This is a genomic window from Mycobacterium sp. SMC-15 (assembly GCF_045310925.1).
GTDB lineage: Bacteria > Actinomycetota > Actinomycetes > Mycobacteriales > Mycobacteriaceae > Mycobacterium.
In genome coordinates this window covers 282,909-398,251 of record NZ_JBJIAJ010000001.1, presented here as the reverse complement: position 1 = coordinate 398,251, position 115,343 = coordinate 282,909, and the positions used below count along the sequence as shown (strand labels likewise).

The following is a 115,343-nucleotide window of genomic DNA, read 5'->3' as shown; positions in this document are numbered from 1 at the left end:
TTTTCCTTAGAGGTATGATGTGGTGTAGACCACGTTGGAAACCTTGATGTGATGCACACCACAGGAGATGGGGCAATGACCACTTTTCTGAGCGGCTTGGCTGCCACCGCTGCCACCGCGACCGTCGGCGCCGGCATGATGGGTCATGCCACCCTGGCGTTGTGCGTCGGTCTGGTGTCGGCCGCCTTCTTCGCCGGCCAAATCTGCTGATTCCACCGCGGCGGTCGGTCAGCTGCAAGATCTAACCGGCTGATATCCCCGGCGCTATCCGATTCGAACTCATGTCATACCGCCAGTCGCGGTACGCCTGTGGCGGGTGGGGACCATCTCACCGCCTGCACACGCGACAACTATCGTCGAGCGATGACACCCGAGGAGCGGCTCACCGCGCTCGAACAGATCGAGGCGATCAAAGCCCTCAAGCACCGCTACTTCCGGGCGTGTGACGCCAAGGACCCCGAAACCTTCCGGGCCTGCTTCATCAATCGCGGGGCCGACATTCATTACGGACCCCTGGGCGGGTTCGACGACGCCGATCAGATCGCCGCGGTATTCACCAAGATCGCGCTGCACAAGGTGGACGGCAAACCGGTGATCCTGGACATGCACCACGGCATGCATCCCGATATCACCATCACCGGCCCCGGCACCGCCACCGGGCGGTGGACGCTGAAGTTCCGGCAGCTCAACATGATTGAGCGCACCGAACGCCTGCTCACCGGCGAGTACGACGACGACTACGTGATCGAGGACGGCGCCTGGAAAATGGCCCGCAGTCACTTCCGCCAACTCTGGGTGATCACCCGGCCCCTCGGCGACGACGCCATCGTGGAGGCCTAGAGATGAGCACCCGAATCGCCTTGGTCACCGGCGCCAGCCGCAGCGTCGGCAAGGGAGTTGCGCTGGCGCTCGGCTCGCACGGCTGGACCGTCTACGTCACCGCCCGCGGCGAAGTCGGGGCCGACGGGCCACTGGATCAGACCGCGCGGGAAGTCACCGAGTGCGGCGGGCGCGGCATCGGTGTCCAGTGCGACCACCGCGACGACGAGCAGATCGCGAAGCTGTTCGCCCGCATCGGCGACGAGCAGGACGGCCGGCTGGATCTGCTGGTCAACAACGTGTGGGCGGCGCCCAAGGGATTCGCCGGGTTCACCGAGAAGTTCTGGCAGCGCCCACTGTCGGACTGGGACACCCTGATCGGGGTGGGCCTGCGCGCCCACTACGTCGCCTCGGTGCATGCCGCGCAGCTGATGGTCCCGCGCGGCGCCGGCCTGATCGCCAACATCTCCTCGTTCGGGGCCCGCGGGCACCTGCACTCGGTGCTCTACGGCGTGTCCAAGGCCGGGCTGGACAAGATGGCCGCCGACATGGCCGTCGAGCTGACCGGAACAGGGGTGAGCGCGGTATCGCTCTGGCCCGGATTGGTGAAGAACGAAGTCATGCAGGGCTTCATGGCCCGTGGCTTGGACAACTTCCAGGGCTTCCCGCTGGCCAACGCCGAAACCCCGGAGTTCATCGGCCGCGTCGTCGCCGCCCTGGCGAATGACCCGGACCTCGCTGCCCGCAGCGGGCACACCCTGATCACCGCCGAGGCCGCGCTGGATTACGGCGTCACCGACATCGAGGGAAACCAGCCGGACTCGCACCGCGAACTGTTCGGCGGCGGGCCGCTGTACTGACGGCGCCTACCAGTTGCTCGGCGCGTAATCCTTGAGGAAGCACCCGTACAGATCTTCGCCGGCTTCCCCACGCACGATCGGGTCGTAGACCCGCGCGGCGCCGTCGACCAGATCCAACGGGGCGTGAAATCCCTCCTCGGCCAGTCGCAGCTTGGTGGGATGCGGGCGCTCATCGGTGATCCAGCCGGTGTCCACCGCGGTCATCAGGATGCGGTCGTTCTCCAGCATCTCGCCGGCACTGGTGCGGGTCAGCATGTTCAGCGCGGCCTTGGCCATGTTGGTGTGCGGGTGGCCCGGACCCTTGTAGCGACGGCTGAACTGCCCCTCCATCGCCGACACATTCACCACGTACTTACGGCGCGCGGTAGCCGCCGCCATGGCCGGGCGAAGCCGGCTCACCAGGATGAACGGCGCGGTCTGGTTGCACAGCTGCACCTCGAGCAACTCCAGTGGGTCGATCTCGTGCACGTGCTGGGTCCAGCTGTTGACGGCGGCGGTGTCGGGCAGCAGCCCGCCCGCGTCGATGGCGACGCCTGCGGCGATCCGCTCGGGGGACGCGCTGCGGGCGGTCAGGGCCAGTTCGGTCAGTGCGTGTGGCTGCTGGTGCTCGGCGAGGCTGCCGGCCAGGGCCGCCGGGTGTGCGTCGCTGACATGGTCGAAGGTGATCACGTCGACCAGCTCGCCTGCGGGGGTGCGCTCGGCCTCGACGAGGGCGGCATAGGAGCCGGGCGCGCGCCGCACCGTCTGCGCGGCGTTGTTGATCAGGATGTCCAACGGGCCCTGGGCAGCGACCGTGTCGGCCAGCGCGACGACCTGGGCCGGGTCGCGCAGGTCGATACCCACCACCTGCAGCCGGTCCAGCCAGTCGGCGCTGTCGGGCATCGCGGCGAAGCGCCGCACGGCATCGTTGGGGAATCGGGTGGTGATGGTGGTGTGCGCACCGTCGCGCAGCAGCCGCAGCGCGATGTACATGCCGATCTTGGCGCGCCCGCCGGTGAGCAGGGCCCGTCGTCCGGTGAGGTCGGTACGCGCATCGCGTTTGGCCCGGCTCATCGCGGCGCAGCCCGGACAGAGTTGGTGATAGAACGCGTCCACCTGCGTGTAGTGGGTCTTGCAGATGTAGCAGGCCCGCGAGCGCAGCAGCGTGCCCGCCGACGCCCCGACCGCGGCAGACACCAGCGGAATGCCCTGCGTCTCGTCGTCGATGCGGCCCGGCGCCCCGGTGGCGGTGGCGGCGATGACGGCCTGGTCGGCGGCGGCCACCGCGTCGCGGCGGGCGGTCCGGCGGGCCTTCTTGACCGCCTTGAACATGCGCGCGGTGGCCCGGCGCACGGCCACGGCGTCCGGGTGCTCCGGTGGCAGCGAGTCGATCTCGGCGAGCACCTGTAGGCAGGTGGCGAGCCTTTCCGGGTCGATGACGGTCACGCCTGGTAAGGGTACGGCCCCGTAACGACCGGCAAAAACACGACAGACCCGCGATCGGGATCAAGGCAGTTCCACGCGGTCAGATCATCAGGTAATCTAAGCAACGCTCTACGCGCGGAACTCGGGTTCCGTATCGGTTGGCAGCATGGTTTCTTCGCCTGAATTGGGCGGCGCGCGAGCCGGGTTGCCCCCGTCTGGATCTGATCGACCCGAACGACCGAGAGGCATGCACCCGGTGTTCCGACTGATGAAGCGGTTCTGGATTCCGCTCTTGCTGGTGGTTGTCGTGGCACTGGGCGGCTATGCCATTTCCCGGATTCGCGAATCTCTGGGACACCAAGGCCCGAACCTGGCGGAAGGGTCCGCAATCACCGAGAACTTCAATCCGAAGCACATCACCTACGAGATCACCGGGACCGGTGGGACCGCAAACCTCAACTACCTCGACGAGAATGGGCAACCGAATCTCGTCGAGAACGCGTCGTTGCCTTGGTCGTTCACGATCGTGACGACGCTGCCGTCGATGTCGGCCAACATCATGGCCCAGGGCGATCGCAACACCCGCGACCTTCGATGCCGGGTGACCGTCGACGACGAAGTGCGCGATGAGCGGGCCAGCGACGACACCATCAAACCGTTCATCTACTGCTTGGTGAAATCCGTATGAGCGAGCCGCAGACCCACCGCCCCTTCTTAGGCCGGATGGTCCGGGTGTTCTCGGTGCCGATCATCTTGTTCTGGGTGCTCCTCGTGATCGTCCTGGGGGCGGTGATCCCGTCACTGGGCGAGGTCGCGGCCACCCGGTCGGTCCCGATCAGCCCTACCGGTGCGCCGTCGTACGCGGCGATGCTCAATATCGGCAAGGTATTTCAGCAGTACGATTCGGACTCCACGGCGATGGTCGTGCTCGAGAGCGATGAGCCGGTCGGGGAGGCCGCGCACAAGTTCTACGACGAGATCGTCGCCAAACTCGAGGCCGATCACGAGCACGTGCAGAACATCCAGGACTTCTGGAGTGATCCGCTGACCGCGGCGGGTTCGCAGAGTGTGGACGGCAAGTCCGCCTATGTGCAGATCTTCCTCAATGGCTCGCAGGGCACCACCGAAAGCCATGAGTCGGTGGCGGCGGTGCGCGACATCGTTGCGTCGGTGACCCCGCCGCCGGGTATCAAGGCCCATGTCGCGGGCAACACGGTCCTGAATGCCGACACCAGTGTGGCCGGCCACCAAAGCATGCATCGGCTGGAGTTTGTGTCGGTCGCCATCATCATCGTGATGCTGCTCGCCATCTATCGCTCGGTGGTGACGATGCTGATCTCGATGGTCGCCATCGGCCTGGGACTGTTTGCCGCAATGAGCGTTACGGCCGCGGCCGGCAACATGAACATCATCGGCCTGACCCCGTATGCGGTGAGCATGGTGACGATGTTGTCCATCGCCGCGATCACGGATTACCTGATCTTTCTCCTCGGCCGATATCACGAAGAAAGAGCTAACGGCCTCGATCCCGAAGAGGCGTTCTATGTTTCCTACAGTGGCGTCTCGCACGTCATCCTGGGTTCGGGGCTGACCATTGTCGGCGCCTTGATGTGCCTGAGCATGACCACGCTGCCCTACTTTCAGACCATGGGGCCGCCCTGCGCGATCGCGATTCTGGTCGTCATCGCCGCCTCACTGACACTGGCCCCGGCGATACTCACCGTGGCATCGAAGTTTGGGCTGCTCGACCCCAAACAGAAACTCTCGACGCGGAACTGGCGCAAGGTCGGAACCATCACGGTCCGCTGGCCCGTCCCGGTCATCTTGATGAGCAGCGCGCTTGCCGTCGTGGGCTTCATCAGCTTGCTGACGTATGTACCGCAGTACAACGACCAGAAGTTCACTCCCGCCGACATGCCGGCCAACCTGGCCATGGCCGTCGCGGACCGCCATTTCTCCCAGGCCCGGATGAACCCCGAACTGTTGATGCTCGAAACCGATCATGACCTGCGCACCCCCGCAGACATGCTGGTGATCGAGAAGGTCGCCAAGAGCGTCTTTCGCATGCGGGGCATCGATCGGGTGCAGACCATCACCCGCCCACTGGGCGCACCGATCGAGCACAGCTCGATCCCATTCCTGCTCGGTGCGCAGAACGCCGGCACCCTGCAGGCCGCGAAGTTCAACAACGACAACTCGGCTCAGATGCTCGAACAGGCCGACGAGATGAGCAAGACCGTCGCCAACATGGAGCGCATGTACGCCATCACCAAGGAGATGACGGAAGTCACCCACAGCATGGTCGCCAGGACCCACGACATGGCGGACACGACTGATCAATTGCGTGACCATATCGCCGATTTCGATGATTTCTTCCGGGTGTTCCGCAACTACTTCTATTGGGAACCGCACTGCTTCGACATCCCGATCTGCAACTCACTGCGATCGATCTTCGACACCATGGACGGCATCGACGAACTCGACGAACAGATACAGAATCTCACCGTCGATATGGACCGTCTGGACAAGTTGCTGCCGCAGATGCTGCCGGTTCTGCAGAACACCATCGACTCGATGACGACGATGCGCGACTTCATGCTCGCGACCCACAGCACCATGGCCGGAACCCAGGCCCAGCAACAGGAATTGGCCAAGGGCGAGACGGAGATTGGCCTGTACTTCGATCAGGCCAAGAACGACGATTTCTTCTACATGCCGCCGGATGTGTTCGACAATCCTGACTTCAAGCGTGGCATCAAGATGTTCATGTCGCCCGATCACCAGTCGGTCCGGATGATCATCACCCACCAGGGCGACCCGGCCTCGGTGCAGGGCATCGCACATGTCCGGGACCTCAAAGACGTTGTCGCCGATGCCCTCAAGGGCACCCCGCTGGCCAGCGCGAAGGTCTCGCTGGCCGGTACCGCATCGCTGTACGCCGACATGCAGGACGGCGTCGTCATCGACCTGATGATTGTGCTGATCGCGTCGCTGATCCTGATCTTCGCGATCATGCTGATCATCACCCGCAGCGTGGTGGCCGCCCTGGTGATCGTCGGGACCGTGGCCGCATCCTTGGGTATCGCGTGCGGATTGTCGGTCCTGCTCTGGCAGGACATTCTGGGCCTGGGCGTGCAGTGGATCGTGATCCCGTTGTCGATGGTGATCCTGCTGGCAGTGGGTTCGGACTACAACCTCCTGGTGGTCTCGCGCCTGCGGGAGGAGATAAACGCCGGGCTCAACACCGGCATCATCCGGGGTGTGGGGGCTACCGGGCGTGTCGTCACCGCGGCGGGCCTGGTGTTCGCCTTCACCATGATGGCGATGATCGTCAGTGACCTGCGCGTGGTTGGCCAGCTCGGTACGACTATCGGTATCGGCCTGATCATCGACACGTTGATTGTCCGGGCGTTCATGACACCGTCGATCGCTGCGGCGCTGGGTCGCTGGTTCTGGTGGCCGCTCAACACTTTTGAGATCACCCGGCGGGGCCGCAGCGGACCCGGACCGCAGCCGGCCGAAGACAACACCGCGCCCATTCCGCAACCCACATCGTAGGTGTCTGGCGATGGCAGACACCGATTCGAAATTGCGCAGGCGCACCGATGGGCGACTCGATCGGTCGCGTGATCCCGCGATCCTCGATGCCGCGTTGGCCGCGTTGGCCGAGAACGGCTACGACGACACCAACATGAACGACATCGCCGCGCGCGCCGGTGTCGGCAAGGCCGCCATCTATCGCCGCTGGTCGTCGAAGGCTGCGCTGATCGCCGATGCGCTGGTGTACTGGCGGCCCGACCTGATGGATGACGACGTCGCCGACACCGGCAGCCTGGTCGGCGATTTCGACGCGTTGGTGGGACGGATGGCGCGCACCGACGACGCGCTGATCCCCAACGACGTGGTGTTGCGGGTCGCGGTCGAGGCCGCCCATGATCCACACCTGGCCTCGGCGCTCGATGACATGCTTCTGCTCAAGGGCCGGCGGGTGGTGACCACCATCCTGCAGCGGGCCGCCGACCGTGGCGAGGTGGCGTCCGGGCGCGACTGGTCGCTGGTCGCCGATGTGCTGGCCGGGGTAGGTCTGATCCGGGTGATGAGCGGTCAGAGCTTCGACGCAAAGTTCGCCCGGCAGGTCATCGACACGCTGGTCCTTCCCGCTGTTCTCGCGGCGAACGCGCAGACCGATCGCCACGCGGCCGACGCCGGGACCGATTATTGATTTGTTCCAGATCGCCCATACACTTGCTGACGCAATGACCGACAACGCCCTGGATTCGCCGACGGTCGCCGCAGCGCCGCCAACCGGCCGGATCTCCTCCGAAGCAGCCCGGCGCCGCACCTTCGCCGTGATCAGCCATCCCGACGCCGGCAAATCCACCTTGACCGAGGCCCTGGTGCTGCATGCCAAGGCCATCACCGAGGCCGGTGCGGTGCACGGCAAGTCTGGTCGTCGTGCCACGGTTTCGGACTGGATGGAGATGGAGAAAGCCCGAGGCATCTCCATCACGTCGACGGCCCTGCAGTTCCCGTACCGCACCCCCAAGGGGCAGGACTGCGTCATCAACCTGCTCGACACTCCCGGCCACGCCGACTTCTCCGAAGACACCTACCGGGTGCTGACCGCCGTCGACTCCGCGGTGATGCTCATCGACGCCGCAAAAGGCCTCGAGCCGCAGACCCTCAAGCTGTTCCAGGTGTGCCGTCATCGTCGGATCCCGATCATCACCGTGATCAACAAATGGGACCGTCCCGGCCGGCATGCCCTGGAATTGATGGACGAGATCCACACCCGCATCGGGTTACGGCCCACCCCGCTGACCTGGCCGGTCGGCATCGCCGGAGAATTCGACGGGGTGCTCGATCGCCGGTCTGGAAACTTCATCCGGTTCACCCGTACCGCCGGCGGCGCCACCGCGGCACCCGAGGAGCACATCGCCGCGGCCGATGCGCAGGCCGCGGCCGGGGATGACTGGGATACCGCGGTCGAAGAGTGCGAGCTGCTGTCCGCCGACGGATCCGACTTCGACCGCGAGGCGTTCCTGGACTGCACGGCGACACCGGTGCTGTTCACCTCGGCGGCGTTGAACTTCGGGGTGAATCAGCTTCTCGACGTGCTTACCGAGTTAGCGCCGGCTCCCGGCGGGGCGCTCGACGTCGACGGCGGCCGGCGCGCCACCGACGCACCGTTCAGCGCCTTCGTGTTCAAGGTGCAGGCCGGCATGGACTCGGCCCACCGCGATCGCATCGCTTTCGCGCGGGTGTATTCGGGAACCTTCGAACGTGGCGATGTCCTCACCCACGCCGCGAGCGGCAAGCCGTTTGTCACCAAGTACGCCCAGTCGGTGTTCGGCCAGCAGCGTTCCACCTTGGACACCGCCTGGCCCGGTGATGTGATCGGGTTGGCCAACGCTGCCGCCCTGCGTCCGGGCGACACGTTGTATTGCGAAGTGCCCGTGCAGTACCCGCCGATCCCGAGCTTCTCGCCCGAGCATTTCTCGGTGGCACGCAACGTCGATCCCAGCAAGCACAAGCAGTTCCGTCGTGGCATCGAGCAGTTGGACCAAGAGGGTGTCGTGCAGGTGCTGGTCTCCGATCGCCGGGGAGAGCAGGCGCCGGTGCTCGCCGCGGTCGGACCGATGCAGTTCGAGGTGGCCGCACACCGCATGGCCAGCGAAATGGGCGCGCCGATCACGCTGGAACCGCTGCCGTATCAGGTCGCGCGGATCGTGGACGCCGGCGACGTCGACTTCGTCAACAAACAGTCGTTGGCGGAAGTCTTGATCCGCACCGACGGCGTGCACCTGGTGTTGTTCTCCAACGCGTGGCGGCTGCAGGGTTTCCAGCGCGACAACCCCGACGTACAGCTGCGGTCCCTGGTGGCCGCCGAGGGGTAACCGAACCGCCGCCGTCAGCGGTCAATCACACAGCGCGGCAAGCAATTCGGGAAGTGGCACGGTGGCGATGCCGATGGCGGCGTCGCCGATACCGTAGGGAAGTACCAGGGTGTCGGCATGTACCAGAGCGCCGCAGGAGTAGATCACATTGGGCACATAGCCGTTCTGCTCGTCGGTGGCGGGGCTCATCAGCGGTTGGCGTAGCCGACCGACAATCCGGGTCGGATCGTCGAGATCGAGCAGGATCGCTCCGATGCGGTAGGTACGCATCGGGCCCACGCCGTGAGTGAGCACCAGCCAGCCCGCCTCGGTCTCGATGGGCGGACCGCAGTTCCCGAGTTGCACCGCCTCCCATGCCTGCGCCGGTCGCTGGACGGGAACCGCGCTCGGCCACACCGATAAATGGTCGGAGTAGGCGATCGCATTCGACTCGCGGTCTGCCCTCGACAGCGCCGCGAATCGCCCGTGGATCCGGCGCGGAAACAACGCCAGGCCCTTGTTGGCCGCGGCGCGTCCGACGATCGGTGTGGAGGTAAAGGATCGAAAATCCTTTGTCTCCAACAGCTGTTGGTTGATACGGGTTCCGCTGTAGGCAGTGTAGGTGGCTAGCCACCTGACGGCTCCGTCATCATCGGTGAAGCGGACGAAACGGGCGTCCTCCATCCCGGCCTGCTCAACCTCGATCGCTGGCCACAGCACCCGCTCGGACAGCGGGACGCTGTCAGCGAATTCGACGGCGTAGGTGCGGTCTGCGATGGCGCGGATCACCGAGATCGTTTCTCCGGCACGTCCACGGGTGCTCAGATGGTTCTCCAGGGTGGCGAGTCGCTGATCGAGTTCCGCGCGGGTGAATCGGTCACCGAGCGCATCGAGTACGTAGCGACTGGCCTCGCCCGCATCGTCGAGGCGGGCGAGCTCACTGCGGAAGACGGCCGCGTCCAGCAGGGTCGGTGTCGCTGCTCCGGCGGTGGCGAAGCGGCTCTGATCATCGATGGTGGCGCATCCCGCCGCGTCGATGACGCCGGTGCGGAACCCGATCGAGGAACGATGTCCTTCCCCGATGCCCCGCATGCTCAACACGAATCGCAGGCCGCCCGCTGCCGCTCCCGCCTGGTCTGGGTGGGCCACGATGCTGGGATTGCACAGCGCGGCACCCTCAATGGCGTACTCGTTGGTGAACGCCGCGCCCAGCAGCAGCATCCGTATTTCGGAGAGCTCGCGGCCGGGGTCCAGCCGGTCGGCGAGTTCCCGGGCGTGCCGGCCGAAGGTGCCGACCAGATCGCGGTGCCGCCCGTCGAAGCGTGCCACGACATCGTCTAACGACGACCGCGCCTCGTCCTCGTCCAAGGCCAGGATCCGTGCCAGCACTGCGCCCGCGCGAGACTCCTGGTACTCGAAACCCTCCTGGCCGGGTACGAAGAGCCGGGTGATGACCCGAGATGGGTCGGCCGCAAGCCGACGGGGGCTGCGCACGACCAGTCCGTCAAGCACCGAAGTCATTGCGGCACAGTCGAGAAGTTCTGAGCCTGCTGCAGGGTCGACAGCACGGCCAGTGTCGACTCCGCGCCCTGATTGCGATTCACCCCGTCGGCGTGCAGACCGTCGAATCCGCCGCCCGTGTCGGGATCCCACATCGGCTGTCCCGCGTCGTTGTCGCCCTGGAACCACGCCGCGGCCGCTCGGACCCCGTCCGGCCAGATCTGCCTGGCGTCGACGCCGGCGGCGCGTGCGCACGCGTCGGCGAGCGTGGCCACCTCGATCGGCTGCTGGTCGAATCCGGGCCGTAGATCAGTGGGGCCCCGCCCCGCCGCCGGGGTGGGGGAGAGGTGTCCGTCTGCCGTTTCGTATCCGACCAGCCATTCCAACAGGTCCAGACCGCGCTCCCACAGTGTCGGCGTGTCGAGCGCAGTGCCGGCTGCGATCATCGCCTCGGCCAGGACCGCGTTCGCGTAGGTCAGTCGTTCCTCGGGCCACGGCCAGGCGGGGTTGTCGTTCGGTTCGGCGACGGTGGCGGCGTAGTCGGTGACGAGCTCGCGGGCTGCGCGGTGCTCGGCATTGACGGTCAGGAGTTCGGCGGCCCCCAATGCCGCGAAGGCCATCGCGCGCGGCCAGATCGACCGCCCCTGGGCGGCGCGCTCGAACTGCACGATGGCCGACTGGCGCACCCAGCCCACGTCGCTGTGCGCGGCGGCCGTCCCGAGTCCCCAGACGCATCTACCCCAGCAATCCTCCATGGCAGGCTCATCCGTCCAACCTCCGGAGCTGTCCATCCGGTTGCGGCAAGCGCCGGTGAGGGCTTGCGCCTCGTTCAGGAACCGCACCGCAACACTGGCGAGGCGGTGCACGTCCCCGTCGGCGCGCGGCTGGCGGGTGGCAACGACGAGAACGCGGCTCATATCGTCGGCGCAGTAGCCGTGCTCGCGCCGAGGCTCGGCGAAACAGGCGTGCTCGAAGGTGCCCCGATGGTCCGTCATGCGCAGCAGATGGTCGAAGACCGGGGCCGGTGCGGTGATGGTCATACCGATGCCGGCCGCTGTGCGAGGTGGCGGCGCGCCAAGCCCAGATAGGCATGGGCGACGCTCGTCCAGGCCATCGTCGGGGCCAGTCGGCGGGCCTCGGCGGCCATCGAGCCTGCCACGCGCGGGTCGGTCAGCACCCTGCGCAGGGCGGAGGCGAGCGCGTCGGGGTCATCGTGCCCGACGACGATGCCCGCCCCGGTGCCGAGAAGCTCAATGGCGTGCGGGAAGGCGGTGGCGACCACCGGCCGGCCGCACGCGATGGCGTCGACCAGCACACCGGACGTGACCTGATCGGTGGAGTCATAGGGCAGGACGACCGCCGCCGAGGACTGCACCAGTGCGACCAGTGACGAAACGCAGCGATAGGCGGGGTCGAAAGACACCGAGTCTTCGACACCGCTGCTGCGCGCCTGTGCGGCGCGCGCGTCACGGTAGGCCTCGCCATCGGCGGCCAGAACCTTCGGGTGCGTGCGGCCGGCTACCAGGTAGCGCGGCCGCCCGGGGAGATCATGCAGGGACCCCATCACGTCGATCACTCGCTCGATGCCCTTGCCTGGCCCCAGTAGCCCCCAGGTCAACAGGGTGGGTCGGCCTGAACGCTTTAGTGCGGCCTGCCGGGGCACGGCCGCGCCATGCGGGATCGTGGTGACTTTGCGGCGATCGATGTTGAAGTCGTGGCGTAGGCGCTGACTGGCGACCTCCGACATGACGACCACCTGATCTGCCCTGGCCGCGATCGCTTCGAATACCGAACGCTGGTGTGGGGTAGGGCTTTTGAGGATCGTGTGCGCGACGATGATGGACGGGATGCGCAACCCGTCTATCAGGTCGAGCACTTCTTTCCCGTCGGCGCCGCCATAGATCCCGTACTCGTGCTGGATGATCGCGACATCGCTCTGGTTGAGCAATTCTGCGCAGGCCTCCACCGAGCCCGCCGACCCATTGACCAGCTCCCCGACGACCCGGGCACTGCTGGACGGCGTCCCGTCCGCAATGCGCACGACGCTGACCTCGGAGCCATTGGCGGACAGTCCGTCGCACAGAGCAGCGGTGAAGGTCGCCAGCCCGCACGGGGTCGGTGGATACGTACTGACGATGCCGAAACTCGGGGGGCTCGAAAATCGTTGTTGCGTCTTAAGAGCGGTAAAAGGTGGGCAAGCGAACAGAGCATTCATGGTGATCCCGACGTACTGCCGTCACCGGTGTGCCCGGTGCGAGCGATTGCTCTACAAGATCAACGGCGAAATGCTGACTCATCCCGGACTGGCTCGGTTCCCAACTTTTTCCAGCGTACACCCCTATTTCGCCGGCCTCACCCGCGCAACCGCACCAGCCGCGTCGTCGAACTCTCGTCGAGCTCCACCAGATCCGAGTAGGACCGCAGGAAGTCGCTGAATGACTTGTAGCCCAGGGCCTTCTCGCTGAAAGACGGATCCATGCGCTTCATCTGTGCCTTGACCGACGAGTTGTGCAGCCACTCGACGTCGTCTTTCTCCAGGCCGATCTGCAGCGCGCGGATAAGCAGTGCGGTGGCGGTGTCCTGCGGATCTGGTTGCGGCGGCTCCTCGGGCTCCTCCTTGGCCCGGCGAGTGCGCCGCTTCGGCTCGTCTGCGTCTGCGTCGGCGGCGGCCGGCGCGGGCTCGAACACCGGCACTCCGGGCAGCGCGTCGTAGCTGACGAAGTCGTCGCAGGCCGCAGCCAGTGCGCGGCTCGTGGAGCCGGCCACTCCGATGCCGACGACGTAGCGGCCCAAGCGTTTACAGCGCTGGGCCAGCGGGATGTAGTCGGAATCGCCGGCCACGATCACCACATGGGTCAGATCCGGCAGCCGGAACATGTCCTCGACCGCGTCGACCGCCAACCGAATGTCGGCGCCGTTCTTGCCGTAGGCGGCCGCCGGGAACAACTGCACCAGATCGACCGCTCGGCCCACCAGCTGCGCCCGGTAGCCGGTGTTGACCTCCGCCGACCAGTCGGCGTAGGCGCGGGTGAGCACCAGCGTCCCGAACGACGAGGCGAAGTCGATGATCGCCCCGACATCGACGGTGGCCCGGGCGAGGCGCTCCGGTTGCTTGGCCAAGCCCTTGGACTTGTCCTTTTGAAACGAACTGCGCCCATTGACCTGGTCGTAGCGGGAGATCACGATGTTGTCGAAGTCGAGGTAGACCGCGACCCGGGTATCGCCGGATTCCGTCATGGTTCCAGTGTGGCGTACCACCGGCCTCATCCCTAACGGCTTGGCGGGGATGGGGGAGGTGCCCGCCTCTGAGCGACAACCGCGCGGGCGGTTCGGGGTGGGTGCGATGTGTCGCTCAGAGGCGGGCAACGGTCCACATGGTCCGGCTCGACGACGCGCCTACCGGCCCGACGGCGCGCGCCTAGCCGGCCCGGTACCACCGCGGGATCAGCTCCGGGTCCGGCAGTGGGTACTGCCCGAAGAACCCGTGCGGGTCACCGCGCAGCACCTGGGCGTTCTGAACGTCAGCGCGCTGGCGGATACTGCCTAGCCGGCTCAATTCGGCGGCGCGGTACGCGGTGTAGCTGCGCAGCACCCGGCGTGTGACGATCACCAGCACGGTGATCACGGCGCCGGCCAGAATGAGCCAGCGCAGCCACCACAGCAGCACGATGAACAACAGGATGGCGAAGCCGGTTCCGTTGCTGGCCGACTGTTGGCGATTCCCCATGGTCGCGACGGTAAGCCGGGGGTCTGACACCTCGGTGTCCGAAAAGGAACCTCACGCCTCCCGAAGGCGCAGCGCCAGCCCGGAGGCCCGCACCACCCGGCGGCCCAGCGCAGCCCGCACCGAGGCCTCCGACCCGACCACCCGCACCTTCGTCTTGGCCCGGGTCACCGCGGTGTAGAACAACTCCCGGGTCAACAGTCGCGACTCGACGGGCGGCATCAGCACCGTCACTTCGCCGGCCTGGCTGCCCTGGCTCTTGTGGATCGTCATCGCGTACATGGTCTCGACCTCGGCGAGGCGGCTGGTGGCGAACTCCAGCGGCCCGGACGCCGTGGAGATCACCGCGCGCAGTCCCTCGTTGCGGACCACCACCGCCCCGGTATCGCCGTTGCGCAGCCCGAGCCCGTAGTCGTTGGCGGTCACCAGCAACGGCCGGCCGGCATACCACTCGGTCCACATCGGGTCACCGGTCTGCTCGGCCACCAGGCGGCGGATCTGCTGGTTCCAGTGCCGCACCCCGTGTAGGCCCTCCCGGTGTGCACACAGCAACCGGTGCTCGTCCAGCGTCGCCGATGCCGCCGTGGCATCACCGAGCAGCGCGGCCTGGCGCACCGCCAACGCGTGCGGGACCACCAGAGTCGCCAACCGCTCGGCCACGTCGGCCGCGTGGTCGGTGTCGATCCACTCCACGTGTTCGCCCCCGGCGGCCAGCAGCGCGATCGCCTGATCGGCATCGCCGTCGCGGATCGCCACCGCCAGCGCGCCGATCGACTCGCCGAACCGGTGCGACGTCCGCAGCGTCGCCACCCGGGTGTCCGGCCGGGCCGCCAGCCCGTCCACCAGATCGGCCAGCACCGCGCCGGCTTCCACCGACGCCAGCTGGTCGGCGTCACCCACCAGAATCAGCCGGGCATCGGGGCGCATCGCCTCCAGCAGCCGGGCCATCAGCGTCAGCGACACCATCGACGTCTCGTCGACCACGATCACATCGTGCGGCAACCGGTTGGCCCGATCATGGCGGAACCGCACCGAGCTGTCCGGGCGCGAACCCAGCAGCGTGTGCAACGTGGTCGCACCCAGTCCGGCCAGCCGCGCCCGATCCACCGGCTCCAGCTCGGCCACCTCCGCCGCGACCGCCTCGGTCAGCCGGGCCGCGGCCTTGCCGGTCGGGGCAGCCAACGCGATCCGCAGCCCGGGCGTCCCGGACCGCTCGGCATGCTCGGCCAACAGCGCCAACAGCCGCGCCACCGTGGTCGTCTTGCCGGTGCCCGGCCCCCCGGTCAGCACCGTAACCGGTTGTGACAGTGCGATTTCGGCGGCCGCCCGTTGCTCATCGAACTTGCCGGGCGGAAAGAGTCGCTCAAAGGCGGGCAACTGAGTCGGTGCTGTCCCCGGCGCCGACAACGCCAACAGGTCCGTGCAGACCTGCTCCTCCTCGCGCCAATACCGGTCGAGGTAGAGCAGCCCGCCAGAAGGGATGTCATAGAGCCGCAGCACCTGCGCCTGCACCAGCTGACTGGCACGCACCGCGGCCAACCAGGCCTCTGGCTCCGGCCAGGTCACCTCCGCGCCGTCGGTGTCGGCGGCCACCGACGACAGATCCAGACACACCGACCCATGACGCAGCGCACGCACGGTCAGCGCGAGCGCCAAGCCCACCGTCTCATCGGGCTCACCACCCAATGCTGTGATGCGTTGGGCAGCATGGACATCGGCGGCATCCAGCACACCGGCCTGATTGAAGTCCCGCAATAGCCCGGTGGCTCGGGAGGCCACTCGCCACTCCAACAGCTCGCTCATGCCGCCCGCCTGGCGTGCAACAGATCCGACAGCGCCACCACCAGTGCGGCCGGCGGCCGCCAGTCGAACACCCCGGCACGGTGCCCGTCGAGCACCGGGGTGTCCGGGCCGCACATCCCACGCACGAACAGATACAGCACCCCGCCCAGATGCTGCTCGGGGTCGTAGCTGGGCAGCCGCCACCGCAGGAAGCGGTGTAGCACCGCGGTATACAGCAGCGCCTGCAGCGGGTAGTCCGAATGCAGCATCGCGGCGGTGAGCCGATCAAACCCGTAGTCGGCGGCGGTGTCGCCGAGCCGGTTGGTCTTGTAGTCGACCACCAGGAAGCGCTGCTCGGGCACCCGCAGCACCACGTCGATCGACCCGGACAGATAGCCGCGCAGCGGCTGGCCGCCCAGTGCCTCGGTGGCCAGCCGGTCGGCATAGGGGGCTAACGGGTCGTCGGCGGGCAGATGCTCGCGCAACAGCAATCCCACCTCGGCCAGCCGCACGTCCGGCGCCCCGCCCCGAACATCCCCGCCGGCCAGCGGAATCTCGAAATCCAGCTCCCGCAGCCGGTCCCGGGTGCCGATGTCGCGCAGTGTCAGCCCGTCGGCCAGCGGCCCCAGCGGGGTGTCGTGCATGGGCACCAAGGCAGCTGCCAGCACTGCAGGATCGGCCTCCACCGACCACCAGGCGGCGTGTTGACGCACGTGGGCTTCCAGTTCGGCTGCCAGGTCGGCCGCGAACGGATCGGCCGTCTCCAGCACGGCGTGCACCAGCGAGCCGAAAGCCGCCCCGGCGGGCAGCTCAGCCATCGGCGAGACCAGATCCGCCCCGGCCGGCGGCGGCGCCACCGCCACCGGGACGTCGTCGGCCTCGTCGTCGCGGGCCGTCAGCTCCGGTTCGCTGTGCACCCCGAGTGCCCCGTCTTCCGAAGCGTGCCGGATCAGGCCCGAATACGAGGTGCGACGCCAACCGGTGTCGATGTGCCGGTGGAAGTGCCGCGCTTCCAAGTCATCCGGAGGCTGCGCCGGCGTGACCGGGGCCAACGCGGCGATCACCGACTCCTCGATGACCAGACCGCCGGCGGCCTCCCACTCCCGAAAACAGGCCAGGGCTTCGTCATCGGATGGTTTGGGCTCGCAGCGATCCGGCACCGGCGCCTCGCCGCGGCGACGGCCCCGCAGCAGCCGGGACAGGCCGCCGTTGGGTTCGTCGTAGGACGCCGACCACCACGCCACCACCTGCGACTGCGCCCGGGTCAACGCCACATAGGCCAGCCGAATGTCATTGCGGGCGGCCTCGGCCAGGCTCAGCCGTTGCACGTCGCTGTGGTCGGAGCTGTCCGGTCCGCCGACGTGCCGGCAGCGGACGCCGGCTTCGTGGTAGAGCGGGATGGCCTCGTCGAACATGTGCCGATTGAACGCGAACGGCAGGTACACGATCGGGAACTGCAAACCCTTGGCGCCCCACACCGTCAGGATCTGCACTGCTGCGGCGTCAGAATCCAGTCGACGATTGTGCTGCCCACCGCCGGTTCCTTCCGTGCACTGGCGGCGCAACCAATCCCGCAACGCCGGCAGGCCCAGCCGGTCGCGGTGCGCGGCCTCATGCAGCAGCTGCGCCACGTGCGCCAGATCGGTCATGGTGCGTTCCCCGCCGTACTCGCCGAGCAGGCGGCGCTTCAGGCCGGCCAACTGCGCCGCCTCGAATACCGCCGCCGGACCGTGCAGCCGCAGCTCGTCGGCCCAGTCCCGCAACGTCGATGCCACCTTGTCGGTCAACGCGTCACCGCCGTCGGCCAGCGCGGCGGCGGTATGGCCGAAGAACACCGTCGCCGCGGCGGCCCGTACCAGCCCACCGCGATGGGTTGCTTCGAACGCCTCCAGCAGACACAACCAGTCGGCGGCCGCCGCCGAGGAGAACACATCGGCGTCACCGGTGAACACCGCGGGAATTCCGGCTCGCAGCAAGGCTTCTTGGCAGGCGGCCGCGTCCCTGCTGTTCTCGACGATCACCGCCACGTCGCCGGGGCTGATCGGCCGGCCGTCGAAGGTCGCGCCGCTGGCCCACAAGGCGGCGACGTCGGCGGCCAGATCATCGGGGATATGGCGGCGCAGCTTGGGCATCGGGGCGACACGGTCTGAGGCGACGCCGAAGGTCGCGCGGCCGACCACCCGCAGCCGGAACGGCGCGGTGCTGGGCGCACCGGCCAGCCGGGTACCGCCGACCGCGGCCTCGACGTCGTGGACCACGATCTGCGGATCACCCAGCGCCGCACCGCCCATCACCGTCTGCAGCGCACCGACCAGAGCCGAGTCGCTGCGCCAGTTCACCGCCAGGGTGCGCTGCTGCCCAGCGGTGCGCGCCGCCTGCAGGTAGGTGTAGATGTCGCCGCCGCGGAACCCGTAGATCGCCTGCTTGGGGTCGCCGATCAGCACCACCGCCGAATGCCCGACGAAGCCGCGTTCGATCACCTGCCACTGGATCGGGTCGGTGTCCTGGAACTCGTCGACCATCACGATCGGCCAGCGCTGCCGCATCCGCTCGCGGGCCGGTGAATCTTCGGGTTCCAGCGCACCGGCCAGCCGGCGCAGCAGGTCGTCGTACCCGAGTACCCCGAGCCGGCGTTTGCGCAGCTCCAACTCCGTGCACACCGCGTCGACGAAGCGCAGCCGCACCTCGGCCACCGTGCCCGGTTCGGGATCTTGCGGGCGTAGTTGGGCATACGGGTCGGCGACCACCACCCGCGCGAGCTTCAGCGCGTCGGCGTAACTCAGTGCCACCTCGTCGCGCTGCGTCCCGAAATTCGCCAGGTACAGGTCGTCGACGACCCGGATCACCAGATCGTCGAGGCTTTCCACCAACTCGACGCCGGCGCTGGTGTCACCGGCGATGCCGAGCGATTTGAGCACCAGATGACAGAACTGGTGAGTGGTGGCGATGGTCGCGGCGTCGAATCCGGCCAACGCATCACGCAGTCGCCGGCGGCGCAGCTCCCGCTCGTCTGCGCTGCCGCTGCACAGATGCGCGAGGAGATCATTGGGTTCCTGCGTGCCGGTGCCGTCGAGGGCGGCCAGCGTCTCCACCAGTTGGCGGCGCACCCGGTCACGCAGTTCCCTGGTGGCCGCCCGGCTGAAGGTGATCAGCAGCATCTCGTCCAGCGTGGCGTGCCCCTCGGCCAGATAACGCGTCACCAGGCCGGCCAGCGTGAACGTCTTACCGGTGCCGGCGCTGGCCTCCAGCACTGTGGTGGTGCCCAGGGCCGGCAGCGGGCCCAGCAGATCGAAGCGTTCCATCAGCGCGCCCGCCGTTCCGCGCGCAGCAGCGGCAGCCACAGTCTGGCCGCCAGCGCGCCTAGTCGGGTGTCCTCGCCGTCGATCTCCTCGCCCGGACGGGGCGGCCGCTGCAACACGTCAAACGGTGCGCGTGGGCCCCAGACCCGGACGCTGGCGGGTTCGGCGTCCTCGCCGGGGTAGCGCTGGGTGGCCCATTTGCTGCTCGCATACCAGACCGGGTCGCGGCCCGCGTGACGCTTCTCGGCCCACGCGAACGACGTCTTGATCGGCAGCGGCAGCGGTTCGCAACGCCCGATGTCGTAGAGCCACAACAGCTCCCGCAACGTCTCGATCGGATTGGGGGGCGGCCCGAACAGCCGCTGCAGGGCGCGTTCGCCGTCGCGGGCCCGGCCGATGCAGCGAGCGCTCCATTCGACGTCGGGACGCTGGGCGGCCAGCGCCACCAGCGGAATCCAGGCCTGCAACAGGTGGGTATCGCGCAGCTTGGAGTAGTTGACCGACACCGTGGCCGCATCGAACACCGGGGTGACGGTGCCGGTCAGCCGGCGACCACCGCCGAGATCCAGATCGATGTCGTAGGTGGCCGGAGCACGTGTGCGATGCTCGCGCGCCGCGGCCGCCAATCCCACGACCCGGTCCCGGATCTGTTTGGCGGTGCGCCAGCCCAGTTGCCCGGGCGGCAGGCTGCCGCGCCGCCATTCGGCCGCGATGGCCTGGGCGGGGTCGATGCCCAGCAGCATGTCGTGCAGCATCCGGTTGCCGACCGCCCATTCGCCGAGCGCGTCGATCTCGACGGGCATACCGTCCTCGACCTCGTCGACCTCCCACGGCAGCGTGTAGTTCAGCGCGCTGAAAAAGCCCTTGACCGGGTCCTTGAAGAACTTCAGCAGGTCGGTCAGCGCAACGTCTGCCGGTGGTGGGGGAGGCAGTGGGTCGGTGATGAACTGCTGCGCGTCGCGGCGGGCTCCGGCCGCGGTTCGCGCCGCCAGCGGCACGGTCGGATCGAAGGTGAAGGGCACGTCGGGGATCAGCCGGCCGGGTTCGACGTTCTTGACGTCGAAGGGCTGCAGGGGATGCTCCACAACCAGGTGCTCGCGCACCGGCTGCGGCGTGGTCTGATCCAGCGCGTCGATCAACTCGGCCAGCGGGACGGCGGGCGGGCGGGGGTGGCCGCTGTGTTCGTCGGCGCCGGTGTAGGTGATCACCAGCTTGTCGGTGGCGGCGGTGATCGCATCCAGCAGCAATTGCCGGTCCTCAGAACGGATGTCACGTTCCCCGGTCATCGGGCGCCGCGCCAGCACGTCGTCACCGTCGGGCAGGTCCAGCCGGGGGAACACCCCGTCGTCCACGCCCAGCAGGCACACCACCCGGTGCGGCACCGAGCGCATCGGCACCATGGTGCACACCGTCAGCGTTCCGGTGCGGAAGTTGGCCCGGGTCGGGCGCCCGGCCAGATGCCCGGCCATCAGCACCCGCACATCGGGCAGCCGCAGCGCGATGTCGCTGCGGTCCGCGGCGTCCTCGAGTACCTGCGCCAGCTCGCGCTGCAGATGCGCGCTCTGCCAGGCATCCGTGCCGGCATCGGCCAGTTCGGCGACCCCGTCGCGCAGCGCGGCGATCCACTCCGCCAGCGGGCGAGTGCCGTCCAGCTTGTCGACCGCCGACTGCAGCCGTGCGACGAACTCGGCCAGCTTCCCGGCCAGCTCCACCTGACTGCTGCCGACATCATCGAGGGGGAGCGCGGTATCGAGCCAGGCCTGCGAATCGTCGGACATCGCCACCCCGGTCAGGATGCGGTCCAGCCCGAATCGCCAGGTGTTGTGCACGATGTGGGACAGCCCGTAGCGCTCGCGGGTGTGCGGATCGAAACCCCAGCGGATGTTGGCGGTACGCACCCACGTGGTGATCTGGGCCAGATCGTTGTCGGTGAAGCCGAACCGCGCCCGCACCGGGTCGGTGTGGGCGAGATTGAGCACGGCGGTGGCAGTGGCGCGGCTGCCGGCGATCTCCAGCAGTTCGGCCGCCACCGCCAGCAGCGGATTGGTCTGGGCCAGCGCCCGGTCGGCGAGCTGCACCCGCAACCGGTGCGCCGGGTGGGTGTCACCGGCCAGCTCGCCCAGACCGAAGTCGGCGACGATCAACGGCGCATACGTCTCGATGTCCGGGCACATCACCACGATGTCGCGGGGCTCCAGCGTCGGGTCGTCGTGCAGCAGCCCGAGCAGGACTTCGCGTAGTACGTCGACCTGACGGGCCGGGCTGTGGCAGCTGTGCACCTGCACCGAGTGGTCGGATACCGCGTGGTTGCGGCCCTGGGGGCGTAGCGCGTTGGCGCCCAGATCGGATTGCAGCCAGCCCAAGAGTGTGTCCGGCCGCGTCACGGCACGCAGGTATTCATCGCTGTCGCGCTTGGCCGGCAGACCGCGCTGCAGCTCACGCAGATCGCGGCCCAGGGTCTCCAGCAGCGGATTGTGTGCACGGTGCCGGGTGTCGTCGTCGGTGCGCGGCACGGTGCCATGGACGTCGTCGAGTGAGCGCCACAGCGCGTCGGAGGGGTGCGGCAACCACAGGTGCAGGTCGTGATGGGTGGCCAGAGCATCCAGCAACTCGATGTCGGTGCACGCCAACCGGGTGTGCCCAAACAACGACAGCCGCGGCGGCAGCGTCTCGATCGGCGCCTGGCGCAGGCGCGCGACGGTATCGCGGTGCCGAACGTGCGGGGGATCGATACCGATGGCAGCCACCAGCGCCCGCCACAGCGGCGGCTGCCAGCCCAAGTCGTCGTGCAACGCTGCGCCGGCACCGTCGGTGGCCTGGCCGGCGCTCCAGTCGACGAGCAGCTGCGGCCGCTGGCGGGCATACGAGGCGAACAATCCGGCCAGCCGGCGCGCCACCGCATAGCGTCGGCCGCGGCGCAGCTCACCCTCCGGACTGGGGTCGGCGTGACCCAAATGTCTTGCCAGCGTTGCACACCACGGCTCATACAGGCTCGCATCGATCACCGTCAACAGCGGCCAGGTCATGGCATCAGGCGACCACGGGTCTTCGTCGCCGGCGCCGATGATCTCGGCGATCAACGAGGTCGGGCTGCGGAACTCCACGCCCGCGCACACCCCGTCGCCCCCGGGACCGGCGCCCAGCACGTGCGACAGGCGCTGGGACAGCCAGCGCTCCACCCCGCGCGCCGGCACCAGCACCAGCTCCTGGGCGAACGGGTCGGCCGGCGGCGTCGCCAACAGCGCACCGAGGCCGTCGGCGAGGACGTCGGTGCGCTCGGCGCGGTGCAGGTGCAGTCCCATCGCGGCCACCCTAAACCGCGGCCCCGACGCGTGGGCTGAACCATCGGCCGGTCGCGATCGTGGTGCATTTTATGAGGATCTACACGCTGATACTGGCCGCCGTTGCCGCACTGGTCGTCGGGCTGGCCGGCCCACCGGCCGCCACGGCCGCAGATGATCGATTGCAGTTCACCACCACCACCATCGACGGGACCCCGTTCAACGGCGCCAGCCTGCAGGGCAAACCCGCGGTGCTGTGGTTCTGGAGGCCCAGTTGTCCGTTCTGCAACGCCGAGGCGCCGTCGGTGAGCCAGGTAGCGGCCGCCAACCCGCGGGTGGTCTTCATCGGTGTGGCGGGGCGCTCCGATGTGGCGTCGATGCAGGACTTTGCGGCCAAGTACCACCTGAACTTCACCAACCTCAACGACGCCGACGGCTCGATCTGGGCGCGATTCGGGGTGCCGTGGCAGCCCGCCTACGTATTCGAGCGCTCCGATGGCACCTCGACATTCGTGAACAACCCGACTTCGGCGATGTCACAACAGGAGTTGTCCGACCGGGTCGCGGCGCTGACGTAGGTGAACCAGAACCTGCCGGGACTGGCCTTCGCCGCCGGCCTGGTGGCGGCCCTGAATCCGTGTGGGTTCGCGCTGCTACCCGCCTACCTGGCGTTGGTGGTGCGCGGTGAACGGGCCGGCGGGGCGGGCGCGGTGGGCCGGGCGTTGGCGGCCACCGCCGCGATGACCCTGGGCTTTCTGGCGGTGTTCGGCGCCTTTGGGCTGCTCACCGTCACGGTGGCCACCAGGGTGGAGCGCTACTTGCCCTACGCCACAGTGGTGATCGGCATCGTGCTGGTCGTGCTCGGCGGTTGGCTGCTGGCGGGCCGCCGGCTGGCGGTCGGCTCCTTCGGTGGGCGATGGGCGCCCACCGCCCGGATCGGGTCGATGCTCGGCTACGGGGTGGGTTACGCCTGCGCCTCGCTGGGCTGCACGATCGGTCCGTTTCTGGCGGTCACCGGGGCGGCACTGCGCGGTGGCCACGACGCGGTGCTGGCCTATCTGGCGTATGCGGCGGGGTTCGGGCTGCTGGTCGGGGTATTGGCGATCGCGGTGGCGCTGGCTCGCTCCGCACTGATCGATCGGATACGCCGAATCACGCGCTACGCCAGCCGGATCAGCGGCGCGCTGCTGGTGGCCGTTGGACTCTACGTCGGCTACTACGGCTACCACGAACTTCGCCTGTTCGAGAGCGACGCCAGCGCAAGCGATCCGGTGCTGGCCGCGGCCGGACGGTTACAGGGCACGCTCGCCGGGTGGGTGCACCAGCACGGGGCCTGGCCGTGGCTGGTGGTGTTGGCTGTCTTCCTGCTGGGAGCGGCGCTGCGTGCTCGACGCCCCGGTCGTTGACACCACGCCTACTGCGCACCCTCGTAGGCTGGAATTTGTGAAAGCCGTCAGCTGCACTAACAGCGAACTCGAAGTCGTCGACCTGCCCACTCCGATTCCAGCCAGAGGCCAGCTGCTCATCGACGTGCTGCGGTGCGGCATCTGTGGATCGGATCTGCACGCTCGCCAGCACTGCGACGAGGTCGCCGATGTCATGGCCTTGACCGGATACGACGGCTTCATGCGTTCGGATCAGCGGGTGGTGCTCGGGCACGAAGTCTGCGGCGAAGTACTCGATCACGGTCCCCGCACCCGCAAGGCGCCGCGCCCCGGCACCCGGGTGGTCGCACTGCCGCTGTTGCGGCGCGGCGATGCTGTCCATGCGGTGGGGCTGTCGGAATCGGCGCCGGGAGGCTACGCCGAGCAGATGCTCGTCGAGCAGTCGCTGACTCTGCCCGTTCCCAACGGGCTGTCGGCGGAGGCGGCCGCGCTCACCGAGCCGATGGCGGTCGCCTGGCATGCCGTGCGGCGCGGCGAGGTACGCAAACGCGACGTGGCGATCGTGATCGGCTGTGGACCGATCGGCCTGGCGGTGGTGTGCATGCTCAAAGCGCGCGGCGTGCGCACGGTGATCGCCAGCGACTTCTCACCCGGCCGCCGCGCGTTGGCCACGCGGTGCGGCGCCGACATCGTTGTCGACCCGGCACAGGACTCGCCGTATGCCGCGGCGGCCGGTCACGGTCACCTGGAGAAGGCGCCGGATGCGCTGGGCCTGGCGGTGGGCACGGTCGAAAAGCTCTACAAGGCACGGCTGCCCTGGTGGCATGTCTGGCGGGCCGCCGAAGCCGTCGGCGCCGCCACGCCCAACCGTCCGGTGATCTTCGAGTGCGTAGGGGTGCCCGGCGTCATCGACGGCGTCATCGCCGGCGCTCCACTGTTCTCCCGGGTGGTGGTGGTCGGGGTCTGCATGGGAACCGACGCCATCCGGCCTGCGATCGCGATCAACAAGGAAACCGACCTTCGGTTCGTATTGGGCTACACACCAATGGAATTCCGCGACACCCTGCACATGATCGCCGAGGGCAAGGTTGACGTTTCGCCGCTGATCACCGGCACGGTCGGACTGGGCGGGGTGGCGGACGCGTTCGGCGTGCTGGGCGACCCGGCTCTGCACGCCAAGATCCTGATCGATCCCAAGAGCCCGGTGCAGGAGGTCGACGCGTGACGGCGAGCATCAAGCGCATCGCGATCAGCACTGGTGGCGGTGACGCACCCGGCCTCAACGCGGTCATCTACGCCGCCACCCTGGCCGGCCGAAGCCGGGGCTGGGATGTGGTCGGGATCCGCGACGGCTACAACGGGCTGCTGTTGGGTGAGGACTACCCTGACGGCGGGCTGATCGAGCTGACCCGTGACCGGGTGCGCGGCATCATCCACCAGGGCGGCACCATCCTGGGCAGCACCAATCGCGGCAACCCGATCGCCTACCCGGTGCAGCAGCCTGATGGCAGCTGGAGCGAACAGGACCGTACCGACGAGGTGCTGCAGCGCATCGCGCAGCACGAGATCGATGCGTTGATCACCATCGGCGGCGACGGCTCCCTGGCGATCGGCAACCACCTGCATGAGGCCGGGCTGCGGCTGGTCGGGGTACCCAAGACCATCGACAACGATCTGGAGTGCACCGCGGCGACGTTCGGATTCGACAGCGCGGTCGACTTCGCCTCGGAGTGCATCGATCGGCTGTTTCCCACCGCGACCTCGCACAGCCGCATCATCGTGGTGGAGGTGATGGGCCGCTACGCCGGCTGGATCGCGCTGCACGCCGGGCTGGCGTCCGGGGTGCATGCCATCTTGCTCCCGGAGATCCCGTATCGGCTCGAGCCGGTGGCCGAGCTGATCAACGAACGCGCACAACGTGGTTCGACGTACTCCATTGTCTGTGTCGCCGAAGGCGCCAAACCGGTGGATGGCGAACTCACCGTGGCGGGCAAGGCGGTGGGCCAGGCCGAACGCCTGGGCGGCGTGGGCGCCAAAGTTGCCGCCGAACTCGAGGCGCTCACCGGGCGCGAGTCTCGCGCCGTCGTACTCGGGCACCTGTTGCGTGGCGGCTCGCCGTCGTCGGTGGACCGGTTGCTGGGGCTGCGGTTCGGCGCCGCCGCGGTGCGGGCCCTCGACGAAGGCCACAGCGGGGTGATGGTGGCGCTCAACCCACCGACGGTGGATTACGTGCCTTTGGCTGACGCCACCCGCCGACAGAAAACCGTGCCGCTGGACTGTGACTCGATCCAGACCGCCCGAGACCTGGGTATCAGGTTCGGCGACGAGGGCCTGCGTCATGACTGAGGCACCGCACCGTCGCGGCGACTATGGCATCGACGGGTCGTTTCACCGGGTCTCGCTCGGCGGGCAGCTCGCCGCCCTGGCGATCGGGTGCGCTGCGCTGGCGATCTACGGCGGCTTCGCCCTGGCTCGCGGTCCACAGTGGGCCGGGGCGGTGGCATTGGTCCTCGACGCCGGCATCCTGGCTCAGGTCGGGCTGTTCTGGCACGCGACGCGGTCCGGCAAGTTCGCGGTGTGGGACGACGTCCTCGACGGGTTGCGGCTGCGGGGCGACGAAACGGTGCTGGACATGGGATGTGGGCGAGGTGCGGTGTTGTGCGCCGCAGCCAAACGGCTGCCCGACGGGCGGGCGATCGGAGTCGACCTGTGGCAGGCCGACCAGACCGACAACTCGGCTGATGCCACCCTGGCCAACGCCGCACTGGAAGGCGTCGCCGACCGGATCGAGGTGCGCACCGGCGACATGACCGCGCTGCCGCTTCCCGACGCCAGCGTCGACGTGGTGGTGTCCAACCTGGCGATCCACAACATCGGGTCCCGCGAGGGCCGCCGGCGTGCGCTGGCCGAGGCGGCCCGGGTGCTGCGGCCCGGCGGCCGGTTGGCCATCGCCGACCTGTGGGAGATCCGCCACCACGCAGCCCAACTGCGTGAAATCGGTTGGCGTGACGTGACGTGGCGCAACCTGGGCTGGCGAATGTGGTACGGCGGGCCCTGGGCGTCGACCCGGCTGGTCACCGCAACGAAGCCGGGCTGAGCGCTGGGCGCCGCCGAGTGTGAAATCCACGACGTGACACGCCGACGATGCGTCGTGATATTCACAGTGGGGCGGGCTCAGTACGCGACGGTAAACCCGTGCCGCAGCACCAGATCCGCCGTCACATCCGGGCGTTCCGCGAGAGGCCAGGACTCGACGTCGAACGGTGCGGTGGCGAAGAACGCGTAGTTGACGGAGGTCTCCGGGGTGGTGCGCGAGCGGTAGACGATCGCGTCCGGGCACTCGTCGGGCTCGGGCCACCAGCGCCGAACGGCGTCCGCGAGCTGTTGGCAGCTGGCCCACACGGAGTCGTGCTGGCCGGTGCTGATCTGGTCGTCGACGCCGAGCGCATCCAGGTTGCGGTCGGTGCGCAGGTCGAGCACCCGCAGGTGGCGGGCAGCGGACAGTCGCACCAAGTGGTGACGGGCGTGATCACCGGGGATCATCAGCCCGGTCAGTCGGTAGCGTTCTCGGAACGCGCCGACGAGATCGGTTGCCGCATAACGGGTGCGGAATGCGCCCGATGGCGGGTCGAAGCGATAGCGTGGTTGGTCGAACCCGTCCCAGGTCCACTGGTCGGGATGCTCGGCGTCCAGGCGCCACAGCTGTGTTCCAGAAGCGATCCGGCGACGGCGCAGACCACTGGGCCGGGCCTCGGGCAACGCGGCCCGATAACCGGCGGGAAGTTCAGGCACCGAGCGAGATGAGCAGTCGACGCGCGGCCGCCGCGGTCTCGCTGTGGCGCAGCGCCTCGGCGATCGAGACACCGCCCAACTCGTCATGAGTGAGCCGCATGATGCGGTCGGCAGCCAACGGGTCGGTGGTGAACCGGCCCAGCAGCTCCAGGATCTCGGGCAGCTCGGGGCGCAGCCGGGCGTCGTCGAATTGCCAGGCCGGGAACCAGGTCTGGTTGCCCACGGCCGCGCCGATGAGCTTGCCTCGGCTGCGCAACCGGTGCACCGCCTGCGGCGTGCCCAGTCGCAGCAGATCTTGGACCTTCGGGGTGGGCAGCGCGCCGGCGACGAAGTCATCGACGAGCGCAGCGCGACGCTGATCGTTCAGGGCGTGGGCGGCGATGCGCTCCAACGTGCCCTGCGGTGCCGTGGGCGCCTCTAGCAGCGCGTCGAGGACAAGGGCGAACCCGGCGTCGGTGCGGGCGCGTTCGGCGACCTGACGGGCGATCGGGGCGACGGCGATGGGCATGCGTTCGATACTACTCGCCGCCGCCTAGGATTGAAACAATCGAAACAATTATTCGGGAGTGGGCCCGGGGCGGCGTCTCAGCGCGCGCCAGCCCAATGCACCTGCCGCCAGCGCGACGAGCGCGCCCAGCAGCGGCCACACCCCCAGCGTGTCGACCCGATCGGCGAACCAGGACTGCACTGCGCCCGCCGCACCGATCACCGGATCATCGGTGTCCCCCTCGGCGAAGTACAACCGAATTTCGTAGTAACCGTAATAGCTGACGTACAACCCGGTCAGCAGCACGATCAACCCCGCGATCCGTCCCACATACGGCAACACCCGCCGCAACGCCGAGCTGGCAGCGGAGCCCGCCAATGCCACCGCCAGCGCCGCAACGCCCACGGTAATGCTCATGCCGGCCGCGTAGGCGACGAACGCCAGCACGCCGGACATCGTCGAGCCCTGTCGGAAGGTCGTGCTGATCACCGCCAGAAACGGCGCGATCGTGCACGACAGCGACGCCACGGCATAGCCGACGCCGTAGCCGTACATCGACCCCAGGCGCGCCGTGGGTGTTCCGCCCGCCGTGTTGGGCATTAGCACGGCGATGTCGCGGCCGGACACCAGCCAGGCGCCCATCGCCAGCAGTGCCACGCCGATCACCAAAGTGGCGAACGGCAGATACTTCTGCGCCGAAGCGATCAACGGTGAGACGGCCAGTCCGAAGATCCCGAACACCGTCAGGAATCCGGTCGCCATCACCACGGTCGCCACCGCTGCCCGGGCCAGCGCGACCGGGCGTGAGGTGTCCCGGCTGGCGGCGATCACCAGGCCCAGATAGCCGGGGAGAAACGCGAACCCGCAGGGGTTCAATGCCGCCACCAGCCCCGCTCCCAGGGCGAAACTGAGTGAGGCGGTGTCGATCACGAACCCGTCAGGGCCTGCAGTCGTCTGTTCAGCTCGGCCTCGGCCAGCGAGCCCGTCACCACTTCGACCCGTCCGTCGGAGTTGATGAAGGCGTACGCGGGTTGTCGGGTCACGCCGAACCGGGACCACACCACGGCGTCGGTGTCGGCCAACTCGGTGAACTCGTCGACGCCGTACTTGGCGGCGAATGCCCGCAACGCGTCCAGCCGGTCCTGTGCGCCCACGCCGACGAACGTCACCTTGGGGTGTGCAGCGGCCAGCCGGGCGACCATCGGTGCGTCTCGCTGGCAGAGCGGACACCAGGGCGCCCAGAACCACAACACGGCCGGCCTGCCGGCCAGGCTCGCGCCGGAAAACGGTCGGCCGTCGAGGGTTTGGGCAGCGAAATCGAGTTGGGCGTTCTCGGCCCGGGTTTGCGACCCGCAGCCGAAGATCAGTACGGCTATCGCCGCCACGGCCATGAGCAGTACGGCCGATCGGCGACGCCCCGGGGCCTTGTCATGCGGCATACCGGCGAGTATGCCATCGGATCCTGCGAGGCTAAGGTTCTGCCATGGCACGCGGAAGCCTGGAGCACACCGCCGACATCGCTGCGCCGCCGGACACCGTGGCGGCGTTTCTGGCCGATCTGGTGAACTACGAAGCCCTGCACCCGATGCTGGTCGACGTGCGGCAGATCCCGGGCGGCGCCGACGGAGTGACCCGGTACCTGGCGCCGCATCGCATGCGTCTGTACGGAATACCGATCCGGTTCACCTGCCGGGTGGAACTGCGTACTTGCGTACCCGGCGAGATCTGGACCCACACCCTGCAGCGGCCCGGTATCGAGATGTGGTCCACCATGACGGTTCGCCCGCATGCCGGCGGCACCAGGCTGCACGAGCACGTCGACATCAGCGCGCCACGGATGTTGATGAAGACCGTGCTGCGCGACGGCGGCAGCTCGCACGCTGCGATGTGGGACAACCTGCGTCGCTATTTCGAAGCGTGACCAAGCCGGGCATGCTGGAAGCCATGAACCGAAGCCAGATCACCGAGCAGATCATCGCCGCCCGCCTCGCCAAGGGGCTGACCTGGCAGGAGTTGGCCGACGCAATCGACAAGCCGGTCGTGTGGACCACCTCGGCACTGCTGGGCCAGCACCCCATTCCCACCGAGTTGGGCACGGTCCTGGCCGGCCTGCTCGGGCTGGACCCGGCGGTGGTGCCGGTGCTGGCCGCGGTACCGATGCGGGGCGGGCTCACCGCGCCTCCCACCGACCCGACCATCTACCGGCTCTACGAAGCGGTGGGCGTCTACGGCCCGGCGATCAAGGAGCTGATCCACGAGCAGTTCGGCGACGGCATCATGAGCGCCATCAACTTCAGCATGGACATCGAGCGCAAACCCCATCCGGGAGGCGACCGGGTGGTGATCACCTTCGACGGTAAATTCCTTCCCTACGAATGGAACTCAGCGGACTGAGTGCCGGTCGATGGCCACTCGTGGAGCGCGCGACACCCCGCCACTGACCGCCGACCTGGTGCTGTCCGGTGGGGGAGTGCGCTTCGTCGGGCTGGTCGGAGCGGTGGTCGCTCTGATGGACGCCGGCTACTCGGTGCAGCGCATCTCCGGGGTGTCCGGCGGCTCGGTGGTGGGCACGATTCTGGCCGCTGCTGCCCAGGGCGACCAGCTGACCGCGGCGCAGGTGAAGGATCTGGCCCTGTCGGTTCCGCTGCACACCTGGCGCGACGCGGCGCCCATCCCGCTGGTCGGGCCGGTGTGGGGGTTCCTGCGCGACAGTGCCCTCTACCGCGGCGATGTCGCGCACGATTGGATCCGCGGTGAGCTGGCGAATCTGGGGGTGAGCACCTGGGGAGATCTGGCCTACCAGGCCGACAACCTGATGCCCGAGCGACGCTACCGCGCCGTGGTCACCGTCACCGATGTCACGACCGGGCAGCTGGTGCGGCTGCCGTGGGACTACCGGCGGGTGTACGGGCTCGATCCCGACGAGCAGTCCGTCGCCGACGCGGTGCGCGCCTCGATGGCCGTCCCGTTCTTCTACCGTCCGGTGACGCTGACCAGCGCCGGCGGGCTGCGATCCACCCTGGTCGACGGTGGAGTGCTGTCGAACTTCCCGATCTACACCTTCGACCGGCTCGACGGCCGGGCGCCGCTATGGCCCACCTTCGGGGTCACGGTCGTCCCGGAGATGTCCGACGGCATCGGTGCCATGGTTCCGGTGTTGCGGCCGCTGCGGCTGTTCGGACAGTCACTACTGCTGGAGAACCTCATCAGCACCATGCTGGTCGGCCACGACCAGACCTACCTGAACCAGCCGTGGGTCAGTGTGCGCGCGATCAAGGTCAACTCCACCGATGTCAGCGTGCTGGACTTCGGCATCTCCCGTGCCCGGCTCGAGAAGCTCTACGACAACGGCTACACCGCGGCGAGCGAGTTCCTGTCGACCTGGGACTGGGCGGCCTACCTGCGGCGCTTCCGCGCGTCGCACTACCCAAGCAAGGGCTCAGCCGGAACCGACTGATGCCGGGGTATGTGCGGCGGTTCCAGCCTCGACGAACCTCCGGGTTCAGGTGCGGTGCTTACCCAACTCGGCGCTGGCGTCGCCCAGCCGCACGGTGATGTCGGTGTTGCCGGAAGCCTCCAGCTGCTCACGACCGCGCAACCGGTCCTGGATCTCGCGGGCCGCCCCGTTGATCCGCTCGATCTCGCCGCGGAACACGTCCGGGCGGGTCTCTTTGCTGGCGTAGTGGAAGTAGCTGAGCAGACTGCGCAGCAGCTCCAGCTTCTGCTTCTCCCGCTTGGCCAGGTCGTGCGTCGTCATCAACTCGACCCGCCGCACCGGGGGCAGGTCCTTCCAGTCGAGCGCCACCTTGTTCTCGTACCGCGGTTGTTTGCCGCGCCGCCCGAACCAGCCCTTCGGCTCGTCGGGGCTGTTGGCGTAGCTGACCGTCCCGGTGAACCGCGACTCGATGCCCTCACCGAGCTCGGCCCGATCGATCGCCGAGTCCCACACCGTGCGCCACTCCTGGTTGGGCGCCAGCACCGTCAGTTCCTCGGGCAGCTGCAGCGCGACCACGTCGGCGTAGCCGTCCGAGGCGGTTTCGTAGCGCGCCACGGTGGGGGGCTGGTCGAACGAAAACCGGATGTCATAGGCGGCGGTCTTGCCGAAATTGCGGACCACCAGCTCGATGACGTGCCAGTCGGCGGCGTGCGGCTCCATGAACATCGCCACGTGCGGGCGGGTCTGCTCGGCGGCCAGCCGGCGGTTGCGCTGCAGTTGACGGTTCAAATAGAACAGTGCCAGCACGGTGATACCGATGGCCAGCCATGCGGCCCAGGCCAGCCAGGCATCCGCGCCCGCGTGCGCGACGTCGTACAAGCGGTCCTCAACTGATCCCATCAGCTATCCCCTCATCCGCCCATCAGCATGCGCCACCGGTCCAGACTTGCGGCGCTGAATACGTAGTTGGATCGCTTGACTTCGGAAAGTGCCGCGCTCGGGTCCGCCGAATACCAGTGGCCGGGGAACACCGTCGGGTCGCCCGGTAGTGCGGCCAACTGCTGCAGGCTGCGGTACATCTCGTCGGAATCGCCGCCCGGGAAATCGGTTCGGCCGCAGCCCTCCAGGAACAAGGTGTCGCCGGCGACCAACCGACCGTCCAGCAGGAAACACTGGCTGCCCGGGGTGTGACCGGGCGTGTGCAGCAGCTCGATGTCGATGGCGCCGACGCTGACCCTGTCGCCGTGATCGTGCGCGGTCAGGTCCGTCATCGGAATCTCGGTCACCCGTGAAACCCACTGTGCCTCATGGGTATTCACGTGAACCGGAACGCTGACTCGCTCCAGTAGCTCGGCCAGCCCCTTGAGCTCGAAGCCCATCATCTTGCCGCCGACGTGATCGGGATGGTGATGGGTGACCAGCACGCCGGACAGTCGCATACCGTCGGCCTCGAGCGCGTCGAGCAGATCACCGGCGGCGTAGGCCGGGTCGACCACTACGGCGTCGCCGGTCTGCCGGTCGCCGATGAGGTAGGCGAAGTTGCGCATCTGGGCGGCCATCGGGTCGCCGGCCGCGAAATCGCGTCCAGAGAGCAGCTGGCGGAAATACAGCCGGTCGGATTCGGGCACGCCCTCCAGCCTAAAGCAGCGGCGATTGCAAGCGCGGCGAAGCCGGGCGCAGCAGATCGCCGCCGCTTACTCGCGATTAAGTCAGCAGGCTCTGGCCAGCCTCTGTCGTCGCGGTTTGGTGACCTCGTGGGCGAGGTTGTAACCTTCTACAGGCTTGCAGCGCCCAACGGGTCGCTGTAGGTGAAGGCCCCCTTAGCTCAGTCGGCAGAGCGTTTCCATGGTAAGGAAAAGGTCAACGGTTCGATTCCGTTAGGGGGCTCGGTGGACGCCAGTCGGTGCGCCGACTAGCGCCGATCGGGGCGGTGTAGCTCAGCTGGTTAGAGCGCACGACTCATAATCGTGAGGTCGGGAGATCGAGCCTCCCCACCGCTACTGCAAGCAATACGACATGTGAAGAAGGGCGACAGACGTGGCCTCCAGTACTGATGTGCGGCCGAAGATCACCTTGGCCTGTGAGGTGTGCAAGCACCGCAACTACATCACCAAGAAGAACCGCCGTAACGACCCCGACCGGCTGGAGCTGAAGAAATTCTGCCCCAACTGCGGCAAGCACGAGTCGCACCGCGAATCTCGCTAAGGTAGGCCGACCGTGTCGTTGGCCGACCGTCTCGCCGGGGCGCACTACCGCTATCCCGACCACTACGACGTGGAACGGGAGAAGATCCGCGAGTACACGCGCGCGGTCAAGGCGACGGACCCGGCAAGCCTGAACCTGCGGGCGGCAGCTGACCTCGGCTACGACGGGCTGGCTGCCCCTCTGACCTTCATCTCGGTGTTCGGTCACATGGCGATTTCGGGTTTCTTCGAACATTGCGGTGTCACCACCGACGACGCTCAGATCGTCCAGGTCGACCAGAAGATCGAGTATTACCGGGCGATCAAGGAAGGCGACCGACTTTACTGCGATGTGTCGGTGGAATCCGTTCGCCGTGCACATGGCACCGACATCATCGTGACCCAGCAGGTGGTCACCAACCACGCCGGTGAAATCGTGCAGAAGACATATACGACGTTGGCGGGCCGCGCCGGCGAGGGAGATAAGGGTTTCACCGATGGCGTTGCGTGAGTTCAGTTCGGTCAAGGTCGGCGATCAGCTGCCCGAGCGGGTCATTCCGCTGTCGCGGCAGGATCTGGTGAACTACGCCGGCGTGTCCGGCGACCTGAACCCGATCCACTGGGACGACGAGATCGCCCAGCAGGTCGGTCTGGACACCGCGATCGCCCACGGCATGCTGACCATGGGGCTCGGTGGCGGTTACGTCACGGGCTGGGTGGGTGACCCGGGCGCGGTGACCGAATACAACGTGCGCTTCACCTCCGTGGTGCCGGTGCCCAACGATGGCAAGGGCGCCGAGATCACCTTCACCGGCCGGGTGAAGTCTGTCGACTCCGAATCGAAGACGGTGACCATTGCGCTCACCGCCACCACCGGTGGCAAGAAGATCTTCGGGCGGGCGGTCGCTTCGGCCAAGCTGGCCTAGGGGCGCGCAGCGATGGCGATCAAAACTGATATCCGGGGCATGATCTGGCGCTACCCCGAGTCGTTCGTGGTGGGCCGCGAGAAGATCCGCGAGTTCGCTCGGTCCATCAAGGCTGAGGACCCCGCCTACCACGACGAGGCGGAGGCGGCCAAGCTGGGCTACGACTCGCTGGTGGCGCCGCCGACGTTCGTGGCGATTCTGGCGAAGCTGGTGCAGTCCGACTTCTTCCGCCACGTCGACACCGGCTACACCACCATGCAGATGGTGCAGGTGGACCAGGGCTTCAAATTCATCAAGCCGATCAAGGCCGGCGACACGCTTTACGCCCGGATGGAGATCGCCTCGGTAGTCGAGCGTTTCGGTGCTGACATCGTCACGACCCGCAACATCTTGACCAACCAGGATGGCGATGTGGTGCTCGAAGCGTTCACGACGATGATGGGTCACGACGGTGACGATTCGGTCAACCTTCGGTGGGATGCCGAATCCGGTCAGGTCGTCCGAACAGCCTGATTAGTAACTGGCCGTTGCGGCGAGGTACACTCGGACCTCGGGGTTTTCCGAGCATTAGCGCGCTTTCCGTGAGGCGAACGGGGGGCGCGCGAATTGTGTGAGCCGGCGACGGCGCACAGGTGAAGTTCCCGAACCCGCAGGTTGGTGCGCCAACCGCGAAGGGGCGTAGCTCAACTGGCAGAGCAGCGGTCTCCAAAACCGCAGGTTGCAGGTTCAAGTCCTGTCGCCCCTGCTGACGTGCCATGGTGGACACTGGACACCATGCGCGGTACGGCAACGAGGTAAGCGCGAACAACGAAGGAGCATGCGGTGACCGACGAGCTCGACCGTCCCGACGCCGCAGCCGACGGCGACAGCGATGCCGAATCCGGCCGCAGCAGTCGCACGGCCGTGGTGAGCAGGCAGGTCGGCGACCCGCTGCGACCTACCGGTAAGCGTTCGCGTCGTGGTGCAGGCGATGGTGGCGACGACGTGGAATCCACGGCTACCGAATTGGACGCCGACGACGCCGCGAAGGCCAAGAAGAAGAAGGCGAAGAAGAAGGCGGAAGGCCCCTCGCGCAACCCGTTCGTCTTCGTTCTGAACTTCCTCAAGCAGGTCGTCGGCGAACTTCGCAAGGTGATCTGGCCGAACCGCAAGCAGATGGTCACCTACACCGCGGTGGTGCTGGCCTTCCTGGTCTTCATGGTGGCGTTGGTCGCCGGGGCAGACTACGGATGGGCCCGGCTGGTGCTGCTGGTGTTCGGCGAGTGAAGTTATAGGAAGGACTGACAACCGTGACTACCTTCGACGGCGATACGCCTGCGGGCGAGCCGGTCGACGTGGCGGAGACCACCGAGGTTCCCGCTGAGGACTCCGCGGTGGAGGCCACCGAGTCCCCCGAGGCTGATGAGGCCACCGAGGCTCCCGAGTCTGAGGCCACCGAGGCCGCCGAGGCGGCCCAGGAGGAGTCGGCTGAGGAGCTCGACCCTGCGGTGGCGCTGAAAGCCGAGCTGCGCTCCAAGCCGGGCGACTGGTACGTCATCCACTCCTACGCCGGCTACGAGAACAAGGTGAAAGCCAACCTCGAAACCCGCGTGCAGAACCTCGACGTCGGCGACTACATCTTCCAGGTGGAGGTTCCCACCGAAGAGGTCACCGAGATCAAGAACGGCCAGCGCAAGCAGGTCAACCGCAAGGTGCTGCCGGGCTACATCCTGGTTCGGATGGACCTCACCGACGATTCCTGGTCGGCGGTGCGCAACACCCCCGGTGTGACCGGGTTCGTCGGCGCCACCTCGCGGCCGACCTCGCTCCCGCTGGACGACGTGGTCAAGTTCCTGCTGCCGCAGGGCGCGGCCAAGAAGCAAGCGCGGGGCGGAGCGGGTGCGGTGAGCACCGCCGCAAGCGAAGGCGGTCTGGAGCGGCCGATCATCGAGGTCGACTACGAGGTCGGCGAGTCGGTCACCGTCATGGACGGTCCGTTCGCCACGCTGCCCGCCTCGATCAGCGAGGTCAACGCCGAACAGCAGAAGCTCAAGGTGTTGGTGTCCATCTTCGGTCGTGAGACACCAGTGGAACTGGCCTTTAACCAGGTCTCGAAGATTTAGTACGTAGGAAAGGAAACACCCCCTCATGGCCCCGAAGAAGAAGGTCGCCGGGCTGATCAAGCTTCAGATCAAGGCTGGCGAGGCCAACCCCGCGCCGCCGGTCGGACCCGCGCTTGGTCAGCACGGCGTGAACATCATGGAGTTCTGCAAGGCGTACAACGCCGCGACGGAGAGCCAGCGCGGCAACGTCATCCCCGTGGAGATCACCGTCTACGAGGACCGCAGCTTCACTTTTGCGCTCAAGACCCCGCCCGCGGCGCGGCTGCTGCTCAAGGCCGCCGGTATCGCCAAGGGCTCGGCCGAACCGCACAAGACCAAGGTCGCCAAGGTGTCCTGGGACCAGGTGCGCGAGATCGCCGAGACCAAGAAGGCCGACCTCAACGCCAACGACATTGAGGCCGGCGCCAAGATCATCGCCGGTACCGCCCGTTCCATGGGCATCACCGTCGAGTAGTTAGCAGTACCCGTGGGAGGGCCAGCTTCGGCCCGACTTTCACCACGACCAACCATCTGAGATTGGATAAACCATGAGCAAGACCAGCAAGGCCTACCGCGCTGCCGCCGAGAAGGTGGACCGCGACAACCTCTACACCCCGCTGGCCGCCGCCAAGCTGGCCAAGGAGACGTCGTCGACCAAGCAGGACGCCACCGTCGAGGTGGCCATCCGCCTCGGTGTCGACCCGCGTAAGGCCGACCAGATGGTCCGCGGCACCGTCAACCTGCCGCACGGCACCGGTAAGACCGCCCGCGTGGCGGTGTTCGCGGTCGGCGAGAAGGCCGAGCAGGCCATCGCCGCCGGCGCCGACGTGGTCGGTAGCGACGACCTGATCGAGAAGATTCAGGGCGGGTTCCTCGACTTCGACGCCGCGATCGCCACCCCGGACCAGATGGCCAAGGTGGGCCGCATCGCCCGCGTGCTGGGCCCGCGTGGCCTGATGCCCAACCCCAAGACCGGCACCGTCACCCCGGATGTGGCCAAGGCCGTCGCCGACATCAAGGGCGGCAAGATCAACTTCCGTGTCGACAAGCAGGCCAACCTGCACTTCGTGATCGGCAAGGCGTCGTTCGAAGAGGCCAAGCTGGCGGAGAACTACGGCGCCGCCCTCGACGAGGTGCTGCGGCTCAAGCCGTCGTCGTCCAAGGGGCGCTACCTCAAGAAGGTCACCATCTCGACGACCACCGGCCCCGGCATTCCGGTGGACCCGGCCGTCACCCGCAACTTCGCGGCCGAATAAGACATACCGAAAAGCCCCCGCACGCTAGCGCGTGACGGGGGCTTTTCGCTGTGACGGTGGGGTCTAGTCAGCCTGCTTGGCGTAGCTGACCAGGCTGACGTCCAGCGCCTCGTCGGTGAAGTAGTACTCGCAGCCGCGCAGGTACTTCATGTAGCGCTCGTAGACCTCTTCGGACTGGATCGCGACAGCGTCGGCGTGGTGGGCCTCAAGTGCGTCGCCCCAGATCCTGAGCGTCTTGATGTAGTGCGGCCGCAACGAAAGCGCCTCGGGCACAGTGAAACCGGCCTTCTCGCCGTGCTCCACCATCATGTTGGTGGTGGGCAGCCGGCCGCCCGGGAAGATCTCGGTGAGGATGAATTTGATGAACCGCGCGGTCTCGAACGTCAGCTTCTTGCCGCGCGCGTTGAGTTCATAGGGGTGGAAGCTCACGCTGCTCTGGATCGTCATCCGGCCGTCAGCCGGCATGATGTCGTAGCTGTTCTTGAAGAAGTTGTCGTAGTTCTCGAAACCGAAGTGCTCGAACGCCTCGATCGAGACGATCCGGTCCACCGGCTCGTGGAACTGTTCCCAGCCCTGCAGCAGGACCCGCCGTGACCGGTCGGTGTCGATGGCGTCCAGCAGGCTCTGCGAGTAGGCGTGCTGGTTCTTCGACAGGGTCAGGCCGATGACGTTGACGTCGTACTTCTCGACGGCGCGCTTCATGGTCGCACCCCAGCCGCAACCGATGTCCAGCAGCGTCATCCCCGGGCGCAGGTCCAGCTTGTCCAGGTTCAGGTCGAGCTTGGCGATTTGGGCTTCTTCCAAGGTGGCGTCCGGCGGCTCGAAGTACGCACAGCTGTACATCCGAGTCGGGTCCTGGAACAGCGCGAAGAAGTCATCGGACAGGTCGTAGTGGGCCTGGATGTTCTCGAATTTCGGACGCATATCTGCAGTCCGGGTCGATTTGTCCACCATCTGTGACTGGTTGCCTTCCTGATGAAACCCGCTGTGAGCGGACGTGACAACCGCCTTGTTGTCCGTGCCGTTCAACTGTTGCAGCTTAGCGGGTCGGGGGTGAAACGGTTGACGAGACATGTAGCCAAGCCGGAACCCGCGGCAGGCCGTTCGCTGCTACTTCTGCAGCGTGTACTGGTGGACGCTGGTGTTGCCGTTGCGGAACAGCTCCACGCAGCCGTTGAGGTACTTGTCGAAACGGTCGTAGGCCTCCTGGCCCTGCACCTCGATCGCCCGCTCCTTGTTGGCCAGCAACATCGCCGCCCAGTCCTCAAGCGTGCGTGCGTAGTGCGGGCCGATCTCGTCGTCCCGCGTCACGGAGAAACCGGCGTCCGCGGCGTACTTGCGGGGCAGCCACGCCGACGGAAGCTGCCCGCCGGGGAAGATCTCCCTCATGATGAACAGGGTGAACTTGGCCAGCGACATCGTCATCGGAATGCCCTTGGCCTGCGCCTCGTCCTGCCCGCTGATCGCGGTGATGGTGTGCAGCAGCATCCGGCCGTCGTCGGGCAGCGCGTTGTAGGTGATGTCGAAGAAGGCCGGCCAGCGGTCGCGGCCGAAGTGCTCGAACGCGCCGATCGACACGATCCGGTCCACCTTGTCGGTGAACTCCTCCCAGCCCTGCAGTCGCACCTCGATGCTGCGGTTGGTGTCCACCTTGGACAGCTTCTCGATCGCGTACTCGCGCTGCTCGCCACTGAGGGTGAGTCCGATGACGTTGACGTCGTAGTTCTCCACCGCGTGCTGCATGCAGGCCCCCCAACCGCAGCCGATGTCGAGCAGCGTCATGCCGGGCTCCAGGCCCAGCTTGCCCAGGGCCAAGTCGAACTTTGCGATCTGTGCCTCGTCGCAGGTGGTGTCCTTGTCCGGGTAGAACCCGCAGGTGTAGCCCATCGTCGGACCCAGGAACAGCTCGTAGAACTCGTTGGAGATGTCGTAGATCGACTGCAGTTCTTCGTACTTCGGTTCCAATTTCGGCATGGCTCAGTTCGCTCGCGATCTTGTATAAATGAGGGGAGGGTGTGCACAGACTACCGTTGTCCGTCTGTTATGAGCACCTCGGTGTGGTTTAGGCCACCGCGGAGTCGCCGACAAGCTACTTAGCGGTAGCAAACGTCGTGGTCAGCTCGCTGATCACCGGATCCCACAATTCCTCAGGCAAATCGTGGCCCATGCCCTCGAACAGCACCAGCCGGGCGCGATCGATGGCGTCGGCAACCGCCCGTCCCCCCGACGGGCGCATCAGCTTGTCGGCCAGGCCGTGGATGACCACGGTCGGCGCGGTGATCAGCCGGTCATAGGCTGCCAGGCTGCCGCTGGCCAAGATGGCGCCGAACTGCCGGGCGATGCCCCATGGGTAGTAACTGCGTTCGTAGGCCTCGATGATGTTGGCCCGCAGCCGGTCTTCCGGTGTCGGGTAGCCGGGGCTGCCGATGATCCGGCTGGCCCGCACCGCGTTGTCGATGATCACGTCGCGGGGGGAGTCCGGTGACGGCCCGGTCAGCAGCGCCATCAGGGCCCGCGGTGCCGGCGGGGGCAGGAAGCGTCGGTTGTTGCTGGAGAAGATGACGGCCAAGGACCGGGTCCGGGCCGCGAACCGCGCCGCGAACACCTGCGCGATCATGCCGCCCATCGAGGCGCCGACCACGTGCGCCTGCTCGATGTCCAGGTGATCCAACAGGGCGGCTGCGTCGTCGGCCATGTCCTCAAGGGTGTAGACGGCCGGGCTGGGCTTGCCCAGCCAGAACCGCGCCATCCGGGGGACCAGCGCGCCGCGGGCATGACTGCGGCCCAGCTTGCTGGACAGGCCGACGTCGCGGTTGTCGTAGCGGATCACCCGCAAACCGTGCGCGACCAGCTTCTCGCAGAACCCGGTGCGCCACAGCAGCAACTGGGCGCCCAGGCCCATCACCAGCAGCACCGGCGGGTCCTCGGGGTTTCCCATGTCCTCGTAGTAGATGTCCAGATCCCCCGAGCGGGCGGTACCGCTGCGCATCTCCACCACGGTCATACTCCCGGGTTGTTGTCGTCGGTGTCTTTGTGCTCGCGGCTGACGTCGACCATGAAGTTGGCGAAATAGCCGGTCAGCTGCGGGTCGGACATCATCTGCCAGCGCGGAGCCAGCAGTTTCATGTAGCGCTCCACATAGAGGAATTGCTTGCCGATCAGGACCAGCTCGCGGGGCAGCTTGACGTCGTAGGCATCGGCCAGCGCCCCGAGCTGCTTGCCGATGTCGGCATAGGACATGTCGCCCAGCGACTTCATGGTCAGCGGGGTGGCGAATGCCTCCAGGTCCTTGGCGGCCTGGCCCTCGGGCTTGACGGTGCCCACCGCACCCATCAGCACCACGATCTTGCCGGCCGCGGCGTGATCCTTCTTGACCAGCAGTGCGTACACCAGCTCGCGCAACAGCCAACGGGTGCGCGGATCGATCCGGCCCATGATGCCGAAGTCCAGGAACACCACCCGGCCCTCGTCATCCACCAGCAGGTTGCCGGCGTGTAGGTCGCCGTGGAACAAGCCATGCCGCAGACCACCCTCGAAGGTGGAGAACAGCAGCGCCTTGACCAGCTCCACGCCGTCGAAGCCGGCCTTGCGGATGGCGGGGGCGTCATCGATGCGAATGCCCGACACCCGCTCCATCGTCAGCACCCGTTCGCTGGTGAAGTCCCAGTGCACGTCGGGCACCTTGATGTTGCGGCCCAGTGGGGAGGCATGCAGGTGCGACACCCAGGTCTGCATCGACTGGCCCTCGATGCGGAAGTCCAGCTCCTCGGCGAGGTTGTCGGCGAAGTCGGCGACCACGTCGCCGGCCGACAGTCGCCGGCCGAGTTTGGCCAGCTCGACAACCTGGGCGAAGCGTTTGAGGATCTGCAGGTCGGCCGCGACCCGTCGGCGGATGCCCGGCCGCTGGATCTTGACCACCACCTCCTCGCCGCTGTGCAGCGTGGCGAAATGCACCTGGGCGATGGAGGCCGATGCGATCGGGGTCTCGTCGAACTTCGCGAACAACTCCTGCGGTGCGGCGCCCAGTTCCTCGACGAACAGTTTGTGCACCGCGTCCGAGTCGGCCGGCGGGACGGAGTCGAGCAGTCCACGGAACTCCCGGGACAGCGGCTCGCCGAACGCGCCGGGGCTCGAGGCGATGATCTGGCCGAACTTGACGTAGGTGGGGCCCAGGTCGGCGAACGTCTGGGGCAGCTCGCGGATCACCTTCTGCTGGACCGGCCCCGGCCGGAGCAACCGGGTGAAAACCCGGGTGACGGCGCGGATGAGCTGCCAGCCCGTGGCACCGATGCGGGCCGCCTCAACCGGCAGCGGCACCCGATCCAGCTGGGCCACCTGTCGGGGTGGGGTCGAACTCATTGCTGCAGTCTGCCAAATCGGCGAAGGAAGTTCTCCGCCAGCGCACCGCCCTAGGCCGTGGCGCCCGGTCGCCAGGGGGTCAGCCATGCGGTCGGCTCCCAACCCTCGACCCCGGCGACCAGTTCGTACATGGTGGCGCCGTCGATGCTCTCCCGGATGATGTCGGCGTGCCCGGCATGGCGGGCGAGCTCGTTGATCAGGTGATGGAACACCCAGCGCACGGTCCACGCGTCGACGTCGGTGGGGAACCACGGTGCGTCGCGCGGTACCGGCACCGCGGCGTCGAGGTCGGTGCACTCCAACAGGCGTAGCGTTTCGGCGTTCTGGGTTGCGAACGCCTCCAGCGCCCCGGCCAGGGTTTCGTCCTGGCGCAGCACGTACTGGTCCTGATACTCGCGTTCCTTCTCCTCGCGCGGCCGGCTGTCCGCGGGCGGGGCGGCCGGTGCGGTGGCGACGCGGGACATCCAGGCGTGCTGCATCCCGGTGGCGTGCTTGATCAAAGCGCCGATCGACAGGGCGCTGGCCGTCGGGGTGGCGCGAGCCTGCTCGTCGGTCAGGCCGTAGGCCACCGCGAAGTAGGCGCCCTGGTGGTAGGTGACGAATTCGCGCAGCGCGTGGCGTTCATCGGTCACCGGTGGGGCAAGTCCGGGCATGGTTTCAGGCCTTTCGATCGGGTCGGTGCGCGTACAGATCGCGCAGGCATGCGATTTCGGCTCCGTGATGGATGGCTTCACGGTTGATGTGCAAGACCAGCTCCGCCATGGTGTGGTCGGCCCACGGCCCCTCCGCCGCTCCGATGGGCCGACCCAAGGCAACCTCCTCGAGGCCACGCACCCCGGCGATCCAGCCCGCATACGCGTCGTCGAGTTGGCGCAGCGCCGTGGCGGCGTCGCGTGCGTATGGCCAGCTCTGGTAGTCGGCCGGCGGCCCGCCGAAGTGGTGGTGGTTGCGCATGGCGAACACACCGACGATGACGTGCGCCATTCGCCAGGCGATGGTGGTGAACGGCGCCGGCTCAGGAGCCGGAAACGCGAAGTCGATACCGCCCGGGCGCACGGTCCAGCAGTCCGGCACTGGTTCCCACAGGTACTCGTCGTCGGTGAGGCCGTCCAGCCGTGGGCGCAGCAGGTTTTGCCAGTGCCAGTCGAGCTGGTTGGCCAGGTAGGTGGTCGGGTCCGGCATGCTTTGAGCGTTCCACGTAAATAGGACAGTTTCTGTCCTAAATCTTCGGCAGACTGGTGGGCGTGTCGGAGACGACGAGTCGGGTGCTGCGGCTACTCGGGCTGCTGGAGGCCCGCCGGGTCTGGACCGGGCAGGAGCTGGCCGAGCGGCTGGCGGTGACCACCCGCAGCGTGCGTCGTGACGTCGAGCGGCTGCGGGAGTTGGGTTATCCGGTGCAGGCCAGCAAGGGCCGTGGCGGCGGCTATCAGCTCGGCGCCGGGACCGCGCTGCCTCCGCTGTTGCTCGACCCCGACGAGGCGGTGGCGGTGGCGGTCTGCCTGCGGTTGGCCGCCGGGGGCAGCGTGTCCGGGGTGGCCGAGGCCGCACTGCGCGCGATGAGCAAGTTGCACCAGGTTATGCCGGCGAGGCTGCGCTCGCAGGTCGCCGCGGTGCGCCAGGCGACGGTGACGTTGACACCCGACGCCGGGGCGGAGTCGGTGGATCCCGACGTCCTGATGACGCTGGCCCGGGCCTGCCGCGACCACGAGCATGTCGCCGCCGGCTACACCGACCGCGCCGGGGCACGAACCCAGCGCCGACTCGAGCCCTATCAGCTGGTTACCACCGGCCGCCGCTGGTATCTGCTGGCCTACGACCGGGACCGCAACGACTGGCGCAGTCTGCGGCTGGACCGGATGGCCGCGGTGCAGGCGCTGGGCACGACGTTCGTACCGCGACCAGCACCGGATGCCGCCGGCTATGTGCAGCAGGCGATCACCGCCTCGCCCTATCGGCACGTCGCGAGGGTGCGCTACTACGCCGCCAAGGACATCGTTGCGCAGCATTTCTCGCCGACGGCGGTGACGATCGAGCCCGACGGTGACCACGCGTGCATCGTCACCGCGGGGGCCGACGATCCGGAGCGGATGGTGTTGTACTTCGCGATGGTGGGTGCTGCGTTCGAAATCCTGGAGCCGCCGGAGGTGATGGCAGCGGCGCGCACGGTGGCCGAAAGGCTCCACGCGGCGGCCGGGCATCCGTAGGTTTGTGGCATGCGGATCCTCGAGGTCGAATCGACCGAGAAGTTCGTCGGGCCGGCCAACGGGCCCGCGCAACTGGTCCGGGTGGACTACCGCGACGCCGACGTGGCGACAGCGGTTCGTGTCGTCGGCGACGGCCTGTTCGGCGAGGCCGTCGCCGAGCCCGGAAGCGGTGTCATCGAGGTGCCGGTGACCGTCGACGATCCGGTGCCGGGACAACAGCGGTCCGCCCAGGTCAATGACAGCCGTTTCACGTTCACCGTGGCGGAGCCCGGCTGGACGATGTTCATGGTCGGCCACTTCCACTACGACCCGGTGTGGTGGAACACCCAGGCCAACTACACCAGCGTGTGGACCGAGAGCCCGCTCGGCGCGTGCCGGCAGACCAACGGCTTCAACCTGGTGCGCGGCCACCTGGACTGGGCGCGGGACAACCCCGAGTACAAGTTCGTTCTGGCCGAGGTCGATTACCTCAAGCCGTACTGGGACACCCACCCGCAGGACCGCGCCGAGCTGCGCCGGCTGATGGAGCAGGGCCGGGTCGAGGTGATGGGCGGCACCTACAACGAGCCGTCGACCAACCTCACCGACGCCGAGACCACGATCCGCAATCTGGTGGCCGGGATGGGCTTTCAGCGCGACATCATGGGCGCCGAACCGGCGACGGCCTGGCAGCTCGACGTGTTCGGCCACGATCCGCAGTTCCCCGGGCTGGTCGCCGACGCCGGCCTGTCCGCCAGCGCCTGGGCGCGCGGGCCGTTTCACCAGTGGGGCCCGATGGCCGATCGGGGCGACCCGCGCCGGATGCAGTTCGCATCCGAGTTCGAATGGATCGCGCCGTCCGGGCGTGGCCTGCTGACCCACTACATGCCGGCGCACTATGCGGCCGGGTGGTGGATGGATTCGTGTGCGACCTTGGCCGCCGCCGAGGACGACGTCTATCGGTTGTTCACCGAGATGAAGAAGGTCGCTGCCACCCGCAACGTTCTGCTGCCGGTGGGCACCGACTTCACCCCGCCGAACCGCTGGATCACCGACATCCACCGGGCCTGGAACGCCCGCTACACCTGGCCGAAGTTCGTCTGCGCCCTGCCGAGCGAGTTCTTCGCCGCGGTGCGCGCCGAACTGGAGCAACGCGGCGCGGACCCGTCCCCGCAGACCCGCGACATGAACCCGATCTACACCGGTTGCCACGTCTCCTATATCGACACCAAGCAGGCCAACCGGGCCGCCGAGCAGGCGGTCCTGGGTGCGGAGCGCTTTGCGGTGTTCGCCGCGGCGCTGACCGGGGCGGACTACCCGGAGGCGGCACTGGCCAAGGCCTGGGCGCAACTTTCCTACGGCGCCCACCATGACGCCATCACCGGGTCGGAGGCCGACCAGGTCTACCTGGACCTGCTGACCGGCTGGCGCGACGCCTGGCAGCTGGGCACCGACGCTCGCGACAACGCACTGGCGGTGCTGTCGGGCTTGGTCGATTCCGGTGACGGTGGCGGTGCCGGTGCCGTGGTGTGGAACCCGGTGGCCGCCGACCGCACCGACCTCGTCACGGTGCACCTGAAAACACCGCTGTCGGCCGGGGTACGCGTGGTTGCCCCTGACGGCACCGAATGCCCGGCCCACGTTGAGGATGGCGGCAGCACCGTCAGCTGGCTGGCGCACGTGCCGTCGCTGGGCTGGCAGGCCTACCGGCTCAGGCCCACCGGCGACGCCCACGGCTGGCAACCGGTGGCCGGCGCAGGGATCAGCAACGAGTACCACCAGCTGATCGCGGACCCGGACCGCGGCGGCGGCATCACCTCGTGGCAGCACCAGGGGCGCGAAATGATCATCGACGGCGGCCTGGGCAACCAGCTCGCCGTCTACGACGAATACCCGCGGCACCCGCAGTCCGGGGAAGGTCCCTGGCACCTGGTGCCCAGCGGGAACCTGTTCACCTCCGCGGTCGCCCGCGACGTCACCGTCCAGGCCTACCGCGGGCCGCTGGGGGAGCGGCTGGTGGTGTCCGGGCGGATCCGCAACGTGCTGACCTACACCCAGACCCTGACCCTGTGGCACGGCATGGATCGGGTGGATTGCTCCACCACCATTGAGGAGTTCACCGGCGCCGATCATCTGTTGCGGCTGCGCTGGCCCTGCCCGGTGCCCGGTGCCATGCCGGTCGCCGAGGTGGCCGACGCCGTCATCGGCCGCGGTTTCGGCCTGCTGCATGAGCCCAGCGGTCGCTCGGTGGACGCCGCGCAGCACCCGCGGACCCTCGATACCCCCGCCAACCGCTGGTTCGGTCTGTCCGCGACGGCCCGGATCAGTGTCGGCGACGGCAGCCGGGCGGTCGCGGTGGCCGAAGTGATTACCGATGGCACGCCGGCGCGGGAGCTGATGGTCGCGCTGGTGCGCGCCGGTGTCACCGCCACCAGTTCGGCGGCCGACGGGCCCCGCTATGGCAACCTCGACGTCGACTCCAACCTGCCCGACACCCGCATCGCGCTGGGTGGGCCGGAGTGCAACGCCTTCACCCGCGCGGTGCTGGCCGCCGCCGATCCGGCCTACACCGACGAGCTGCACCGCCAGCTCGAGCGCCACGGCCGGGCCCGGGTGTGGGTGCCGGCGGCCAAACCCCTCGCGCAGGTCTGGGTTCCCGGGGCGGACCTCACCGGCCCCCGCGACCTGCCGGTGCTGGTGATCGCCGGCCGCGACGACGACAGTTTGGTGGCCGAGATCGCCCGGGTGGCCGACGACCTGGCCGACGCCGAGATCGCGGTGGACCAGGACGCCCGCGCGGAGATGGAGCCTTTCGAGGCGCGCACCGTCGCCCTGATCAACCGCGGCGTGCCCAGTTTCGCGGTGGACTCCGCTGGCACGTTGCACACCGCGCTGCTGCGTTCGTGCACCAGCTGGCCGTCGGCGGCCTGGGAAGACGACCCGCGCCGTACGGCGCCCGACGGCAGCGCGTATCAACTGCAGCATTGGACGCACACGTTCGACTACGCACTGGTGACCGGCGACGGCGATTGGCGCCAGGCGGCGATTCCTGAGCGCAGCGCCGCATTCGGCGATCCCTTGCTGGCCGTTCCGGTCGCCGGGGCCGGCGGGCCGTTGCCCGCGAGTGGTTCGCTGCTGCGTCTTGACCCGGCCGAGGGGGTCGGCCTGGGGGCGCTCAAAGCGGCGGGCAACCCGATGGCGCGTGGCAGCGCGCAGCCGGTCGACCCGAACACCGTCACGCTGCGGTTGGTCGAGACCCGCGGCGCCGACGCCGCCGTCACGCTGCGCAGCGACCTGGGGCCGGTGACCGTGCTGGGCCGCGCCGACCTGCTGGAACAGCCCCGCGAACATCCGGCCCCGGACCGGCTGCACGGCTACGAGATCGCCACCGTCACCGCGCGCCTCGATAGTGAAAACCTGGGCACCGGCCGTCCCATGGCACCCGAATCCGAGGCAGCCCAACCGCTCTACGCCCGCTATTGGCTGCACAACCGCGGCCCGGCGCCACTGGGCGGTCTGCCGGTGACCCCGGCTCTGCATCCGCACCGGGTCGACGCGGATCCGGGCGCACTGCTGAAACTGGAGCTGACCGTGGCCAGTGACTGCATCGACGCCGCCCTGTCCGGTGCGGTGACGTGGCGGTGCCCGCCGGGCTGGGTGGTCACACCGACCGAACAACCGGTGCGGCTGGCGGCCGGGGACCACATGCGTGTCCCGGTGGCGGTGACGGTTCCAGGGGACGCCGCCCCGGGGCTCTATCCGCTGCGCGCTCGACTCGGCCTGTCCGGTGACGTGCCGCGGGCCTGGCTCCAGCAGGTCGAAGACGTGGCGGTGGTCCGCGTCGGCGATCCGGGTCTTGACCGGCTGCTGTACGTGGACGATCCGCCCGACGTTGAAGTCACTGCCGGCCGCTCTGCTCGGCTGACGGTCACGGTCGGCACCGACGCGCATGCCGACTTGGCGGTCGAGGCGCACCTGATCAGCCCCTGGGGTAGCTGGGAATGGGCCGGCCCACCGGCGCTGGGTGCGGTGGTGCCGGCCGGTGGTCAGGTGGCGGTGACCTTCGACATCGCCCCGCCCGTATGGGCTGGGCCGGGCACCTGGTGGGCGCTGGTCCGGGTCGGTGGGGCGGGTGCGCTGGCCTATTCGACCGCGGCGCGACTGGCGGTGCGGGCGCCCGTCACGGTGGGTGTCGACTGATGGCCCCGGTCCTGGCACTGGACGTCGGCGGCACCAAGATCGCCGTCGGCCTGGTCGACCCCGACGGGGCCCTGTCCTACACCGCCACCCTGCCCACCCGAGCGGACCAGGGCACCGAGGTGGTGTGGGCGGTGGTTGCCGAGCTGATCGAGAACGCCCTGGAACGGGCCGGTGGGCGGGTGGACGCCGTCGGGATCGGCTCGGCCGGACCCATCGATGTCAACGCCGGAACGGTCAGCCCGGTCAACATCGCGGGCTGGCGTGGGTTCGCGCTGCGGGACCGGGTGGCTGCCGCGGTGCCCGGGGTAGCGGTCCGGTTGGGCGGCGACGGCGTCTGCATGGCGCTGGGCGAACATCGGCACGGCGCCGGGCGCGGCACCCGCTCCATGCTGGGCATGGTGGTCTCGACCGGGGTGGGCGGGGGTCTGGTGCTCGACGGCGCACCGGTTCATGGCAGAACCGGCAACGCGGGCCACGTCGGGCACGTCGTCGTCGATCCCAATGGGGAGCGGTGCCGCTGCGGTGGCCGCGGCTGCGTGGAGACCATCGCCTCCGGGCCGTCGATGGTGCGCTGGGCGCTGGCCAACGGCTGGGCGCCGGAAGCTCCCGGGGCAGATGCCAAGACGCTCGCCGCGGCCGCCGACGCCGGTGACCCGGTGGCGCTGCGGGCTTTTCGGCGCGGCACCGACGCGCTGGCGGTGATGATCACCTCGGTGGCCGCGGTGTGCGACCTGGATCTGGTGGTGATCGGCGGGGGAGTCGCCCGCTCCGGTGCCTTGTTGTTCGACCCGCTGCGGGCCGCGCTGGCGCAGCGTGCCGGGTTGGACTTCGTGGTCGGCCTGCAGGTGGTGCCCGCCGAACTCGGCGGCGACGCCGGGTTGGTGGGGGCGGCCGTGCTGGCCACCTTGCCTTGACGCTGCTTAGGGGGTCTGCGTCATCGCGTGGCTGGGCAGGGAGCAGATCGCGTCCAGGCCGAAGACCCTGTTCAACCGGCCAAAGGCCAGCCAGGAGCCCAGGGACATCGTCAGTTCCACGGCCTCACGCTGGTCGTAGTGGCCCGCGAAGCGGGTCCAGAACTCGTCGTCCAAGCCGTGATGGTCCAGGACGTAGCGTTCCGCGTATTCCGCGGCCAGGCGTGCCCTGTCGTCCAGGCGGTCTGTTGTGCGCCACTGTTCTACTGCTTCGGCGAACTCTTCTTCCACCTTGACGCCGTCGCGTTCGGTTCTCCAGTCCTGGCAGAACAGGCAGCCGTTCAATTGGGCAATGCGCAGTCGCGCGGCCTCGAACTCGCGCAGGCCCAGCGTCGAGTGGGCGTAGACAGCCAGGGAGAAGTTCGCCGCCGCCGGGCCGATCCCGGGCACCAGGCTGCCCCAGACGTACTCGATGGCGTCCTGGCCCTCGGGGATGTCGATGTTCACTTCGTACCTCCGAAGGTTCGGCCGGGGATCCAGCGCAGCGGGACGTCGAGGGCGTCGTACAGGCCGGGACCGGCGGCGACGAGCCAGTCGAGGGCGCCGACGATGCGGCCGACCGCGGTGGCGTTGCCGCCCTCGGAGCGGTTGCCGTTTTCGGTGGCTTCGACGGTCACCTCTACCCGGGGGCTTCCTTCGATGATGACGCGGTGGGCGCCGTCGTCGCCGTCCGGCGGCTGCGGCCAGTCGGGCGCGCAGGACGGGTCGATCCGGGTGACGTGTTCGATGACGATGCGGGCCTCGCCGTCGACGATGCCCTGGACCTCGAACCGCACGGCGCCCTGGGTGCCCGCCTCGAAGTCGCCCATCGCGGCGGTCGTCACGGTGCGGTCGAGGGCGCGGCGTTCGACGTGCTCGCGGATGTCGTCCAGTTCGATACCCAGCGCCCGAGCGATCAGCCGGACCTGGCCGCCCCACACCATCGACGGGACGGTCGCCATCAGCATCGGCGGGTCGTACTCGAGCGGGTGCCCCATACCGACGAGGTGGCGGACGGAATCCGGCTGGTCGTAGGTCGTGTAGTCGAAGATCTCCTGGCAGCGGATCCCGTCGACACGGGCGGCGAGCCCGCTGACGAGCAGCGGCAGGATGTCGTTGCCCCAGCCGGGGTCGATGCCAGACACGAACAACGATCCGCCGCCGTCGGCGATGGCCTTCTCGACCGGTTCGCGAATTTCGGGCGGGGCGCTGCGGTGGTCGTACAGGGCATAGAGCGACGGCGTGACCACGGCGGCGCCGGCGCGGATCGCGCGGCAGACGTCGGCGAGGGCGTCGTCGGGGCGGATGTCGCCGGAGGCGGCGTAGACCACCGCGCGGGGACCTGCGGCGAGGGCGGCTTCGACGTCATCGGTGGCAGCGACCCCGAGCGTGCGGCCGAGCCCGCCCAGGTCACCCGCATCGCGGCCGACCTTGGCCGGGTCATGAACGATGACGTGCGCGAGTTCGAGTGCCGGGTGGGCGTCGACGGCGCGGATGGCCAGCCGTCCGACGTTCCCGGTGCCCCAGACGAGGGTGGGAATGGTGTCGCTCATCACAGGAGCCTAGCAAGCGATTGGTTGGCCACTGGGGGCCCCGAGTCAACGCGAAAGGTGGATCCGTCCCCAATCGCAGAGCTGGGCCAGCACCGGGGCCAGCGTCATCCCGTACTCGGAGACCGAATAGTGCACACACGGCGGCACGGTGCCGGCGTCATGGCGGTCGATGACGCCGTCGGCGACGAGCTCGTGCAGATGACGGATGAGCATTCGCTCGGTGATCCCCGGGATGCTGCGGCGTAGCTCGGCGGTGCGCATCGGCCCGTCGGCCAGGCGCCACAGGATGGTGCCCTTCCAACGGCCATTGATCACCGACAGTGCGGCGTCGATCGGGCAGTCGCTGATCAGTGTCTTCGATGCCGCCACCAGCGCTCCTTATGCTGACTAATTTGTCAGTACCTTGTTTTTTGTCAGCATAGCCATCACAGTCGGTTGTTGTGAAGCAGATTGTGGAGATTCTCGCGCTGGTAGTGGTCGGAACCCTGTTGGGTTCGGAGTTCGCGGTGGCGGCGTTTTTGCGCCCAATCCTCGGACGCCTGCCCGACGACGCCTTCTGGGTCGCGCGCGGTGACGGAGCCGGGCTGCTGGGGAAGGTGATGCCGTTCTGGTACCTGGCTTCGTTCGCGCTGCTGCTGGGGGTCGCCGCCGTCGCGGGCTCGCAGCGTTGGCTCATCGGTGCCGGCGCGATCTTGATGGTGGCCGTCGTGATCCTGTCGGTGGCGGTGCTGGTGCCGATCAACAACAAGATCGCGGCCTGGCGTGCCCCCGACGAGGTGTCCCGAGTGCTTGCCGCGCGCTGGGATCGGCTGCACTGGTTGCGCGTGGCGATGCTGGCGGTGATCTTCGTGCTGCTGGCGATCGGCGTGGTGCAGGCCTAGGTCCGGCTGGGTCGGCGGACGCCGTTTTGGTCGATCGGCCCTCGTCACGCTATGGTGTGTGGCGATCCACCACAGACCGTCGGTCACCGAGCAATCGGTTGAAGGTCCGGGAACATCCCGGCGGCCCACGCAGGAGGACGAGGCACCGGCATCGCCGGCACACATTGTGACGCCCCGACCGCATCCTGCGTCGGGGCGTTCGTTATTTCCCGGGTGGAACAAACTTTTGAGACAACAACAGCGACACCGAGGAGGTATGCATGGCGCGGGCTGACAAGACCGCCGCCGTCGCGGAGATCGTCGAGCAGTTCAACGGCTCGGCCGCCACCGTGATCACCGAGTACCGCGGTCTGACGGTTGCGAACCTGGCGGAGCTGCGGCGTTCGCTCGGCGGTGCGGCAACCTACGCGGTGGCGAAGAACACCCTGGTCAAACTGGCCGCGGCCGAGGCCGGAGTCGAAGGGCTCGACGAGCTCTTCACGGGCCCGACGGCCATCGCGTTCGTCCAGGGCGAGCCCGTGGATGCCGCCAAGGCCATCAAGAAGTTCGCCAAGGACCACAAGGCGCTGGTCATCAAGGGCGGCTACATGGACGGTCGCGCGCTGACCGTCGCCGAGGTGGAGCGCATCGCCGACCTGGAGTCGCGCGAGGTGCTGCTGGCCAAGATGGCCGGTGCCATGAAGGCCAACCTGTCCAGGGCTGCTGGACTGTTCGCCGCGCCGGCATCGCAGATGGCTCGCCTGGCGGCCGCGCTGCAGGAGAAGAAGCCTGCCGAGGCGGCACCTGCTGCCGCGGCCCCGGCCGAGGCTCCCGCGGAGGCCGAGGCCCCGGCCGAGACCGAAGCTCCGGCGGAGACCGCCGAGGCTCCGGCCGAAGCCGCCGAATAACTAGGCACAACCCAACCCAACTTCCCTAACCGGAATCAGAAAGGACCGAAATCATGGCCAAAATTTCCACCGAAGAGCTGCTCGACGTCTTCAAAGAGATGACCCTGCTGGAGCTGTCGGAGTTCGTGAAGCAGTTCGAGGAGACCTTCGACGTCACCGCTGCGGCTCCGGTCGCCGTGGCCGCCGTCGCGGGCGCTGCCCCCGCCGCTGAGGCTGGCGAGGAGCAGAGCGAGTTCGACGTCATCCTGGAGTCGGCTGGCGAGAAGAAGATCGGCGTCATCAAGGTCGTCCGCGAGGTCGTGTCCGGCCTGGGTCTGAAGGAAGCCAAGGACCTGGTCGACAGCGCTCCCAAGCCGCTGCTGGAGAAGGTCGCCAAGGAGGCTGCCGAGGACGCCAAGGCCAAGCTCGAGGCGGCTGGCGCCACCGTGACCGTCAAGTAGTTCGTACTACGGCGCAAGCCCCCGGAACCCGCGAGGTTCCGGGGGCTTCTGCTATTCGGCGGTATTGAGCCCGGCGCCCGCCGCGGCCAGCGACTGTGCCGCCCGCTCGGGGGTGTCGCCGAGGGCAACCAGGAGGCTGAGCGTCATCGGGCTCAACACCTGTATCGCCGCGGACAGCCCGTCGTTGACGTCGCCGAAGAAGCCGGCCAGCTCCAGCATCATGAAGCCGTGCATCACCGTCCAGAACTGCGCGGCGGCCGCCACCACGGCGGCGTCAGCGGTGTCGGCCGTGTCGCTCGGGGCCACGGTGAGCCGCCCCGCTTGTATTGATCGGTGTACGCCCCGGACCAGGTGCGCGAAGCTGGGTACCTCGACGTCTATCTGGGCGGTACCGAGGGTGAGCATGTTGTGGGCGGGCGCATTGATGCCGTGCGCGCTGGTGCTGCCGAACATCAGCCGATACAGGTGCGGCCGTTCGATCGCGAAATTGCGGTAGACGATGCCGGTGGCCAAGAGGTCGGCGACGGGATCATCGGTGGCGGGGATCGTCAGGGCCGCATCGAACTGGCGCAGGCCCTCCTCGGCGATTGCCGCGATCAGCTGCGGCATTCCACCGAAGTGGGTGTAGACCGCCATCGTTGAAGTTCCAGCTGTGCCGGCCACTTTGCGCGTCTGCAAGGCGTCGGGACCGTGCTGGTCGAGCAGGGTGAGGGCCGCGGCAAGCAGGTCGTCGCGTACGGTCCGCTCGGGCTGCGAAGTCACGGTTGCCATCGTTTCACAGCCAGCGTACGGTGCTCATAACGTTGAAATAACAATGTTATAGGAGTCGGTATGACGACCAGCCAGACAGCCCCCGTCGCGAACCCGTATCTCGAGGGCGTCATGGGGCCCGTGCAGGCCGAGCTGACTGCCACCGACCTGCACGTCACCGGACAGATCCCGGACTATCTCGACGGCCGCTACCTGCGCAACGGGCCCAATCCGGTCGCCGAGGTCGATCCGGCCAGCTATCACTGGTTCACCGGTGACCCGATGGTGCACGGCGTGGCGCTGAGCGATGGCCGGGCCCGCTGGTACCGCAACCGCTGGGTGCGCACGCCGGCGGTCTGTGCCGCGCTGGGCGAACCGCTGCCGGGCCGAATCGACGTGCGGGCCGGCATGCAGTCCGTCGGCCCCAACACCAATGTGCTCGGCCATGCCGGCAAGACGCTCGCGCTGGTGGAAGGCGGCGTCGCCAACTATGAGCTCACCGAGGAACTCGACACGGTGGGCACCTGCGACTTCGACGGCACCCTGGCCGGGGGTTACACGGCGCACCCGCACCGCGACCCGGTCAGCGGTGAGTTGCACGCCGTCTCGTACTCGTTCGCGCGGGGCAACACCGTGCAGTACTCGGTCATCGACACCGCCGGGCGTGCCCGGCGCACCGTCGACATCGAAGTCACCGGCTCGCCGATGATGCACGACTTCTCCCTGACCGAGAAGTACGTCGTGGTCTATGACCTACCGGTCACCTTCGACTCGGCGCAGGTGTTGCCGGTGAGCATGCCCCGCTGGCTCAAGGCGCCCGCACGGATGGTGTTGAGCAGCCTGGTCGGCCGGGTTCGGGTGCCCAGCCCGATCACCGCGATGGTCAATCGCGACAGCCGGCCGCCGGGCGGGCTGCCGTACTCGTGGAATGCCGACTATCCGGCGCGCATCGGAGTGATGCCGCGTGAAGGCGAGCCGAAGGTGCGGTGGTTCGACGTCGAGCCCTGTTATGTCTTCCACCCGCTCAACGCCTACACCGAGGTCTCGCCGGCCGGGCACGAACTGCTGGTGCTCGACGTGGTGCGCTACGCGAAGGTCTTCGACGTCGACCGGCGCGGCCCTGGCGACGCCCCGCCAATGCTGGACCGCTGGACCATCAACCTCGACACCGGCGCGGTGCGCACCGAGTCTCGTGATGACCGACCGCAGGAATTTCCCCGGATCAACGACGCGCTGCTGGGGTCCAAGCACCGCTTCGGTTACGCCGTCGGGATCAACGGCGGCTTCATCGGCGACGTCCAGGCCCAGATGTCGACCACGCTGTACAAGCACGACTACCTGACCGGCTCGAGTATCACCGCTCCGATCGACCCGCAGCTCGTGCTCGGCGAGATGTCATTCGTGCCGCGCCCGGGGGGCTTGAACGAGAATTTGGCCGAGGACGACGGCATTCTGATGGGAATGGGCCACCACCGCGGCCAGAACGAGGGGCAATTAGTCATACTCGACGCCGCGACCTGTGAGCCTGTAGCCACCGTTCACCTGCCACAACGGGTTCCGATGGGCTTCCATGGCAATTGGACACCCGCCGACTGAGGCGGACCGCCGATAAGGGTCGCACCTGTGCGCTACAGTGGCCCAAGCCACAAGCCAGTCGTGGCACGAACAGACGTTGCGGAAGGACCTCACTAATGGGTGTCGCCATCGAGGTACAGGGGCTTACCAAGTCCTTCGGATCGGCCCGGATCTGGGAAGACGTCACTATGACTATTCCCGAGGGAGAGGTCAGCGTTCTGCTCGGACCCTCCGGTACCGGCAAGTCCGTGTTCTTGAAGTCGCTGATCGGCCTCTTGCGCCCCGAGCGCGGTTCGATCGTCATCGACGGCACCGACATCCTGCAGTGTTCGGCCAAGGAGCTCTACGAGATCCGCACGCTGTTCGGCGTGCTGTTCCAGGACGGCGCTCTGTTCGGGTCGATGAACATCTACGACAACACCGCCTTCCCGCTGCGTGAGCACACCAAGAAGTCCGAGAGCCAAATCCGTGACATCGTCATGGAGAAGCTCGAGATGGTCGGTATGCCTAATGACGGCTACAAGTTCCCGGGTGAGATCTCCGGCGGTATGCGCAAGCGTGCCGGTCTGGCCCGCGCCCTGGTGCTCGACCCGAAGATCATCCTCTGCGACGAGCCGGACTCCGGTCTGGACCCGGTCCGCACGGCGTACCTGAGCCAGCTGCTGATCGACATCAACGCCCAGATCGACGCCACCATCTTGATCGTTACGCACAACATCAACATCGCGCGCACCGTGCCGGACAACATCGGGATGCTGTTCCGCAAGGAGTTGGTGATGTTCGGGCCCCGCGAGGTGCTGCTGACGTCCGAGGAGCCGGTGGTCCGCCAGTTCCTCAACGGCCGGCGCATCGGTCCCATCGGCATGTCCGAGGAGAAGGACCAGGCGACCGCGGCGGCCGAGGAGGCCATGATCGCCGCCGGCCAGAGCGACGGCGGCGTCGAAGAGATCGAGGGCGTGCCGCCCCAGCTCAGCGCGACTCCCGGCTTGCCGGAGCGCATGGGCGTGGCACGTCGCAGGGCCCGGGTGCGCGAGATCCTGCACACCCTGCCGCCCAACGCGCAGGCGGCCATCCGGGACGATCTCGAGGGCACTCACAAGTACGCCGTGCACGAGTTCCCGGCAGACGAAGAGGCTCCCACCGCGTCGATCCCGACCCCGCCTGGCTGAATCCGTGCAGGCTCGCGCCGTGTCAGCTCTTGACGGACGGACCTAAACGGTCCAATCTGGTCACCAGCACACGTGCGGAGAGCCCGGCGGAGGTCAGCCAGCACCGACAGGGCCCCGGGACATCGCAGTTGAGGATTGCGTCAGCCTGCGCTATTGTTGGACGTTGCGCTGGCTTCCTCCTGCCCATCCCTTACCCGCACCCGAACACCGCGTTACCAGCCTGAGTCACGTTTTGGCTCGTTTTGGCTTGTTACCTCGTGGTTTGGCTGTGCGTGAGACCGGACAGATCGTTCGCCAGCCGAACCAACGGTCGAATATTCGCAGCGAACGGGGTCCGGTGAGAGCCGGGATCCGCTGGCCGCATTAGGTGCTGGAAGGATGCATCTTGGCAGTCTCCCGCCAGAGCAAAAAGAACGCTTCTACTACCCAGAATTCTCCCAATAGTTCTGTGCCCGGGGCCCCGAATCGGGTCTCCTTTGCCAAGCTGCGCGAACCGCTTGAGGTTCCGGGTCTGCTGGACGTGCAGACCGACTCGTTCCAGTGGCTGATCGGGGCGTCGGAGTGGCGCGAGAAGAGGGCCCAGCAGACCGGTGCTGCGCCCAAGGGTGGCCTTGAAGAGGTTCTCGAAGAGCTGTCCCCGATCGAGGACTTCTCCGGCTCGATGTCGCTGTCGTTCTCTGACCCGCGGTTCGACGAGGTCAAGGCTCCGGTCGAGGAGTGCCGCGACAAGGACATGACCTACGCGGCCCCGCTGTTCGTCACCGCGGAGTTCATCAACAACAACACCGGCGAGATCAAGAGCCAGACGGTGTTCATGGGTGACTTCCCGATGATGACCGAGAAGGGCACCTTCATCATCAACGGCACCGAGCGGGTGGTGGTCTCCCAGCTGGTGCGCTCGCCCGGTGTGTACTTCGACGCCAACATCGACAAGTCCACCGAGAAGACGCTGCACTCGGTGAAGGTGATCCCGGGCCGCGGCGCCTGGCTGGAGTTCGACGTCGACAAGCGCGACCTGGTCGGCGTCCGTATCGACCGCAAGCGTCGTCAGCCGGTCACCATCCTGCTCAAGGCGCTGGGTTGGACCTCCGAGCAGATCCGGGAGCGCTTCGGCTTCTCCGAGATCATGATGTCGACGCTGGAGAAGGACAGTGCCGCCAGCCCCGACGAGGCGCTGCTGGACATCTACCGCAAGCTGCGTCCGGGCGAGCCCCCCACCAAGGAATCCGCGCAGACCCTGCTGGAGAACCTGTTCTTCAAGGAGAAGCGCTACGACCTGGCGCGCGTGGGTCGCTACAAGATCAACAAGAAGCTGGGCCTGACCGCCAACCCGGGCGAGTCGCAGCCGACCACGCTGACCGAAGAGGACATCGTGGCCACCATCGAGTACCTGGTGCGCCTGCACCAGGCCGCTCAGGATGGTCAGTCCGCCACCATGACGGTGCCGGGCGGCGTCGAGGTTCCCGTTGAGGTCGACGACATCGACCACTTCGGCAACCGGCGTCTGCGCACCGTGGGTGAGCTGATCCAGAACCAGATCCGGGTCGGGCTGTCCCGGATGGAGCGCGTGGTCCGCGAGCGGATGACCACCCAGGACGTCGAGGCCATCACGCCGCAGACCCTGATCAACATCCGCCCGGTGGTCGCCGCGATCAAGGAGTTCTTCGGCACCAGCCAGCTCTCCCAGTTCATGGACCAGAACAACCCGCTGTCGGGTCTGACCCACAAGCGCCGCCTGTCGGCGCTGGGCCCGGGTGGTCTGTCCCGTGAGCGGGCCGGCCTGGAAGTTCGTGACGTGCACCCGTCCCACTACGGCCGGATGTGTCCGATCGAGACCCCGGAAGGCCCCAACATCGGTCTGATCGGGTCGTTGTCGGTGTACGCGCGGGTCAACCCGTTCGGCTTCATCGAGACGCCGTACCGCAAGGTCAACGACGGTGTGGTCAGCGATGACATCGAGTACTTGACCGCCGACGAGGAGGACCGCCACGTTGTGGCGCAGGCCAACTCGCCGCTGGAGGACGACGGCCGCTTCACCGAGGACCGCGTTCTGGTCCGTCGTAAGGGTGGCGAGGTCGAGTACGTGTCCTCGGCCGAGGTCGACTACATGGACGTCTCGCCGCGCCAGATGGTGTCGGTGGCCACGGCCATGATCCCGTTCCTCGAGCACGACGACGCCAACCGTGCCCTGATGGGTGCCAACATGCAGCGTCAGGCGGTTCCGCTGGTGCGCAGCGAGGCGCCGCTGGTGGGTACCGGCATGGAGCTGCGGGCCGCGATCGACGCGGGCGACGTGATCGTCGCCGACAAGACCGGTGTCATCGAGGAGGTGTCCGCCGACTACGTCACGGTGATGGCCGATGACGGCACCCGGCAGACCTACCGGATGCGCAAGTTCAACCGGTCCAACCACGGCACCTGCGCCAACCAGCGTCCGATCGTCGACGCCGGCCAGCGTGTCGAGGCCGGCCAGGTGATCGCGGACGGCCCGTGCACCGACAACGGCGAGATGGCCCTGGGCAAGAACCTGCTCGTGGCGATCATGCCGTGGGAAGGGCACAACTACGAGGACGCGATCATCCTGTCCAACAGGCTGGTCGAGGAGGACACGCTGACCTCGATTCACATCGAGGAGCACGAGATCGACGCCCGCGACACCAAGCTGGGCGCCGAGGAGATCACTCGGGACATCCCGAACGTCTCCGATGAGGTGCTGGCTGACCTCGACGAGCGCGGCATCGTCCGCATCGGCGCCGAGGTCCGCGACGGCGACATCCTGGTCGGCAAGGTCACCCCCAAGGGTGAGACCGAGCTGACGCCCGAGGAGCGGCTGCTGCGGGCGATCTTCGGCGAGAAGGCCCGCGAAGTCCGCGACACCTCGCTGAAGGTGCCGCACGGTGAGTCCGGCAAGGTCATCGGCATCCGGGTGTTCTCCCGCGAGGACGACGACGAGCTGCCCGCCGGCGTCAACGAGCTGGTGCGCGTCTACGTCGCGCAGAAGCGCAAGATCTCCGACGGTGACAAGCTGGCCGGACGCCACGGCAACAAGGGCGTCATCGGCAAGATCCTGCCGGCCGAGGACATGCCGTTCCTGCCGGACGGCACCCCGGTCGACATCATCTTGAACACCCACGGTGTGCCCCGTCGTATGAACATCGGTCAGATCCTGGAGACCCACCTGGGCTGGATCGCCAAGACCGGCTGGAACATCGATGTGGCGGCCGGCGTGCCGGACTGGGCGGACAAGCTCCCCGAGGAGCTGTACTCGGCCGGAGCGGACACCCGTACCGCGACCCCGGTGTTCGACGGTGCCCGCGAAGAGGAGCTGCAGGGTCTGCTCTCCTCGACGCTGGCCAACCGCGACGGCGAGGTCATGGTCAACGGTGACGGCAAGGCGATGCTGTTCGACGGTCGCTCCGGTGAGCCGTTCCCGTACCCGGTGACCGTTGGCTACATGTACATCATGAAGCTGCACCACTTGGTGGACGACAAGATCCACGCCCGTTCCACCGGCCCGTACTCGATGATCACCCAGCAGCCGTTGGGTGGTAAGGCGCAGTTCGGTGGCCAGCGGTTCGGTGAGATGGAGTGCTGGGCCATGCAGGCCTACGGTGCGGCGTACACGCTGCAGGAGTTGCTGACGATCAAGTCCGACGACACGGTCGGCCGTGTCAAGGTCTACGAGGCGATCGTCAAGGGCGAGAACATCCCCGAGCCGGGTATCCCGGAGTCCTTCAAGGTGCTGCTCAAAGAGCTGCAGTCGCTGTGCCTCAACGTTGAGGTGCTGGCGAAGGACGGTGCGGCGATCGAATTGCGCGAAGGCGAGGACGAGGACCTGGAGCGGGCAGCCGCCAACCTGGGAATCAACCTGTCCCGCAACGAATCCGCCTCTGTTGAGGACCTCGCTTAATTACTCGCTACTAAACCCGCAAGGGGAAAGGGAGTTACGTGCTCGACGTCAACTTCTTCGATGAGCTCCGCATCGGCCTGGCGACCGCGGAGGACATCCGGCAATGGTCCTACGGTGAGGTCAAGAAGCCGGAAACGATCAACTACCGCACGCTCAAGCCCGAGAAGGACGGCCTGTTCTGCGAGAAGATCTTCGGACCGACTCGCGACTGGGAGTGCTACTGCGGCAAGTACAAGCGGGTGCGCTTCAAGGGCATCATCTGTGAGCGCTGTGGCGTCGAGGTGACTCGCGCCAAGGTGCGTCGTGAGCGGATGGGCCACATCGAACTGGCCGCCCCGGTCACCCACATCTGGTACTTCAAGGGCGTGCCGTCGCGCTTGGGCTACCTGCTGGACCTGGCGCCCAAGGACCTCGAGAAGATCATCTACTTCGCGGCCTACGTGATCACCAGTGTCGACACCGAGATGCGCCACAACGAGCTGTCCACGCTGGAAGCCGAGATGGTCGTCGAGAAGAAGGCTGTCGAGGACCAGCGGGACGCCGACCTGGAAGCCCGCGCCCAGAAGCTGGAGGCCGACCTGGCCGAGCTGGAGGCCGAGGGTGCGAAAGCCGATGTGCGCCGCAAGGTTCGCGACGGCGGCGAGCGTGAAATGCGTCAGCTGCGCGACCGGTCGCAGCGTGAGCTGGACCGCCTCGACAACATCTGGGACACCTTCGTCAAGCTGGCTCCCAAGCAGCTGATCGTCGACGAGACCGTCTACCGCGAGCTGGTGGACCGCTACGGCGAGTACTTCACCGGTGCCATGGGTGCGGAGTCGATCCAGAAGCTGATCGAGACCTTCGACATCCACGCCGAGGCCGAGCTGCTGCGCGACATCATCAAGAACGGCAAGGGGCAGAAGAAGCTTCGTGCTCTCAAGCGCCTCAAGGTGGTCGCCGCCTTCCAGCAGTCGGGTAACTCCCCGATGGGCATGGTGCTCGACGCGGTGCCGGTGATCCCGCCGGAGCTGCGTCCGATGGTGCAGCTCGACGGTGGCCGGTTCGCCACGTCCGACCTCAACGACCTGTACCGCCGGGTCATCAACCGCAACAACCGCCTCAAGCGACTGATCGACCTCGGTGCGCCCGAGATCATCGTCAACAACGAGAAGCGGATGCTGCAGGAGTCCGTCGACGCGCTGTTCGACAACGGCCGCCGCGGCCGGCCGGTCACCGGACCGGGCAACCGTCCGCTGAAGTCGCTGTCCGACCTGCTCAAGGGCAAGCAGGGCCGGTTCCGTCAGAACCTGCTCGGCAAGCGTGTCGACTACTCGGGCCGTTCGGTCATCGTGGTCGGTCCGCAGCTCAAGCTGCACCAGTGTGGTCTGCCCAAGCTGATGGCTCTGGAGCTGTTCAAGCCGTTCGTGATGAAGCGACTGGTTGACCTCAACCACGCGCAGAACATCAAGAGCGCCAAGCGGATGGTGGAGCGGCAGCGCCCCCAGGTGTGGGATGTCCTCGAAGAGGTCATCGCCGAGCACCCGGTGCTGCTCAACCGGGCACCTACGCTGCACCGCCTGGGTATCCAGGCCTTCGAGCCGCAGCTGGTGGAAGGCAAGGCAATTCAGCTGCACCCGCTGGTGTGTGAGGCCTTCAACGCCGACTTCGACGGTGACCAGATGGCCGTGCACCTGCCGCTGAGCGCCGAGGCGCAGGCCGAGGCCCGCATCCTGATGCTGTCGAGCAACAACATCCTGTCGCCGGCCTCGGGCCGTCCGCTGGCCATGCCGCGACTGGACATGGTTACCGGGCTGTACTACCTGACCACCGAGATCTCCGGTGACGCAGGCGAATACACCCCGGCCGCCAAGGACCGTCCGGAGACCGGTGTGTACTCCTCGCCGGCCGAGGCGATCATGGCTGTCGACCGCGGTGCGCTTTCCGTGCGGGCCAAGATCAAGGTGCGTCTGGACCAGCTGCGGCCGCCGGCCGAGGTGGAGACCGAGCTGTTCGGCGAGAACGGCTGGCGTCCGGGCGGCGCCTGGATCGCCGAGACCACGCTGGGCCGGGTGCTGTTCAACGAGCTGCTGCCGACCGGGTACCCGTTCGTGAACAAGCAGATGCACAAGAAGGTTCAGGCCGTCATCATCAACGACCTGGCCGAGCGCTACCCGATGATCGTGGTCGCCCAGACCGTCGACAAGCTCAAGGACGCCGGCTTCCATTGGGCCACCCGTTCGGGAGTCACGGTCTCGATGGCCGACGTGCTGGTGCCGCCGCGCAAGAAGGAGATCCTCGACTCCTACGAGGAGCGTGCCGACAAGCTGGAGAAGCAGTTCCAGCGTGGTGCTCTCAACCGCGAAGAGCGCAACGAGGCGCTGGTGGAGATCTGGAAGGAAGCCACCGAGGAAGTGGGTCAGGCGCTGCGTGACCACTACCCGGCCGACAACCCGATCATCACGATCGTCGACTCCGGTGCTACGGGTAACTTCACCCAGACCCGGACGCTGGCAGGCATGAAGGGTCTGGTGACCAACCCGAAGGGTGAGTTCATCCCGCGCCCGATCAAGTCCTCGTTCCGTGAGGGCCTGACGGTGTTGGAGTACTTCATCAACACCCACGGCGCTCGAAAGGGCTTGGCGGACACCGCGTTGCGTACCGCTGACTCGGGTTACCTGACGCGTCGTCTTGTCGACGTTTCTCAGGACGTGATCGTGCGCGAGCACGACTGCGGCACCGAGCGCGGCATCATGGTGGACCTCGCCGAGGTGGCCGCGGATGGATCGCTGATCCGCAACCCGTTCATCGAGACGTCGGCCTACGCCCGCACGTTGGCCGTCGACGCGGTCGATGAGAAGGGCAAGGTCGTCATCGAGCGCGGTCACGACCTCGGCGACCCGTCGATCGAGGCCCTGCTGGCTGCCGGCATCACAGGCGTCAAGGTGCGTTCGGTGCTGACCTGCGCCACCGGAACCGGGGTCTGCGCCACGTGCTACGGCCGATCGATGGCCACCGGCAAGCTGGTCGACATCGGTGAAGCGGTCGGCATCGTCGCCGCCCAGTCCATCGGTGAGCCCGGTACTCAGCTGACCATGCGTACCTTCCACCAGGGTGGTGTCGGTGACGACATCACCGGTGGTCTGCCGCGTGTGCAGGAGCTGTTCGAGGCCCGGATTCCGCGTGGCAAGGCGCCGATCGCCGACGTCGCCGGGCGGGTGCAGCTTGAAGAGGGCGAGAAGTTCTACAAGATCACGATCGTGCCGGATGACGGTGGCGAGGAAGTGGTCTACGACAAGCTGCCCAAGCGTCAGCGGCTGCGCGTGTTCAAGCACGAGGACGGCTCGGAGCGGTTGCTGTCTGACGGCGACCACGTCGAGGTCGGCCAGCAGCTCATGGAGGGCTCGGCGGACCCGCACGAGGTGCTGCGTGTGCAGGGCCCGCGTGAGGTGCAGATCCACCTGGTCAACGAGGTCCAGCAGGTCTACCGGGCCCAGGGTGTGTCGATCCACGACAAGCACATCGAGGTGATCGTCCGGCAGATGCTGCGCCGGGTGACCATCATCGACTCGGGCGCCACGGAGTTCCTGCCCGGTTCGCTGACCGAGCGGGCCGAGTTCGAGACCGCGAACCGTCGCGTGGTGGCCGAGGGTCTGGAGCCCGCGGCCGGACGTCCGGTGCTGATGGGTATCACCAAGGCGTCGCTGGCCACCGACTCGTGGCTGTCGGCGGCCTCCTTCCAGGAGACCACCCGCGTGCTGACCGATGCGGCGATCAACTGCCGCAGCGACAAGCTGCAGGGCCTGAAGGAGAACGTGATCATCGGCAAGCTGATCCCGGCCGGCACCGGTATCAACCGGTACCGCAACATCGCCGTGCAGCCCACCGAAGAGGCCCGGGCCGCTGCGTACACGATCCCGTCCTACGAGGATCAGTACTACAGCCCGGACTTCGGCGCCGCCACCGGTGCCGCGGTTCCGCTGGACGACTACGGGTACAGCGACTACCGCTAGTCGACGACGAAAAGAGCCCCGGGGCGTATACCCCCGGGGTTCTTTTCGTATCTGTCGCCGAGTGTGCATCCTGCGACGTCCCCGCGGCGTGTCGTGTCGCAGGATTCACACTCGGCGGACGCGCCGGGTTGCGGCCCCGCAGCCGACCAGGTTGCATCGTTGAGATGGGGGACGAAGTCGACCGCACCAGCTACTCCCGCACCCAGCGCCGCCAATACCGGCACAAGATTCAGCAGTGCCTGGACGTCTTCGAGACGATGTTGGCGCAGGCCAGCTTCGAGTGTGAGCCGCCGCTGACCGGTATGGAGATCGAGGGCAACCTGATCGGCGACGACTACCGGCCGGCCATGGCGAACGCCGGCGTGTTGTCGTCGATCGACGATCCGGCATTTCAACGTGAATTAGGTTCCTACAACATCGAATTCAACGTGCCGCCCCGCCAGTTCACGGAGCGGGCCGCACTGGATCTGGAAGCAGAGGTGCGGGCCAGCCTCAACGACGCGCAGGCCAAGGCCCGGAAACACGACGCGGGCATTGTCATGATCGGCATCTTGCCGACGCTGATGCCCGAGCATCTGGCCGGTGACTGGATGAGCGATTCGGCACGCTATGCAGCACTCAACGACTCGATCTTCGCCGCGCGCGGCGAAGACATCGATATCGACATCGACGGCCCCGAACCACTGAACCTGCATGCAGAGAACATCGCTCCGGAGTCGGCGTGCACCAGCATGCAGTTGCACCTGCAGGTCTCGCCGGCCGAGTTCGCCAACCATTGGAACGCCGCGCAGGTGCTGGCCGGTCCACAACTGGCGATCGGTGCCAACTCTCCCTACTTCTTCGGCCACCGCCTGTGGGCGGAGACCCGGGTCGAGCTGTTCACCCAGTCCACCGACACGCGTCCCGACGAACTGAAGAACCAGGGAGTGCGGCCCCGGGTTTGGTTCGGGGAGCGGTGGATTACGTCGATCTTCGACCTGTTCGAGGAGAACGTGCGCTACTTCCCGTCGCTGCTGCCCGAGGTCTCCGAGGAGGATCCGGCCGACGAACTCGCGCAGGGACGCGCCCCGCAACTGGCAGAGCTGCGTCTGCACAACGGCACCGTGTACCGCTGGAATCGCCCGGTCTATGACGTGGTCGACGGACGGCCGCACCTACGTGTGGAGAACCGGGTCCTGCCCTCGGGCCCCACCGTCGCCGACATGGTCGCCAATGCGGTCTTCTACTACGGTCTGCTGCGCAGCCTGGCCCGCGAGCAGCGCCCGCTGTGGACCCAGATGAGTTTTGCGGTGGCGCACGACAACTTTCGCCGGGCCGCTCGCCACGGCATGGACGCGCGACTGTTCTGGCCGGAGCTGGGCGAGGTGAGTGTGGCGGAACTGACTCAGCGCGAGCTGCTGCCACTGGCCCGCCAAGGCCTTGACGAGTGGGGTGTTGCCGCCGAGGTGGCCGATCGGTTCCTCGGCATCATCGCGGATCGGGCGGCGACGGGACGCAACGGCGCCACCTGGCAGGTGTCGACGGTCCGCGCATTGCAGGCTCAGGGCCTGAGTCGGCCCGAGGCGCTGGCGGAGATGCTGAGCCGGTACTGCAGGCACATGCACACCAACGAGCCGGTGCATACCTGGCCGACCGGACTGGCCTGATTGTCCGGCTCCTCAACCGGCTCGTCCCTCGCCCGCATCGTCGCCGGACTAGGCTGACCGCCGTGTTGATCGGATCCCATGTGCGCCCGCAGAATCCGTTGGCTGCCGCCGAAGCCGAGGGTGCCGACGTGGTGCAGATCTTCCTCGGCAACCCGCAGAGCTGGAAGCCCCCCAAACCGCGCGAGGACGCGGCGCAGCTTCGCGAGGCGGCGCTGCCGATCTATGTGCACGCGCCGTACCTGATCAACGTGGCTTCGCCGAACAACCGGGTGCGTATCCCGTCGCGCACCATCCTGCAGCAGACCTGTGACGCGGCCGCCGACATCGGCGCCGTCGCGGTGATCGTGCACGGCGGACACGTGACCGCCGATGACGACGACCCGCAGGCCGGGTTCGCTCGATGGCGCAAGGCGTTGGACCGGCTGGAGACCAGCGTCCCGGTGTACCTGGAGAACACCGCCGGCGGTGATCATGCGATGGCCCGGCACTTCGACACCATCGCCAAACTGTGGGACCACATCGGCGACACCGGCGTCGGGTTCTGCCTGGACACCTGCCACACCTGGGCGGCCGGGGAATCGCTGCCCGACGCGGTGGAGCGCATCAAGGCCATCACCGGACGCATCGATCTGGTGCACTGCAACGACTCCAAGGACGCCCCCGGCTCCGGGCGCGACCGGCACGCCAACTTCGGTACCGGCCAGATCGAGCCGGACCTGTTGGTCGCGGTGGTTGAGGCCGCCGGCGCCCCGGTCATCTGCGAGACCGCAGAAGAGGGCCGCAAGGCCGACATAGCGTTCCTCAAAGACCGGCTGCGGTAGCCCTCCCACACACCGGTGGTGATCGTCGGTGCGCTACCTGCCAGTCGGTTCCGCGCAGGTGGACGGATATCAACCTGACGGAGCCTGAGGGCCTCCAAGCCGAGATATTTGCTTAGCTCCCATTCAGTTTATGGCCGCGTTGGGGCTTGGGTGGACCATCGTGTAACGCAATCGTTTGCGCAGTTCAGGCGCATTTTTGCGATGAATTCGCCCAATCGGTTGTGCGAGCTATATAAGTGATGTTATGTATCGACGCGTGAATACTGACAGTTTGCTGTGTCAGTGATCGGCGTTTCACAGCTCTGACGGAAGGCTCCGAATGTCGCGTGCGGTAGGTCGGTTCCCCAGTGGTCGTCGTGCGGTGGGCGCGGGCTCGGCGGTTGCCGCGTTCCTGGCGTTTGGGACGACGCCGGTAGCGCACGCGGATATCGCCGATGAGTTTCTCGACGGAATCGTCGCGAGCGCCGCAGAGGCGTCCGCGGCGCCCGGATTCGGCGTGGCCGACATCGACTGGTCGGATCCGCTCGGTGCGTTCGATGTGGCGGTTGCCGGCTGGTACCACGACCTCTTCTACCTGCCGCTGCACGACCTTGTTGACGACTTCATCGGTCAGAACGAGCAGCTGCTCAGCCTGATCAACACACCGTTCATCGAGTTGTTCGGACGCAGTCTGATCGGCGACGGGATCGACGGGTTCACCGGAGCCAACGAGTCGATCCTGGGGAGTTCGGGTCTGTTCGGCGACCTCGGTGACGGCGGATTCCTGTTCGGCGACGGCGGAACCGGCGCGGCCGGGGTCGACGGCGGCGCCGGTGGCGTCGGCGGGATGGCCGGAATGTTCGGCAATGGTGGTGCCGGCGGTATCGGGGCCGCCGCTGCGGCTGGCGGTGCGGGGGGCGCGGGCGGGTGGCTGTTCGGTGACGGCGGGGCCGGTGGCGCTGGCGGCGTCGGCACCACTGCGCTGGCCGGTGGTATCGGCGGTGCCGGCGGCGACGCCGGGGCGTGGTTCGGGTTCGGTGGTGCCGGCGGCACCGGAGGTGCGGGCCTGGCCGGTACCGGCGGTGCTGCCGGCGGCGACGCCGGGCATGGCGGCAGCGGTGGCCGCGCCGGGTGGATCATCGGCACCGGCGGGCTGGGCGGCAACGGTGGTGTCGGTGGCGCTGGCGGTGCGGGTGTGTCGCCACCCGATGGTCCCGGCGGCAACGGTGGCGCCGGTGGCGCCGGTGGTGACGCGGGCGTCGGTGGGCGCAGCGGACATTTCGGGCTGCACCTGGGCGCCAGCCCACTGCTGTTCGCCCAAGGTGGCAACTATTCCGGCCTGGCCGGCGAGGGCGGCGCCGGCGGTGCCGGGGGCGACGGGTTGTTGGGCGGCGGCAACGGCGGGGCCGGTGGCCGTGGCGGTGACATCGGCGCCGCCGGCTTCGTACAGCCGGGCGCCGTCCTGAGCGGCCACGGTGGTGCCGGCGGTGCCGGCGGCGCCGGTATCGCCGGGACCAGCCTGCTGTCCGACGGCACTCCGGCCGACGGCGGTGCCGGTGGTGTCGGTGGTGCCGGCGGGGATCACGGCAACGGTGGTGCCGGTGGTATCGGCGGTGCCGGAGCCGGCGGGCTGAACGGGGTGACCGGTGCCGACGGGGACGGCACCGCGGGCGTGGCCGGCGGGCACGGCGGCTCCGGTGGGGTCGGTGGGGCCGGCGGCAGTGTGGCGGGTGACGGTGGTGCGGGCGGTAACGCCGGGACAGGCGGTCGCGGCGGCGATGGGGGTGTCGGTCGGGATGCGGCCGCGGGGTCGGGTGCCGCCGGCGGTGATGGCGGCCACGCCGGTGCCGGTGGGGCCGGTGGCACCGGGGGCGCCGGCGGCACGGCGGCGCACGGCGCGACCGGACGCGGCGGCAACGCCGGCAGTGGTGGGGACGCCGGAATCGCGGGCACCGGTGGTGCCGGTGCCGGTGGTGGTGCTGGTGACACCGCCGGGTCCGGTGGTAGGGGCGGTGCTGGTGCCGCCGGTGGTGCGGCGGGCACGGCCGCTGGCGACGGTGCCGCGGGTTCGGTCGGAGCCGATTCCGATGGCGGTGCCGGCGGGAGGGGTGCTGACGGTGTGGTGATCACCGACGCCCGCGGTGCGGCGGTTGCCCAGAACGGTGGTGCCGGTGGTGTCGGGGGTGCCGCCGGCGGTGGCGCGAACGGTGGCGCCGGCGGTGCTGGTGGTGCCGGTGCCGACGGGGCGAACGGGCTGACCGGAACTGACGGCAACGGCAGTGCGGGTCTTGCCGCCGGCCGCGGTGGTGACGGTGGTGTCGGTGGTGCTGCGACCACGGGCAACGGGGGCGCGGGTGGTAACGCCGGGGTCGGTGGTCGTGGTGGTGACGGTGGTGTCGGTCGGGATGCGGCCGCGGATTCGGGTGCGGCTGGCGGTAACGGTGGTGGCGCCGGTTCCGGTGGCGCCGGCGGTCATGGTGGCGCCGGCGGCGTCTCGACCGGGGGTGTCGGCGGCCACGGCGGCAATGCCGGTGACGGGGGCGATGCCGGTGTTGCGGGCGCCGGTGGCGCCGGTGCCGGTGGCGGTACCGGTGACACTGCTGGGGCCGGTGGGGCCGGCGGCAACGGCGCCGATTTCGGGCAGGCCGGGGTGGCCGGGCGCGGCGGCGCTGGGGCCGGCGGACCGGCCGCCAGTGGTGCCACAGGACAAGCCGGTACCGGCGGCGATGGCGGCTCCGGGGGCAGGGGAGGCGACGGGCAGGTGCTGCCCGGCGGAGCGCAGAACGGTGGTGCGGGAGGACGCGGCGGGGTGGCGGGTTCGATCGGCGGCGGCGGCCAGGGCGGCACCGGCGGTAGCGGCGGCGTCGGCACGGCCGGTCCGCGGGGTGCCGACGGGAACTTGATGAACCCGGTTGCCGGCAATGGCGGCGACGGCGGGACCGGGGGTGAGGGAGGAGTAGGCGGGGCCGGCGGTGCAGGCGGCTCGATCTCCGGCAACGGCGGGGCGGGGGGCACCGGTGGCGTCGGCGGCACCGGGGGCAGCGGTGGCCGCGGCGGCGACGGTGCCGATGTGGAACCCTTCGTCGGGGGTGTGGGCGGCGACGGCGGAGACGGCGGGACCGGCGGCAACGGCGGTGTCGGCGGCCAGGGCGGCAGCGCCACCAACGGCACCGTGGGCGTCAGCGGTGACGGCGGTGCCGGAGGCAAGGCCGGTGCCGCCGGTGACGGCGGGACCGGCGGCAACGGCCGGGTCATCCTCGGCATTCCGGTACCCGGCGCGGGTGGTAACGGCGGCAATGGTGGCGTCGGTGGTCAAGGCGGCGCCGGCGGCGCCGGTCTCGACGGCGCCAATGCCGCACCCGGAAGCGGTGGCGACGGTGGCCACGGCGGCACGGCCGGCAACGGCGGTGTCGGTGGCGCGGCCAGCGCCGGCGGCAACGGTGGTGCCGGCGGTCAGGTCGGCGGTACCCAGGCCCCGTTCGGTGTAGGCGGCATCGGCGGGACCGGTGGTCAGGGCGGCGCCGGCGGGATCGGCGGACAAGGCGGTGCAGGCGCCGGCGGTGGTGACGGTGCCAGCGCCGGCCACGGCGGCGACGGTGGGACCGGCGGTGTCCGCGGCGACGGCGGCGCCGGGGCGCCCGGCGGCTCCGGTACGCCCGGGCACGTCCCAGCCGGTAGCGACGGCGCGGTCGGCCAGGACGGTGTCGGCGGCACCGGCGGTAAAGGTGGCGACGGCCAGATCATCACCGACCCCGCCGGCAACACGACCGTTCAGGCCGGCGGGACCGGAGGCAACGGTGGTGCCGCCGCGGCGATCGGCGACGGCGGGACCGGTGGCGCGGGGGGTACGGGCGGCTCCGGCGCCGGTGTCGGCCTGAACGGCGGCGCCGGTGGCACTGGCGGAAACGGCGGCGCTGGCGGCAGCCAGGCCGGCAACGGCGGCGACGGCGGGACCGGCGGGACTGGTGGGACGGTCAACGGTGCGGCTGGCACCGACGCCCAGGCCGGTTCCGGCGGGAACGGCACTGACGGCACCGACGGCGGTAACGGCGGCGTCGGTGGCAACGGCGGCCAAGGCGGCAACGCCAGCCACGGCGCCGGCGGGCAAGGCGGCGACGCTGGCAACGGCGGTGACGGTGGGGCCGGTGGCGACGGCGGTAATGGGGCCGGCGGCGGCAACGGTGCCGCAGCCGGCCAGGGTGGCAACGGCGGTGCCGGCAGCCAGTACGGCGGCGCCGCGGGGAACGCCGGTCACGGCGGCATCGGGGAGGACGGCACCCGGGCTCCCGACGGTCATGCCGGCAACGCCGGAGCCGGCGGTGCCGGCGGCAACGGGGGCAAGGGCGGCGACGGGGCGCCCGCTACCGCCGACGGCGTGCAGTCCGGCGGCGCCGGTGGGGCCGGCGGTGCCGGCGGTGACCGCGGCAACGGCGCGCACGGCGGCGACGGCGGACGCGGCGGCGACGGCGGCATCGGCAGCGGTGACGGCGCCCACGGCGGCGACGGCGGTGCTGGCGGTGCGGCAGGCGGAGTCGGTCCATCGGGAGGCCACGAGACCGGCCAGGGCGGCCGCGGCGGAACCGGCGGGAACGGCGGTACCGGCGGGATCAACGGCCAGGGCGGCCACGGCGGCAACGGTGGCGGCGGGAAAGCCATCCCCGGAGGAAACGGTGGCAGCGGCGGGATCGGCACCGACGGTGGCCGTGGTGGTGGCGGTGGTGGTGGCGGCGGCACCGGCGCCGAGTACTTGGACTCCTGGGACTCCGGGTCAAGCTGGGCTTCGGGCGGCCGTGGCGGCGCCGGCGGCGACGGCGGTGACGCCAAGGGTGCCGGGGCGGTCGGCGGCGTCGGCGGTGCCGGTGGCACTGGCGGCGATGCGTTCGAACGCAGCTGGGGTGGCGCCGGCGGAGCCGGCGGGCAGGGCGGGCTGGTCGGCCCCAACGGCGACGGCGCGGGCGGCCGCGGAGGTGCTGGCGGAACCGGTCCCGGCTCGGAAGGCCCCGGCCCCAGCGGCACGCCGGGCGAAGCGGGCGGCGCCGATGGCACCCCCGGCCAAGCCGGCATACCCGGGTAGAACCACGGGTTCTGCCCGGGCGCTGGTGCGCCAGAAAACATCCGTTTTGACTGATTTGGCGCTTAGTAGGCGACATTGGGTCGGTTGTGTGCTACAACTTTGCTAAGCGCCGTGACCGCGGCAGCTGCGCAGACGACTCGGGACTGGAGGGGGTCCAAATGCCTGAGCGACACCAGCATGGTGTGGGGGGACTGCGCAGCCCTTAGTCCGGCGCCCAAAAACGACGGCGGTCACAGCCCGGAACCTCCCGACCCCGGGCCGTGACCGCCGTTTTTGTTTGCCGAGCACCAATTTGATTACACCTATTGTGCGTGCGTACAAAAAATGTAATATTCGGCTATGGCCGACACGCATATCGTCACCAACCAGGTCCTTCCGCTGGAAGGCTTCAATCCCGCGTCGTCCCCGGTCCTCATCGAGGCGCTGATCCGCGAGGGCGGTCAATGGGGCGTCGACGAGGTCACCGACCTCGGGGCGCTCTCCGGATCCAAGCAGGTGCAACGCTGGGGCGCGCTGGCCGACCGCAACCGGCCGGTGCTGCACACCCACGACGTCGTCGGTAACCGGATCGACGAAGTGGAGTACGACCCGGCCTACCACGAGTTGATGCGCACCGCGATCGCCCACGGTCTGCACGCCGCCCCGTGGGCCGACCCGCGGCCCGGCGCGCACGTGGTGCGCGCCGCTCAAACCGGGGTGTGGACCGCTGAGCCGGGCCACGTCTGTCCGATCTCGATGACGTACGCGATCGTGCCCGCGCTGCGCAACAACGCCGAACTCGCCAAGACCTACGAGCCGCTGCTGACCAGCCGGGTCTACGACCCCGAGCTGAAGGTGCCGGCCGCCAAGGCCGGTATCACCGCGGGCATGTCGATGACCGAGAAGCAGGGCGGCTCCGACGTGCGCGCCGGAACCACCCAGGCGGTGCGGGGAGCCGACGGCAGCTACAGCCTGACCGGGCACAAGTGGTTCACCTCCGCGCCGATGTGCGACGTGTTCCTGGTGCTGGCGCAGGCTCCCGGCGGACTGAGCTGTTTCTTCCTGCCTCGGATCCTGCCCGACGGCACCCGCAACCGGATGCGGCTGCAGCGGCTCAAGGACAAGCTGGGCAACCACGCCAACGCCTCCAGCGAGATCGAGTACGACGGCGCGACCGCCTGGCTGGTGGGGGAGGAGGGCCGCGGGGTCTCGGTCATCATCGAGATGGTCAACCTCACCCGGCTGGACTGTGCGCTGGGCAGTGCTACCAGCATGCGGATGGGCCTGGCCCGCGCCATCTACCACGCCCAGCACCGCAAGGCGTTCGGCGCCTATCTGATCGATCAACCACTGATGCGCAACGTCCTGGCCGACCTGGCCGTGGAGGCTGAGGCCGCCACCATGGTGTCGATGCGGATGGCCGGTGCCACCGACAAGGCGGTCCGCGGCGACGAACGAGAGGGCCTGCTGCGCCGGATCGGCCTGGCGGCCACCAAGTACTGGGTGTGCAAGCGCGCCACCCCGCACGCCGCCGAGGCGATGGAGTGCTTGGGCGGCAACGGCTATATCGAGGACTCCTTGATGCCGCGGCTGTACCGGGAGGCGCCGTTGATGGGCATCTGGGAGGGGTCGGGCAACGTCAGCGCTCTGGACACGTTGCGTGCCCTGGCCACTCAACCCGACTCGGTGGCGGTGCTCTTCGACGAGCTGGCCGAGACGGCCGGGCAGGATCGCCGGCTTGGCGCCCACGTCGACGCGCTGAAGGGCCAACTGGCGGGCCTGGGCGCCGACGTGGTTGCCGCCCAGTATCAGGCGCGCAAGATCGCCGAGGACATCTGCCTGGCGCTGCAGGGCGGGCTGCTGGTGCGTCACGGCCATCCGGCCGTCGCCGAGGCCTTCCTGGCGACTCGGTTCGGCGGCCAATGGGGCGGTGCGTTCGGCACCCTGCCGGCCGGCCTCGACCTCGGGCCGATCCTCGAGCGTGCTCTGGTCAAGGGCTGAGGTCGGCGCACGCCATGCGACACCACATCGCCCCGGTCGAATTCGACAACCTGCGGACCATGACCTACGAGGTCACCGACCGCATCGCCCGGATCACCTTCAACCGGCCCGAGCACGGAAACGCGATCACCGCGGACACCCCGCTGGAACTGTCGGCTCTGGTGGAGCGTGCTGATCTGGATCCCAACGTGCACGTGATCCTGGTGTCGGGCCGCGGCGAGGGATTCTGCGCCGGATTCGACCTGGGTGCCTACGCCGAAGGGTCGTCGTCGGCGGGCGGGGAGAACTACCGGGGCAGCGTGCTCGACGGTAAGACCCAGGCCACCAACCACCGGCCGGATCAGCCGTGGGACCCGATGATCGACTACCAGATGATGAGCCGCTTCGTCCGCGGCTTCGCCTCGCTGATGCACGCCGACAAGCCCACCGTGGTCAAGATCCACGGCTACTGCGTGGCCGGCGGCACCGACATCGCCCTACACGCCGACCAGGTGATCGCGGCTTCCGATGCCAAGATCGGGTACCCGCCGATGCGGGTGTGGGGGGTGCCGGCGGCCGGGCTCTGGGCGCACCGGCTCGGCGACCAGCGCGCCAAACGCCTACTGCTGACCGGAGATTGCATCACCGGAGCCCAGGCCGCCGAATGGGGTCTGGCGATCGAGGCCCCCGACCCGGCTGATCTCGATGAGCGCACCGAACGCCTGGTTGCCCGCATCGCCGCCATGCCGGTCAACCAGCTGATCATGGCCAAGCTCGCACTCAACACCGCGCTGCTGCAGCAGGGCGTGACCACCAGCAGGATGGTCAGCACCGTGTTCGATGGGGTGGCGCGCCACACGCCGGAGGGGCACGCATTCGTCGCCGACGCGGTGGAGCACGGGTTCCGTGACGCGGTGCGCCACCGCGACGAGCCGTTCGGGGACTACGGTCGAAAGACCTCCGGGGTTTAGGAGACAACCCGATGTCCGACACAGTGCGTATGACGGCCCGATCGGTAGTCCTTTCGGTGCTGCTGGGGGCTCACCCTGCGTCGGCAACCGCTGCTGAATTGCTTCGGCTGACAACAGATTTCGGTATCAAAGAAACGGCCTTGCGGGTGGCGCTCACCCGACTGGTCGCCGCCGGAGACCTGGTCCGCTCAGCAGAGGGCTACGGACTCTCCGAGCGTCTGCTGGCGCGCCAACGCCAACAGGATGCGGCGCTCAATCCGCAGACCAGGAACTGGGACGGCGACTGGCTGGCCGTGGTGATCACCAGCATCGGCTGTGACGCCCGAACCCGGGCCGCCTTGCGCTCGGGGCTGGCCGAGCGGCGGTTCGCCGAGCTGCGTGAAGGCTTCTGGATGCGCCCGGACAACATTGACGTCGAGCTGGGTGACGGGCTCGAGGGCTACACCCGGCTGCTCACCGCGCGTGACGAGAAGCCGGCCGAATTGGCCGCCACGCTGTGGGATCTGGCGGGCTGGACGCAGACCGGCCACGAACTGCTCGCCGCGATGGCCGATGCCCAGGACGTGCCAAGCCGTTTCGTCATCGCCGCGGCCATGGTCCGCCACCTGCGTCGTGACCCGGTGCTGCCACCGGAACTGCTTCCGGCGGACTGGCCGGGGACCCGGATCCGCAGTCGCTACGCGGAGTTCGCTGCCGAACTGGTCGCGCGACGCGATGCGGACCGAGAGGCGGTGCTGCGATGAGCGCGGTGCGCGTGGAGCGCAATGGCCCGGTCACCACGGTGATCCTGGATCGTCCGCACGCGCGCAACGCCGTCGACGGCCCGACCGCCGCCGCGCTGTACCAGGCATTCGACGAGTTCGACCGCGACGACACCGCGTCGGTGGCCGTGCTGTGGGGAGACAACGGAACCTTTTGCGCGGGAGCCGATCTCAAGGCGCTGGGCACCCCGAACGCCAACCAGACTCACCGCAGCGGGCCGGGTCCGATGGGTCCGACCCGAATGATGTTGTCCAAACCGGTGATTGCCGCGGTCAGCGGCTACGCAGTGGCCGGCGGCCTGGAGCTGGCGCTGTGGTGCGACATGCGCGTGGCCGAGGCCGACGCGACCTTCGGCGTGTTCTGCCGCCGCTGGGGTGTGCCGCTTATCGACGGCGGCACCGTGCGGTTGCCCCGACTGATCGGCCACAGCCGCGCCATGGACCTGATCCTGACCGGCCGTGCGGTGAACGCCGAGGAGGCGCTGGCGATCGGACTGGCCAATCGGGTGGTCCCCGTCGGGCAGGCTCGCGCGGCAGCCGAGCAGCTGGCTCTGGAACTGGCCGAGTTGCCGCAGGGCTGCCTGCGCTCGGATCGGCTGTCGGCGCTACGGCAGTGGGGCATGAGCGAATCTCATGCCATGGAACAGGAATTCGAGAGCATCGAGCGGGTGGCCGAGGAGGCGCTGCGCGGGGCGGGCCGCTTCGCCGGCGGGGCCGGCCGCCACGGCGCTAAGGCCTGATGCCGGCGGCCCGCTGCGCCCGGCTTCGCCGCGCTTGCGACCGCCGGGCGGCGTAGCGAGGCCTGGGTCGGGTCAGCGCTTGTCGGCGATGGTGTTGCCCGGCCCGCGGTTGTCGATCTTCGGATCGCCGCCGCGATAGCTGATGGTGTTGTTGAGTCCGGTTATCTGCAGCGTCTTGTCGACCCGCTCGATGGTGATCCGATTGTCGGAGCCGGTCACGCTCACCGCCTCGCAGCGGCCCCGGACGGTCAGCTTGTTGTTCGACCCGAGCACATTGAGCGACTTGCCGTCGGCGCAGTCCACCGGCGACGTCGAGCCGAACGACTCGAGGCTGATGGTGTTGGAGAACTGCCCGTCATAGTTCTTCGAGATCCGGGCGGATTTGGGCGGCGCGGCCGACTCGCAGCCGGTGAGCACGGTCGCCAGCAGTGTCATTCCGCCGGCGAGCAACGAGCCCAGTGCTACGTGGCGAACCTGGGTCACGCCGGTACGCGCGCGAGCCGGTTCGTCATCCCCAGCTCACGACCGCGGTCGAACAGCAGCGGGTCGCCGTTGTGGTAGTACACGGTCGTGTCGTTGCCGTAGACGGTGACGTCGTTGACGATGGTGTCGGCGATCACGGTGTTCTGCGAACCCTGCGTGGTCACCGCCCAGCAGGTTCCCATCGCATGGATGGTGAGGTTGACGCCGTTGATGAACAGCGTCCCGCCGTTGCAGTCCAGGGTGTGGGTCTCGTGCACCCCGTAGATGTGGATGTCGCCGGGCACGGCGTGCGCGCTTGTGGCTGCCCCCAGTGAACCGGCGGCCAGACCCAGCAGCGCACCAGCCAGCGCAGTCCATTTCATCTCCGGGCCCCTCTCGGCGGACGCAATTTCGGCAAAGCTTACGTCGCACCAGCTGGCGCGTACTCGGGTTCCCCTACTAATCGTTCGATTAGAGTTCTGTGCTGATCTCCTGCCGCACGATACGAAGGGCGTACGCCATGTCAGCTCGACCAGACCCGCCCGCCGCGGCGGGTCGCTCGCGCGCCAACGGCAAATCGGGGGCGCGCCCGGTCAAGCTGAGCCGCGAAGCCATCGTCAACGCGGCCTTGAACTTCCTGGACCGGGAGGGCTGGGACGCGCTGACCATCAACGCGTTGGCCACCCAGCTGGGCACCAAGGGCCCGTCGCTGTACAACCACGTGCACAGCCTGGGTGACCTGCGCCGCGCCATGCGCATGCGCGTCATCGACGACATTCTGGAGATGCTGACCCAGGTCGGCCAGGGCCGCGCCCGCGACGACGCGGTGCTGGTGATGGCCGGCGCCTACCGCAGCTACGCCCACCACCACCCGGGCCGGTATTCGGCGTTCACCCGGATGCCGCTGGGCGGCGACGACCCGGAGTACACCGCCGCGGCCAGCCGCGCCGCCGCCCCGGTCATCGAGGTTTTGGCGTCCTACGGGCTCGAAGGAGACCGGGCGTTTCACGCCGCCCTGGAGTTCTGGGCGGCCATGCACGGATTTGTCCTGCTGGAGATGACCGGCGTGATGGATGACGTGGACACCGACGCCGTCTTCTCCGACATGGTGCGCAGGCTGGCCTCGGCGATGGACAGCCGCACCCAGTAGACACCGAGCAGGTGGGAGGGGCCGCGGGGGACGCTGGGCACGCGCTTTGACCTGCTGGAGTGCTGCCGGGTATTGTGGTAGCTCGTGCCTGGCCACCGAGGCGCGTTTGGTGACATAACGCGCGCGCCTGGCCTAATTCGCATGTCCATTATGCAGCGGAGGAATCCGCAGCGGCCCATGCGACACGCCCGACCGCGGGGTAGCGGTGGGGCACAGACCGCAGGATTTACGAGAGTTTTGAACAGCGATACAGGAAGCCGGTAGATGCCAACCATTCAGCAGCTGGTCCGCAAGGGTCGCCGCGACAAGGTCGCCAAGGTGAAGACCGCGGCCCTCAAGGGCAGCCCGCAGCGTCGGGGCGTGTGCACCCGCGTGTACACCACCACCCCCAAGAAGCCGAACTCGGCGCTTCGCAAGGTGGCCCGCGTCAAGCTGACCAGCCAGGTGGAGGTGACCGCCTACATCCCGGGTGAGGGTCACAACCTGCAGGAGCACTCGATGGTGCTGGTGCGTGGTGGTCGTGTGAAGGACCTGCCGGGTGTGCGCTACAAGATCATCCGCGGCTCGCTGGACACCCAGGGAGTCAAGAACCGCAAGCAGGCCCGCAGCCGCTACGGCGCGAAGAAGGAGAAGAGCTGATGCCGCGCAAGGGCCCCGCACCCAAGCGTCCGCTGGTTAACGACCCCGTCTACGGGTCCCAGCTGGTCACCCAGTTGGTCAACAAGGTGCTGCTGGACGGCAAGAAGTCGCTGGCCGAGCGCATCGTCTACGGCGCGCTCGAGCAGGCTCGCGACAAGACCGGTACCGACCCGGTCGTGACGCTGAAGCGTGCCATGGACAACGTCAAGCCGGCCCTCGAGGTCCGCAGCCGCCGCGTCGGTGGCGCCACCTACCAGGTGCCGGTCGAGGTGCGTGCCGAGCGCTCCACCACGCTGGCGCTGCGCTGGCTGGTGAGCTTCTCGCGGGCTCGCCGCGAGAAGACCATGATCGAGCGCCTCGCGAACGAGATCCTGGATGCCAGCAATGGCCTCGGTGCCGCCGTCAAGCGGCGTGAAGACACCCACAAGATGGCCGAGGCCAACCGGGCGTTCGCGCACTACCGCTGGTGACCACGTCGGTCTAACCAACCGACACACCTGCGACAACAAGCAATTGAAGTAACCGAAAGAGTGGGAAGACTGCTGTGGCACAGGATGTGCTGACTGACCTGAACAAGGTCCGCAATATCGGCATCATGGCGCACATCGATGCTGGTAAGACGACGACGACCGAGCGGATCCTGTACTACACCGGCGTCAACTACAAGATCGGTGAGACGCACGACGGTGCCTCCACGACCGACTGGATGGAGCAGGAGCAGGAGCGCGGCATCACCATCACCTCCGCCGCGGTGACCTGCTTCTGGAACAAGAACCAGATCAACATCATCGACACCCCGGGCCACGTCGACTTCACCGTCGAGGTGGAGCGCTCCCTGCGTGTCCTTGATGGCGCCGTTGCCGTGTTCGACGGCAAGGAGGGCGTGGAGCCGCAGTCCGAGCAGGTGTGGCGGCAGGCCGACAAGTACGACGTGCCCCGGATCTGCTTCGTCAACAAGATGGACAAGCTCGGTGCGGACTTCTACTTCACCGTGCGCACCATCGAAGAGCGCCTCGGCGCTCGTCCCCTGGTGATTCAGCTGCCGATCGGTGCGGAGAACGACTTCGAGGGCATCGTCGACCTGGTCGAGATGAACGCCAAGGTGTGGCGCGGCGAGACCAAGCTCGGTGAGACCTACGAGACCATCGAGATCCCGGCCGACCTGACCGACAAGGCCGACGAGTACCGGACCGCTCTGCTGGAGGCGGTCGCCGAGACCGACGAGGCTCTGCTGGAGAAGTACCTCGGCGGCGAGGAGCTCTCGATCGAGGAGATCAAGGGCGGCATCCGCAAGCTGACGGTCTCTTCGGAGCTGTACCCGGTGCTGTGCGGCAGCGCGTTCAAGAACAAGGGTGTCCAGCCGATGCTGGACGCGGTGATCGACTACCTGCCGTCGCCGCTGGACGTCGAGTCGGTGCAGGGCCACGTGCCCGGCAAGGAAGACGAAGTCATCAGCCGCAAGCCCAGCATCGACGAGCCGTTCTCGGCGCTGGCGTTCAAGATCGCGGTGCACCCGTTCTTCGGCAAGCTCACCTACGTCCGGGTGTACTCGGGCAAGGTGGAGTCGGGCACGCAGGTGGTCAACTCGACCAAGGGCAAGAAGGAGCGGCTGGGCAAGCTGTTCCAGATGCACTCCAACAAGGAGAACCCGGTCGACTCGGCGTTCGCCGGCCACATCTACGCGATGATCGGCCTCAAGGACACCACCACCGGCGACACCCTGTGCGACCCGGCCAACCAGATCGTGCTCGAGTCGATGACGTTCCCGGCTCCGGTCATCGAGGTGGCCATCGAGCCCAAGACCAAGAGTGACCAGGAGAAGCTGAGCCTGGCGATCCAGAAGCTGGCCGAAGAGGACCCGACCTTCAAGGTGCACCTGGACCAGGAGACCGGCCAGACCGTGATCGGCGGCATGGGCGAGCTGCACCTGGACATCCTGGTGGACCGCATGCGCCGCGAGTTCAAGGTCGAGGCCAACGTCGGTAAGCCGCAGGTGGCCTACAAGGAGACCATCCGCAAGAAGGTCGAGAAGGTCGAATACACCCACAAGAAGCAGACGGGTGGCTCGGGCCAGTTCGCGAAGGTCCTCATCGACATCGAACCGTTCACCGGCGAAGACGGTGCGACCTACGAGTTCGAGAACAAGGTCACCGGCGGCCGCGTGCCCCGCGAGTACATTCCCGCGGTGGACGCCGGGGCCCAGGACGCCATGCAGTACGGCGTGCTGGCCGGCTACCCGCTGGTCAACATCAAGGTCACCCTGACCGATGGTCAGTACCACGACGTCGACTCCTCCGAGATGGCCTTCAAGGTGGCCGGCTCGCAGGCGCTGAAGAAGGCTGCCGCTGCCGCGCAGCCGGTGATCCTGGAACCGATCATGGCCGTTGAGGTCACCACGCCCGAGGACTACATGGGCGATGTGATCGGCGACCTGAACTCCCGCCGTGGTCAGATCCAGGCCATGGAGGAGCGCAGCGGTGCGCGCGTCGTCAAGGCGCAGGTGCCGCTGTCGGAGATGTTCGGCTACGTCGGAGACCTGCGGTCGAAGACCCAGGGCCGGGCGAACTACTCCATGGTGTTCGACTCCTACGCCGAAGTGCCGGCGCAGGTGGCGAAGGAGATTATCGCGAAGGCAACGGGCGAGTAACTAGCTTCCCGCCCGTGCCGCTACGGTGGCACAAACCCAAAAAGATCAAACCTGCTGTAACCCAGCACCAACAAGTCCAGGAGGACAAGAAGTGGCGAAGGCGAAGTTCGAGCGGACGAAGCCGCACGTCAACATCGGGACCATCGGTCACGTTGACCACGGCAAGACCACGCTGACCGCGGCTATCACCAAGGTTCTGCACGACAAGTACCCGGCCCTGAACGAGTCGCGTGCGTTCGACCAGATCGACAACGCTCCCGAGGAGCGCCAGCGCGGTATCACGATCAACATCTCCCACGTGGAGTACCAGACCGAGAAGCGGCACTACGCCCACGTTGACGCGCCGGGCCACGCTGACTACATCAAGAACATGATCACCGGTGCCGCCCAGATGGACGGCGCGATCCTGGTGGTCGCGGCCACCGACGGCCCGATGCCGCAGACCCGCGAGCACGTGCTGCTGGCCCGTCAGGTCGGTGTGCCCTACATCCTGGTGGCGCTGAACAAGTCCGACATGGTCGACGACGAGGAACTCCTCGAGCTCGTCGAGATGGAGGTCCGCGAGCTGCTGGCTGCCCAGGAGTTCGACGAGGAGGCCCCGGTGGTCCGGGTGTCGGCTCTCAAGGCGCTCGAGGGCGACGAGAAGTGGGTCAAGTCCGTCGAGGACCTGATGGAGGCCGTCGACGAGTCCGTTCCGGACCCGGTCCGCGAGACCGACAAGCCGTTCCTGATGCCGGTTGAGGACGTCTTCACGATCACCGGTCGTGGCACCGTGGTCACCGGTCGTGTCGAGCGCGGCGTGATTAACGTGAACGAGGAAGTCGAGATCGTCGGCATCCGTCCGGAGACCACCAAGACCACGGTCACCGGTGTGGAGATGTTCCGCAAGCTGCTGGACCAGGGTCAGGCCGGTGACAACGTCGGTCTGCTGATCCGTGGTATCAAGCGTGAGGACGTCGAGCGTGGCCAGGTTGTGGTCAAGCCCGGCACCACCACCCCGCACACCGAGTTCGAGGGTCAGGCCTACATCCTGTCCAAGGACGAGGGTGGCCGCCACACGCCGTTCTTCAACAACTACCGTCCGCAGTTCTACTTCCGGACCACCGACGTGACCGGTGTGGTGACCCTGCCCGAGGGCACCGAGATGGTCATGCCCGGTGACAACACCGAGATGAGCGTCAAGCTGATCCAGCCTGTCGCCATGGACGAGGGTCTGCGGTTCGCCATCCGTGAGGGTGGTCGTACCGTCGGCGCCGGCCGGGTCGTCAAGATCATCAAGTAGTTCCTGCGCAAGCAGTCGTAAGGTCCCCCTTTTCCTTCGGGAAAAGGGGGATTTTGCGTCTGCTCGGCAGGTGAGTGTTAGACGCTGGTCGCGTGATGTTGTGGCGATACGTCAAGGCGCAGTTGCTCGTCCTGTTGTGCGGGGGCTTGGTCGGGCCCATTTTCCTGATCGTCTACTACGCCATCGGCGAGTACGAGCTGACGCGGTGGATGTACTACAGCGGTATCGCGATCACCGTGGTCGACGTACTGGTGGCCCTTGCGCTGGCGTATTTCGGGGCGAGATCGGCCAGCGATGCCGCCCTGCTGGAACGCGACGGGGTATTGGGGCTCGCGCAGATCAACGGCATCACCGAGACCGGTACACGGATCAACGACCAGCCGTTGGTCAAACTGCAGTTGCACATCACCGGGCCGGGCCTGACCCCGATGGATCGCGAAGACCGGGTCATCGCCAGCGTCAGCCGATTGGGGAACATCACCGCCCGCAAGCTAGTGGTCCAAGTCGACCCGGTCAGCGGCAAGCACCTGATCGACTGGGAACGAAGCGCGTTGGTCAACGGGCTGGTGCCTGCGCAGTTCACCGTTGCCGAAGACGGCCAGACCTACGATCTGAGCGGGCGATCCGGCCCGCTGATGGAGATCCTGCAGTTGCTCAAATCGCACGGCGTGGGTCTGAACCAGATGGTGGACGTACGGGCGAACCCCGCACTGCGCCAGCAGATCAGCGCGGTGGTGCGCCGCGCGGTCGCGCAGGAGTCGGCGGCAGGTGAGCCGGCAGCGGTACCGGCCGCCGAGCAGCCATCCGTCGGTGAGCGGTTGCAGGAGTTGTCGGCACTGCACGCGGCGGGAACGGTGACCGACGAAGAGTACGCACGCAAGCGTGCCCAGATCATCGCCGACCTCTGAGGCGCCGAATTAGAACACGTTCCATAAGCAGCTGCTAGCCTCGTCGAGTGAGCGAGAGCCAGAACCACAATCTGCAGGGCAAGGTGGCCTTTGTCACCGGTGCGGCGCGCGGCCAGGGCCGTTCGCACGCGATCCGGCTGGCGGCCGCTGGTGCCGACATCATTGCCGCCGACATCTGCGCCCCGGCGTCGGACTGCATCACCTATCCGGCGGCCACGCCCGAGGAATTCGCCGAGATGGTCAGTGCGGTCGAGTCCCACGGCCGCAAGGTGCTGGCTAGATCGGTCGACGTCCGTGACGATGCGGCGCTGCGGCAGCTGGTCGACGACGGCGTCGAGCAGTTCGGTCGCCTCGACGTGGTGGTGGCCAACGCCGGCGTGCTGAGCTGGGGCCGGCTGTGGGAGCTCACCGACGAGCAGTGGAACACCGTCATCGACGTGAACCTGACCGGCACCTGGCGCACCATCCGGGCGGCGGTGCCCGCGATGATCGAGGCCGACAACGGCGGTTCGATCGTGATCGTCAGCTCGTCGGCCGGGCTGAAGGCCACCCCCGGCAACGGCCACTACGCGGCGAGCAAGCATGCCCTGGTGGGCCTGACCAACACGCTGGCTCTGGAGGTCGGTGCGCACCGGATTCGGGTCAACTCGATTCACCCCTACTCGGTGGACACCCCGATGATCGAGCCGCAGGTGATGGCGCAGATCTTCACCGAACGCCCCGACTACCTGCACGCCTTCCCCCCGATGCCGCTGCACCCGCAGTCGTTCATGACCCCTGACCAGGTCTCCGACGTGGTGGTTTGGTTGGCCGGTGATGGCTCTGGAATCCTGACGGGAGTCCAGATCCAGGTCGACAAGGGCGCGCTCAAGTACTGATCGCCCCTGGCCGGGAGAAACAGGGGGATCGTGGTGCCCGACAACGGGATCGTTATCGTCGGCGGCGGCTTGGCGGCCGTGCGCACGGCCGAGGAATTGCGGCGCGAAGAATACGCGGGGCCGATCACCATCGTCTCCGACGAGACTCGCCCGCCGTATGACCGGCCGCCGTTGACCAAAGAGGTGCTGCGCGGCGAGCGCGACGACACCACGCTGGAGCCGCCGGAGTTCTACACGTCCCACGACATCAGCCTGCGGTTGGCCTGCGGCGCGCGCAGCGTGGACACCGCGGCGCAATCGGTGACGCTGGCAGACGGCAGTGTGCTGGGCTACGACCAGCTCGTGATCGCCACCGGTCTGGTGCCGCGGCGTATCCCGAGCTTCGGCGACCTGGACGGCATTCGGGTGGTCCGGTCGTTCGAGGACAGCCTGGCGCTGCGCGAGGACGCGGCCGGCGCCAGCCGCGCCGTGGTGATCGGCGCCGGGTTCATCGGTTGTGAGGCGGCGGCCAGCCTGCGCAAGCTGGGCGTGGACGTCGTGCTGGTCGAGCCGCAGCCCACCCCGCTCGCGGCGGTGCTCGGTGAGCAGATCGGCGAACTGGTGGCGCGGCTGCACCGGACCAACGGCGTCGATGTCCGCAGCGGTGTCGGTGTCGCCGAGGTGCGCGGCACGGGCCGCGTCGAGACCGTGGTGCTCACCGACGGCACCGAGCTGGCCGCCGACGTGGTGGTGCTCGGAGTCGGTTCGCGGCCGGCGACCGAGTGGCTGGACGGTTGCGGCGTCGACGTCGACAACGGGGTGCTGTGCGACGCGACCGGGCGCACCAGTGCGCCGAACGTGTGGGCCGTCGGCGACGTGGCGTTCTGGCGGGGTCGCGACGGGCACCAGGTACGCGTCGAGCACTGGAGCAATGTCGTCACCCAGGTCCGCACGATGGTCCCGACCATGCTCGGCCGGGAGTCGCTGCATGACGTGGCGGTGCCGGCGTACTTCTGGAGCGACCAGTACGACGTGAAGATTCAGTGCCTGGGCGAGCCGGAGGCCACCGACACCGTTCACCTGGTCGAGGACGACGGCCACAAGTTCCTGGCCTACTACGAGCGCAACGGTGTGCTCGCCGGTGTGGTGGGAGCGGGCCGGCCCGGCAAGGTGATGGGTGCGCGCGCCAAGATCGCCGCGGGTGCCCCGATCTCCGACGTGCTCGGCTAGCCGGCCCCCAGTTTCTTCCTTTGCGTCCTTTGCGCGAGCGTGCGTGTTTGCACGGCAACACGCCGCGTTAGGCGTACAACCATGCACGCTCGCGAGCTCCACGTACCTGGATTCTCGTCGCCGAACCCGCATCAGATCCGATGAAACCGACCAATCTCTAGTTGGAGAACGCTATTCTCCATCTAGAGATTGCGAGGTGCATGCGATGGCGCAGGGACAGGCGGCACTGCTCGACAGCGCCCTATTGGCGCGATGGCTCGACGCCCATGGTGCCCCCGATACTCCTGGTCAGGGCGAACAAGCAGTGTTGGAACCGCTCAGCGGCGGCTCGCAGAACACGCTGTACCGGGTGCGCCGGGGCGAGGCCACAATGGTGCTGCGGATGCCCGGCGCCCGGGCGGATTCCGCCCGCATCGATGGACTGCGGCGCGAGATCCGGCTGGTACGGGCGCTGGCGGGAACCGACGTCCCGCACGCGCAGTTGATCGCCGCCGACGACAGCGGCGAGCTGCTCGGCGCACCGTTCTACGTGATGGCCGAGGTGGACGGCTGGAACTCGACCGGCAACGCCTGGCCCGCGCCATTCGACGCCGATCCGAGTACTCGCCGTGGCCTGGCCTTCGAGCTGGTTGAGGGCGCCGCCCGACTTGGTCGGGTGGACTGGCGCGCGCAGGGACTCGACGGGTTCGGGCGCCCGGACGGCTTCCATGAGCGCCAGGTGGACCGCTGGCTGGCCTTTTTGGACAGCTATCGGGTGCGGGACCTGCCGGGCCTGGACGAGGCCGCCGACTGGCTTCGCCGTAACCGGCCGGCGCACTACACGCCGGGAATCATGCACGGCGACTATCAGTTCGCCAATGTGATGTACGCCCACGGCGCCCCCGCGAAACTGGTCGCGATCATCGACTGGGAGATGACAACCATCGGCGATCCACTGCTGGACCTGGCCTGGGCTCTGCTCGGCTACGACGGCGAAAACCCGCGCACCCAAGGGTATTACGCCGACCTTGCGGGTATGCCGACCCGATCGGAGTTGCTGGAACGCTACGAGCAGGTCAGCGGACTGTCCACCGAGAACATCGACTATTACCTGGTGCTGGCCAATTGGAAGTTGGGAATCGTGCTGGAGAAGACCTACGCTGCTTCGGTCACCGGCGACCGCGTCGATCCGAAGATCGCCGCTGCCATGGGGCCGATGATCCCGCAGTTGATCAGCGCCGCAGCCGAACTCGCCCGTTCTCTGCCGGGCAAGCGAGGCTGACATGGGTTACGCGGATTCGCTCTTCGACCTGACCGATCGGGTCGTGCTGGTCACCGGCGGCAGCCGCGGCCTGGGACGTGAGATGGCGCTGGCGGCCGCCCGCTGCGGCGCCGATGTGGTGATCGCCAGCCGCAAACTCGAGGCCTGCCAGGCAACCGCGGCCGAGATCGAGGCGGAGACCGGACGCTCTGCCCTGCCGCATGCGGTGCACGTCGGGCGCTGGGATCAGCTCGACGGCTTGGTCGACGCGGCCTACGAGCGGTTCGGCCGGGTCGACGTACTGGTCAACAACGCGGGTATGTCGCCGGTCTACGGTAAGCAGACCGACGTCACCGAGAAGATGTTCGACGCCGTGGTCAACCTCAACCTCAAAGGCCCATTTCGGTTGTCGGCGTTGATCGGTGAACGGATGGTGGCCGCGGGCCGTGGCTCGATCATCAACGTCAGCACCCACGGATCGCTGCGCCCCCATCCGTCGTTCATCCCCTACGCCGCGTCCAAGGCCGGACTCAACGTCATGACCGAAGCGCTGGCCCAGGCATACGGCCCCACGGTGCGCGTCAACACCTTGATGCCCGGACCGTTCCTCACCGATATCTCCAAGGCATGGAACTTCGGAGAAGCCGACAACCCGTTCGGCGCCGCCGCATTGCAGCGCGCCGGCAATCCACCGGAGATCGTCGGCGCGGCACTCTTTTTGATGTCGGAGGCCTCAAGCTTCACCACCGGATCGATCGTGCGGGCCGACGGCGGCAGTGTCTGACCTACCGTGATAGGAGCGAAAAATGGCGTGGGACTTCTCCACTGAACCCGAGTTCGAGGCGAAGCTCGACTGGATCCGGGCGTTCGTACACGACGAGGTGGAGCCGCTGGAGGTGCTGTTTCCCGGCTGCGAATACCTGCCGCTGACCGACGAACGTCGCCAGATCGTCGACCCGCTCAAGGACCGGGTACGCGAACAGGGCTTGTGGGCACCGCATCTGGGGCCGGAGTTGGGCGGCCAGGGATTCGGGGCAGTCAAGCTGACCCTGATCAACGAGATCCTGGGCCGCTCCAGCTGGGCGCCGATCGTGTTCGGTACCCAGGCCCCCGACACCGGCAACGCCGAGATCCTGGCCCGGTTCGGCACGAAAGAGCAGAAGGACAGCTATCTGACCGGGTTGCTGTCGGGGGAGATCTTCTCCTGCTTCTCCATGACCGAGCCGCAGGGCGGCGCCGACCCGCGGGTGTTCACCACCAGGGCCGTCCGCGACGGTGACGACTGGGTGATCACCGGGCGCAAGTACTTCTCCTCCAATGCCTCGGTGGCGTCGTTCTTCATCGTGGTGGCAATCACGGACCCAGATGTGCCGGTGCACCGCGGTGCCTCGACGTTCTTGATCCCCGCCGGCACCCCGGGGCTGGTCGTCGAAGCCACCCATCATCTGGTGGGGTCGCATCCCCACGAAGCCGGGCACTCGCTGGTGCGCTACGACAATGTGCGGGTCCCGGCCGACGCGATTCTGGGCGAGCCCGGTCAAGGCTTCCTGATCCTGCAGAGCCGGCTGGCCGGCGGACGGCTGCATCACGCCATGCGCTCGATCGGGGTGGCCCAACGTGCCATCGATATGATGGCCCGGCGCGCCAAAAGTCGCTTCACCCAGGGCAGTTCGTTGGCCGACAAGCAGCTGGTGCAGGCGTTCATCGCCGACTCCTACGCCGAGCTGCTCGGGTTCCGGCTCACGGTGCTGCACGCGGCTTGGCTGATCGACTCCGGAGACGAGAAGACGGCCCGTGCCGAGATCGGGGTCTGCAAGATCCTGGCGTCGCAGGTGCTCAAGTCCATCGGATTGCGCGCCATCCAGGTGCACGGTGCGATGGGTCTGACCGAACAGCTACCGCTGACCAGTGTGCTCCTTGGCGGGGTGGCCCTGGGCCTGGCCGACGGCCCCACCGAGGCGCACAAGGTGAACTTGGCCCGGTTGCTGCTCAAGGACTACGACGCCGAGGACCCGGAGTGGCCCAGCGAGTTCCTGGACAACCGCATCGAGGCCGCCCGCGCGAAGTACGGCGACCTGATTGACCGGATCCCGGCGGTGCCATGACCACACGTGTCGACGCCGCGGTGCACCGTGCGCTCGACGACCGCCAGCGCGAGGCCACCGCCGAGGTGGAGCGGATCCTGGCCGCAGCGGTAACGGTCTTGGAACGCACGGCGCCCGAGCCGCCCCGGGTATGTGACATCGTCGCCGAGGCGGGCTCGTCGAACAAGGCGTTCTACCGCTACTTCGCCGGCAAGGACGACGTGATCCTGGCGGTGATGGAGCGCGGCGTCGCACTCGTGGTGTCCTACCTGGAGCATCAACTGGCCAAGGAACCCACGCCGCAAGCCAAGGTCGCGAGCTGGATCCGGGGCGCGCTGGCGCAGCTCTCCGACCCGCACCTGCTGAGCCTGAGCCGCGCCGCAAGCACCCAGCTGGCGGTCAGTGCCGACCGTCCGCGCTCCGATGAGGACATCCTGGCCCCGCTGCGGGATCTGCTCACCGCCCCGATCAGCGAGCTCGGCGGCGACGACCCCCGCCGGGATGCCGATCTGGTCTTTGGCGCTACCTTGTCGACCATGCGTGGCTACCTCAATGCCGGCCGGCGACCGAAGCGGGCCGATGTGGATCACCTGGTGTCGTTCTGTCTTCGCGGTCTGGGGGCCGTCTGATGCGCGCGATCGTCTGCGAGCAGTACGGCCCGCCCGAAGATCTGGTGCTCAAGGAGCTGCCCGACCCGACGCCCGGCCCCGGCACGCTGGTGGTCCGGGTGCGGGCCGCGGCGGTCAACTTCCCCGACGTGCTGCTGATCGACGGCAAGTATCAGCTGAAGATCCCGGCGCCGTTCACGCCCGGCAGCGAGCTGGCCGGTGACGTGATCGCAGTCGGTGACGGGGTGCCGTTCGCTGTCGGCGACCGGGTGGCCGGCGCCTCATTCGTGGGTGGCTTCGCCGAGCAGGCGCTGGTGCCCGCGGCAGCGGTGAGTGCCATTCCCGACGGCATCGACTACGCGGCCGCGGCCGGATTCGGCGTCACCTATCGCACGGCGTATCACGCACTGCGCTCGGTTGCCCAAGTGGCAGAAGGCGATTGGGTGGTGGTGCTGGGCGCGGCCGGCGGAGTCGGGCTGGCCGCCGTCGACCTGGCAGTGGCGATGGGTGCGAAGGTGCTTGCCGCGGCCTCCAGCCCGGAGAAGCTAGAGGTGTGTCGTCAGCGCGGTGCTGCCGCGACGGTCGACTACGACCGGGAGGACCTGAAGACGCGGATCCGCGAAATCACCGGCGACGGCGCGCAGGCCGTGCTCGACCCGGTCGGCGGTTCCTACGCCGAGCCGGCGTTGCGCAGCCTGGCCCGCGGCGGACGGTTCATCACCTTGGGCTACGCCGCCGGCTCGATTCCGGCGATTCCGCTGAATCTGGTGATGCTCAAGGGCATCACGGTGCAGGGCATGGAGATCCGGACGTTCGCCACCGACTTTCCGGCGGAGAACGAGCGTGACCTCGTCGAACTGAACCGGCTGTTCGCCGACGGCAAGGTCAGCCCTTACATCGGCGCCCGCTTCCCGCTCGCGCAGACCGCAACCGCGCTGCGCTACGTCGCCGACCGCAAAGCGATCGGCAAGGTCATCATCGACGTCTGACCCAGACCAAGGTGTTGAGCGTCGTCACACCATCGTTGGTGGTCGTCGCCGACAGCGTCAGCCGGTCGCCGTCCACGCGTGCCTGCCGCGGTTGCGGGCTCGCCAGCAGCTCCGGCAGCATCGAGACGCTGACTTCGTGATGCACGGTCGCGGTGTCCTCGTCGACGCGGAAGCGGCCACCGTAGGCGATGTAGGCGGGCAGCACGGCGTCCGCGCTGCCGGTCAGCTGCGCGGACATATACCCGTCGGCGGTGTAGAGGATCAGACCGCGCGGCGCCGTACCCAACGGGTGTGACACCGCGCCGGTGTCGGCGTCGACCGAATCAAACGACGACAGCTCCCAGCCGCCCAGCAGTGCTTCGCGCAGAGTGCTCATCAGGGCATGATGACGGTTCGGGTCACCGGCTCGGCGGCGGCCTGGCGGCTACGTAGCCCGCGCTGCAGGGCACACAGCAGCGCATCGCGGGTCTCGCGGGGATCGATGAGCTCGTCGAAGCCGAGCTGCTGGGCGGAGTGATACGACGCCTGCAGTTCGGTCTCACGCAGCTTGGCGGACAGATCCTCCCCGGCATGGGTGGCCGAGCTGAGCGCGGCCGCGCTCATCGCCCCCATCGTCGCCCCGGGATAGGCGAACGTCGCCACCTGAGCATCGAACCCCAGCAGCGACATCACCATGGAACCGAAGCCATAGGCCTTGCGCAGCGTCAGATGAAGCTTGAGCGTGCTGGCCGCGGTCTGTGCAGCGAACATCCGGGCACCGGCCCGCAACACCCCGGCACGCTCGGAGCGGCTGCCCGGCAGCATGCCGGGATTGTCGGCTAAGAACACGATCGGCAGGTGGAACGAATCGGCCACCATGATGAAGTGCGCCGCCTTGTCCGCGGCGTCGGTGTCGATCGAGCCGGCCAGCACCTGCGGCTGGTTGGCCACCACGGCCACCGGGTGGCCACCCAGATGGGCCAGCGCGCAGATGATCGCCCGACCGAACCGCGGCTGCACTTCGAACCAGTCGGGCCGGTCGAAGATGACGTCGAGCACCGACCGCATGTCGTAGACACGTCGGTTGTCCCGCGACACGATGTCGAGCAGTTCGGGAGTAGTCCGCGATTGCGCGGCAGGGTCCGACGGCAGCGCCGTGGGGTAGGACCATGCACTGGACGGGAAGTAGGACAGATACCGGCGGATGTCGTCGAGCACGGTCTCGTCGTCGGCGCCGAAGTTGTGCACCACACCGCTGTTCAGCGCGACCTCGGGACCGCCCAGGTCCTCCTTGGAGATGTCTTCGCCGGTGGACTCCTTGACCACCGGCGGGCCGGCGGTGAAGATCGCGCCGTGCGGGCTCATGATCCGGAAGTCGCAGACCGGGCCGACCAGCGCGCCATGCCCGGCCGAGGGACCCATTATCGCGGCGACGGTCGGTACCTTGCCCGAGCATTGCGCCTGGGCCAGCAGGTCGGTCGGGGTGCGCCCGTAATGCTCACCGGTGGGGCGGAATCCGGCGCCCTCCAACAGCATTACCAGCGGGATCTTGTCGCGCAGCGCCAGCTCGGCGATCCGGTAGCGCTTGGCGTTGCCGCCGGGGCCGATGCTGCCCGCCAGCGTGGTGAAATCCTCGGCGCCCACCATCACCGGGGAGCCGTTGATCAGCCCCGAGCCGACCACGATGCCGTCGGCGGCGATCTGCCCGCCCACCATGGTGCCCAGTTCGCGGAAGCTGCCCGGGTCCAGCAGGTGCCCGATCCGGGCGCGCGCGTCGAGCTTGCCCTTGCCGCGGTGTTTGGCCACCCGCTCGGGGCCGCCCATGGCCCACGTGTGCTGGCGCCGTCGATCCAGATCCTCCAGTGTCTCCTGCCAGTCCGGGGCGTTCGTCATCTGCGGCGTCCTCTTTCGTTGACCATACTGAAATTCTTACTGTAACGTCTCGCGGCATGGCTGGAAGCGGCTGTCCGGAGAGACTTCGGCTATGAGTTCCCTTGCGCGGGAGCGTGCCCGGTGACCACGCAGACGTCGATACCCCGGCATCCGCGGGACGTGACCAGTCAGTGGCTGTCGGCCGTGTTGAGCGCCCGGGGCGAGCCCGTCGAGGTGGCCGCGGTCGACGTCACCCCGGTCGGCACCGGCCAGACGGGGGCCACCTATCGGGTGGCGGCTCGCTATGCCGACAACCCGGCCGACCTGCCGGCCAGCTTCGTGATCAAGCTGCCGGCCGGCGACGACGCCGTCCGCGATCGCGTGGTCCTGGGCTATCGCAGCGAGTGCGCCTTCTACGGTGAGGTGGCCGACGGCGTCAAGATTCCGATACCGCAGTGCTTCCACTGCGAAATCACCGATGACGCAACCGAGTACGCCCTGCTGCTCTCCGATCGGGCGCCCGCGGTACAGGGCGATCAGATCGCGGGGTGCGGTGAGGGCCAGGCCCGGCTGGCGGTGACCGCCCTGGCCGGGCTGCACGCGCCCACCTGGTGCGACCAGCGCTGGCTGACCTTCCCCGGCCTGGCCATGACCCAGCTGGACGAGGCCGGCGCCAAGGGCATGGGTGACATCGCCCGGATGTGCGCCGAGACCACCGTTGAGCGCCTTGGCGCCCAGCTCGGCGACGCCGACTGCGCGACGTTGACCGCTGCGCTGGACCTGATCACCCCGTGGGTGTCGGCGCCGCTGGGCCGGTTCGCGTTGATCCACGGCGACTACCGGCTGGACAACATGCTGTTCAGTCCCGACGGCGACCACATCTGGGTGGTCGATTGGCAGACGCTGGGTGTTGGACTGCCGGCCCGCGACCTGGCGTTCTTCACCGGCACCAGCTTGGCGCCCGAGCTGCGCAAAGCAATCGAAGCCGACCTGGTCACCGCCTATCACAGCGCGCTGCTGGGCCACGGCGTCAGCGATTATGACCGGGAAACCTGTTGGCAGGACTACCGGTTCGGCGCGCTGCAGGTGCCGCTGATCTGCGCGCTCGGGTTGGTGTTCGCAACCGACACCGACCGCGGCGACGACATGTTCGTCACGATGCTGCGCCGCGGGTGCCAGGCCATCCGCGATCTGGGCACGCTGGAGCTGGTGGGCGAGCTGGCCGGCTGAGCCTTGATCGTCCGCGCCGAAGAAGGAGAGGTGGGGGTCTGATGGATGCTCACGCGCAGGGGCCGCGACCGCCAGAGGGGGACTGGCTGGGAACGCCGTACCTGACGTTTCGGCGTGAGGGTCCGATCGCGGTCTGCACCCTGGATCGCCCCGAGGCCCGCAATGCGATGACGCCGGCCATGTACTTCGGCCTGCGCTATGCGGTGGGCCGGGTCAATCAGGATCCGGAGCTGGCCGGGTTGTTGATCACCGGCACCGCAGACGTATTCGCCCCCGGCGGGGACATGGGCGGCGGAGGCGCAGATGACTGGCTCACGTTCGGGGCCGCGCTGGGCATGGACATCACCCCGTTCGACACCCTGCGCAGTTCGGTCAAGCCGGTGGTCTCCGCGGTCAACGGGCTGTGTCAGGGCGGCGGGCTACAGATCGCGCTCTGCAGTGACGTGGCCGTGGTCAGCGACCGGGCCACCTTCCGGGTGCCCGAGCTGTTCCGCGGCATCGCCGACACCTACTACAGCCAGATGCTGGCGCGAGTGATCGGGCCCGTGCGAACCCGCGACCTGATGTTCACCGGCCGCACCTTCGGCGCGCAGGAAGCCCTCGATTGGGGCATGGTGGCACGTGTGGTTCCGCACGAGGAACTGGCTGATGCCGCGCGCGACGTGCTGGCGCAGTGCTGCCGCACCGCGCCGGCCGCCCGTGCAGTGGTCAAGTCCAGCCTGGATTCCTACCTCGGCCTGTTCGACCGGATCGGGATGAACACCAGCCTCGGTGCGCCGGAGGCCGTCGAAGGGTTCCGCGCCTTCAAAGAGCGCAGGTCACCGGCGTGGGTGCATCCCGAGCTGAGGATCGACGGACGATTATAGATGAATTCCATGCTCTAAATCGAGAATGGGTGTGCACAAAAATTAGAAGCTGGTATCGCACAATCTGCCAATCGGATAGTATCCACACGCATCGTTAACGCCCGTTCGGAGGAGCCTGCCCCATGGGGATGAAGGACCTGATCCGCTGGTCCCCGGAATCGGCGATGGTTCGCCTGGCGGGGCCGATGGAGGCGGTCGGCGGGCTCTTCACCATGTCGGTGGACGCCGTCAGGTTCTTGTTCAAACGTCCGTTCCAGGCCCGGGAATTCATCGAGCAGTCCTGGTTCGTCGCGCGCGTCTCGCTGGCGCCGACGTTGCTGGTGGCCATTCCGTTCACGGTCCTGGTCAGCTTCATTCTCAACATCCTGCTGCGCGAGCTCGGTGCTGCCGACCTGTCCGGGGCCGGCGCGGCGTTCGGTGCCGTGACCCAGGTCGGACCGATGGTGACGGTGCTGATCGTGGCCGGAGCCGGTGCCACCGCGATGTGTGCCGACCTGGGGTCACGCACGATTCGCGAAGAGATCGACGCCATGGAGGTCTTGGGCATCAACCCGGTGCAGCGGCTGGTGACGCCGCGGATGCTCGCCGCCGGGCTGGTGGCGCTGCTGCTCAACAGTCTCGTGGTGATCATCGGCATTCTCGGCGGCTACGTCTTCTCGGTCTTCGTGCAAGACGTCAACCCGGGTGCATTCGCGGCCGGGATCACCCTGCTGACCGGGGTGCCCGAACTGGTCATCTCCTGCGTCAAGGCGGCGCTGTTCGGATTGATCGCCGGAATGGTCGCCTGCTACCGCGGCCTGACGATCTCCGGCGGTGGCGCCAAGGCCGTCGGCAACGCGGTGAACGAGACCGTCGTGTACGCGTTCATGTCGCTGTTCGTGGTCAACGTGGTGGTCACCGCGATCGGCATCAAGATGACGGCGCGCTGAGCCGTGGCGCTTCGTGCCCTGGCGGCCGTCTATCCCGGTGTCACCCGGCAACTCCGGCGACCGATCGCCGCGATGGGGCGCATCGGCGACCACACGCTGTTCTACGGCAAGGCGATCGCCACCACGCCGTTCGCGTTCGCGCATTACCGCCGCGAGGTCATCCGGCTGATCGCCGAGATCAGCATGGGCACCGGGACCCTGGCGATGATCGGCGGGACCGTGGTGATCGTCGGCTTCCTGACACTGGCGGCCGGCGGCACCTTGGCGGTGCAGGGATACAGCTCGCTGGGCAACATCGGCATCGAGGCTTTGACCGGATTCCTGGCGGCGTTCATCAACGTGCGGATCTCGGCGCCGGTGGTCGCCGGGATCGGCCTGGCCGCCACCTTCGGTGCCGGGGTCACCGCGCAGCTGGGGGCCATGCGCATCAACGAGGAGATCGACGCGCTGGAATCGATGGCCATCCGCCCGATCGCCTACCTGGTCAGCACCCGCATCGTCGCCGGGCTGGTCGCGATCGTTCCGCTGTATGCCATCGCGGTGATCCTGTCGTTCGTGGCCAGTCGCTTCACCACCGTCTTCTTGTTCGGGCAGTCGGCCGGACTCTACGACCACTATTTCCGCACCTTCCTCAACCCCATCGACCTGCTGTGGTCGTTCCTGCAGGCCTTCTTGATGGCGATCACCATCTTGTTGATCCATACCTACTTCGGCTATTTCGCCGCCGGCGGTCCGGCCGGGGTCGGTGTCGCGGTGGGCAACGCGGTGCGGACCTCGCTGATCGTCGTCGTCTCGGTGACGTTGTTGGTCTCACTGTCGGTCTACGGGGCCAGCGGCAACTTCAACCTGGCCGGGTAGCAACCGGCATTCGCGCACGTCGCGGTAGTGGTATTGGCATTCTCATTTTTTGCAAGTACCGTATCCATCGATGAGCGACCCAGTGCAGACCTCCTCAGGGATCCCGCTGAAACCGGTGTACGGCCCGGACGACCGGCGCGAAGAGCCGCCGGCGCCCGGCACGTATCCCTTCACCCGCGGAAACTTCGAGTCCGGCTACCGCGGACGGCTGTGGACCTTCCGTCAGTACTCCGGCTTCGGGACCGCCGAGGAGTCCAACCGGCGTTACCAGTACCTGCTGAGCCAGGGCGGCACCGGGCTGTCGGTGGCGCTGGACCTGCCGACCCAGTGCGGCTACGACTCCGATGACCCCGAGGTCGGCGAGGAGGTCGGCCGGGTCGGCGTCGCGGTCGACACCCTGGCCGATGCCGAGATCCTGTTCGACTCCATCCCGCTGGACAAGATCAGCACCAGCTTCACCATCAACGGCACCGCCGCCATCCTGCTGGCGTTCTACGTGGCGGCCGCCGAACGTTCCGGGGTGCCGCGGGCCAAGCTCACCGGCACCATCCAGAACGACATCCTCAAGGAGTACGCGTCGCGCGGCACCTGGATATGGCCGCCCGAACCGTCGCTGCGGCTGATCGCCGACACCATCGAATTCTGCGCCGCCGAAGTGCCCCGGTTCAACGCGATCTCGGTGGCCGGCGCGCACTTTCGTGATGCGGGCGCCAACGCGGTGCAGGAGATGGCGTTCACGCTGGCCGACGGCGTCACTTACTGCGACACCGTCGTGCAGCGCGGCCGGATGAGTATCGAGCAGTTCGCCCCGCAGGTCTCGTTCTTCTTCTACACCCACGGCGACTTCTTCGAGGAGATCGCGAAGTACCGGGCCGGCCGCCGCCGGTGGGCCACGATCGTGCGGGAACGCTACGGCGCGCAGGCCGACAAGGCGTCGATGTTCCGCTTCGGCTGTGTGGCCGGCGGTGCGTCACTGTTCGCCCCGCAGGCTCAGAACAACCTGGTTCGGGTGGCGTATGAGTCGATGGCCGCGGTGCTCGGCGGGGTCCAGTCGATGTTCACCGCCGCCTGGGACGAGCCGTTCGCTCTGCCCAGCGAGGAATCCGCGACGCTGGCCCTGCGCACCCAACAGATCCTGGCCTACGAGACCGGGGTGGCCCGGGTGGCCGATCCACTCGGCGGCTCCTACTTCGTCGAGGCGCTCACCGACGCCACCGAAGAACGCATCATCGAGATCATGGCCGACCTGGAGAACCACGGCGGCATGGTCCGTGCCATCGAAGACGGCTACCTGCAGGGCCTGATCGCCGACGAGGCGTTCAAGATCCACCACGAGATCGAGTCGGGCACAAGGCCGGTCGTCGGCGTCAACAAGTTCACATCCGATGAGCCGGCACCGGAGATCGCCACCTACGAGCTGGACGCCGAAGGCCGCGACGTCCAGCTCAAGCGGCTGGCGCGGGTCAAGGCCGAGCGCAACGCGGATGACGTCGCCGCCAAGCTCGCAGCGCTGGCGCGTGCGGCCGAGGGCGACGTCAACCTCATGCATCCCCTGATCGACTGCGCCAACGCCTACTGCACGGTCGGCGAGATGGTCTCGGCGCTCAAGGACGTCTGGGGCGAATTCCAGCAACCGGTGGTGTACTGATGACTTCGTCGCTTTCTCCCTCCGCAGCCGTCCCGGCCCGGGTCCTGGTCGCCAAACCCGGTCTCGACGGCCACGATCGCGGGGCCAAGATCGTCGCCCGCACGCTGCGTGACGCCGGCTTCGAGGTCATCTACACCGGCATCCGGCAAAAGGTCGAGGACATCGTCGCGGTCGCCCTGCAGGAGGACGTCGCGGTGGTGGGCTTGAGCATCCTGTCCGGTGCGCACGTCGCGCTGACGGCCCGCATCGTCGAGGCGTTGCGTGCCGCGGACGGCGGGGACATCGCCGTCGTGGTCGGCGGCACCATCCCGCAGGGCGACGTACCCAAGCTGCTGGAAGCCGGTGCGGCGGCGGTGTTTCCCACCGGAACATCGCTGGACGATCTGGTGACCGGGGTGCGCGAGGTGGTTTCGAAGGCGGAGGCGTTGTAGGCATGCGACTTGGGGTGATGATCGGCGCCGAACGCGGCGATATGGCGCGCAAGGTCGCCAAACTGATCTCTGATATCGAATGGGCTGATTCGGCGGGGCTGTCCACCGCGTGGATGCCGCAGGTACCCGATGATTTCGACCTGCTGACCATGGTGGCGCTGATGGCCTCGCACAGCACCCGCATCGAGCTCGGCACCGCCGTGGTGCCTTTGCAGGCTCAGCACCCGATTGCACTTGCTCGTCAAGCACTTTCGGTGCACGCCATCTCTGGCGGCCGGCTGGCGTTGGGCGTCGGGCCCTCGCACCACTGGATCATCCGGGACATGCTCGGCCTGCCCTATGACAAACCGGCCGCTTACACCCGGGACTACCTGCAGGTGCTGAATGCGGCCGTCGCCGGCCCGGGACCGGTGGACGTCGAGAACGACCACTTCACCGTGCACAGCCCGACCGCGCTCGGTGCCGACACCAAGATGCCGGTGCTGGTGGCCGCGCTGGGCCCGGTGATGTTGCAGATCGCCGGCGAGCATGCCGATGGCACGTCGCTGTGGATGGCCGATGAGAAGGCGATCGCCGAGCACATCGCGCCCAAGATCAACAAGGCCGCGGCCGATGCGGGCAAGCCGCAGCCGCGCATTGTCGCCGGCATCCCGGTCACCCTGTGCGCCAACTCCGAGATCGAGGCCGCCAAGGAACGCGCCAACCGGATCCTGGCCGAGGCGGAGACTTCGCCCAACTATCAGCGGCTGCTGGACCGCGGTTCGGCCCGTAATGTCGGCGACCTGTGCGCAGCTGGCGACGAGGAATCGATCCTGAAGCGGTTCAAGCAGTTCGCCGACGCCGGGGTGACCGATCTGTCGGTGCGGCTGCTGCCGATCGGGGACAACCGCGACGAACTGATCGCCTCCAAGTACCGCACCCGCGAGGTGATCGCCGAACTCGTCAAGGCGGTTTAGGTGAGCGGACCGCTCGCGGGGATCCGCATCCTCGAAGTGGGGGTGATGCTGGCCGGCCCGTACGCCACCATGCTGCTGGCCGACCTCGGCGCCGAGGTCATCAAGATCGAGCCGCCGGGCGGGGAGATCTCCCGGCAGGTGGGCCCGAGCTACTTCGCCAGCCTCAACCGCAACAAGACCAGCGTCCAGCTGGATCTGGCATCGGAGGCCGGACAGGCCGCGTTGGGCGAGCTTGTTGCCGATTCCCATGCGCTGCTGGTGAATATGAAGCCCTCGGTGATCAAGCGACTGGGGCTGACCTATGACGCCCTGTCACGCTTCAATTCGCGGATCGTCTGCGTCGCGCTGACCGGTTTCGGCCTGGACGGCGGTGACGAACCGGCCTTCGACTACGTGATTCAGGCAGCCACCGGGATCGCCGCGATGACCGGGGACCCGGATGCGCCGCCGACCCTGCCGGGCTACTCCTCGGCGGACAACTCCACCGGGCTGACGGCGGCGTTGGGCCTGCTGGCGCAGATCGTCAGCGGTCGTGGCGGGCAGGTGGAGGTGTCATTGCTGGATGTGATGCTGTCGCAACTGAACTACCGTGCCTCGGCCTACCTCAACGACGGGGTCGAACCCCAACGGCATCCGCACGGCGCGCATTCGTATTACGTTCCGGCACAGTTATTCCCGACCGCACAGGGATATCTGGCGTTGTTCGTCACCCATGATGGGTTCTGGAAGTCGTTCGCCACCGAAGCGGGTATCGACGGTTTCACGACGATGGCCGAGCGCGCCGTCCGCCGTGACGAGGTGCTCGCGGTGGTCACCGCCGCGCTTGCCGGCGACACCGCGGCCGGCTGGGAGGCGCGGCTGCGTCCCCTGGGCATTCCGGCGGCCGCGGTTCGCACACTGCCCGAGGCGTTGAAGGAACATCCCGAAATGATCGTCACCGCAGGGGAGTTCCGGCTGATCGGCAGCCCGATCCGGATCGCGGGCTACCAGCCGGCCTACCGGCCGCCGCCGATGCTGGAGGACTGACCCGCGGGGCAGCCGCGCGGTTTCGGCAACCTCAGGTGCGAGACACGTCCCGGGTCAGCTGGCCTTCGACAGGTGAACTGAGACCGTTTCAGATCGTGGCTGTTTCCCGCTTTGTCCCGCTCATCAGGAGGAATGGTGTTCCGGGGATCCGGTGCACGGCGGCATCGACGAGGGGTTGGCCGGCGATGGCCGTGCGCGCCTCATCGAGGTCGAGTCCTTGACCGGCAACGTAGGTCCGAAACATCCATAGATACGGCAGGCGCATGGGTGCAGGCAGATGAACGTCGCGTACGAACCTTCTCGCATCATCAAGATGGCACCCCCGGTCAACTTCGGCGATGAGAAGTAGCCCGCCATTCTTCAGAACACGGACCATCTCGTTGATGCCCTTGTCGCGTTCGGGCCAGTGCTTGATCGACGCGATGCTGACAACTGATTCAAAGCTGCCTTCGGCGAAGGGAATATCCGATGCGGAGGCCATCTGAAAACGAACTCGCTGCGAGTCCCTGGAAGGTAGGGCTTTGGCTCGGGCGGTTGCTCGGGCGACCTGCTCAGCAGACAGATCGATGCCGGTGACGCTGATACCCGGATGCTGTTCAATCAGCGCAAGGGCGAACTGTCCTCCACCGCAGCCGATTTCGAGAACGGAACTGCCATCGACGACCGCTTTTCGGACGCGGCTCACCAGCGGTGATACGGCCGTGAGCACCGCGTCGGCAACGATTCTGTCGTAGAACCGCGACATCGACGGTGAGTACTTTGCGGCAATGTCCGTTGTCGCCACGCCATCCACCTCCCGTAATGATCAGGACGCCGCACCTACTACGGAAAGTAGTACAGGTCGAGGTGGTTCGAAAGGCCGATATCTGGCCGCAGGCGTGCGCGGACTCCCGCGAAGGGGCCCGGCTCAGACCGTGACGATCGAGGCCGACGCCGTGCCCGGCGCGCCGTAAACCTGGGCGAACCCCACCTTCGGGCCCCCGGGCACCTGGCGCTCACCGGCCTGGCCGCGCAGCTGCAGCACCAGTTCGTGCAGCTGACGCAGGCCCGAGGCGCCGATCGGTTCGCCGTTGGCGATCAGTCCGCCGTCGGTGTTGACCGGTAGTGACCCGCTGATCTCGGTCGCCCCGTCGGCGAGCAGCTTCTCCTGGTCGCCATCGGCGCAGAAGCCGCACTCGGCCATGTGGATGACCTCGGCGCCGGCATCGGTGTCCTGCAACTGGACCACATCGACGTCTTCCGGCGTCACGCCGGCCTTCTCGAACGCGGCGCGGGCGGCGTAGACCGTCGGCGCCACGTCCTCTTCTATCGGAGCCGAGGTCCCATGCACCTCGTAGGCGCCGTAAGTGCGGGTGCGGATCTCGGTGGCCTGCAGATAGACCGGCTTCCCGCTGAAGCGGTGTGCGATGTCGGCGCGGCACATGACCACCGCGGCCGCACCTTCGTCGGGGGCGCAGAACATGTACTGGGTGAGGGGATAGTTCAGCACTGCCGAGTCCAGGATGGCGTCCTCGGACATCGGCTTGCGCCGAAATGCGTTGGGGTTCAACGCACCGTTACGGAAGTTCTTGGCGGCGACCTTGGCCAGCGTGCGCGCCGAGATGCCGTGGTCGTGCAGGTAGCGGTTGGCCTTCATGCCGAAGAACTTGGTGGTGACGAACTGGCCGTTCTCGGCGTACCAGGCCGGCAGCGCCAGCTTGGCCGGGTCGTCGGTGAACGCGCCGCGCGGGTGCTTGTCCATGCCGATCGCGATGCCGATGTCGTACTTGCCGGAGCGGATGTTGTCGGCGCAGACCTGGGTGGCGGTGGCCGCGGTGGCGCAGGCGTTGAACACGTTGGTGAACGGGATGCCGGTCAGGCCGACCAGTCGTGTCACCGCGTCGGGGTTGGAGATCTCATAGCTGCCGCCGACTCCGAATTGGATGTCCTTCCACTGCGCCCCGGCGTCGGCCAGGGCCAGGTGGATGGCCTCGGCGCCCATCTGCATTGCGGACTTGTCGAATCGGCCGAAGGGGTGCAGCCCGACACCGATGATCGCGACGTCGTTGTTCGCTACCGTCATGTTCCAGGTCTCCTTAGACGGGCTGGAATGCCCAGGTGAGAATCTCGGTCCCGTCGTCCTCGACATAGAACGGCACCATGGTCAGTTCGACGGGCATGCCGAATTTCAGCTTGGCGGGGTCGGATTCGGTCAGGCGAGCCTCGACCTGGACGACATCGCCGAGTCGGACCAGCCCGACCCCGTAGGGGGTGAAGCCCTCGGCGGTCTCGCCGCCGGCGTAGGGCAGCTTCGGGACGAAGCCCTGCGTGGTCCAGGCTTCCAAGGTGCCCTGGCGCGGCAGCAACAGATCCTGCATCTGCGGGCCGCTGCATCGCGGGCAGTGATCCTGGCGCGGCCACACCGTCGCCTGGCAATCCGCGCACTGGCTGCCGATCAGCGCCACGTTCTCGTCGGGCCAGTTGGTGACGTCGGGAGCGAGGGCCTTACGCATCGGCGACACCGACCCGGGCGGCGGGCTCACACAAAATGGAAATCACATTCTCGATTAGAGCATACGTGCCTACGGCTAGGGAAGCCCGAATGGACGGTCCGGGGCTGGGGGTCGTTGCGCTAGGCGCGCGAGGGTGCGCAGAATGTCACTTCTTCGCGGCGTGTCGCGTGCAAACGCGCACGCTCGCGCAGAAAAGCGGGGGACTACTTGGCCAGGCCGTGCGCGCAGAAGTCCCAGACTTCATCGGCGCTGATGGGGTGGGCCGCCGGATCGTCGGACTCGGCACTGGACTGCGCCACGAACATGACGGTCTGCATGATCATGGCCGCCATACGCCGGGCGTTGACGCCCTTGCGCAGCTCGCCGGCCGCGTCGGCGGCCTCCATCAGTTCGGTGAGCAGTGTCAACAGCGGGGTGAAGGCCACCCGCACCTCGGTGGGGTGTGACACCAGCAGGCGCGGCGCGAAGTCGGTGAACAGTGGTCGCTTGGCCGACTGGTCTGGTCGAGACAGCTCGAAGAGCAGCTCGATCGCCACTTTCAGCCGCTCCAGCGGTTTGGTCTGGCCGTCGGTGGCGGCGCGGATCTGGTCGGACGTGCGCACCAAGGCGTCTTCGAAGAGTGCCAGCAGCAACTCGTGTTTGCCGTTGAACTGCAGGTAGAAGCTGCGCAGCGACTGCCGGGAGCGCTCGACGACCTCTTGGACGGTGAAGTCGGTGCTGCCCTTTTCGATGATGATGGCCTGGGCCGCGTCCAGGAAGCGCTGAACGCGCTGGGCGGCCCGCAACCGTGCGGTCTTGATCGACCGCTCGACCGCCCGCTGCTTCCAGACGGGCTCTTCTTCCGGGTTACTCACCAGCGGCTCCAACGGTTGCCTTTTTGGGAGAACACGAATGCACCCTACCGGAGAACAGGTCCGGATTGACGTCGGCTAACGCGGCGCTGCCATCCCGGTGGCGAAGATGGTAACTTGCCCGGTATGAGAAGGGCATTCTCGCCAGTTGTCGGCGCAACCTGAAGGACGCTCATGTACATCGACTACGAAGTCGCCGAGAAGATTGCGACGATCACCCTGAACCGGCCCGACGCCGCCAACGCCCAGAACACCGAGCTGCTCGACGAGCTCGACGCGGCCTGGACGCGCGCCGCCGACGACGATGACGTCGCCGTCATCGTGTTGCGCGCCAATGGCAAACACTTCTCGGCCGGCCACGACCTCAAGGGCGGCGGCCCGGTGCCGGACAAGATCACGCTGGAGTTCATCTACAAGCACGAATGCAAGCGCTACCTGGAGTACACGCTGCGGTGGCGCAACGTGCCCAAGCCGTCGATCGCCGCCGTGCAGGGCCGCTGCATCTCCGGCGGGCTGATGCTGTGCTGGCCGTGCGACCTGATCATCGCCTCCGACGACGCGCAGTTCTCCGACCCGGTGGTGCTGATGGGCATCGGTGGGGTCGAATACCACGGGCACACCTGGGAATTGGGTCCGCGCAAGGCCAAAGAGATGCTGTTCACCGGCCGCGCGATGACCGCACAGGAAGCCGAGCAGACCGGCATGGTCAACCGGGTGGTCCCGCGTGAGCAGCTGGACGCCGAGACTCGCCAACTCGCCGAGCACATCGCCACCATGCCGTCGTTCGCGCTGCGCCAGGCCAAACGCGCGGTCAACCAGACCCTCGACGTGCAGGGCTTCCACTCGGCGATCCAGTCCGCGTTCGACATCCACGAGACCGGCCACGGCAACGCGCTGTCGGTGTGCGGATGGCCGATTCTGGTCAACCTCGATGACATGAAGTCTCAGGTCAAATAGCGCTTCGTCGCGAGATTGCGCTCCCGCAGCTAGTTGCTCGAATTTCCCTGCGTCAGCGCAATCTCGCGGCCAACGTGGAACGCAGCTGGCGTTTGAGCACCTTGCCGTAGCTGTTCTTGGGCAGCGCGTCGACGAACTCGTAGCGCTTGGGGCGCTTGAACCGCGCGATGCGTTCCAGCAGATGGCTGTCCAGCTCGGCGACTGGCGCATCGCCGACGATGAACGCGACCACGATCTCGCCCCACTCGGCGTCGGGTGCGCCCACCACCGAAGCCTCGATGACGCCGGGATGACTCAACAGTGCCTCTTCGACTTCGCGGGGGTAGATGTTGCTGCCCCCGCTGATCACCACATCCTTGGAGCGGTCGCGCAGGGTGAGAAAACCGCGGGGGTCCAACGATCCTTTGTCGCCGGTGAACAGCCAGCCGTCTCGGATGGTCTCGGCGGTGGCATCCGGGTTATTCCAGTAGCCGGCCATGACCACGTCGCCGCGGCAGACGATCTCGCCGACCTCGCCGGCGGGTGCTCGGGTGCCGTCCTCGCGCAGTACCGCGACCTCGACGCCGGTGCGCGGCCAGCCGACCGAGCCCAGGATCGCGTCGTCGCCGAGGTGATCCGTGCGGCTGAGGCCGGTGATCGTCATGGGTGCTTCGCCCTGGCCGTAGAGCTGGGCGAATACCGGCCCGAACGCGGTCATCGCCCGCTTGAGGTCCCCGAGATACATCGGCCCGCCGCCGTAGACGATGGTGCGCAGCTTGGCCGGCCTTTGCCGGCCGGTGGCCACCAGTCGGCCCACCATCGTCGGCGCCAAAAAGGCCGTGGCGCCGCGATGATGCCCGCACAGGTCGAGGAATTCGACCGCGTCGAACGAGCCCGATGCCGGTACCACCTGGCGGGCCCCGCGCAGCACGTAGGGCGCGATGTAGAGCCCCGACCCGTGCGACATCGGCGCACCGTGGATCAGGCTGCAGTCAGCGTCGGGGTCATCCAGGTCGGCCAGATGTGCCAGCGTCATCGCCATCAGATTGCGGTGGGTCAGCATGGCACCCTTCGAGCGCCCGGTGGTGCCGCTGGTGTAGAACAGCCATGCCAGCCGGGACGGATCCGGGTTGACCTCTTCGATGGGAGGGCAGGCAAACCGGTCCAGGTATGTTGCGCCGCCGATGGTCTCGACGGACGCATCGACAACGGCTCCGGACAGTCCCGCGGCCAGTTTCGGAGACGCGAAGACCAGTGCTGCACCGGCGTCGTCGATGATCTGCGCCATCTCCCGCGGGTGCAGCTTGTAATTGAGTGGAACCACAACGCAATCGGCCGCCCAGGTGGCGAACATCAGCTCGATGATCTCCGGCCGGTTCTCACTGGCGATCGCAACCCGTGCGCCGGCTCCTGCTAGCCGACCCAGCGACGTCGCCAGCCGTCGTGCGCGATCGGCCAGCTCCCTCCAGGTGTGCAGCCGCCGTTCGCCGTGATACACCGCACCCTGCTCGCCGAACCGGGTCGCGGCCTGCTCCAGCAACGTGAACAGGTTCACGGCTGGACCCAGTCGGAGTCGAGGCCGAAGTCGGACAGGTATTTGGTCGAGCTCCAGCCGCCGTCGACGACGATGGTCTGGCCGTTGATGAAGGAACCGGCGTCCGAGCACAGGAAGGCCACGGTGCCCGCGATGTCGTCCACCCGGCCCAGTCGCGGAGATGGTGTCATCTCGGCATTGAGTTTGCGGAACCGATTGTCGGACAGGCGTTGCTGCACCATCGGGGTCACGGTGACTCCGGGGGCCACCGCGTTGCAGCGGATGCCCTGGGCGCCGTACTGGCAGGCGATGTGGGTGGTCAGCGCGGTCAACCCGCCCTTGGCGGCCGAGTACGCCCCGCCGCGCAGTCCGCCCACCACGGCGAAGGTGGAGGTGATGTTGATGATCGCCGACCCGGGCTGCAGGTGCGGCAGTACGTCGCGCGCCAGCCGGAACGGCGCCCGCAGCATCAGGTTCAGGAAATGGTCCAAGGTCTCGTCGTCGGTCTCGTGCAGCGGTTTGGGGCTGCCGATGCCGGCGTTGTTGATCAGGTAGTCCACCCGGCCCCACCGGGACAGGGCGGCCTCGATGATCTGCCGGGGCGCCTGCGTCGTGGTCAGGTCGACCGCCACGGTGGCGATCCGGTCGGGATCGATTCCGGACTCCCGTAGCTGCGCCGCCAAACCGGCCAGCCGTCCGGGATCGCGGCCGGTCGCCAGCACCGCCATCCCTTCCTCGGCAAGCTTTGTCGCACAGCCGAACCCGATTCCGCTGCTGGCCCCGGTCACGATCGCCACCTGCATGATCTACTCACCTACCTCTGCGCGGGCCAGCTCCGCCCGGATCTGCTGTTTGACCACTTTGCCGGCATCGTTCTTGGGCAACGCATCCCAGATCAGCACCTGCTCCGGGGCTTTGAACCGTGCAACGCCGCGTTCGGTCAGCATGTCGCGCAGCTCGGCGACACCCGGAGGGGTCTGTCCGGCCGGCACGATCACTGCGCAGGCGCGCTCGCCGGTGCGCACGTCGGGGATCCCGACCACGGCGACCTCGGCGATCTGCGGGTGACCGATCAGGATGTCCTCCACCTCGCGCGCGGAGATGTTCTCGCCGTTGCGGATGATCACGTCCTTGAGGCGTCCGGTGACGAGTAGATAGTCCTCGTCGACCCACCGACCGAGATCGCCGGTCGCGAAGTAACCCTGTTCATCGAAGCAGCCGCGCCCGTCCTCGGGGTGCAGGTAGCCCAGCAGCATCTGCGGGCCGCGGACGTAGATCTCCCCCTCGCCGGGGGGAGCGCCGGGGTGCGAGACCAACTTGATGTCGGCGATCCCGGCCCGGCCGTCGGTCTCCGCGGCGTGGGACAGGTCATGGGGGCCCACCGATCCGACCGTGCTGACCGGAACCTCGCTGGACCCGTACACCCGGGTGACGACGGCGGTGTGAAAGTGGCCTGCCGCTTCGCGGATCAACGACGCCGGAACGGACGCACCGCCGCAGACGAAGAGCTTGAGATCGGGCAGCCGGGTGCCGGCGGCGCGCGCGGCGGTGAGCAACTGGGCCAGAAACGGCGTTGCCCCGGCCACGTGGGTGCAGCGCTCGGCGAGCATCAGCGCGACCGCGGCATCGGGGTTCCAGGTCTCCATCAGCACGGCGGTGGTGCCGAGCAGCAACGGGGCTTCGAACGCGTAGATCGATCCGCCGATATGGGCGATGGGGGAGGGCACCAGAAACGTGGCACCGGGCGCCACTCGCCAGTACTCACCGAGCTGGCGGATCAGGGCGTGGATCGAACCGTGACTGTGCAGCACTCCCTTCGGCCGGCTCGTAGTGCCGGAGGTGTACAGCAGCAGCCGTACTGCATCGGTCGTTACCGCCGGCAGGTCCACGGTAGGCGCCTCGCGATCGAACAGTGCGCAGTAGTCGGTGTGACCGGTCGAGGACCCGCGCACCGTCACCACTTCGGGCGCCTCGGGCAGCGTCCCGGTCACTCGGGCCAGCATCGCCGCGTAGTCGTGGCCGCGGAACTGCTCGGGTGCGAACAGCATTCGGGTGCCCGAGTCGGTGAGGATGAAGGTCAGTTCCGCGTCGCGCAGCGACGGCAGGATGGGGTTGACCACCATCCCGGCCATCGTCGCTGCCAGATAGACCACGGCGGCTTCGTGCCAGTTCGGCAGCATGAACGACACCACGCTGCCGGCGGGCATCCTCGCCAGCAAGGCTTGCGCCAGTTCCGTTGCCCGACTGAGCAGTTCCCGGCAGGTCAGGCGGACATCACCGTCGATCAGCAACACCCGCTCGGGGTTCTGCGCGGCGGCCTGCGCCAGGGTGTCGCCCAACGTGGTCACGGGTCGCTCGGTCCGGTCACCCGGTGCAGCGTCATCGAGTAGCGATAGTCGTCGCCGGCATGGGTGTTCACCGTCACCTGGGCGATCTCACCCTCGGAGGTGGTGTAGCTGCGCTGCATCTGTAGCCCGGCGGTGCCGGGCTCGACGGCTAGGGCGGTGGCGAGTTCGGGGGTGATGATCACCGCCCGGATGTGCTGGCGGACTTCGACGACGCTGACCCCGAACACGTCCTCGATCAGCGGGAAGATCGGTCCGGAGTGACGCTGCAACAGCCGGCCGACGCCGGCGAAGGCCCGGTTGATGTAGTACTCGGTCCGGCAGATCGGCGCGGCCTGACCCTGGGCGCGCCGGTTACCGCGCACGGCCAGCCATTCGCTGCCCACCGGCAGACCGGTGCGCGCGGCGACATCGGTGTCCAAGGTGACCATGGCGTTGGAGTCGATCTCGAACTGCGCGCCGGCCGCGAAGGCCAGCAGATCATCGATCGACACCACGTCTTGGGCGTAGCAGTTGGTCGCGGCGCGGGGGATCACCACGGTGCCCGCGCGGGGACGGGAGACGACGAGGTTGTCCTCCCGTAGTCGTCGCAACGCCTCGCGGACCGTGTAGCGGCTGACGTTGAACCGTTCGCACAGTTCATGTTCGGTGGGCAGCTGCGAACCGATCGGATAGACCCCGTCGGCGATCTCCTTGCGCAGCGTCCGCGCCACCTTCAGATAGCGGTGGTCGGTCACGAGCCGACCGGATGCAGTGCTAGCACGCTGCCGTCGCCGTCGGCCGAGACGAACAGGGTGCCGTCGCGGCCGCGCGCAATACCGGCGAACGGGCCTTGGGGACCGGAGAATGGCGGCATTCCGTTGAGCGGTTTGGGGGTCACGCCCGGGGGTGGCCCGATCGGTAGCCCCTCGGCGATCACCTGCTGAGTGCCGGCGTCGAGGTCGACGGCGAGCACTTGGCGGGTTCCGGCGTCGACGACGTAGAGCGTGTGGTCGGCCAGCGTAATCCCTTGTGGCCGAACGAGTCCGTCGACCACCGGTTGGGCCCCTGAGCCGCTGATGCGCAGCACCCGGCCCGCGCCGGATTCGGCCACCAGGTGGGACCCGTCATCGGCGATCTCGATCCCGACCGGTCCGGCCAGGTCGCGGGCCAGCACTTCCACCGCACCGGCACGCAGCCCCAAGACCCGGCCGGTGCCGAACTCGGTGACCGCGATACCGGCGGGTCCCACCGCTACCCCGTAGAGCTGGTCGAAACCGTCGGCGAGCACCTCGCTGGACGAATGCGCCGGCACGTAGCGTGCGACCTGCCCGCCGGAGGTGGTGACGACGAATTCGCCGGGCCCGACGGCGGCCACGCCCCGCACGAAGCCGGGGTAGCCGGGGCTGAACAGCATGCCGAGGGTTTCCAGCCGGCCGCCCGCACCGACGGCGTAGAAGTAGGTGCCGTCGGCGACAAACAGGGCGTCGGCCTCATCGATGGTGAGATCCAGCGGCCAGTTCAGGCCGCCCGGCAGCATCGTGGATGTCTGTCCGGCGCCGGTGATTTCGGTGATCTCGCCGGTGAAGTTCGAGATGAACAGGCGCCCGTCGACGAAGGTGCAGTTGTCCAGTCCGGGTTGCAGCTGCGCCAGCACGGTGGACGTACCGGTGCGCGGATCGATGCGCAGCACCTGTCCGCTGGCGGCCTGGGTGGACACGATGAAACCGTCGGCGTCGAACTTCACCGAGTCCGGTACGCCCAGATCGCCTGCGACCCGTTGCGGCTCGGCATCGGCGGCGAACGGGTCGATCCGCCAGATCTCGTTGGCGGTCATCACCGGGAAGTAGAGCAGTCCGTCGGGCCCCACCTCCATGGCGTTGGGCGACGGCAGGTTTTCGGCCAGAATGCGCCTGCCGCCGGTGGCCCGATCGAGTTCCATCAGGCGTCCGCCTTCGCGGCATTCGCCGACGAACAGCCGGTCTTGATACACGGTGATGCCGTTGGCGCAGGGCACATCGTCGCGCAGCACACGGCTGCGGCCGGAGGCATCGAGCGCACTGACGCGGGCATCCATCACCTCGGTGGCGTACAAGGTTCCGGCCGCGTCGAAGGCGACATCATCGGGCGCGACGACATCGCCGCCGCGTGCGCTCACGACCGCCAACTCGCCGGTGGTCACGTTCAGCGCACTGATCTGACTGCCGGTCACCTGCGCGACGTAGACCCGGCCGTCCGGGCCGGTTCGCAGCCCGTTCGCGCCGAACAGCCGGCTCGGTTCGGTGATCCGCTCCAGCCGCCAACCGGGCGCGGCGGAGGGGGCGCCGGCCACCTCGCGAGGGCGCGGCAGGGAGGCAGTCATGACTCCGGACGTTATCAAGCCCAGTTAGTCCAGACAATAGTCCGTCGCAGCGCGGCAATCCGGCCTTGACGCATGAATAACCGCTGCGGAATAGTGTTCTGCATTACGCAGAACGGAGTATTTTGTCCGAACAAATGACGGCCGGCGTCAATGGGGCAGGTGGGGAGACTCCGGCGCCCGGGCCGCTGAGCGGCGTTCGAGTGGTCGATCTGACGACCATGGTGATGGGCCCGTACTGCACGCAGATCATGGCCGACATGGGCGCCGACGTCATCAAGATCGAACCCCCGGAGGGCGACGCCACCCGCTACATCTCGGCCGGTCCCGCACCCGACATGAGCGGGGTGTTCGTCAACGTCAACCGGGGCAAGCGCAGCGTCGTGCTGGACCTGCGCAGCGTGTCCGGACAGACCGCGATCGCCGCGCTGATCGGCCGGGCCGACGTGTTCATCCACTCGATGCGGGCCAAGGCGATGGCCAAGCTGGGCCTGGGCTATGCCGAGGTGGCCGCGCTCAACCCGGGGATCGTCTACACCAACTGCTACGGCTACGGGCGCCGCGGACCGGCCGCCGACCGCCCGGCCTACGACGACACCATTCAGGCCGAATGCGGGCTGCCCGCGGTGCAAGAGCAGCTCACCGGGCGGGCCGACTACGTCGGCACCATCATGGCCGACAAGATCGCCGGGCTGACCGCCCTCTACGCCACGATGATGGCGCTGTTCCACCGGGAGCGAACCGGACAGGGTCAGGAAGTAGAAGTCGCCATGTTCGAGACCATGGCTTCGTTCATGCTTGTCGAGCACGCCAACGGTGCGATGTTCGACCCGCCGCTGGGCCCGGCCGTCTACCCGCGCACGGTGGCGCCCAACCGGCGACCGTACGAGACCAGCGACGGCCAGATCGCCGCGCTGATCTACAACGACAAGCACTGGAACGCCTTCATCGGCGCGGTGCAGCCGCCCTGGGCCTGCGAGCAGTACGCCACTCTGGCGCAGCGGGCCGGGCAGATCGACACCATCTACGGGCTGGTGGCGCAAACGATGAAGGAGCGCACCACCGCCCAATGGCTGGCGCTCTTCGGGGAGCTGGAAATCCCGGCGGCCCCGCTGAACTCGCCCGGGGCACTGTTCAACGATGCGCACCTCAACGCCGTCGGTCTGTTCGAGACCGTGGACACCCCCAACGGACCGGTTCGCTTCCCCGGGGTGCCCACCTGGCTGTCGCGGACTCCCGGTCGGGTCGCCGGCGCGGCCCCGGAACTCGGCGCGCACACCGCGGCAATCTTTGCCGAACTCGGACTCGAGCAGGGCACCGCATGACCCTCGACTTGGACATGGGGGCGCGCGCCGGGGAACTGCGAGTCCAGCTGCGCGAACTGATTCAACGGGAACTGCCCGATCGGTTCCCGGGCGCGTTCACCGATGACCCTTCGGACCTTGCTGCAGCACAACGGTTCTGCCGGGTGCTGGCGGAGCAGGATCTGTTGTGTATGTCCTGGCCGGAGGAATTCGGCGGGGCGGGCGCCTCGGTGTGGGAGCAGACCGTGGTGCGTGAGGAGATGTGGGCGCATCATGAGCCGCGCGGGGCGCAGTACATGGGGGTGAACTGGGTCGGGCCGATCATCATGCGGCACGGGACACCGCAGCAGCAGCGCCGCCACCTGCCGCCCATCGCGGCCGGTGAAGTGATCTGGTGCCAAGGCTTCTCCGAACCCGAGGCCGGCTCCGACTTGGCTTCACTGCGCACTCACGCCCGCCGCGATGGTGACGGTTGGCTGATCAACGGCCAGAAGATCTGGACCTCCTACGCGACCATGGCGCAGTGGTGCTTTCTGCTGGTGCGCACCACCCGGGTCGGTGAAGGTTCAGTTACCAAGAAGCAGCAGGGCCTGACCGTGTTCCTGGTCCCGATGGACGATCCCGCCATCACCGTCCGGCCGCTGGGCACCATGATGGGTCCGCACCATCTCAACGAGGTGTTCTTCGACAACCTGCGCGTCACCGACGCCGATGTCCTCGGCGAACTCGACGCGGGCTGGTCGATCGTGGGCGACGTGATGGCGTTCGAGCGAGTCGGGATCGCCCGCTACGCGCGCTGCGAACGGTTGCTCGCCGCGGCGCCGCATGCCCTCGGGCAGCGCTGGGAGGCTCTGCCCGGCGAGGTGATCGCCCGCTGGGTGCGCATGCTCACGCACTGCCGGCGGGCCCGGCTGATGGCCTACCGGGTGGTGTCGCTGCAGGCCAGTGGCCGCATTGCGCCCGGTGACGCGGCCGCCTACCGGATCGCGGTCACCCGGCTGGACCAGGAGAGCGCAGAGGTGCTGATGGAGATCGCCGCCGAAGCCCCCGACGGCCCGCAGGCGCAGTGGTATCGCCAGGAGGTCGAAGACCACTGGCGCTACTCGCAGGCGGCCACGGTGTCCTCGGGCAGCATCGAGATGCAGCGCATCCTGCTGTCGCGCGCCCTGCTGGCGGTGGCGCGATGAACCTCGAACTCGGCCCGGACGCAGAAGAATTCGGACGGGCGGCGCGCCGCGCCTTCGAAGCGGCCGGCGGCGACGACCTGGTGATGCGCGCTGACGCCGATCCCAGCCTGCGGGAGCCGCTGGTCGGCCCGGTATTGCGCGGGTTGGGCACATTCGAGCTGAAGCCCCGCGCCGATGCCGACGAACTCGAGGCCGCCGCCGCACTGTGCCGCGGCGCCGGGTACTGGGCGCTTCCGTACCCGGTAGCCGAATGCCTGTCCACGCCGGCCGATCTCGACGTTGATGGGCTGATCGTGGTCGCCGACCATGCTCCCGCCGGCGTGGTGGCGGGGCTGTCGAAGCGCTGGGCCACGGTCACGCTGGCCGGGGTCCGCAGCACCGTCGTGGCGCAGTCGGAGGCCCGGCCGGCTCTGGTGGCGGAGCTGACCTTGGCCCCAGTCGACCCCGATGGCGTGGGTGACCTCGCGCTAGCGCTGACGCTGCCCTGCTGGACGCTGCTGGGGATGCTGGACCGGGCAATGGATCTGACGATCGCCCACGTCCGGCTGCGCGAACAATTCGGCCAGGCGCTGTCGACGTTTCAGGGCGTGCAGTTTCAACTGACCGACGCCGAGGTGGAGCGCGCCGGGCTGGACATGCTGGCCAAATACGCGCTGTGGAGTATCGCGACCGGGCGTCCCGAAGCCGTCGACGACGCACTGGCACTGCGATCGGCCGCGCTGGAGGCCGCCGACGTGGTGTTCCGCATCTGCCACCAACTGCACGGCGCCGTCGGATTCTGCGACGAGACCGCACTGTCGTGGCTGTCGCGCTACAGCCAGCCGCTGCGCCGCCTGCCCTGGGGACTGTCGGCCACCCGCGACCGGCTGGCCCGCCGCGTGCAACAGACCGGACTGACGGGACTCTACGCATGAAATACGACTTGCCGCCCGAGATCACGGTGACCGGCGAGGGCCCGGTCCGCACCGTCACGATCAACCGGCCCGACGAACTCAACAGCGTCAACGCCAACCTGCACTGGGGCCTGGCCAACGTGTGGCGGCAACTGGCCGCCGACAAGACGATCCGGGTCGTGGTGCTGACCGGCGCCGGGCGCGCGTTCTCCGCCGGCGGCGACCTGAACTGGATCACCACCTTCCTCGACGACGAAGCCGCCCGGGACGAGAGCATCCGCGAGGGCGCGCAGATCATCGAAGAGATGCTGCGGTTCCCGCTGCCGATCATCGCGGCCGTCAACGGTCCCGCCGTCGGACTGGGCGCCAGCTTGGCCGTGCTCTGCGACATCGTGTTGATCTCGCAGAGCGCCTATCTCGCCGATCCGCACGTGGCGGTCGGGTTGGTCGCCGGTGACGGCGGGGCCGCCCTCTGGCCGCTGATCACCCCGATCCTGCGAAGCCGCGAATACCTCTACACCGGCGATCGCATCGACGCCGCCACCGCGGTCGAACTCGGACTGGCCAGCCGCGCGGTGGCACCCGAAGAGTTGCTGCCGCAAGCACATCAGCTGGCCGCCCGCCTGGCTGCCCAGCCGCCGGAAGCGCTGCAGGGCACCAAGCGGGTGGTCAACATGTACCTGT

104 protein-coding genes and 3 tRNA genes (1 of these 107 only partly in view) are annotated in these 115,343 nt (G+C 67.8%); 69 read left to right on the top strand and 38 right to left on the bottom strand.

The features are described from left to right. Positions 1-75: 75 nt before the first annotated feature. The 3 genes from ACJH71_RS01900 (at position 76) to ACJH71_RS01890 (ending at position 1,679) form a co-directional block, all read left to right on the top strand. Entirely contained in the window at positions 76-210 is a 135-nt protein-coding gene (locus ACJH71_RS01900; RefSeq protein WP_268811455.1) for a hypothetical protein, read from the top strand. 153 nt (positions 211-363) lie between these two features. Then, on the top strand, positions 364-840 hold the full coding sequence (locus ACJH71_RS01895) for a nuclear transport factor 2 family protein (protein WP_406756330.1): 477 nt from the start codon (positions 364-366) through the stop codon (positions 838-840). 2 nt (positions 841-842) lie between these two features. Further along, positions 843-1,679 (top strand): SDR family NAD(P)-dependent oxidoreductase, encoded by an 837-nt coding sequence (locus tag ACJH71_RS01890; protein ID WP_406756329.1) that lies wholly within the window; start codon positions 843-845, stop codon positions 1,677-1,679. A gap of 6 nt (positions 1,680-1,685) precedes the next feature. Here the strand turns inward: ACJH71_RS01890 and ACJH71_RS01885 are convergent, their stop codons facing one another. Then, positions 1,686-3,104, bottom strand: coding sequence for an SDR family NAD(P)-dependent oxidoreductase (locus tag ACJH71_RS01885; RefSeq protein ID WP_406756328.1), 1,419 nt, complete (start codon positions 3,102-3,104; stop codon positions 1,686-1,688). Between the two features lie 235 nt (positions 3,105-3,339). On the opposite strand from ACJH71_RS01885, the gene ACJH71_RS01880 reads away from it, so the two are divergent. The 4 genes from ACJH71_RS01880 to ACJH71_RS01865 are packed head-to-tail and all read left to right on the top strand — an operon-like array spanning position 3,340 to position 8,980. Further along, on the top strand, positions 3,340-3,771 hold the full coding sequence (locus ACJH71_RS01880) for an MmpS family transport accessory protein (protein ID WP_406756327.1): 432 nt from the start codon (positions 3,340-3,342) through the stop codon (positions 3,769-3,771). Next, positions 3,768-6,641, top strand: coding sequence for an RND family transporter (locus ACJH71_RS01875; protein ID WP_406756326.1), 2,874 nt, complete (start codon positions 3,768-3,770; stop codon positions 6,639-6,641). Before ACJH71_RS01880 ends, ACJH71_RS01875 begins: the two co-directional genes overlap by 4 nt. Positions 6,642-6,651: 10 nt before the next feature. Further along, the gene (locus ACJH71_RS01870) at positions 6,652-7,305 is read left to right on the top strand and encodes a TetR/AcrR family transcriptional regulator (RefSeq protein ID WP_406756325.1); all 654 of its coding nucleotides are present in this window, start codon (positions 6,652-6,654) and stop codon (positions 7,303-7,305) included. A gap of 34 nt (positions 7,306-7,339) precedes the next feature. Further along, complete coding sequence (locus ACJH71_RS01865; RefSeq protein ID WP_406756324.1) at positions 7,340-8,980, top strand: peptide chain release factor 3; 1,641 nt, start codon at positions 7,340-7,342, stop codon at positions 8,978-8,980. Between the two features lie 21 nt (positions 8,981-9,001). Here the strand turns inward: ACJH71_RS01865 and ACJH71_RS01860 are convergent, their stop codons facing one another. From ACJH71_RS01860 to recC, 8 genes are all read right to left on the bottom strand, one after another. Continuing rightward, positions 9,002-10,480, bottom strand: coding sequence for a glycoside hydrolase family 130 protein (locus tag ACJH71_RS01860; RefSeq protein WP_406756323.1), 1,479 nt, complete (start codon positions 10,478-10,480; stop codon positions 9,002-9,004). Beyond that, complete coding sequence (locus tag ACJH71_RS01855) at positions 10,477-11,499, bottom strand: glycosyltransferase (protein WP_406756322.1); 1,023 nt, start codon at positions 11,497-11,499, stop codon at positions 10,477-10,479. The genes ACJH71_RS01860 and ACJH71_RS01855 overlap by 4 nt, the downstream gene beginning before the upstream one ends. Then, positions 11,496-12,674: a glycosyltransferase gene (locus ACJH71_RS01850; RefSeq protein WP_406756321.1), complete on the bottom strand. Its 1,179-nt coding sequence runs from the start codon at positions 12,672-12,674 to the stop codon at positions 11,496-11,498. Before ACJH71_RS01850 ends, ACJH71_RS01855 begins: the two co-directional genes overlap by 4 nt. 137 nt (positions 12,675-12,811) lie before the next feature. After that, complete coding sequence (locus ACJH71_RS01845; protein ID WP_406756320.1) at positions 12,812-13,696, bottom strand: NYN domain-containing protein; 885 nt, start codon at positions 13,694-13,696, stop codon at positions 12,812-12,814. A 181-nt stretch (positions 13,697-13,877) separates the two neighbouring features. Continuing rightward, positions 13,878-14,186: a hypothetical protein gene (locus tag ACJH71_RS01840; RefSeq protein WP_406756319.1), complete on the bottom strand. Its 309-nt coding sequence runs from the start codon at positions 14,184-14,186 to the stop codon at positions 13,878-13,880. 51 nt (positions 14,187-14,237) lie between these two features. After that, on the bottom strand, positions 14,238-15,986 hold the full coding sequence (recD, locus tag ACJH71_RS01835) for an exodeoxyribonuclease V subunit alpha (RefSeq protein WP_406756318.1): 1,749 nt from the start codon (positions 15,984-15,986) through the stop codon (positions 14,238-14,240). Beyond that, positions 15,983-19,267, bottom strand: a complete 3,285-nt coding sequence (recB, locus tag ACJH71_RS01830) for an exodeoxyribonuclease V subunit beta (protein WP_406756572.1) — start codon at positions 19,265-19,267, stop codon at positions 15,983-15,985. Before recB ends, recD begins: the two co-directional genes overlap by 4 nt. Next, complete coding sequence (gene recC, locus ACJH71_RS01825; RefSeq protein ID WP_406756317.1) at positions 19,267-22,566, bottom strand: exodeoxyribonuclease V subunit gamma; 3,300 nt, start codon at positions 22,564-22,566, stop codon at positions 19,267-19,269. The genes recB and recC overlap by 1 nt, the downstream gene beginning before the upstream one ends. A gap of 71 nt (positions 22,567-22,637) precedes the next feature. Here recC and ACJH71_RS01820 point away from each other — a divergent pair, with 71 nt between their 5' ends. The 5 genes from ACJH71_RS01820 to ACJH71_RS01800 are packed head-to-tail and all read left to right on the top strand — an operon-like array spanning position 22,638 to position 27,027. Further along, a complete protein-coding gene (locus ACJH71_RS01820; protein WP_406756316.1) occupies positions 22,638-23,123 on the top strand; it encodes a protein disulfide oxidoreductase in 486 nt (161 codons plus the stop codon). Continuing rightward, positions 23,124-23,951: a cytochrome c biogenesis CcdA family protein gene (locus ACJH71_RS01815; RefSeq protein ID WP_406756315.1), complete on the top strand. Its 828-nt coding sequence runs from the start codon at positions 23,124-23,126 to the stop codon at positions 23,949-23,951. Between the two features lie 37 nt (positions 23,952-23,988). Further along, positions 23,989-25,155, top strand: a complete 1,167-nt coding sequence (locus ACJH71_RS01810) for a zinc-binding dehydrogenase (RefSeq protein ID WP_406756314.1) — start codon at positions 23,989-23,991, stop codon at positions 25,153-25,155. Continuing rightward, positions 25,152-26,276, top strand: a complete 1,125-nt coding sequence (locus ACJH71_RS01805) for a 6-phosphofructokinase (RefSeq protein WP_406756313.1) — start codon at positions 25,152-25,154, stop codon at positions 26,274-26,276. Before ACJH71_RS01810 ends, ACJH71_RS01805 begins: the two co-directional genes overlap by 4 nt. After that, a complete protein-coding gene (locus tag ACJH71_RS01800; RefSeq protein ID WP_406756312.1) occupies positions 26,269-27,027 on the top strand; it encodes a class I SAM-dependent methyltransferase in 759 nt (252 codons plus the stop codon). The genes ACJH71_RS01805 and ACJH71_RS01800 overlap by 8 nt, the downstream gene beginning before the upstream one ends. Before the next feature lie 77 nt (positions 27,028-27,104). Here the strand turns inward: ACJH71_RS01800 and ACJH71_RS01795 are convergent, their stop codons facing one another. From ACJH71_RS01795 to ACJH71_RS01780, 4 genes are read right to left on the bottom strand one after another with little or no spacing between them, the layout of a single operon-like run. Beyond that, positions 27,105-27,722, bottom strand: a complete 618-nt coding sequence (locus ACJH71_RS01795) for an RES family NAD+ phosphorylase (RefSeq protein WP_406756311.1) — start codon at positions 27,720-27,722, stop codon at positions 27,105-27,107. Further along, positions 27,715-28,230 carry a hypothetical protein gene (locus tag ACJH71_RS01790; protein ID WP_406756310.1) on the bottom strand — a complete coding sequence of 172 codons (516 nt, stop codon included), beginning with the start codon at positions 28,228-28,230 and terminating at the stop codon, positions 27,715-27,717. The genes ACJH71_RS01795 and ACJH71_RS01790 overlap by 8 nt, the downstream gene beginning before the upstream one ends. A 48-nt stretch (positions 28,231-28,278) precedes the next feature. Next, positions 28,279-29,139, bottom strand: coding sequence for a cytochrome c biogenesis CcdA family protein (locus tag ACJH71_RS01785; RefSeq protein WP_406756309.1), 861 nt, complete (start codon positions 29,137-29,139; stop codon positions 28,279-28,281). Continuing rightward, positions 29,136-29,648 (bottom strand): redoxin family protein, encoded by a 513-nt coding sequence (locus ACJH71_RS01780; RefSeq protein ID WP_406756308.1) that lies wholly within the window; start codon positions 29,646-29,648, stop codon positions 29,136-29,138. The genes ACJH71_RS01785 and ACJH71_RS01780 overlap by 4 nt, the downstream gene beginning before the upstream one ends. 44 nt (positions 29,649-29,692) lie before the next feature. Here ACJH71_RS01780 and ACJH71_RS01775 point away from each other — a divergent pair, with 44 nt between their 5' ends. The 3 genes from ACJH71_RS01775 to ACJH71_RS01765 are packed head-to-tail and all read left to right on the top strand — an operon-like array spanning position 29,693 to position 31,666. Next, the gene (locus ACJH71_RS01775; RefSeq protein WP_406756307.1) at positions 29,693-30,130 is read left to right on the top strand and encodes an SRPBCC family protein; all 438 of its coding nucleotides are present in this window, start codon (positions 29,693-29,695) and stop codon (positions 30,128-30,130) included. An 11-nt stretch (positions 30,131-30,141) separates the two neighbouring features. Further along, positions 30,142-30,603, top strand: a complete 462-nt coding sequence (cynS, locus tag ACJH71_RS01770; RefSeq protein ID WP_406756571.1) for a cyanase — start codon at positions 30,142-30,144, stop codon at positions 30,601-30,603. Positions 30,604-30,613: 10 nt separating this feature from the next. Beyond that, positions 30,614-31,666 (top strand): patatin-like phospholipase family protein, encoded by a 1,053-nt coding sequence (locus tag ACJH71_RS01765; protein ID WP_406756306.1) that lies wholly within the window; start codon positions 30,614-30,616, stop codon positions 31,664-31,666. Between the two features lie 45 nt (positions 31,667-31,711). Here the strand turns inward: ACJH71_RS01765 and ACJH71_RS01760 are convergent, their stop codons facing one another. Together ACJH71_RS01760 and ACJH71_RS01755 are read right to left on the bottom strand one after the other, a co-directional pair. Continuing rightward, positions 31,712-32,545 carry a hypothetical protein gene (locus tag ACJH71_RS01760; RefSeq protein WP_406756305.1) on the bottom strand — a complete coding sequence of 278 codons (834 nt, stop codon included), beginning with the start codon at positions 32,543-32,545 and terminating at the stop codon, positions 31,712-31,714. A gap of 11 nt (positions 32,546-32,556) precedes the next feature. After that, positions 32,557-33,273 carry an MBL fold metallo-hydrolase gene (locus tag ACJH71_RS01755; RefSeq protein WP_406756304.1) on the bottom strand — a complete coding sequence of 239 codons (717 nt, stop codon included), beginning with the start codon at positions 33,271-33,273 and terminating at the stop codon, positions 32,557-32,559. 186 nt (positions 33,274-33,459) lie between these two features. Between ACJH71_RS01755 and ACJH71_RS01750 the strand changes: the two genes are divergently transcribed. The 11 genes from ACJH71_RS01750 (at position 33,460) to rplA (ending at position 38,091) form a co-directional block, all read left to right on the top strand. Further along, positions 33,460-33,532, top strand: a tRNA-Thr gene (locus tag ACJH71_RS01750). Between the two features lie 39 nt (positions 33,533-33,571). Beyond that, positions 33,572-33,645: transfer RNA gene (locus tag ACJH71_RS01745), tRNA-Met, on the top strand. A 37-nt stretch (positions 33,646-33,682) separates the two neighbouring features. Next, positions 33,683-33,850 (top strand): 50S ribosomal protein L33, encoded by a 168-nt coding sequence (rpmG, locus tag ACJH71_RS01740; RefSeq protein ID WP_024440978.1) that lies wholly within the window; start codon positions 33,683-33,685, stop codon positions 33,848-33,850. 12 nt (positions 33,851-33,862) lie between these two features. After that, positions 33,863-34,339 (top strand): (3R)-hydroxyacyl-ACP dehydratase subunit HadA, encoded by a 477-nt coding sequence (gene hadA / locus ACJH71_RS01735; RefSeq protein WP_406756303.1) that lies wholly within the window; start codon positions 33,863-33,865, stop codon positions 34,337-34,339. Then, positions 34,326-34,754: a (3R)-hydroxyacyl-ACP dehydratase subunit HadB gene (gene hadB / locus ACJH71_RS01730; RefSeq protein ID WP_406756302.1), complete on the top strand. Its 429-nt coding sequence runs from the start codon at positions 34,326-34,328 to the stop codon at positions 34,752-34,754. Before hadA ends, hadB begins: the two co-directional genes overlap by 14 nt. Before the next feature lie 12 nt (positions 34,755-34,766). After that, positions 34,767-35,267 (top strand): (3R)-hydroxyacyl-ACP dehydratase subunit HadC, encoded by a 501-nt coding sequence (gene hadC, locus ACJH71_RS01725; protein ID WP_406756301.1) that lies wholly within the window; start codon positions 34,767-34,769, stop codon positions 35,265-35,267. Positions 35,268-35,426: 159 nt separating this feature from the next. Continuing rightward, positions 35,427-35,499, top strand: a tRNA-Trp gene (locus ACJH71_RS01720). A 77-nt stretch (positions 35,500-35,576) separates the two neighbouring features. Then, positions 35,577-36,020: a preprotein translocase subunit SecE gene (gene secE / locus ACJH71_RS01715; protein ID WP_406756300.1), complete on the top strand. Its 444-nt coding sequence runs from the start codon at positions 35,577-35,579 to the stop codon at positions 36,018-36,020. Between the two features lie 23 nt (positions 36,021-36,043). Next, entirely contained in the window at positions 36,044-36,856 is an 813-nt protein-coding gene (gene nusG / locus ACJH71_RS01710) for a transcription termination/antitermination protein NusG (protein WP_406756299.1), read from the top strand. A 25-nt stretch (positions 36,857-36,881) separates the two neighbouring features. Continuing rightward, entirely contained in the window at positions 36,882-37,310 is a 429-nt protein-coding gene (rplK, locus tag ACJH71_RS01705; RefSeq protein ID WP_406756298.1) for a 50S ribosomal protein L11, read from the top strand. Between the two features lie 73 nt (positions 37,311-37,383). Continuing rightward, a complete protein-coding gene (gene rplA / locus ACJH71_RS01700; protein ID WP_406756297.1) occupies positions 37,384-38,091 on the top strand; it encodes a 50S ribosomal protein L1 in 708 nt (235 codons plus the stop codon). 63 nt (positions 38,092-38,154) lie between these two features. Here the strand turns inward: rplA and ACJH71_RS01695 are convergent, their stop codons facing one another. The 6 genes from ACJH71_RS01695 to ACJH71_RS01670 all read right to left on the bottom strand — a co-directional run bounded on the left by ACJH71_RS01695 (position 38,155) and on the right by ACJH71_RS01670 (position 43,632). Next, entirely contained in the window at positions 38,155-39,045 is an 891-nt protein-coding gene (locus ACJH71_RS01695) for a cyclopropane mycolic acid synthase family methyltransferase (RefSeq protein WP_406756296.1), read from the bottom strand. Between the two features lie 156 nt (positions 39,046-39,201). Beyond that, on the bottom strand, positions 39,202-40,065 hold the full coding sequence (locus tag ACJH71_RS01690; protein WP_406756295.1) for a cyclopropane mycolic acid synthase family methyltransferase: 864 nt from the start codon (positions 40,063-40,065) through the stop codon (positions 39,202-39,204). Positions 40,066-40,180: 115 nt separating this feature from the next. Beyond that, on the bottom strand, positions 40,181-41,086 hold the full coding sequence (locus ACJH71_RS01685; protein ID WP_406756570.1) for an alpha/beta fold hydrolase: 906 nt from the start codon (positions 41,084-41,086) through the stop codon (positions 40,181-40,183). A gap of 5 nt (positions 41,087-41,091) precedes the next feature. After that, a complete protein-coding gene (locus ACJH71_RS01680) occupies positions 41,092-42,450 on the bottom strand; it encodes an ABC1 kinase family protein (RefSeq protein ID WP_406756294.1) in 1,359 nt (452 codons plus the stop codon). Positions 42,451-42,500: 50 nt separating this feature from the next. Then, positions 42,501-43,103: a DinB family protein gene (locus ACJH71_RS01675; RefSeq protein WP_406756293.1), complete on the bottom strand. Its 603-nt coding sequence runs from the start codon at positions 43,101-43,103 to the stop codon at positions 42,501-42,503. A 4-nt stretch (positions 43,104-43,107) separates the two neighbouring features. Continuing rightward, on the bottom strand, positions 43,108-43,632 hold the full coding sequence (locus ACJH71_RS01670; RefSeq protein WP_406756292.1) for a DinB family protein: 525 nt from the start codon (positions 43,630-43,632) through the stop codon (positions 43,108-43,110). A 62-nt stretch (positions 43,633-43,694) separates the two neighbouring features. On the opposite strand from ACJH71_RS01670, the gene ACJH71_RS01665 reads away from it, so the two are divergent. From ACJH71_RS01665 to ACJH71_RS01655, 3 genes are read left to right on the top strand one after another with little or no spacing between them, the layout of a single operon-like run. Beyond that, positions 43,695-44,654, top strand: coding sequence for a helix-turn-helix transcriptional regulator (locus ACJH71_RS01665; protein ID WP_406756291.1), 960 nt, complete (start codon positions 43,695-43,697; stop codon positions 44,652-44,654). A gap of 9 nt (positions 44,655-44,663) precedes the next feature. After that, entirely contained in the window at positions 44,664-48,833 is a 4,170-nt protein-coding gene (locus ACJH71_RS01660; protein WP_406756290.1) for an NEW3 domain-containing protein, read from the top strand. Next, entirely contained in the window at positions 48,833-49,747 is a 915-nt protein-coding gene (locus ACJH71_RS01655; protein ID WP_406756289.1) for an ROK family protein, read from the top strand. The genes ACJH71_RS01660 and ACJH71_RS01655 overlap by 1 nt, the downstream gene beginning before the upstream one ends. Positions 49,748-49,753: 6 nt before the next feature. Here ACJH71_RS01655 and ACJH71_RS01650 read toward each other — a convergent pair whose 3' ends face one another. From ACJH71_RS01650 to ACJH71_RS01640, 3 genes are read right to left on the bottom strand one after another with little or no spacing between them, the layout of a single operon-like run. Further along, positions 49,754-50,251 (bottom strand): carboxymuconolactone decarboxylase family protein, encoded by a 498-nt coding sequence (locus ACJH71_RS01650; RefSeq protein WP_406756288.1) that lies wholly within the window; start codon positions 50,249-50,251, stop codon positions 49,754-49,756. Further along, positions 50,248-51,336 (bottom strand): dihydrodipicolinate reductase, encoded by a 1,089-nt coding sequence (locus tag ACJH71_RS01645; protein ID WP_406756287.1) that lies wholly within the window; start codon positions 51,334-51,336, stop codon positions 50,248-50,250. Before ACJH71_RS01645 ends, ACJH71_RS01650 begins: the two co-directional genes overlap by 4 nt. Positions 51,337-51,381: 45 nt before the next feature. Next, positions 51,382-51,705 (bottom strand): winged helix-turn-helix transcriptional regulator, encoded by a 324-nt coding sequence (locus ACJH71_RS01640; RefSeq protein ID WP_406756286.1) that lies wholly within the window; start codon positions 51,703-51,705, stop codon positions 51,382-51,384. 71 nt (positions 51,706-51,776) lie between these two features. Here ACJH71_RS01640 and ACJH71_RS01635 point away from each other — a divergent pair, with 71 nt between their 5' ends. The 3 genes from ACJH71_RS01635 to rplL all read left to right on the top strand — a co-directional run bounded on the left by ACJH71_RS01635 (position 51,777) and on the right by rplL (position 53,544). After that, positions 51,777-52,217, top strand: coding sequence for a DUF1772 domain-containing protein (locus ACJH71_RS01635; protein ID WP_406756285.1), 441 nt, complete (start codon positions 51,777-51,779; stop codon positions 52,215-52,217). Between the two features lie 260 nt (positions 52,218-52,477). Then, entirely contained in the window at positions 52,478-53,104 is a 627-nt protein-coding gene (gene rplJ, locus ACJH71_RS01630; protein ID WP_406756284.1) for a 50S ribosomal protein L10, read from the top strand. A gap of 53 nt (positions 53,105-53,157) precedes the next feature. Continuing rightward, positions 53,158-53,544: a 50S ribosomal protein L7/L12 gene (gene rplL, locus ACJH71_RS01625; protein WP_308485633.1), complete on the top strand. Its 387-nt coding sequence runs from the start codon at positions 53,158-53,160 to the stop codon at positions 53,542-53,544. A 51-nt stretch (positions 53,545-53,595) separates the two neighbouring features. Here the strand turns inward: rplL and ACJH71_RS01620 are convergent, their stop codons facing one another. Next, positions 53,596-54,315, bottom strand: a complete 720-nt coding sequence (locus ACJH71_RS01620; RefSeq protein WP_406756283.1) for a TetR/AcrR family transcriptional regulator — start codon at positions 54,313-54,315, stop codon at positions 53,596-53,598. A gap of 60 nt (positions 54,316-54,375) precedes the next feature. Between ACJH71_RS01620 and ACJH71_RS01615 the strand changes: the two genes are divergently transcribed. From ACJH71_RS01615 to ACJH71_RS01565, 11 genes are all read left to right on the top strand, one after another. Next, positions 54,376-55,890 (top strand): carotenoid oxygenase family protein, encoded by a 1,515-nt coding sequence (locus tag ACJH71_RS01615; protein WP_406756282.1) that lies wholly within the window; start codon positions 54,376-54,378, stop codon positions 55,888-55,890. Positions 55,891-55,985: 95 nt separating this feature from the next. Then, positions 55,986-57,038, top strand: coding sequence for an ABC transporter ATP-binding protein (locus ACJH71_RS01610; protein WP_406756281.1), 1,053 nt, complete (start codon positions 55,986-55,988; stop codon positions 57,036-57,038). A 385-nt stretch (positions 57,039-57,423) separates the two neighbouring features. Continuing rightward, positions 57,424-60,948 (top strand): DNA-directed RNA polymerase subunit beta, encoded by a 3,525-nt coding sequence (locus ACJH71_RS01605; RefSeq protein ID WP_406756280.1) that lies wholly within the window; start codon positions 57,424-57,426, stop codon positions 60,946-60,948. A gap of 38 nt (positions 60,949-60,986) precedes the next feature. After that, the gene (locus tag ACJH71_RS01600) at positions 60,987-64,937 is read left to right on the top strand and encodes a DNA-directed RNA polymerase subunit beta' (RefSeq protein WP_406756279.1); all 3,951 of its coding nucleotides are present in this window, start codon (positions 60,987-60,989) and stop codon (positions 64,935-64,937) included. Positions 64,938-65,101: 164 nt separating this feature from the next. Then, positions 65,102-66,583, top strand: a complete 1,482-nt coding sequence (locus ACJH71_RS01595; protein ID WP_406756278.1) for a glutamate--cysteine ligase — start codon at positions 65,102-65,104, stop codon at positions 66,581-66,583. A gap of 62 nt (positions 66,584-66,645) precedes the next feature. Continuing rightward, the gene (locus ACJH71_RS01590; protein ID WP_406756277.1) at positions 66,646-67,404 is read left to right on the top strand and encodes a deoxyribonuclease IV; all 759 of its coding nucleotides are present in this window, start codon (positions 66,646-66,648) and stop codon (positions 67,402-67,404) included. A gap of 319 nt (positions 67,405-67,723) precedes the next feature. Beyond that, complete coding sequence (locus tag ACJH71_RS01585) at positions 67,724-72,457, top strand: PGRS repeat-containing protein (RefSeq protein WP_406756276.1); 4,734 nt, start codon at positions 67,724-67,726, stop codon at positions 72,455-72,457. 339 nt (positions 72,458-72,796) lie between these two features. Next, positions 72,797-74,437 (top strand): acyl-CoA dehydrogenase family protein, encoded by a 1,641-nt coding sequence (locus ACJH71_RS01580; protein WP_406756275.1) that lies wholly within the window; start codon positions 72,797-72,799, stop codon positions 74,435-74,437. Between the two features lie 14 nt (positions 74,438-74,451). Continuing rightward, positions 74,452-75,387 (top strand): crotonase/enoyl-CoA hydratase family protein, encoded by a 936-nt coding sequence (locus ACJH71_RS01575; RefSeq protein ID WP_406756274.1) that lies wholly within the window; start codon positions 74,452-74,454, stop codon positions 75,385-75,387. A gap of 29 nt (positions 75,388-75,416) precedes the next feature. Beyond that, positions 75,417-76,130: a PaaX family transcriptional regulator C-terminal domain-containing protein gene (locus tag ACJH71_RS01570; RefSeq protein WP_406756569.1), complete on the top strand. Its 714-nt coding sequence runs from the start codon at positions 75,417-75,419 to the stop codon at positions 76,128-76,130. Next, complete coding sequence (locus ACJH71_RS01565) at positions 76,127-76,888, top strand: crotonase/enoyl-CoA hydratase family protein (RefSeq protein WP_406756273.1); 762 nt, start codon at positions 76,127-76,129, stop codon at positions 76,886-76,888. Before ACJH71_RS01570 ends, ACJH71_RS01565 begins: the two co-directional genes overlap by 4 nt. Before the next feature lie 72 nt (positions 76,889-76,960). Here ACJH71_RS01565 and ACJH71_RS01560 read toward each other — a convergent pair whose 3' ends face one another. Then, entirely contained in the window at positions 76,961-77,371 is a 411-nt protein-coding gene (locus ACJH71_RS01560; protein WP_406756272.1) for a DUF3060 domain-containing protein, read from the bottom strand. Beyond that, on the bottom strand, positions 77,368-77,733 hold the full coding sequence (locus tag ACJH71_RS01555) for a DUF3060 domain-containing protein (RefSeq protein ID WP_406756271.1): 366 nt from the start codon (positions 77,731-77,733) through the stop codon (positions 77,368-77,370). The genes ACJH71_RS01560 and ACJH71_RS01555 overlap by 4 nt, the downstream gene beginning before the upstream one ends. Before the next feature lie 137 nt (positions 77,734-77,870). Here ACJH71_RS01555 and ACJH71_RS01550 point away from each other — a divergent pair, with 137 nt between their 5' ends. From ACJH71_RS01550 to ACJH71_RS01490, 13 genes are all read left to right on the top strand, one after another. Further along, positions 77,871-78,500: a TetR/AcrR family transcriptional regulator gene (locus ACJH71_RS01550; protein ID WP_406756270.1), complete on the top strand. Its 630-nt coding sequence runs from the start codon at positions 77,871-77,873 to the stop codon at positions 78,498-78,500. A gap of 264 nt (positions 78,501-78,764) precedes the next feature. Further along, on the top strand, positions 78,765-79,139 hold the full coding sequence (gene rpsL, locus ACJH71_RS01545; RefSeq protein WP_007767794.1) for a 30S ribosomal protein S12: 375 nt from the start codon (positions 78,765-78,767) through the stop codon (positions 79,137-79,139). After that, positions 79,139-79,609, top strand: coding sequence for a 30S ribosomal protein S7 (gene rpsG / locus ACJH71_RS01540; RefSeq protein ID WP_024441009.1), 471 nt, complete (start codon positions 79,139-79,141; stop codon positions 79,607-79,609). The genes rpsL and rpsG overlap by 1 nt, the downstream gene beginning before the upstream one ends. 74 nt (positions 79,610-79,683) lie before the next feature. Then, positions 79,684-81,786: an elongation factor G gene (fusA, locus tag ACJH71_RS01535; protein ID WP_406756269.1), complete on the top strand. Its 2,103-nt coding sequence runs from the start codon at positions 79,684-79,686 to the stop codon at positions 81,784-81,786. 91 nt (positions 81,787-81,877) lie between these two features. Further along, the gene (tuf, locus tag ACJH71_RS01530; protein ID WP_308485647.1) at positions 81,878-83,068 is read left to right on the top strand and encodes an elongation factor Tu; all 1,191 of its coding nucleotides are present in this window, start codon (positions 81,878-81,880) and stop codon (positions 83,066-83,068) included. A 95-nt stretch (positions 83,069-83,163) separates the two neighbouring features. Then, entirely contained in the window at positions 83,164-83,976 is an 813-nt protein-coding gene (locus tag ACJH71_RS01525) for an SHOCT domain-containing protein (RefSeq protein WP_406756568.1), read from the top strand. A 47-nt stretch (positions 83,977-84,023) separates the two neighbouring features. Continuing rightward, positions 84,024-84,854, top strand: a complete 831-nt coding sequence (locus ACJH71_RS01520) for a mycofactocin-coupled SDR family oxidoreductase (protein ID WP_406756268.1) — start codon at positions 84,024-84,026, stop codon at positions 84,852-84,854. A gap of 30 nt (positions 84,855-84,884) precedes the next feature. After that, positions 84,885-86,063 (top strand): NAD(P)/FAD-dependent oxidoreductase, encoded by a 1,179-nt coding sequence (locus ACJH71_RS01515; protein WP_406756267.1) that lies wholly within the window; start codon positions 84,885-84,887, stop codon positions 86,061-86,063. Positions 86,064-86,268: 205 nt separating this feature from the next. Continuing rightward, positions 86,269-87,324, top strand: a complete 1,056-nt coding sequence (locus ACJH71_RS01510; protein ID WP_406756266.1) for a phosphotransferase family protein — start codon at positions 86,269-86,271, stop codon at positions 87,322-87,324. 1 nt (position 87,325) lies between these two features. Further along, a complete protein-coding gene (locus ACJH71_RS01505) occupies positions 87,326-88,087 on the top strand; it encodes an SDR family NAD(P)-dependent oxidoreductase (RefSeq protein ID WP_406756265.1) in 762 nt (253 codons plus the stop codon). 22 nt (positions 88,088-88,109) lie between these two features. Continuing rightward, on the top strand, positions 88,110-89,408 hold the full coding sequence (locus ACJH71_RS01500; protein ID WP_406756264.1) for an acyl-CoA dehydrogenase family protein: 1,299 nt from the start codon (positions 88,110-88,112) through the stop codon (positions 89,406-89,408). Continuing rightward, positions 89,405-90,016, top strand: coding sequence for a TetR/AcrR family transcriptional regulator (locus ACJH71_RS01495; RefSeq protein ID WP_406756263.1), 612 nt, complete (start codon positions 89,405-89,407; stop codon positions 90,014-90,016). Before ACJH71_RS01500 ends, ACJH71_RS01495 begins: the two co-directional genes overlap by 4 nt. Continuing rightward, positions 90,016-90,984: an NADPH:quinone oxidoreductase family protein gene (locus ACJH71_RS01490; protein ID WP_406756262.1), complete on the top strand. Its 969-nt coding sequence runs from the start codon at positions 90,016-90,018 to the stop codon at positions 90,982-90,984. The genes ACJH71_RS01495 and ACJH71_RS01490 overlap by 1 nt, the downstream gene beginning before the upstream one ends. On the opposite strand, the gene ACJH71_RS01485 is transcribed toward ACJH71_RS01490, so the two are convergent. Together ACJH71_RS01485 and ACJH71_RS01480 are read right to left on the bottom strand one after the other, a co-directional pair. Further along, positions 90,971-91,360, bottom strand: coding sequence for a lipocalin-like domain-containing protein (locus tag ACJH71_RS01485; RefSeq protein ID WP_406756261.1), 390 nt, complete (start codon positions 91,358-91,360; stop codon positions 90,971-90,973). The two genes, ACJH71_RS01490 and ACJH71_RS01485, sit on opposite strands and share 14 nt — an antisense overlap. Next, positions 91,360-92,856 (bottom strand): acyl-CoA carboxylase subunit beta, encoded by a 1,497-nt coding sequence (locus ACJH71_RS01480; protein ID WP_406756260.1) that lies wholly within the window; start codon positions 92,854-92,856, stop codon positions 91,360-91,362. The genes ACJH71_RS01485 and ACJH71_RS01480 overlap by 1 nt, the downstream gene beginning before the upstream one ends. A gap of 120 nt (positions 92,857-92,976) precedes the next feature. Here ACJH71_RS01480 and ACJH71_RS01475 point away from each other — a divergent pair, with 120 nt between their 5' ends. The 8 genes from ACJH71_RS01475 to ACJH71_RS01440 all read left to right on the top strand — a co-directional run bounded on the left by ACJH71_RS01475 (position 92,977) and on the right by ACJH71_RS01440 (position 100,779). Continuing rightward, positions 92,977-94,065, top strand: a complete 1,089-nt coding sequence (locus ACJH71_RS01475; RefSeq protein ID WP_406756259.1) for a phosphotransferase family protein — start codon at positions 92,977-92,979, stop codon at positions 94,063-94,065. A 41-nt stretch (positions 94,066-94,106) separates the two neighbouring features. Next, positions 94,107-94,931: an enoyl-CoA hydratase/isomerase family protein gene (locus tag ACJH71_RS01470; RefSeq protein ID WP_406756258.1), complete on the top strand. Its 825-nt coding sequence runs from the start codon at positions 94,107-94,109 to the stop codon at positions 94,929-94,931. A 128-nt stretch (positions 94,932-95,059) separates the two neighbouring features. Continuing rightward, positions 95,060-95,860: an ABC transporter permease gene (locus tag ACJH71_RS01465; protein WP_105294824.1), complete on the top strand. Its 801-nt coding sequence runs from the start codon at positions 95,060-95,062 to the stop codon at positions 95,858-95,860. 72 nt (positions 95,861-95,932) lie between these two features. Next, the gene (locus ACJH71_RS01460) at positions 95,933-96,718 is read left to right on the top strand and encodes an ABC transporter permease (protein WP_174549759.1); all 786 of its coding nucleotides are present in this window, start codon (positions 95,933-95,935) and stop codon (positions 96,716-96,718) included. Positions 96,719-96,788: 70 nt separating this feature from the next. Next, complete coding sequence (locus ACJH71_RS01455) at positions 96,789-98,366, top strand: methylmalonyl-CoA mutase family protein (protein WP_406756257.1); 1,578 nt, start codon at positions 96,789-96,791, stop codon at positions 98,364-98,366. Beyond that, positions 98,366-98,797: a cobalamin B12-binding domain-containing protein gene (locus ACJH71_RS01450; RefSeq protein ID WP_406756256.1), complete on the top strand. Its 432-nt coding sequence runs from the start codon at positions 98,366-98,368 to the stop codon at positions 98,795-98,797. Before ACJH71_RS01455 ends, ACJH71_RS01450 begins: the two co-directional genes overlap by 1 nt. A gap of 2 nt (positions 98,798-98,799) precedes the next feature. After that, positions 98,800-99,753 (top strand): LLM class F420-dependent oxidoreductase, encoded by a 954-nt coding sequence (locus ACJH71_RS01445; RefSeq protein ID WP_406756255.1) that lies wholly within the window; start codon positions 98,800-98,802, stop codon positions 99,751-99,753. Further along, positions 99,754-100,779 carry a CaiB/BaiF CoA transferase family protein gene (locus tag ACJH71_RS01440; protein ID WP_406756254.1) on the top strand — a complete coding sequence of 342 codons (1,026 nt, stop codon included), beginning with the start codon at positions 99,754-99,756 and terminating at the stop codon, positions 100,777-100,779. It abuts the gene before it with no gap. A gap of 88 nt (positions 100,780-100,867) precedes the next feature. Here the strand turns inward: ACJH71_RS01440 and ACJH71_RS01435 are convergent, their stop codons facing one another. The 4 genes from ACJH71_RS01435 to ACJH71_RS01420 all read right to left on the bottom strand — a co-directional run bounded on the left by ACJH71_RS01435 (position 100,868) and on the right by ACJH71_RS01420 (position 104,125). Beyond that, positions 100,868-101,563, bottom strand: coding sequence for a class I SAM-dependent methyltransferase (locus tag ACJH71_RS01435; RefSeq protein ID WP_406756253.1), 696 nt, complete (start codon positions 101,561-101,563; stop codon positions 100,868-100,870). 123 nt (positions 101,564-101,686) lie between these two features. Further along, positions 101,687-102,841 (bottom strand): thiolase family protein, encoded by a 1,155-nt coding sequence (locus tag ACJH71_RS01430; protein WP_406756252.1) that lies wholly within the window; start codon positions 102,839-102,841, stop codon positions 101,687-101,689. Between the two features lie 13 nt (positions 102,842-102,854). Next, positions 102,855-103,271, bottom strand: coding sequence for a Zn-ribbon domain-containing OB-fold protein (locus tag ACJH71_RS01425; RefSeq protein ID WP_406756251.1), 417 nt, complete (start codon positions 103,269-103,271; stop codon positions 102,855-102,857). Positions 103,272-103,474: 203 nt separating this feature from the next. Continuing rightward, positions 103,475-104,125, bottom strand: coding sequence for a TetR/AcrR family transcriptional regulator (locus ACJH71_RS01420; RefSeq protein WP_406756250.1), 651 nt, complete (start codon positions 104,123-104,125; stop codon positions 103,475-103,477). A gap of 171 nt (positions 104,126-104,296) precedes the next feature. Here ACJH71_RS01420 and ACJH71_RS01415 point away from each other — a divergent pair, with 171 nt between their 5' ends. Further along, positions 104,297-105,079 (top strand): enoyl-CoA hydratase, encoded by a 783-nt coding sequence (locus ACJH71_RS01415; protein ID WP_406756249.1) that lies wholly within the window; start codon positions 104,297-104,299, stop codon positions 105,077-105,079. A 52-nt stretch (positions 105,080-105,131) separates the two neighbouring features. Here ACJH71_RS01415 and ACJH71_RS01410 read toward each other — a convergent pair whose 3' ends face one another. The 5 genes from ACJH71_RS01410 to ACJH71_RS01390 are packed head-to-tail and all read right to left on the bottom strand — an operon-like array spanning position 105,132 to position 111,278. Beyond that, entirely contained in the window at positions 105,132-106,613 is a 1,482-nt protein-coding gene (locus ACJH71_RS01410) for an AMP-binding protein (RefSeq protein ID WP_406756248.1), read from the bottom strand. After that, on the bottom strand, positions 106,610-107,395 hold the full coding sequence (locus tag ACJH71_RS01405) for an SDR family NAD(P)-dependent oxidoreductase (RefSeq protein WP_406756247.1): 786 nt from the start codon (positions 107,393-107,395) through the stop codon (positions 106,610-106,612). Before ACJH71_RS01405 ends, ACJH71_RS01410 begins: the two co-directional genes overlap by 4 nt. A 3-nt stretch (positions 107,396-107,398) precedes the next feature. After that, positions 107,399-108,940 carry an AMP-binding protein gene (locus tag ACJH71_RS01400; RefSeq protein WP_406756246.1) on the bottom strand — a complete coding sequence of 514 codons (1,542 nt, stop codon included), beginning with the start codon at positions 108,938-108,940 and terminating at the stop codon, positions 107,399-107,401. Beyond that, complete coding sequence (locus tag ACJH71_RS01395; RefSeq protein ID WP_406756245.1) at positions 108,937-109,674, bottom strand: GntR family transcriptional regulator; 738 nt, start codon at positions 109,672-109,674, stop codon at positions 108,937-108,939. The genes ACJH71_RS01400 and ACJH71_RS01395 overlap by 4 nt, the downstream gene beginning before the upstream one ends. Continuing rightward, on the bottom strand, positions 109,671-111,278 hold the full coding sequence (locus ACJH71_RS01390; RefSeq protein ID WP_406756244.1) for an SMP-30/gluconolactonase/LRE family protein: 1,608 nt from the start codon (positions 111,276-111,278) through the stop codon (positions 109,671-109,673). The genes ACJH71_RS01395 and ACJH71_RS01390 overlap by 4 nt, the downstream gene beginning before the upstream one ends. A 185-nt stretch (positions 111,279-111,463) precedes the next feature. On the opposite strand from ACJH71_RS01390, the gene ACJH71_RS01385 reads away from it, so the two are divergent. The 4 genes in view from ACJH71_RS01385 to ACJH71_RS01370 are tightly spaced (each overlapping or abutting the next) and all read left to right on the top strand, a layout consistent with a single transcriptional unit that may run on beyond the window. Then, a complete protein-coding gene (locus ACJH71_RS01385; protein WP_406756567.1) occupies positions 111,464-112,600 on the top strand; it encodes a CaiB/BaiF CoA transferase family protein in 1,137 nt (378 codons plus the stop codon). Further along, complete coding sequence (locus tag ACJH71_RS01380) at positions 112,597-113,766, top strand: acyl-CoA dehydrogenase family protein (protein WP_406756243.1); 1,170 nt, start codon at positions 112,597-112,599, stop codon at positions 113,764-113,766. The genes ACJH71_RS01385 and ACJH71_RS01380 overlap by 4 nt, the downstream gene beginning before the upstream one ends. Continuing rightward, complete coding sequence (locus ACJH71_RS01375; protein WP_406756242.1) at positions 113,763-114,680, top strand: acyl-CoA dehydrogenase family protein; 918 nt, start codon at positions 113,763-113,765, stop codon at positions 114,678-114,680. The genes ACJH71_RS01380 and ACJH71_RS01375 overlap by 4 nt, the downstream gene beginning before the upstream one ends. Further along, positions 114,677-115,343, top strand: the 5' portion of a protein-coding gene (locus ACJH71_RS01370; protein WP_406756241.1) for an enoyl-CoA hydratase/isomerase family protein. The gene runs 116 nt beyond the window's last position; 667 of the gene's 783 nt are visible here — the first part of the coding sequence; the start codon lies at positions 114,677-114,679; its stop codon lies off the right edge, out of view. The genes ACJH71_RS01375 and ACJH71_RS01370 overlap by 4 nt, the downstream gene beginning before the upstream one ends.

Coding starts and splice junctions, on each gene's coding strand:
- ACJH71_RS01900 (WP_268811455.1), top strand. CDS start 76: ATGACCACTTTTCTGAGCGGCTTGGCTGCCACCGCTGCCACCGCGACC.
- ACJH71_RS01895 (WP_406756330.1), top strand. CDS start 364: ATGACACCCGAGGAGCGGCTCACCGCGCTCGAACAGATCGAGGCGATC.
- ACJH71_RS01890 (WP_406756329.1), top strand. CDS start 843: ATGAGCACCCGAATCGCCTTGGTCACCGGCGCCAGCCGCAGCGTCGGC.
- ACJH71_RS01875 (WP_406756326.1), top strand. CDS start 3,768: ATGAGCGAGCCGCAGACCCACCGCCCCTTCTTAGGCCGGATGGTCCGG.
- ACJH71_RS01870 (WP_406756325.1), top strand. CDS start 6,652: ATGGCAGACACCGATTCGAAATTGCGCAGGCGCACCGATGGGCGACTC.
- ACJH71_RS01865 (WP_406756324.1), top strand. CDS start 7,340: ATGACCGACAACGCCCTGGATTCGCCGACGGTCGCCGCAGCGCCGCCA.
- ACJH71_RS01860 (WP_406756323.1), bottom strand. CDS start 10,480: ATGACTTCGGTGCTTGACGGACTGGTCGTGCGCAGCCCCCGTCGGCTT.
- ACJH71_RS01855 (WP_406756322.1), bottom strand. CDS start 11,499: ATGACCATCACCGCACCGGCCCCGGTCTTCGACCATCTGCTGCGCATG.
- ACJH71_RS01850 (WP_406756321.1), bottom strand. CDS start 12,674: ATGAATGCTCTGTTCGCTTGCCCACCTTTTACCGCTCTTAAGACGCAA.
- ACJH71_RS01845 (WP_406756320.1), bottom strand. CDS start 13,696: ATGACGGAATCCGGCGATACCCGGGTCGCGGTCTACCTCGACTTCGAC.
- ACJH71_RS01840 (WP_406756319.1), bottom strand. CDS start 14,186: ATGGGGAATCGCCAACAGTCGGCCAGCAACGGAACCGGCTTCGCCATC.
- recD (WP_406756318.1), bottom strand. CDS start 15,986: ATGAGCGAGCTGTTGGAGTGGCGAGTGGCCTCCCGAGCCACCGGGCTA.
- recB (WP_406756572.1), bottom strand. CDS start 19,267: ATGGAACGCTTCGATCTGCTGGGCCCGCTGCCGGCCCTGGGCACCACC.
- recC (WP_406756317.1), bottom strand. CDS start 22,566: ATGGGACTGCACCTGCACCGCGCCGAGCGCACCGACGTCCTCGCCGAC.
- ACJH71_RS01820 (WP_406756316.1), top strand. CDS start 22,638: ATGAGGATCTACACGCTGATACTGGCCGCCGTTGCCGCACTGGTCGTC.
- ACJH71_RS01800 (WP_406756312.1), top strand. CDS start 26,269: ATGACTGAGGCACCGCACCGTCGCGGCGACTATGGCATCGACGGGTCG.
- ACJH71_RS01790 (WP_406756310.1), bottom strand. CDS start 28,230: ATGCCCATCGCCGTCGCCCCGATCGCCCGTCAGGTCGCCGAACGCGCC.
- ACJH71_RS01780 (WP_406756308.1), bottom strand. CDS start 29,648: ATGCCGCATGACAAGGCCCCGGGGCGTCGCCGATCGGCCGTACTGCTC.
- ACJH71_RS01775 (WP_406756307.1), top strand. CDS start 29,693: ATGGCACGCGGAAGCCTGGAGCACACCGCCGACATCGCTGCGCCGCCG.
- cynS (WP_406756571.1), top strand. CDS start 30,142: ATGCTGGAAGCCATGAACCGAAGCCAGATCACCGAGCAGATCATCGCC.
- ACJH71_RS01765 (WP_406756306.1), top strand. CDS start 30,614: ATGGCCACTCGTGGAGCGCGCGACACCCCGCCACTGACCGCCGACCTG.
- ACJH71_RS01760 (WP_406756305.1), bottom strand. CDS start 32,545: ATGGGATCAGTTGAGGACCGCTTGTACGACGTCGCGCACGCGGGCGCG.
- hadB (WP_406756302.1), top strand. CDS start 34,326: ATGGCGTTGCGTGAGTTCAGTTCGGTCAAGGTCGGCGATCAGCTGCCC.
- hadC (WP_406756301.1), top strand. CDS start 34,767: ATGGCGATCAAAACTGATATCCGGGGCATGATCTGGCGCTACCCCGAG.
- rplK (WP_406756298.1), top strand. CDS start 36,882: ATGGCCCCGAAGAAGAAGGTCGCCGGGCTGATCAAGCTTCAGATCAAG.
- rplA (WP_406756297.1), top strand. CDS start 37,384: ATGAGCAAGACCAGCAAGGCCTACCGCGCTGCCGCCGAGAAGGTGGAC.
- ACJH71_RS01695 (WP_406756296.1), bottom strand. CDS start 39,045: ATGGTGGACAAATCGACCCGGACTGCAGATATGCGTCCGAAATTCGAG.
- ACJH71_RS01690 (WP_406756295.1), bottom strand. CDS start 40,065: ATGCCGAAATTGGAACCGAAGTACGAAGAACTGCAGTCGATCTACGAC.
- ACJH71_RS01680 (WP_406756294.1), bottom strand. CDS start 42,450: ATGAGTTCGACCCCACCCCGACAGGTGGCCCAGCTGGATCGGGTGCCG.
- ACJH71_RS01675 (WP_406756293.1), bottom strand. CDS start 43,103: ATGCCCGGACTTGCCCCACCGGTGACCGATGAACGCCACGCGCTGCGC.
- ACJH71_RS01670 (WP_406756292.1), bottom strand. CDS start 43,632: ATGCCGGACCCGACCACCTACCTGGCCAACCAGCTCGACTGGCACTGG.
- ACJH71_RS01660 (WP_406756290.1), top strand. CDS start 44,664: ATGCGGATCCTCGAGGTCGAATCGACCGAGAAGTTCGTCGGGCCGGCC.
- ACJH71_RS01655 (WP_406756289.1), top strand. CDS start 48,833: ATGGCCCCGGTCCTGGCACTGGACGTCGGCGGCACCAAGATCGCCGTC.
- ACJH71_RS01645 (WP_406756287.1), bottom strand. CDS start 51,336: ATGAGCGACACCATTCCCACCCTCGTCTGGGGCACCGGGAACGTCGGA.
- rplJ (WP_406756284.1), top strand. CDS start 52,478: ATGGCGCGGGCTGACAAGACCGCCGCCGTCGCGGAGATCGTCGAGCAG.
- rplL (WP_308485633.1), top strand. CDS start 53,158: ATGGCCAAAATTTCCACCGAAGAGCTGCTCGACGTCTTCAAAGAGATG.
- ACJH71_RS01620 (WP_406756283.1), bottom strand. CDS start 54,315: ATGGCAACCGTGACTTCGCAGCCCGAGCGGACCGTACGCGACGACCTG.
- ACJH71_RS01615 (WP_406756282.1), top strand. CDS start 54,376: ATGACGACCAGCCAGACAGCCCCCGTCGCGAACCCGTATCTCGAGGGC.
- ACJH71_RS01610 (WP_406756281.1), top strand. CDS start 55,986: ATGGGTGTCGCCATCGAGGTACAGGGGCTTACCAAGTCCTTCGGATCG.
- ACJH71_RS01595 (WP_406756278.1), top strand. CDS start 65,102: ATGGGGGACGAAGTCGACCGCACCAGCTACTCCCGCACCCAGCGCCGC.
- ACJH71_RS01585 (WP_406756276.1), top strand. CDS start 67,724: ATGTCGCGTGCGGTAGGTCGGTTCCCCAGTGGTCGTCGTGCGGTGGGC.
- ACJH71_RS01580 (WP_406756275.1), top strand. CDS start 72,797: ATGGCCGACACGCATATCGTCACCAACCAGGTCCTTCCGCTGGAAGGC.
- ACJH71_RS01575 (WP_406756274.1), top strand. CDS start 74,452: ATGCGACACCACATCGCCCCGGTCGAATTCGACAACCTGCGGACCATG.
- ACJH71_RS01570 (WP_406756569.1), top strand. CDS start 75,417: ATGACGGCCCGATCGGTAGTCCTTTCGGTGCTGCTGGGGGCTCACCCT.
- ACJH71_RS01565 (WP_406756273.1), top strand. CDS start 76,127: ATGAGCGCGGTGCGCGTGGAGCGCAATGGCCCGGTCACCACGGTGATC.
- ACJH71_RS01555 (WP_406756271.1), bottom strand. CDS start 77,733: ATGAAATGGACTGCGCTGGCTGGTGCGCTGCTGGGTCTGGCCGCCGGT.
- ACJH71_RS01550 (WP_406756270.1), top strand. CDS start 77,871: ATGTCAGCTCGACCAGACCCGCCCGCCGCGGCGGGTCGCTCGCGCGCC.
- rpsL (WP_007767794.1), top strand. CDS start 78,765: ATGCCAACCATTCAGCAGCTGGTCCGCAAGGGTCGCCGCGACAAGGTC.
- rpsG (WP_024441009.1), top strand. CDS start 79,139: ATGCCGCGCAAGGGCCCCGCACCCAAGCGTCCGCTGGTTAACGACCCC.
- ACJH71_RS01525 (WP_406756568.1), top strand. CDS start 83,164: ATGTTGTGGCGATACGTCAAGGCGCAGTTGCTCGTCCTGTTGTGCGGG.
- ACJH71_RS01510 (WP_406756266.1), top strand. CDS start 86,269: ATGGCGCAGGGACAGGCGGCACTGCTCGACAGCGCCCTATTGGCGCGA.
- ACJH71_RS01505 (WP_406756265.1), top strand. CDS start 87,326: ATGGGTTACGCGGATTCGCTCTTCGACCTGACCGATCGGGTCGTGCTG.
- ACJH71_RS01500 (WP_406756264.1), top strand. CDS start 88,110: ATGGCGTGGGACTTCTCCACTGAACCCGAGTTCGAGGCGAAGCTCGAC.
- ACJH71_RS01495 (WP_406756263.1), top strand. CDS start 89,405: ATGACCACACGTGTCGACGCCGCGGTGCACCGTGCGCTCGACGACCGC.
- ACJH71_RS01490 (WP_406756262.1), top strand. CDS start 90,016: ATGCGCGCGATCGTCTGCGAGCAGTACGGCCCGCCCGAAGATCTGGTG.
- ACJH71_RS01485 (WP_406756261.1), bottom strand. CDS start 91,360: ATGAGCACTCTGCGCGAAGCACTGCTGGGCGGCTGGGAGCTGTCGTCG.
- ACJH71_RS01480 (WP_406756260.1), bottom strand. CDS start 92,856: ATGACGAACGCCCCGGACTGGCAGGAGACACTGGAGGATCTGGATCGA.
- ACJH71_RS01470 (WP_406756258.1), top strand. CDS start 94,107: ATGGATGCTCACGCGCAGGGGCCGCGACCGCCAGAGGGGGACTGGCTG.
- ACJH71_RS01465 (WP_105294824.1), top strand. CDS start 95,060: ATGAAGGACCTGATCCGCTGGTCCCCGGAATCGGCGATGGTTCGCCTG.
- ACJH71_RS01460 (WP_174549759.1), top strand. CDS start 95,933: ATGGGGCGCATCGGCGACCACACGCTGTTCTACGGCAAGGCGATCGCC.
- ACJH71_RS01455 (WP_406756257.1), top strand. CDS start 96,789: ATGAGCGACCCAGTGCAGACCTCCTCAGGGATCCCGCTGAAACCGGTG.
- ACJH71_RS01450 (WP_406756256.1), top strand. CDS start 98,366: ATGACTTCGTCGCTTTCTCCCTCCGCAGCCGTCCCGGCCCGGGTCCTG.
- ACJH71_RS01445 (WP_406756255.1), top strand. CDS start 98,800: ATGCGACTTGGGGTGATGATCGGCGCCGAACGCGGCGATATGGCGCGC.
- ACJH71_RS01430 (WP_406756252.1), bottom strand. CDS start 102,841: ATGACGGTAGCGAACAACGACGTCGCGATCATCGGTGTCGGGCTGCAC.
- ACJH71_RS01425 (WP_406756251.1), bottom strand. CDS start 103,271: ATGCGTAAGGCCCTCGCTCCCGACGTCACCAACTGGCCCGACGAGAAC.
- ACJH71_RS01415 (WP_406756249.1), top strand. CDS start 104,297: ATGTACATCGACTACGAAGTCGCCGAGAAGATTGCGACGATCACCCTG.
- ACJH71_RS01405 (WP_406756247.1), bottom strand. CDS start 107,395: ATGCAGGTGGCGATCGTGACCGGGGCCAGCAGCGGAATCGGGTTCGGC.
- ACJH71_RS01390 (WP_406756244.1), bottom strand. CDS start 111,278: ATGACTGCCTCCCTGCCGCGCCCTCGCGAGGTGGCCGGCGCCCCCTCC.
- ACJH71_RS01380 (WP_406756243.1), top strand. CDS start 112,597: ATGACCCTCGACTTGGACATGGGGGCGCGCGCCGGGGAACTGCGAGTC.
- ACJH71_RS01375 (WP_406756242.1), top strand. CDS start 113,763: ATGAACCTCGAACTCGGCCCGGACGCAGAAGAATTCGGACGGGCGGCG.